Origin of the sequence: Pseudomonas putida NBRC 14164 (assembly GCF_000412675.1) — a bacterium.
Classification (GTDB): Bacteria; Pseudomonadota; Gammaproteobacteria; order Pseudomonadales; family Pseudomonadaceae; genus Aquipseudomonas; species Aquipseudomonas putida.
This window is the reverse complement of record NC_021505.1, coordinates 3,537,164-3,652,506: the sequence shown is the minus strand read 5'-3', so window position 1 is coordinate 3,652,506 and position 115,343 is coordinate 3,537,164. Positions and strand designations below refer to the sequence as shown.

General features: G+C 62.9%; 95 protein-coding genes and 4 pseudogenes (1 of these 99 cut by a window edge). 59 read left to right on the top strand and 40 right to left on the bottom strand.

Going from position 1 to position 115,343, the window contains the following annotated elements; translation table 11 throughout:
* Window positions 1-330: 330 nt before the first annotated feature.
* Window positions 331-2,289 carry an ATP-binding response regulator gene (locus PP4_RS16175; RefSeq protein ID WP_041167773.1) on the top strand — a complete coding sequence of 653 codons (1,959 nt, stop codon included), beginning with the start codon at window positions 331-333 and terminating at the stop codon, window positions 2,287-2,289.
* Here the strand turns inward: PP4_RS16175 and PP4_RS16170 are convergent.
* Entirely contained in the window at window positions 2,217-2,987 is a 771-nt protein-coding gene (locus PP4_RS16170) for a response regulator transcription factor (protein WP_016500269.1), read from the bottom strand. The two genes, PP4_RS16175 and PP4_RS16170, sit on opposite strands and share 73 nt — an antisense overlap.
* Before the next feature lie 223 nt (window positions 2,988-3,210).
* Here PP4_RS16170 and PP4_RS16165 point away from each other — a divergent pair, with 223 nt between their 5' ends.
* Window positions 3,211-4,344, top strand: coding sequence for an aminotransferase class V-fold PLP-dependent enzyme (locus PP4_RS16165; protein ID WP_016500268.1), 1,134 nt, complete (start codon window positions 3,211-3,213; stop codon window positions 4,342-4,344).
* Between the two features lie 410 nt (window positions 4,345-4,754).
* The gene (locus tag PP4_RS16160; RefSeq protein ID WP_016497900.1) at window positions 4,755-5,750 is read left to right on the top strand and encodes an IS110 family RNA-guided transposase; all 996 of its coding nucleotides are present in this window, start codon (window positions 4,755-4,757) and stop codon (window positions 5,748-5,750) included.
* Between the two features lie 57 nt (window positions 5,751-5,807).
* Here PP4_RS16160 and PP4_RS16155 read toward each other — a convergent pair whose 3' ends face one another.
* Together PP4_RS16155 and PP4_RS16150 are read right to left on the bottom strand one after the other, a co-directional pair.
* Window positions 5,808-6,167, bottom strand: a complete 360-nt coding sequence (locus PP4_RS16155; protein ID WP_016500267.1) for a cupin domain-containing protein — start codon at window positions 6,165-6,167, stop codon at window positions 5,808-5,810.
* Window positions 6,164-6,757 (bottom strand): GNAT family N-acetyltransferase, encoded by a 594-nt coding sequence (locus PP4_RS16150; RefSeq protein ID WP_016500266.1) that lies wholly within the window; start codon window positions 6,755-6,757, stop codon window positions 6,164-6,166. Before PP4_RS16150 ends, PP4_RS16155 begins: the two co-directional genes overlap by 4 nt.
* Before the next feature lie 159 nt (window positions 6,758-6,916).
* Between PP4_RS16150 and PP4_RS16145 the strand changes: the two genes are divergently transcribed.
* The 7 genes and pseudogenes from PP4_RS16145 to PP4_RS16115 all read left to right on the top strand — a co-directional run bounded on the left by PP4_RS16145 (window position 6,917) and on the right by PP4_RS16115 (window position 13,480).
* Window positions 6,917-7,300, top strand: a complete 384-nt coding sequence (locus tag PP4_RS16145; RefSeq protein WP_144063135.1) for an APC family permease — start codon at window positions 6,917-6,919, stop codon at window positions 7,298-7,300.
* Window positions 7,270-7,740: pseudogene (locus PP4_RS29580) on the top strand (AMP-binding enzyme); the annotation flags it as partial. The gene PP4_RS16145 and the pseudogene PP4_RS29580, both read left to right, overlap by 31 nt.
* 48 nt (window positions 7,741-7,788) lie before the next feature.
* A complete protein-coding gene (locus tag PP4_RS16135; protein WP_016500263.1) occupies window positions 7,789-8,340 on the top strand; it encodes a YdeI/OmpD-associated family protein in 552 nt (183 codons plus the stop codon).
* A gap of 83 nt (window positions 8,341-8,423) precedes the next feature.
* A complete protein-coding gene (locus PP4_RS16130; RefSeq protein WP_041167772.1) occupies window positions 8,424-9,248 on the top strand; it encodes an AraC family transcriptional regulator in 825 nt (274 codons plus the stop codon).
* Window positions 9,249-9,507: 259 nt separating this feature from the next.
* Window positions 9,508-10,032: a sigma-70 family RNA polymerase sigma factor gene (locus PP4_RS16125; protein ID WP_041167771.1), complete on the top strand. Its 525-nt coding sequence runs from the start codon at window positions 9,508-9,510 to the stop codon at window positions 10,030-10,032.
* Complete coding sequence (locus PP4_RS16120; protein WP_016500260.1) at window positions 10,025-10,984, top strand: FecR family protein; 960 nt, start codon at window positions 10,025-10,027, stop codon at window positions 10,982-10,984. The genes PP4_RS16125 and PP4_RS16120 overlap by 8 nt, the downstream gene beginning before the upstream one ends.
* Before the next feature lie 72 nt (window positions 10,985-11,056).
* Window positions 11,057-13,480 (top strand): TonB-dependent siderophore receptor, encoded by a 2,424-nt coding sequence (locus PP4_RS16115; protein WP_016500259.1) that lies wholly within the window; start codon window positions 11,057-11,059, stop codon window positions 13,478-13,480.
* Between the two features lie 258 nt (window positions 13,481-13,738).
* Here the strand turns inward: PP4_RS16115 and PP4_RS16110 are convergent, their stop codons facing one another.
* Together PP4_RS16110 and PP4_RS16105 are read right to left on the bottom strand one after the other, a co-directional pair.
* The gene (locus PP4_RS16110) at window positions 13,739-14,191 is read right to left on the bottom strand and encodes a GNAT family N-acetyltransferase (RefSeq protein WP_016500258.1); all 453 of its coding nucleotides are present in this window, start codon (window positions 14,189-14,191) and stop codon (window positions 13,739-13,741) included.
* Between the two features lie 84 nt (window positions 14,192-14,275).
* Entirely contained in the window at window positions 14,276-15,964 is a 1,689-nt protein-coding gene (locus tag PP4_RS16105) for an NAD(P)H dependent flavin oxidoreductase family protein (protein WP_016500257.1), read from the bottom strand.
* A 79-nt stretch (window positions 15,965-16,043) separates the two neighbouring features.
* Between PP4_RS16105 and pdxR the strand changes: the two genes are divergently transcribed.
* Window positions 16,044-17,519 carry a MocR-like pyridoxine biosynthesis transcription factor PdxR gene (gene pdxR / locus PP4_RS16100; protein ID WP_016500256.1) on the top strand — a complete coding sequence of 492 codons (1,476 nt, stop codon included), beginning with the start codon at window positions 16,044-16,046 and terminating at the stop codon, window positions 17,517-17,519.
* Between the two features lie 165 nt (window positions 17,520-17,684).
* Here the strand turns inward: pdxR and PP4_RS16095 are convergent, their stop codons facing one another.
* Window positions 17,685-18,926 (bottom strand): DUF1835 domain-containing protein, encoded by a 1,242-nt coding sequence (locus PP4_RS16095; RefSeq protein WP_016500255.1) that lies wholly within the window; start codon window positions 18,924-18,926, stop codon window positions 17,685-17,687.
* Between the two features lie 226 nt (window positions 18,927-19,152).
* Here PP4_RS16095 and PP4_RS16090 point away from each other — a divergent pair, with 226 nt between their 5' ends.
* The 4 genes from PP4_RS16090 (at window position 19,153) to PP4_RS16075 (ending at window position 25,709) form a co-directional block, all read left to right on the top strand.
* Window positions 19,153-20,043, top strand: a complete 891-nt coding sequence (locus tag PP4_RS16090; protein ID WP_016500254.1) for an alpha/beta fold hydrolase — start codon at window positions 19,153-19,155, stop codon at window positions 20,041-20,043.
* A 155-nt stretch (window positions 20,044-20,198) separates the two neighbouring features.
* Window positions 20,199-21,824, top strand: a complete 1,626-nt coding sequence (locus PP4_RS16085; RefSeq protein WP_016500253.1) for a methyl-accepting chemotaxis protein — start codon at window positions 20,199-20,201, stop codon at window positions 21,822-21,824.
* A gap of 765 nt (window positions 21,825-22,589) precedes the next feature.
* Window positions 22,590-25,304, top strand: coding sequence for a magnesium-translocating P-type ATPase (mgtA, locus tag PP4_RS16080; RefSeq protein ID WP_016500252.1), 2,715 nt, complete (start codon window positions 22,590-22,592; stop codon window positions 25,302-25,304).
* 21 nt (window positions 25,305-25,325) lie between these two features.
* Window positions 25,326-25,709 (top strand): DUF2493 domain-containing protein, encoded by a 384-nt coding sequence (locus PP4_RS16075; RefSeq protein WP_016500251.1) that lies wholly within the window; start codon window positions 25,326-25,328, stop codon window positions 25,707-25,709.
* 217 nt (window positions 25,710-25,926) lie between these two features.
* Here the strand turns inward: PP4_RS16075 and PP4_RS16070 are convergent, their stop codons facing one another.
* The 4 genes from PP4_RS16070 to PP4_RS16055 form a co-directional block, all read right to left on the bottom strand.
* Entirely contained in the window at window positions 25,927-27,153 is a 1,227-nt protein-coding gene (locus PP4_RS16070; RefSeq protein WP_041167770.1) for an MFS transporter, read from the bottom strand.
* 184 nt (window positions 27,154-27,337) lie between these two features.
* The gene (locus tag PP4_RS16065; RefSeq protein ID WP_016500249.1) at window positions 27,338-28,048 is read right to left on the bottom strand and encodes a TetR/AcrR family transcriptional regulator; all 711 of its coding nucleotides are present in this window, start codon (window positions 28,046-28,048) and stop codon (window positions 27,338-27,340) included.
* A 243-nt stretch (window positions 28,049-28,291) separates the two neighbouring features.
* Window positions 28,292-29,167, bottom strand: coding sequence for a universal stress protein (locus PP4_RS16060; protein WP_016500248.1), 876 nt, complete (start codon window positions 29,165-29,167; stop codon window positions 28,292-28,294).
* Between the two features lie 154 nt (window positions 29,168-29,321).
* Window positions 29,322-30,260, bottom strand: coding sequence for a LysR family transcriptional regulator (locus PP4_RS16055; RefSeq protein WP_016500247.1), 939 nt, complete (start codon window positions 30,258-30,260; stop codon window positions 29,322-29,324).
* A gap of 142 nt (window positions 30,261-30,402) precedes the next feature.
* On the opposite strand from PP4_RS16055, the gene PP4_RS16050 reads away from it, so the two are divergent.
* The 3 genes from PP4_RS16050 to PP4_RS16040 all read left to right on the top strand — a co-directional run bounded on the left by PP4_RS16050 (window position 30,403) and on the right by PP4_RS16040 (window position 33,984).
* The gene (locus PP4_RS16050; RefSeq protein ID WP_016500246.1) at window positions 30,403-31,545 is read left to right on the top strand and encodes an iron-containing alcohol dehydrogenase; all 1,143 of its coding nucleotides are present in this window, start codon (window positions 30,403-30,405) and stop codon (window positions 31,543-31,545) included.
* A 45-nt stretch (window positions 31,546-31,590) separates the two neighbouring features.
* Window positions 31,591-32,934: an MFS transporter gene (locus tag PP4_RS16045; protein ID WP_016500245.1), complete on the top strand. Its 1,344-nt coding sequence runs from the start codon at window positions 31,591-31,593 to the stop codon at window positions 32,932-32,934.
* Between the two features lie 264 nt (window positions 32,935-33,198).
* Window positions 33,199-33,984 (top strand): 2-keto-4-pentenoate hydratase, encoded by a 786-nt coding sequence (locus tag PP4_RS16040; protein ID WP_016500244.1) that lies wholly within the window; start codon window positions 33,199-33,201, stop codon window positions 33,982-33,984.
* On the opposite strand, the gene PP4_RS16035 is transcribed toward PP4_RS16040, so the two are convergent.
* On the bottom strand, window positions 33,974-34,792 hold the full coding sequence (locus tag PP4_RS16035; RefSeq protein ID WP_016500243.1) for a helix-turn-helix domain-containing protein: 819 nt from the start codon (window positions 34,790-34,792) through the stop codon (window positions 33,974-33,976). The two genes, PP4_RS16040 and PP4_RS16035, sit on opposite strands and share 11 nt — an antisense overlap.
* 107 nt (window positions 34,793-34,899) lie before the next feature.
* On the opposite strand from PP4_RS16035, the gene PP4_RS16030 reads away from it, so the two are divergent.
* From PP4_RS16030 to PP4_RS16020, 3 genes are all read left to right on the top strand, one after another.
* Window positions 34,900-35,214: a hypothetical protein gene (locus PP4_RS16030; RefSeq protein WP_016500242.1), complete on the top strand. Its 315-nt coding sequence runs from the start codon at window positions 34,900-34,902 to the stop codon at window positions 35,212-35,214.
* Window positions 35,211-35,636: an MAPEG family protein gene (locus PP4_RS16025; RefSeq protein WP_016500241.1), complete on the top strand. Its 426-nt coding sequence runs from the start codon at window positions 35,211-35,213 to the stop codon at window positions 35,634-35,636. Before PP4_RS16030 ends, PP4_RS16025 begins: the two co-directional genes overlap by 4 nt.
* 78 nt (window positions 35,637-35,714) lie before the next feature.
* On the top strand, window positions 35,715-35,942 hold the full coding sequence (locus tag PP4_RS16020) for a hypothetical protein (RefSeq protein ID WP_016500240.1): 228 nt from the start codon (window positions 35,715-35,717) through the stop codon (window positions 35,940-35,942).
* 64 nt (window positions 35,943-36,006) lie between these two features.
* On the opposite strand, the gene PP4_RS16015 is transcribed toward PP4_RS16020, so the two are convergent.
* Window positions 36,007-36,387, bottom strand: coding sequence for a hypothetical protein (locus PP4_RS16015; RefSeq protein WP_016500239.1), 381 nt, complete (start codon window positions 36,385-36,387; stop codon window positions 36,007-36,009).
* Window positions 36,388-36,575: 188 nt separating this feature from the next.
* On the opposite strand from PP4_RS16015, the gene pstS reads away from it, so the two are divergent.
* The 9 genes from pstS (at window position 36,576) to PP4_RS15970 (ending at window position 46,562) form a co-directional block, all read left to right on the top strand.
* Window positions 36,576-37,607: a phosphate ABC transporter substrate-binding protein PstS gene (pstS, locus tag PP4_RS16010; RefSeq protein WP_016486164.1), complete on the top strand. Its 1,032-nt coding sequence runs from the start codon at window positions 36,576-36,578 to the stop codon at window positions 37,605-37,607.
* Window positions 37,608-37,677: 70 nt separating this feature from the next.
* On the top strand, window positions 37,678-38,646 hold the full coding sequence (pstC, locus tag PP4_RS16005) for a phosphate ABC transporter permease subunit PstC (protein ID WP_016486165.1): 969 nt from the start codon (window positions 37,678-37,680) through the stop codon (window positions 38,644-38,646).
* The gene (gene pstA / locus PP4_RS16000; RefSeq protein WP_016486166.1) at window positions 38,643-39,536 is read left to right on the top strand and encodes a phosphate ABC transporter permease PstA; all 894 of its coding nucleotides are present in this window, start codon (window positions 38,643-38,645) and stop codon (window positions 39,534-39,536) included. The genes pstC and pstA overlap by 4 nt, the downstream gene beginning before the upstream one ends.
* Before the next feature lie 50 nt (window positions 39,537-39,586).
* Window positions 39,587-40,375 (top strand): phosphate ABC transporter ATP-binding protein PstB, encoded by a 789-nt coding sequence (gene pstB / locus PP4_RS15995; protein ID WP_016500238.1) that lies wholly within the window; start codon window positions 39,587-39,589, stop codon window positions 40,373-40,375.
* A 94-nt stretch (window positions 40,376-40,469) separates the two neighbouring features.
* Window positions 40,470-41,168, top strand: a complete 699-nt coding sequence (locus PP4_RS15990) for a hypothetical protein (RefSeq protein WP_016500237.1) — start codon at window positions 40,470-40,472, stop codon at window positions 41,166-41,168.
* Window positions 41,168-41,767, top strand: a complete 600-nt coding sequence (locus PP4_RS15985) for a trehalose-phosphatase (protein WP_016500236.1) — start codon at window positions 41,168-41,170, stop codon at window positions 41,765-41,767. Before PP4_RS15990 ends, PP4_RS15985 begins: the two co-directional genes overlap by 1 nt.
* Window positions 41,768-42,122: 355 nt before the next feature.
* Window positions 42,123-43,310, top strand: a complete 1,188-nt coding sequence (locus PP4_RS15980) for a porin (protein ID WP_016500235.1) — start codon at window positions 42,123-42,125, stop codon at window positions 43,308-43,310.
* A gap of 221 nt (window positions 43,311-43,531) precedes the next feature.
* Window positions 43,532-44,695 carry a nitric oxide-sensing protein NosP gene (nosP, locus tag PP4_RS15975; protein ID WP_016500234.1) on the top strand — a complete coding sequence of 388 codons (1,164 nt, stop codon included), beginning with the start codon at window positions 43,532-43,534 and terminating at the stop codon, window positions 44,693-44,695.
* Complete coding sequence (locus PP4_RS15970; protein ID WP_016500233.1) at window positions 44,664-46,562, top strand: PAS domain-containing hybrid sensor histidine kinase/response regulator; 1,899 nt, start codon at window positions 44,664-44,666, stop codon at window positions 46,560-46,562. Before nosP ends, PP4_RS15970 begins: the two co-directional genes overlap by 32 nt.
* A 61-nt stretch (window positions 46,563-46,623) precedes the next feature.
* Here PP4_RS15970 and PP4_RS15965 read toward each other — a convergent pair whose 3' ends face one another.
* The 6 genes from PP4_RS15965 to PP4_RS15940 form a co-directional block, all read right to left on the bottom strand.
* Complete coding sequence (locus tag PP4_RS15965; RefSeq protein WP_016500232.1) at window positions 46,624-47,289, bottom strand: response regulator transcription factor; 666 nt, start codon at window positions 47,287-47,289, stop codon at window positions 46,624-46,626.
* Window positions 47,290-47,341: 52 nt separating this feature from the next.
* Window positions 47,342-47,890 (bottom strand): PQQ-dependent catabolism-associated CXXCW motif protein, encoded by a 549-nt coding sequence (locus tag PP4_RS15960; RefSeq protein WP_016500231.1) that lies wholly within the window; start codon window positions 47,888-47,890, stop codon window positions 47,342-47,344.
* Window positions 47,891-48,156: 266 nt separating this feature from the next.
* The gene (locus tag PP4_RS15955) at window positions 48,157-48,948 is read right to left on the bottom strand and encodes an ABC transporter permease (protein ID WP_016500230.1); all 792 of its coding nucleotides are present in this window, start codon (window positions 48,946-48,948) and stop codon (window positions 48,157-48,159) included.
* Window positions 48,945-49,685: an ABC transporter ATP-binding protein gene (locus PP4_RS15950; RefSeq protein WP_016500229.1), complete on the bottom strand. Its 741-nt coding sequence runs from the start codon at window positions 49,683-49,685 to the stop codon at window positions 48,945-48,947. Before PP4_RS15950 ends, PP4_RS15955 begins: the two co-directional genes overlap by 4 nt.
* The gene (locus PP4_RS15945; protein ID WP_016500228.1) at window positions 49,682-50,671 is read right to left on the bottom strand and encodes a YVTN family beta-propeller repeat protein; all 990 of its coding nucleotides are present in this window, start codon (window positions 50,669-50,671) and stop codon (window positions 49,682-49,684) included. The genes PP4_RS15950 and PP4_RS15945 overlap by 4 nt, the downstream gene beginning before the upstream one ends.
* A 30-nt stretch (window positions 50,672-50,701) precedes the next feature.
* Window positions 50,702-51,895: an ABC transporter substrate-binding protein gene (locus PP4_RS15940; protein ID WP_016500227.1), complete on the bottom strand. Its 1,194-nt coding sequence runs from the start codon at window positions 51,893-51,895 to the stop codon at window positions 50,702-50,704.
* 162 nt (window positions 51,896-52,057) lie between these two features.
* On the opposite strand from PP4_RS15940, the gene PP4_RS15935 reads away from it, so the two are divergent.
* Complete coding sequence (locus PP4_RS15935; protein ID WP_016500226.1) at window positions 52,058-53,332, top strand: HAMP domain-containing sensor histidine kinase; 1,275 nt, start codon at window positions 52,058-52,060, stop codon at window positions 53,330-53,332.
* Window positions 53,332-53,970, top strand: coding sequence for a response regulator transcription factor (locus tag PP4_RS15930; protein WP_016500225.1), 639 nt, complete (start codon window positions 53,332-53,334; stop codon window positions 53,968-53,970). The genes PP4_RS15935 and PP4_RS15930 overlap by 1 nt, the downstream gene beginning before the upstream one ends.
* A gap of 52 nt (window positions 53,971-54,022) precedes the next feature.
* Here PP4_RS15930 and PP4_RS15925 read toward each other — a convergent pair whose 3' ends face one another.
* Together PP4_RS15925 and exaA are read right to left on the bottom strand one after the other, a co-directional pair.
* On the bottom strand, window positions 54,023-54,682 hold the full coding sequence (locus PP4_RS15925; RefSeq protein WP_016500224.1) for a pentapeptide repeat-containing protein: 660 nt from the start codon (window positions 54,680-54,682) through the stop codon (window positions 54,023-54,025).
* Window positions 54,683-54,890: 208 nt separating this feature from the next.
* Window positions 54,891-56,786: a quinoprotein ethanol dehydrogenase gene (exaA, locus tag PP4_RS15920; RefSeq protein ID WP_016500223.1), complete on the bottom strand. Its 1,896-nt coding sequence runs from the start codon at window positions 56,784-56,786 to the stop codon at window positions 54,891-54,893.
* Window positions 56,787-57,040: 254 nt separating this feature from the next.
* Between exaA and pedF the strand changes: the two genes are divergently transcribed.
* The 9 genes from pedF (at window position 57,041) to PP4_RS15880 (ending at window position 67,110) form a co-directional block, all read left to right on the top strand.
* Complete coding sequence (gene pedF / locus PP4_RS15915) at window positions 57,041-57,502, top strand: cytochrome c-550 PedF (RefSeq protein ID WP_016500222.1); 462 nt, start codon at window positions 57,041-57,043, stop codon at window positions 57,500-57,502.
* Between the two features lie 5 nt (window positions 57,503-57,507).
* A complete protein-coding gene (locus PP4_RS15910; protein ID WP_016500221.1) occupies window positions 57,508-58,383 on the top strand; it encodes a substrate-binding periplasmic protein in 876 nt (291 codons plus the stop codon).
* A 178-nt stretch (window positions 58,384-58,561) separates the two neighbouring features.
* Window positions 58,562-59,323 (top strand): quinoprotein dehydrogenase-associated SoxYZ-like carrier, encoded by a 762-nt coding sequence (locus tag PP4_RS15905; RefSeq protein ID WP_016500220.1) that lies wholly within the window; start codon window positions 58,562-58,564, stop codon window positions 59,321-59,323.
* Window positions 59,324-59,363: 40 nt separating this feature from the next.
* Complete coding sequence (locus PP4_RS15900) at window positions 59,364-60,296, top strand: quinoprotein relay system zinc metallohydrolase 1 (RefSeq protein ID WP_016500219.1); 933 nt, start codon at window positions 59,364-59,366, stop codon at window positions 60,294-60,296.
* Window positions 60,297-60,460: 164 nt separating this feature from the next.
* The gene (gene pedH, locus PP4_RS15895) at window positions 60,461-62,248 is read left to right on the top strand and encodes a PQQ-dependent alcohol dehydrogenase PedH (RefSeq protein WP_016500218.1); all 1,788 of its coding nucleotides are present in this window, start codon (window positions 60,461-60,463) and stop codon (window positions 62,246-62,248) included.
* A gap of 141 nt (window positions 62,249-62,389) precedes the next feature.
* Window positions 62,390-63,910, top strand: a complete 1,521-nt coding sequence (gene exaC / locus PP4_RS15890; RefSeq protein ID WP_016500217.1) for an acetaldehyde dehydrogenase ExaC — start codon at window positions 62,390-62,392, stop codon at window positions 63,908-63,910.
* A gap of 167 nt (window positions 63,911-64,077) precedes the next feature.
* Window positions 64,078-64,149, top strand: coding sequence for a pyrroloquinoline quinone precursor peptide PqqA (gene pqqA / locus PP4_RS28070; RefSeq protein WP_010455123.1), 72 nt, complete (start codon window positions 64,078-64,080; stop codon window positions 64,147-64,149).
* Window positions 64,150-64,292: 143 nt separating this feature from the next.
* Window positions 64,293-65,456 carry an alcohol dehydrogenase-like regulatory protein ErcA gene (gene ercA, locus PP4_RS15885; protein ID WP_016500216.1) on the top strand — a complete coding sequence of 388 codons (1,164 nt, stop codon included), beginning with the start codon at window positions 64,293-64,295 and terminating at the stop codon, window positions 65,454-65,456.
* A complete protein-coding gene (locus tag PP4_RS15880) occupies window positions 65,440-67,110 on the top strand; it encodes a PAS domain-containing hybrid sensor histidine kinase/response regulator (protein WP_016500215.1) in 1,671 nt (556 codons plus the stop codon). Before ercA ends, PP4_RS15880 begins: the two co-directional genes overlap by 17 nt.
* Window positions 67,111-67,366: 256 nt before the next feature.
* On the opposite strand, the pseudogene PP4_RS28065 reads toward PP4_RS15880, so the two are convergent.
* Window positions 67,367-67,720 (bottom strand): annotated as a pseudogene (locus PP4_RS28065) (tripartite tricarboxylate transporter permease); the annotation flags it as partial.
* Here PP4_RS28065 and PP4_RS15870 point away from each other — a divergent pair.
* Window positions 67,720-68,079: pseudogene (locus tag PP4_RS15870) on the top strand (PLP-dependent aminotransferase family protein); the annotation flags it as partial. The pseudogenes PP4_RS28065 and PP4_RS15870 sit on opposite strands and share 1 nt — an antisense overlap.
* Before the next feature lie 139 nt (window positions 68,080-68,218).
* Here the strand turns inward: PP4_RS15870 and dsdC are convergent.
* From dsdC to PP4_RS15805, 13 genes are all read right to left on the bottom strand, one after another.
* Window positions 68,219-69,133: a DNA-binding transcriptional regulator DsdC gene (gene dsdC / locus PP4_RS15865; protein WP_016500212.1), complete on the bottom strand. Its 915-nt coding sequence runs from the start codon at window positions 69,131-69,133 to the stop codon at window positions 68,219-68,221.
* Window positions 69,130-70,479, bottom strand: a complete 1,350-nt coding sequence (locus PP4_RS15860) for a D-serine ammonia-lyase (protein WP_016500211.1) — start codon at window positions 70,477-70,479, stop codon at window positions 69,130-69,132. Before PP4_RS15860 ends, dsdC begins: the two co-directional genes overlap by 4 nt.
* Before the next feature lie 110 nt (window positions 70,480-70,589).
* Window positions 70,590-71,726: an MFS transporter gene (locus PP4_RS15855; RefSeq protein ID WP_016500210.1), complete on the bottom strand. Its 1,137-nt coding sequence runs from the start codon at window positions 71,724-71,726 to the stop codon at window positions 70,590-70,592.
* A gap of 246 nt (window positions 71,727-71,972) precedes the next feature.
* A complete protein-coding gene (locus PP4_RS15850; RefSeq protein ID WP_016500209.1) occupies window positions 71,973-72,695 on the bottom strand; it encodes a hypothetical protein in 723 nt (240 codons plus the stop codon).
* Between the two features lie 72 nt (window positions 72,696-72,767).
* A complete protein-coding gene (locus PP4_RS15845; protein WP_016500208.1) occupies window positions 72,768-73,547 on the bottom strand; it encodes a transglutaminase family protein in 780 nt (259 codons plus the stop codon).
* The gene (locus tag PP4_RS15840; protein WP_016500207.1) at window positions 73,544-74,494 is read right to left on the bottom strand and encodes an alpha-E domain-containing protein; all 951 of its coding nucleotides are present in this window, start codon (window positions 74,492-74,494) and stop codon (window positions 73,544-73,546) included. Before PP4_RS15840 ends, PP4_RS15845 begins: the two co-directional genes overlap by 4 nt.
* 3 nt (window positions 74,495-74,497) lie before the next feature.
* Complete coding sequence (locus PP4_RS15835; protein ID WP_016486198.1) at window positions 74,498-75,907, bottom strand: circularly permuted type 2 ATP-grasp protein; 1,410 nt, start codon at window positions 75,905-75,907, stop codon at window positions 74,498-74,500.
* Between the two features lie 434 nt (window positions 75,908-76,341).
* Window positions 76,342-76,713, bottom strand: a complete 372-nt coding sequence (locus PP4_RS15830) for a RidA family protein (RefSeq protein ID WP_016500206.1) — start codon at window positions 76,711-76,713, stop codon at window positions 76,342-76,344.
* Between the two features lie 28 nt (window positions 76,714-76,741).
* The gene (locus PP4_RS15825) at window positions 76,742-77,437 is read right to left on the bottom strand and encodes a DUF3726 domain-containing protein (RefSeq protein WP_016500205.1); all 696 of its coding nucleotides are present in this window, start codon (window positions 77,435-77,437) and stop codon (window positions 76,742-76,744) included.
* Window positions 77,438-77,439: 2 nt separating this feature from the next.
* Entirely contained in the window at window positions 77,440-79,134 is a 1,695-nt protein-coding gene (locus PP4_RS15820) for a hypothetical protein (RefSeq protein ID WP_041167769.1), read from the bottom strand.
* A 26-nt stretch (window positions 79,135-79,160) separates the two neighbouring features.
* Window positions 79,161-80,711, bottom strand: a complete 1,551-nt coding sequence (locus tag PP4_RS15815; protein ID WP_016500203.1) for a BCCT family transporter — start codon at window positions 80,709-80,711, stop codon at window positions 79,161-79,163.
* A 55-nt stretch (window positions 80,712-80,766) separates the two neighbouring features.
* The gene (locus PP4_RS15810) at window positions 80,767-81,753 is read right to left on the bottom strand and encodes a dipeptidase (protein ID WP_016500202.1); all 987 of its coding nucleotides are present in this window, start codon (window positions 81,751-81,753) and stop codon (window positions 80,767-80,769) included.
* 13 nt (window positions 81,754-81,766) lie between these two features.
* Window positions 81,767-83,209 (bottom strand): aldehyde dehydrogenase family protein, encoded by a 1,443-nt coding sequence (locus tag PP4_RS15805; protein WP_016500201.1) that lies wholly within the window; start codon window positions 83,207-83,209, stop codon window positions 81,767-81,769.
* A gap of 95 nt (window positions 83,210-83,304) precedes the next feature.
* On the opposite strand from PP4_RS15805, the gene PP4_RS15800 reads away from it, so the two are divergent.
* Window positions 83,305-84,192: a LysR substrate-binding domain-containing protein gene (locus PP4_RS15800; RefSeq protein ID WP_016500200.1), complete on the top strand. Its 888-nt coding sequence runs from the start codon at window positions 83,305-83,307 to the stop codon at window positions 84,190-84,192.
* A 9-nt stretch (window positions 84,193-84,201) separates the two neighbouring features.
* On the opposite strand, the gene PP4_RS15795 is transcribed toward PP4_RS15800, so the two are convergent.
* A complete protein-coding gene (locus PP4_RS15795; protein WP_041168071.1) occupies window positions 84,202-85,116 on the bottom strand; it encodes a LysR family transcriptional regulator in 915 nt (304 codons plus the stop codon).
* 267 nt (window positions 85,117-85,383) lie between these two features.
* Between PP4_RS15795 and speB the strand changes: the two genes are divergently transcribed.
* The 14 genes and pseudogenes from speB (at window position 85,384) to PP4_RS15725 (ending at window position 102,732) form a co-directional block, all read left to right on the top strand.
* The gene (speB, locus tag PP4_RS15785) at window positions 85,384-86,355 is read left to right on the top strand and encodes an agmatinase (RefSeq protein WP_016486208.1); all 972 of its coding nucleotides are present in this window, start codon (window positions 85,384-85,386) and stop codon (window positions 86,353-86,355) included.
* Window positions 86,356-86,370: 15 nt separating this feature from the next.
* Window positions 86,371-87,879 (top strand): aldehyde dehydrogenase family protein, encoded by a 1,509-nt coding sequence (locus tag PP4_RS15780; protein ID WP_016500198.1) that lies wholly within the window; start codon window positions 86,371-86,373, stop codon window positions 87,877-87,879.
* A gap of 96 nt (window positions 87,880-87,975) precedes the next feature.
* Window positions 87,976-88,155, top strand: a complete 180-nt coding sequence (locus tag PP4_RS15775; protein ID WP_016500197.1) for a hypothetical protein — start codon at window positions 87,976-87,978, stop codon at window positions 88,153-88,155.
* The gene (locus tag PP4_RS15770) at window positions 88,152-89,621 is read left to right on the top strand and encodes a cytosine permease (RefSeq protein WP_016500196.1); all 1,470 of its coding nucleotides are present in this window, start codon (window positions 88,152-88,154) and stop codon (window positions 89,619-89,621) included. The genes PP4_RS15775 and PP4_RS15770 overlap by 4 nt, the downstream gene beginning before the upstream one ends.
* Before the next feature lie 4 nt (window positions 89,622-89,625).
* On the top strand, window positions 89,626-91,314 hold the full coding sequence (betA, locus tag PP4_RS15765; protein ID WP_016500195.1) for a choline dehydrogenase: 1,689 nt from the start codon (window positions 89,626-89,628) through the stop codon (window positions 91,312-91,314).
* 378 nt (window positions 91,315-91,692) lie between these two features.
* A pseudogene (gene cycA / locus PP4_RS15760) lies at window positions 91,693-93,117 on the top strand (D-serine/D-alanine/glycine transporter).
* Between the two features lie 93 nt (window positions 93,118-93,210).
* Entirely contained in the window at window positions 93,211-94,743 is a 1,533-nt protein-coding gene (locus PP4_RS15755; RefSeq protein ID WP_016500192.1) for a sigma-54-dependent transcriptional regulator, read from the top strand.
* Between the two features lie 261 nt (window positions 94,744-95,004).
* Window positions 95,005-95,382, top strand: coding sequence for a glycine cleavage system protein GcvH (gene gcvH / locus PP4_RS15750; protein ID WP_016500191.1), 378 nt, complete (start codon window positions 95,005-95,007; stop codon window positions 95,380-95,382).
* A 15-nt stretch (window positions 95,383-95,397) separates the two neighbouring features.
* Window positions 95,398-98,268: an aminomethyl-transferring glycine dehydrogenase gene (gcvP, locus tag PP4_RS15745; RefSeq protein ID WP_016500190.1), complete on the top strand. Its 2,871-nt coding sequence runs from the start codon at window positions 95,398-95,400 to the stop codon at window positions 98,266-98,268.
* A gap of 63 nt (window positions 98,269-98,331) precedes the next feature.
* Window positions 98,332-99,588 (top strand): serine hydroxymethyltransferase, encoded by a 1,257-nt coding sequence (gene glyA / locus PP4_RS15740; RefSeq protein ID WP_016500189.1) that lies wholly within the window; start codon window positions 98,332-98,334, stop codon window positions 99,586-99,588.
* Between the two features lie 166 nt (window positions 99,589-99,754).
* Window positions 99,755-100,747 carry a lipoyl synthase gene (lipA, locus tag PP4_RS15735; RefSeq protein WP_016500188.1) on the top strand — a complete coding sequence of 331 codons (993 nt, stop codon included), beginning with the start codon at window positions 99,755-99,757 and terminating at the stop codon, window positions 100,745-100,747.
* Window positions 100,748-100,975: 228 nt separating this feature from the next.
* Window positions 100,976-101,116 carry a hypothetical protein gene (locus PP4_RS29380; RefSeq protein WP_016486219.1) on the top strand — a complete coding sequence of 47 codons (141 nt, stop codon included), beginning with the start codon at window positions 100,976-100,978 and terminating at the stop codon, window positions 101,114-101,116.
* A gap of 88 nt (window positions 101,117-101,204) precedes the next feature.
* Window positions 101,205-101,711: a peroxiredoxin gene (locus tag PP4_RS15730; protein ID WP_016500187.1), complete on the top strand. Its 507-nt coding sequence runs from the start codon at window positions 101,205-101,207 to the stop codon at window positions 101,709-101,711.
* A gap of 82 nt (window positions 101,712-101,793) precedes the next feature.
* Window positions 101,794-102,732 carry a LysR family transcriptional regulator gene (locus tag PP4_RS15725; protein WP_016500186.1) on the top strand — a complete coding sequence of 313 codons (939 nt, stop codon included), beginning with the start codon at window positions 101,794-101,796 and terminating at the stop codon, window positions 102,730-102,732.
* Here the strand turns inward: PP4_RS15725 and PP4_RS15720 are convergent.
* Window positions 102,709-103,839, bottom strand: coding sequence for a porin (locus PP4_RS15720; RefSeq protein WP_016500185.1), 1,131 nt, complete (start codon window positions 103,837-103,839; stop codon window positions 102,709-102,711). The genes PP4_RS15725 and PP4_RS15720 overlap by 24 nt on opposite strands.
* Window positions 103,840-104,211: 372 nt before the next feature.
* Here PP4_RS15720 and PP4_RS15715 point away from each other — a divergent pair, with 372 nt between their 5' ends.
* Together PP4_RS15715 and PP4_RS15710 are read left to right on the top strand one after the other, a co-directional pair.
* Window positions 104,212-105,513 carry an MFS transporter gene (locus tag PP4_RS15715; protein WP_041167767.1) on the top strand — a complete coding sequence of 434 codons (1,302 nt, stop codon included), beginning with the start codon at window positions 104,212-104,214 and terminating at the stop codon, window positions 105,511-105,513.
* A gap of 16 nt (window positions 105,514-105,529) precedes the next feature.
* A complete protein-coding gene (locus PP4_RS15710; protein ID WP_041168069.1) occupies window positions 105,530-106,714 on the top strand; it encodes a M20 aminoacylase family protein in 1,185 nt (394 codons plus the stop codon).
* Between the two features lie 217 nt (window positions 106,715-106,931).
* Here PP4_RS15710 and PP4_RS29575 read toward each other — a convergent pair whose 3' ends face one another.
* The 4 genes from PP4_RS29575 to PP4_RS15685 all read right to left on the bottom strand — a co-directional run.
* Window positions 106,932-107,768, bottom strand: a complete 837-nt coding sequence (locus PP4_RS29575; RefSeq protein WP_016500182.1) for an AraC family ligand binding domain-containing protein — start codon at window positions 107,766-107,768, stop codon at window positions 106,932-106,934.
* 240 nt (window positions 107,769-108,008) lie between these two features.
* On the bottom strand, window positions 108,009-108,569 hold the full coding sequence (locus PP4_RS15700; RefSeq protein ID WP_016500181.1) for a hypothetical protein: 561 nt from the start codon (window positions 108,567-108,569) through the stop codon (window positions 108,009-108,011).
* Between the two features lie 223 nt (window positions 108,570-108,792).
* On the bottom strand, window positions 108,793-110,301 hold the full coding sequence (locus tag PP4_RS15695) for a TolC family protein (RefSeq protein WP_016500180.1): 1,509 nt from the start codon (window positions 110,299-110,301) through the stop codon (window positions 108,793-108,795).
* Window positions 110,302-110,336: 35 nt separating this feature from the next.
* Window positions 110,337-115,343: the 3' end of a VCBS domain-containing protein gene (locus PP4_RS15685; RefSeq protein WP_016500179.1), read on the bottom strand. Its footprint extends 9,309 nt past the window's final position; only the last 5,007 of its 14,316 coding nucleotides appear in the window; the start codon falls outside the window, past its right edge; its stop codon occupies window positions 110,337-110,339.

Genomic DNA, 115,343 nt, shown 5'->3' with positions numbered 1-115,343 from the left:
AGGCTTGCCTGCGTAGGTTTATCGCCCGCTTGCTTGGGCAACGGTCTGGCCACTTGGGCGCAGTGGGCCATGCCAGTTCCGTTTCAGCGGCAGCGCGCAGCACACCAGGTTGCGCGAATGCCGGCTTCGATGGCGGGTTTGCCAGCAGGTGCTTTACTTTCAGAGTTGGTGTTCATGATGCCTGCTCCCGTTGTTTCGAAGTTGCTGTGTGTCGATGGGTTCAGCTTCTCACCGAAGCAGTGTTCGGAAAATACAACGGCGGTAGTGCAACTTGGGTGGTGCAACAGTTGTGGTGCAACAGCTGTAGTATCAACAGCGTGAGTGGCCAACATGACCAGATGGCATGAAATCAAAGAGGCCGCAGTTGAACTTTTCGGCCTGCCGAAACCCTTCGCCAATGCGCAGGACGAACAGGGTTTTCTCGATACCCAGGCTGCAGAAAACCTTCGCAGGCGACGCTTGTTCATGTTTGTGGCCATTGCCGTATGGGCCGGTTTTGGCTATTGGGATTATTACCACTACGTGCGCCATGAGCAGGCGCTTTCGCGCCTGGACTTCTACTGGATCCTGGTGTGGCGGCTGGCAGGCACCGTGGCAGTAGCCGCAGCAACCTGGGTGTCATTCATCTCGCGTTTTGACAACGAATGGTGGGTGAACAGAACCGTGGTGATTGCGGTGTGCTTCGCCCAGACCTGCCTGGTGGCAATGATGCAAATTGTCCCCGCGCCGTTGAATTACAATTACTACTTTGTCGGCATTGTCCTGGTTATCTTCTTTCAGCACGGCACCTTGGCGCTGCTGGCGCGCTATTCGTTGTTCAGTACCGGCTATTGCGTGCTGCTGCTCTGTGTGCAGGAAGTAACGACGGGTGTTCTGGATACCAACTTTTTCCCCGCCATGTTTTACCTGCTGGCGTTTGCACTGGTGGGCTGGACCATCAGTGTGCGCGCCGAGAAAGTTGCGCGGGAGGGCTATCTTAAATCCCTGGCGTTGAACAAAAAGAACGAAAGCCTGGAGCAAGCCAACTTCCGCGTCCGCCGCGAGAAACAGAAAGCGGACGATGCGCTGAAGGCCTTGTTCGACCAAGAGGCGAAAAAAGCCGTGGAAATCCGCGAAAAGGCCGAAGCCAGCACCCGCTTCGTCCGCGCGGCCTACCACGACACCATGCAACCCTTGGCCTCTATTGCCTCCCTGGCGTACGTTGGCGAGCGTTTGGTCGAGCAGGGCCAGCATGAACGCCTGCAGGAAATCTTCCACGATATCGACGTGTCCGGGCGGGAAATCAGCGCCCTGTTCACCGGCCTGCGCGAAGTGTTTACCAGTGGCGAGTCGCAACCGGCCATCGAGCCGTTCTCCCTGAACGCGTTGATGACCGAGCTCGAATCGCTGCACCAGCCCTTGGCGCACGCCAAGGGCTTGCGCCTGAAGTTGCAGCAGCGCCGGCAGGATGCCGTGCTCGATTCAGACCGGGCGATTTTCAAGCGTGTGATGGGCAACCTGATCTCGAATGCCGTCAAGTACACCGAGCGGGGCGGCGTGGTGGTCGGCAGCGTGGCGGGCAGGACTACCGTGCGCGTCGATGTGGTCGATACGGGTATCGGCATACCCGACGCGTTCAAGAGCAAGGTCTTCGAGGAGTTCTTCCAGGTCGACAACCCCAGCCATGACACCCGGCGCGGCTTGGGTTTGGGGCTGTCGATCGTGAAAAACTTCATTGATCGCTTGCCGGGTCATCGGCTGAGTTTCAGCAGCCGCCCCGGGCACGGTAGCCGGTTTTCGGTCGACTGCCCTTTGTTCCAGGGGGGAGCACCGTCGACGGGCGCCAGTGTGCCGGCGCCGCAGCTCGATGACACGTGCCTGGACATCGCCGGGGCCTATGTCCTGCTGGTCGATGACGATAAACGCATCCTCGACAGTTTGTCGAAGTCGCTGAGCCTGCAGGGCGCCATCGTCGCCACGGCCGAGGACCAAAATACCTTGCAGGAAGCGTTGGCGCGGGCGCCGGATCGCTACCCGGACCTGCTCATCTGCGACTACAAACTGCGCGACGGCCTGGTCGGCGTGGCGCTGATCGAGCAGGTGCGGGCGTTTTACGACTGGGCGCACGTGCCAGCGATCCTCTACACCGCCGAGCTGTTGCGCCAACCGCTGCATGACGACAGCCTGTCACGGGCCGTCGGCAAGGGCGAAAGCGCAGCCACCCTGATGGCTGCCGTTCAGCAGCTCTTGTCTCGCGGTCGGCTGGCCAATGCTGGCGAGGCCGGTGAAGACAGCACCCCCAGCACCTGACCGGTCTTGGCGAACAGGCCTTGCAGGCCATACAGGTCGATGACCCCGAACTTGCCGTAGAGCTTGCTCAGGTACTGACGCACGTTGACCGGGTTGATCTCCAGAATCGCCGCGATCTTCCACGGCGCATTGCCTTGCAACGCCAGGCGCAGAATGTCGAACTCGCGCGGTGTCACGCCCAGGTCCTTGGGGCCGAGCGGTGTTGCGGGTTGCTGGTGGAAGGCAGAGGAGGGTGCCTGGCCGCCTTTGCCAATCGCCTCGCTGGGCAGGTAGACCCCACCGCTGAGCGCTCGTTTGATGGCCTCCAGCATCACTTCATGGGCACTGGCCTTGGGCACGAAGGACGAAGCACCGCGGCGCATCACCTCGTCGACGAAACGCCGCTCCGACTCCGCCGACATCACGATCACCGGCGCCGTCACGCACCTGGCAGGGTCGGGGTCGGCTGGCGCCTCGCGGCCGGACTTGAACAGCGACAGCAGGCTCAGGCCGTTGTCGGGCGTAAGGTCGTTGCTGGTGGCCGAGGTGGGGATGCACAAGTCCAGGAAGATCACGTCGAAGGCCTGGCCACGCACCAGTTCCAATGCTTCTGCGGTGCAGGAAGCCTCCAGCACCTGGGCGTCCTGATGCACGGCCTGGATAAGGCTCTTGACCCCGGCCCTGAGGATGCCGTGGTCGTCTATCAGCAGAATACGCATCAGCCGGCTCCTGGCGGGGGGGATGTGCTTGCAGTATTGCCGAGAAAGGGGCGGGTGTACCTACTACGGCTGTAGTGGGTACAGTGAGTCGGGGTATCAGCAGCTGGATGGTTGCGAGGTAGAGGCTATACGCTACCTGCAAACAGTCCCGATCAATCTTCTCATTTGCCAAGGCACAGGAGAGGGTCCATACCAATGACATCTCTGCCAAAGGAATCACCGCATGTCAAAGCTATATCCAAGTATTGATCCTGAGGGGCTGGTCGAGTACTCAGTGGTCTACACCGACCGCTCGCTCAATCACATGTCGCAGGCATTTCAAGGCGTGATGAAGAACATTTCCAGCACCCTGAAACAGGTCTATAACGCCCAGGCGGTTGCAGTAGTGCCGGGCAGCGGTACATTCGGCATGGAAGCGGTAGCGCGGCAGTTTGCCACCCGCCAGCAATGCCTGGTAATCCGCAACGGTTGGTTCAGTTATCGCTGGAGCCAGATCCTCGAGATGGGCAACATCCCGGCGGCTACCACGGTGCTGAAAGCCCGGCCGGTCGAGGCGGGTCGCCAGGCAGCCTACGCGCCGCCGCCTCTGGACGAAGTGCTGGCGGCCATTGAGGCGCACAAGCCGCAAATCGTCTTCGCCCCCCACGTTGAAACCTCATCCGGGATTATCCTGCCCGATGATTACTTGCGGGCTATTGGCGACGCCGTGCATGCAGTGGGGGGGCTGTTCGTACTGGACTGTATCGCCTCAGGCACGCTATGGGTTGATATGCACAAGTGCGCAGTCGACCTGCTGATCAGCGCACCGCAAAAAGGTTGGAGCGCTTCCCCTTGCTGCGCGCTGGTGATGTTCAGTGCTTTGGCCCTCGGGCGCATCGAGCATACCCAGAGCAGCAGCTTTGCCTGCGACCTGAAAAAGTGGCTGCAGATCATGCAGGCATACGAACAGGGCGGGCATGCCTACCATGCGACCATGCCCAGCGATTCGCTCGCGCGGTTCAATGACGTCATGAACGAGATGCAAGCCTACGGTTTCGACAAGGTTCGCGCTGAACAGCAGGCGCTGGGCGATAGGGTACGTGCCATGTTGACCGGCAAAGGCATCAAAAGCGTGGCCGCAGCCGGCTTTCAGGCCCCAGGCGTGGTGGTGAGCTATACCGATGATGCCGACATCAAGAACGGTAAGAAATTTGCCGAACACGGCCTGCAGATAGCCGCCGGGGTGCCGTTGCAATGTGACGAGCCGGCCGACTTCCAGACCTTCCGTATCGGCCTGTTCGGGCTTGAAAAGCTGCACAATATCGAGCGCACGGTCAGCACCCTTGAACAGGCACTGGACGAAGTGATGGTGAGCTGAGCCCTTCTTGGCTGCAGCACGGTCAGGGCTGCCTGCTATGGGGCGCTGTCACGCAGAGAGCAATGGTCATTGTGGGAGCGGGCTTGTCCCGCGAATGGGTCCACGCGGTGCATGGCACCGGCTCCGCCGGTGTTCGCGGGGCAAGCCCGCTCCTTGTATGTTGTGCCTAGCCTGATGAGAGAGGTTATTCTCGTCAGGCTATAGAAGCACTTCCGGGGAGGCCGATCGCTCCTGAAGGCAGGGTTTGCCCCTGACCTTGTCTGTAGAGAGGCCCCCCGCCTCATTGCCCACTACGAAGAGTATCGAGAAGCCGACAAGTCGGACTTCGCATTACAAGGTTGCAGCGGCATGAAGTTCGAGGTCGGGGAACCGGAGGCCATTGTTACCTAACTCGCTTGGGAGTGGGAAGAATGAATGTCTGTGTGGGCCTGGATATTGGTTCTCGTACGTCGATCGTTGGGGTGCGTAAAGATGGGCGTCCCGCTGGACAGTGGGATATCGCTCAGACCCCTGCGGGTCGTAAGGCAGCGGTGAAAAAGCTGCAGGCGCTCAAGCCCAAGTCGATCGTGATGGAGGCGACCGGAATCTATTACCTGGACCTGGCCCTTGAGCTGCATGCTGCCGACCTTCCTGTTTCGGTGATCAACCCCAAGAGCTTCCATAATTTCGCCAAGCTGATGCTGGTGAACAGTAAAACTGACTCGATAGATGCTCAGTTGCTGTCCGAGTACGGTGAACGTATGACACCGCGCTTGTGGACACCGCCAAGCTCCGTACAGCTTGAGCTGAGGGCTCTTGGCCGGCACATCAATCGTCTGGTCGGGCACCGCACCAGGGCGAAGAATGAACTGCATGCATTGCAGGCGACCGCTACGACCGTGTCGATGCTGATCGAAGATCAAGAGGAAGCGATTGCCACTTTGGACAATCGCATTGAGCGTTTCCGCAAGGCCGGACGTGAGTTGATCGCTCAGTGTCCGACGCTTAACCGGCAGTACAAGCAGTTACTAGCGGGCCCGGGAATGGGAGAAGTCTCGGCACTTGCTGCCTTGGCTGAGCTGACCACCCTTCCTCAAATGCTCAAGTCCTCTCAGGTCGCTCGTCATGCTGGTCTAGATGTTCGACAGACACAGTCGGGGACAAGCATTGATAAACCTGGTCGGCTCGGCAAAAGCGGGAATGCCTATTTACGGGCAGCCATGTACATGCCTGCGTTGACGGCGGTGCGCTGCGATCCTTACGCGAAGGCCTTTTATGAATCGCTGGTCAGCAGGGGGAAGAAAAAAATGCAAGCGATCGCCGCTGTCATGCGCAAGTACCTGACGGGCATATGGGCATGCATGCGCGGCGATGAACCATTTGATACGGCCAAGCTTTTCAGCTCTGAACACCTTAGAAAAGCTTGACCGCCAACAGAGTATCTACAGTGATCTGAGCTGCGCTCGATGAAATGCGACCCGTGTCTAGTTCGCCGGCAAGAGGATCACGAAGTTCTTTTTCATGTCTTCCAGCACGGTCCACTTGCCCTTGGCGCCCGGTTCGATAATGAACGTGTCGCCAGCGGCCAGGGTGAGGGGGGCGCAACCTTCAAGTTCGATGACGCAGCGTCCACTCAGGACATGGCAGAACTCCCACACTTTGTAGTCGATGCGCCAGGCCCCGGTGCTGGCTTCCCATTCTCCGGAAATGCGCCCTTGTTGTTCATCGTGATAGTACTTGGACGTCAGCGTATGAGGGGTGCCTTCCAGCACCTCTTCAAAAAAGGGAAGGTCGCGCACCGGTTGGATATCCAGTTCGCGGAACACGGTCAGTTTCTTGTTCATGGTTTTTTCTCGAGCACGTTGTGGGTGGGGCGATACATCAAATAGGCTTCACCGGTTACGCCCAGCATCGGGTGCGCAACGATCTGGCAGGTTTTAACAATCTGAAAACCATGACGTTCGTAGAAGCGGCGTGCACCGTGGTTTTCTGCATAATCGATCAGGCATAGCCCAGCCAGGCCAGCGTCCTCAGCACGCTGCTGGGCGTGGCGAAGAAACTGCACGCCCAGCCCCTGGCTGCGCCAGGCCTCATCCAGGGCCAGGCTGGATATGTACAAGGTGTCGGGTACTTCCATGTCGGCATAAGGCGCGAGCACCGGGTCTGTCTCGACGGGCCTGTCAGGGGCCTCGCGCAAGGCATAGCTATGCATCATGCCGATGACGCGCCCTTCGAAGGTGGCCATCAGGCAGTTCTTGTAGGAAAAGTCGCCCTGTTCCCTGGCATAGCGAGACGCACCGACACTCAGCAACGCTTCCCCAGGTGCGGCAAGCTTGCTCCATATGTAATCGGCCATGCCCTCCGATGTCAGTTGAAAGAAGCGCGCAATATCGTGCGCGTCCGAGGCTTGGGCGGGCCTGAAGTCGATAGGCATGAACAGTGCTCACATGGGATAGGGTGGTTGGTTTTCGAGGATTACGCCTTTGACAGGGGGGCAGGGTAGACGGGTTCAACGGTTCCCATCATGCTCTGGGCGAACACCGTCAGCACTTCGTGCGACGCTGGCCCATGCTCGGAGGCTCGTGGCCGTCCAATGGCTCAGGCCTGGGGAATCGATCGTGTTTTAGCTCCAACTAACGCATTTTGCACGTCGTTACCAACGTTGCACTGCTGGTGCAGTTCTTTTCTGGTTTTGACGTTCTTTACCGAGTACGCGTTTACCTTGGCACTGGAGCTGACGAGTTCACTGACGCTGGTTCCGTACCTTTTGGTGGCAGCGTATGCGCTCAAACTCGCCAGAGCCCGCGAAACATACGTGTTGGCTAGAGGAAATCGCGCGAAGGATATGGTAATTGCCGTCCTGGCGACGGCCTATGCACTGCTCATGCTGTATGCGGGAGGGTTGAAGTACCTACTGCTATCTGCGGTGATTTACGCGCCGGGCACGTTGCTCTCGTCGATCGCAAGAAGGAAATGATCATTTCCGGCGGGTTCAATGTGTACCCCTGCGAAGTGGAACAAGTGATTTACGGCTTCCCCGAAGTGTTCGAGGTAGCAGTGGTCGGCGTGCCTGATGCGCAGTGGGGCCGGGCGGTGCACAGCACATTCCAGCCTGCGGACCCGGTGGTGTTCGCCAACGGCAACCTCGGCCCCGGTCGCCCTGGTTACGGCTACCGCAATTACTGGTACCAGAAGAACGACGGTGACGGTTCGGTCGAGGCCAGTGGGCGTTTCGGTCAGAAAATCTATATCAACCCCCGCCGCGAAGTGGTGATCGTGAAGCTGTCAGCAACCGCCCATCAGGCCCGGCGCGCCACCCGTGCCGACGGCGAGGTAAAAGCCCCTGTGCGCGTCGTGGATTCGCCCGCTGCGTTCAACAGCATGGTGGGTGCGGTGCTGCCGGCCCTGCCGGGTTAAAGTGTCTTTACTGCAATTGAACCTGGCATCGTGACTGGAGGCGTTGCAATGACAACTACCGTTGTGAAATCCCGCTTCGAAGCAACGCTTCTTCGTCCGGCAAACCCTGGGGATGATTCGTCATGGGCTTTCGTGGTACTGCCAAAAGAGGCGAGTGCACAGCTTCCCAGGCGAGGAAGGACGACAATTGAAGGCACATTGAATGGATACCCTTTCCAGGCAACCCTTGAACCGGATGGTCAACTGAGCCATTGGCTGCAGATCAGCTCTACGTTACTCGAAGCTGCAAATGCTGCCATTGGCGACATCGTTACACTGGACTTGAGCCCTGTGCTGAAGGAGCCCGAACCTGACATCCCCCCCGATTTTCAGGAGGCACTGGCAGCCACGCCTGAGGCTCGTCTGGTCTGGACCAATACGACGACCCTCGCACGAGTGGACTGGGTACACTGGATCACGTCAGCCAAGCAGGCCCAGACGCGCGCAAAACGGATAGCCAATGCATGCGATATGCTTGCTTCCGGCAAGAAGCACGTTTGCTGTTTCGACCCGTCTGGCTACTACAGCAAGGCCTTCCGTGCGCCTGAGGCGCAAGATTGATAAACGCCGTCGCGGGTGGGAATCCCGAAGCACCAAGGGTCAAGCACCCCATCCCAGATGTCTCAAAAGCGGCAAGCATACTCATGGATCGAAAAGCAAAACCGTCATCCACCTCTGACTGGGTCATACGCAGCACTACGCCTGGCAGCGTGGAGCGCATCGAAGCCTGGTTTGGTGGCCATGGCTACGACCCGCATCGTCATGACACATACTCAATAGGCCGTACCCTTGCCGGTGTTCAGAGCTTTCACTACAAGGGGGCGCTGTGCCACGGCGTGCCAGGCAACACCCTTGTGCTGCACCCGGATGAAGTGCATGACGGCATGGCCGGCACGGAGTTGGGCTTTCGCTACCGGATGGCCTACATCGACCCGTCGTTGATCCAGAACGTGCTCGGGGGCGAACCGTTGCCTTTCATTGCCGGCGGGCTCTCCTGCGACCCGCGTTTGTACCGCGCCAGCGAGGCGTTCGTACAAGCCTTGGACCATCCTCTGGAAACACTGGAGGAGCAGGACGCCGTGTATGACCTGGCAATGGCGCTGCGTGCCGTGGGCGGTAAACCACGTGGCCGCAAACGCCTGGACTACCCCAGCGCCGAGCGGGCCAGAGCGTTCATCATGGAGCATCTGCACGCAGGCATCACGCTGGAGATGCTCGAACAGGCCAGCGGGCGTGAGCAATGGAGCTTGTCGCGGGACTTTCGCGCCCTGTACGGCACCAGCCCTTACCGGTTTGTCACGCTACGGCGCCTGGATTGTTTTCGCAGGCTGATCCTGGATGGCTTCACCCTGGTCGATGCCGCCCTCGCCGCAGGCTTTCACGATCAAAGCCACATGACCCGGCACTTCACTCGCACCTACGGCGTGCCGCCTCTGCGTTGGCTGGAACGCTTGCGTGCTTCTCGCTGAGTTGCAGGATCGTACAAGAAAGGCGTGTTTCCCATTCGATAGGCTGGTCGCTCCAACTGGCGACAAGTTCAGCTTGCGTCGGTGTTGCGTAGCCCTGGAGGTTTTGGTGCAATTCTTGTCGGCGCCGGCTTTCAGGCGATGAGGCCGGTATTTTGACCAGATTGGGTAGACAAGGTCAGCCGCCAGCGGTTGACAAGCATATAGCGAGGCTCCTGCATAAGTGATAACTTAGATTAATTCTCATTTGCAGCCATTTGTCATGGACCGACCTCGATCACCTTCTTCCGATCCCATTGGCGAGCTGTATGCGGGGCACCACCCTTGGTTGGTGGCGTGGCTGCGGCGGCGCCTGCAATGTCCGCATCAGGCTTCGGACTTCGCCCAGGACACGTTCTACCGTGTACTCACCGCCGGGCAGTATGCTTCCCCTCGTGAGCCTCGTGCATTTCTTGCGACCATTGCGCGCCGTATCCTGATCGACAACGGCCGCCGCTTGCGCCTGGAGCAGGCATACAGGGAGGCGCTTGAGGCCAGTGTCGAGCATATGGAGCAGGCGTTCTCGCCCGAGCAAATCCTGCAGGCCATAGAGCTGCTGGAATGTATCGACCGAGCGCTGTCACGCATGAAGCCCAGAGTTCGTGAAACCTTTATCCTCCGTCACCTTGAAGGCTTGTCCCAGGATGACATAGCACGTCATCACGGCATTTCGGTGAGGACTGTACAGGCCGATTTAGTCGAGGCCATGCTGGCTTGCGACGCTGCCATGGAGGTGAGCGATGCCTGACCAGACTGCCGATTCGGTCCTGCGCGAGGCTGCGCGCTGGCTGGTGCTACTCGACGACCAGGCCGACGTGCAGTTACAGGCGCAATTCCAGGCATGGATCAGCGCGGCCCCTGAACATGCGGCAGCGGTCGCGCGCTTGCAAGGGCGTCTGAGTTCGTTGCAGCAACTACCCCGCCAGGCTGCCGGAAAAGCCCTTCGCCACGCACCACGCGCGCCCCAGGCCAGCAAGATGCAGGCCCTGGCCTTGGCGCTGGCCTTGCTTCCCATGGCCTGGATCACCACGACTTGCTGGCAACAGGGATATCTGCTGGCAGACCTGAGCACCTCAGGGGGCGCTTGGCTTGATCGCCGACTAGACGATGACAGCGAAATCCATCTGGACGGGGACTCGGCCGTGAACGTGCATTTTGATGCAGGTGAACGCCGGGTCGAGCTGCTGCGTGGCGAAGTGTTGGTCGATGTGGCCAAGGACCCTCGCCCATTCCTGGTAGTGACTGCACATGGCAGTGTTCGGGCGCTTGGCACGCGCTTCACGGTGGAGCGGCAAGGCGACTCGACGCAAGTGACCATGATCGAGTCGACTACCGCCATCAGCAGTGCCGGCCACTCACTGAAGCTGACGGCCAACCAGCGCGTACGTCTTGGCGCACAAGGCCCAGGCAACGTTGAACAGGTACGGGCAGATGCCCTTGAACAGGCTTGGCACAAGCACCAGCTGCTGGCCGAAGATGAGCCACTGAGCGATGTGCTGACGCGTTTGTCGCGCCACTACCCGGGCCTGCTGTGGGCCGATCATGCTGCCCTCGCAGGGCTACAGGTGACGGTGATGCTGCCGCTGGATGATCCGCGCCAGGCATTGCGGCTGCTGCAACGCACCTTGCCGATCCAGGTCAGCCAGTACACCCCTTGGATAACCCGGGTAACCCTGAAACCCGATGCGGAGCGGAAATAGTTTCAATAATCATTTCGTGTTTTCGAATTTCGTCCGTCCTCCCATGGCCAACACCATAGGAGTATCGAAAACATGAAGTCGCCGATTCGAGCGCTGACCCGTTCTGCCCCGCACGGCCTTTACCTGGCCGTGCGCCTGGCACTTTGTACGGCACCACTGGCAGTGCCTGCCAGTGCCTTGGCCGAGCAATCCCTGCAGCGCTATGACATCGCTGCCGGGCCGTTGGGCGAAGCCCTGGGTCGGTTCGCCCAGGCCAGCGCAACGCCCATCTCTTTTGAGTCCCGCCAGGTGCAAGGATTGACCAGCCCCGGTGTGCACGGCAGCTTCACCATCGATGACGGTTTTGCACAGCTACTGTCGGGCTCTGGACTGGTAGCGAGCCCGACCGAAGATGGCTATCAACTCCAGCAGGCCGCACCGGTCACAGGCGCAGTCAACCTTGCAGCGACCACCATTGCCGGCAATACACCCGGTTCGATTACCGAGGATAGCGGCTCCTACACCACAGGATCGACCAATACGGCGACCAAGATGGCCCTGAGCCTGCGGGAAACCCCGCAATCGGTGACGGTGATCACCCGCAAGAAGATGGACGACCAGAACATCCAGAACCTGGACGATATCGCGCGCACGGCAACCGGTATCACCCTGACCAAGATCGGCACTGACCGCTCCACCTACTACGCGCGTGGCTTCGAGATCAGCGATCTGCAATACGACGGGATTCCGACCAACATCTCGGAAAACTACTCGATGGACGTCATGTCCACGTCGAACATGGCCCTCTACGACCGTGTCGAAGTGGTACGCGGGGCCAACGGCCTGATGCAGGGCACGGGCAACCCGTCGGCGGCGATCAACCTCGTGCGCAAGCGGCCGACCCAGGACTTTCGCCTGGGTGCGGAATTGGGTGCAGGCTCCTGGGACAACTACCGGAGTCAGGTGGATGTTTCCGGGCCATTGACCGCCACGGGTAATATTCGCGGCCGCGCAGTAGCCTACTACAACAACGCCAACAGCTACCGGGACGGCGCCGAGCGGGACAACCAGTTGCTGTATCTGGTCGGCGAGGCGGATCTGAACGACTCCACCGTGCTGACGCTAGGTGCCACCCTTCAGAAGGACAACCAGAACGGCTATGACTGGGGCGGCCTGAATACCCGCAGTGACGGCTCCTTCTACCCGCTCTCGCGCTCCACCAACCTCAACGGCAAGTGGGCCCACCTGGATCGCAACAACTACACCCTGTTCGGCGATGTCACGCACAAGTTTGACAACGAATGGACGTTGACCTTGGCCATGAACGCGATCTGGTCGAACGCCGATTTCCTTTCGGCCTATCCGAGCCGGGTATCGGGCGACAACTATCGCATGACCGTCTCCCAGGCTGACTACGAAGACACCCAGTTCGCGCTGGACCTCTATGCAACCGGGCCATTTGAGCTGTTCGGGCGCAGGCACCAATTGATGTTGGGGGCCAACAGTCGCCAGGACGAGTTCACTGCCGTCATCAAGAGCGCGGTCAACAACCCTACGATCACCATCACCGACTTCGACTACAGCGCTCTGCCCAGCCCCATCCTCAATGCGATCGGCTCGGACTACAACTACAAGCGCAAGGAGCGAGGCCTGTACGGTGCCTCGCGCTTCAGCCTCACGGATGACCTGAGCCTGATCCTCGGCACGCGGGTGAGTTGGTCAGACTACGAGGTGGCCAGCCCCTACACCAATGATCGATACCGGGAGAATGGCCGGTTGGTGCCTTATGCCGGGCTGGTACTGGACCTGGACAAGCATCACAGCTGGTATGCCAGCTACACCGAGATCTACAAGACTCAGAGTTACTACGGTGTCGGTAACACCTTGCTTGACCCTATCGAGGGCGACAACTACGAAACCGGCATCAAGGGTGAGTATTTCGATGGCCGCCTGAACACCACGCTGGCCATTTTCCAGACCAACCTGGAGAACATGCCCGAAGCCCTGTCGGTGTCGCCAACCTGTGGCGTGACGGGTACCAGCAAATGTTATGAAGCCGGCGCGAAAGTGCGTAACCGCGGCTTTGAACTGGAGATTTCAGGCGAACCACTGGAGAACTGGAACCTTAGCGCTGGATACACCTACAGCGATCCAGAATATGTGGCTGGCAGTACCAAGGGCTCGGACTACTATCGCAAGATCCCGCGCCGCCTGCTAAAGGTGTCGACGGACTACCGCTTGCCCGGTGCCCTCGACCAGTGGCGCGTGGGTGGCGACGTGTATGCCCAGAGCCGCACCGCCGCCGATGTCAGCGGGTATGCCATCAAACAAGGTGGCTACGCCTTGCTCAACTTGCACGCCCATTATCAAATCAATCAACAGTTCAGCGTGCAGTACAACCTCAACAACGCCTTGGACAAGGTCTATTACCAGTCCTTGCCAACTTCAAACAACTTCGGTGGCCTCTACTATGGTGATCCGCGCAATGTCGCAGTCACCCTACGTTACCAATATTGATGCCGTGGATGGATTGTCCACGGTATGCCGGGTTGCCGATCTGGCCTTTCAGCATTCACTCTGCGGTGATTGCCCGGGCAGCGTCTGTACGTTAGCGAACAGACCCGTCACGGCTCTGCGCCCCGGACAACGGGCGGGTGACTGCCCCCGAACAGCAGGTGGAACAGACCGTTGTGCAAGAACAGCGGCCCCGGCAACAACAGCTGCGAAGCTGATAACCAGGCACCGCTTTGCGGTACTTTTGCGACAGGGCCGCGCCTACACAGTCGGCAGGCGCTTTTCCATTGGCTGGTAGAGCAGCCCGGCAAACTCGCCCACTTCGCCTGCCAGGGTGAAGCCGTAGTGTTGGTAGGCAGGCACTGAAGACAGCGACGCCTTGACCGTCACGACGTCTACCCGGGCATGTTCCAGCGCGGCATTCATCAGGCGCGTGCCGATGCCCTGGCGTTGCCAACCCGGTGCAATGAACAGCATCGCAACGTGGCGGCCTTCCTTGAGCTCGATCAGCCCCGTGAGGGCGCCCTGCGCAACACAGGCCAGCATCAGGTTGTCGCCCCTCATGCGCTCGGCAAACGCCTGGGGTGCTACCACCTTGGTGAAGGTCTCGATACCTTGCGCAGACAGCGAGGGCGCAACTGCCTGCATGAAGGCATCCAGGCACAAGGTGCTGGCTTGGGGGAGGTCGTCAGGGGTCAGGTTGCGTATTTGCATATTGTTCGTCCGTGGCTGTCAGCGTCCTGCTGGCAACCTTATCCTGTAAATCCGGCTTGATCGACAACCGCCAGGGCTTGGGGATCAAGCGGCCCTCGCCACGGTCGGCTTGCCTTCACCGATCAGGATGTCTTCGAAAAACGCCCCGACCGGCTCGGTGGGATGGCACAGCTGTATTTCCAGCACCCATACCACCTCGCTCGGAACGATCTCCACCTCGGCCAGTTTGTCCTGCCCATAGAGCATGTGCGGGAAGTCGGCGATGCGATGGCCGGCCAGGTTGCGCTCCAGCTGCCAGCCTTTGGACTTGGCACTGTGCTCGGCGAAGTCATACAGCTCGCGTCCGGTCAGCCCACGGCCCCAGGCCTGGCGGGTTTCGGCGAACACCTCGTGCAGTGCCTTCACGCAGGCGTGGTGCAGGTCGTGCTGGCCAAACACGAAGGTGTCGCCATAGTCGCCTTCGTAGCCATCCCATACCGGGCCGACGTCGACTACGACGATATCCGTAGTACGTAATACACGTTGCAGGTCGATGCCTTGTCGCGGTGTACGTACGGTGTCGTCGCCGAAGCGGATGTAGGTGGGGTGCCAGGTGTGGGACGCGCCCATTGCCTGCAAGGTTTGCGCAGCCATCTCCAGTGCCTGGGCGGTGGTCATGCCGACGCGCAGTTGGCTGGCGATCGCGGCCACGGAGCGCACTGACTGCTCGCGGGCAGCGAGCATGCCGTCCAGCGAGTAGCGTGGGCCGACTTTTTCCAGCTCTGGGTGCAGGGTGTTGGCGGCTGCAGCCTGGGGTGCCAGTGCGCCGCTGGCGACAAAAGCCTCCGCGACAAATCGGTGGGGTTGTACGCCGGCGGCAAGGCACAGTTCGCGGGCCTGGTTGATCATGGCGGCATTGCCGCAGGCATAGACCTGGGTGTCGGCCCACTGATGCGCCTGGCCCAACGCCACCTGCTGCACGCGTGCCTCAGCCGAAAGAACCGGGTGCCAGCGAAAGTTGGGGTGTTCATGGCTGGCCTGCTCGAGAAACGCACGGTCATAGAAGTCCGCCGTCGATGACCCGCCCCAGTACAGCGTCACCTTGGCCCCGCGGGCCAGTGCTGTCAGCAACAAGGGCTTGATGCCGGCGTATCCTGTGCCGGTGGCAAACAGCACCAGTGGGCGTTGGTCTTCATGCTGCCAGGTGCAGGCGCCCACCGGCCCCTCAAGGTTCAGTACGGCACCTGCTTGCAGGGTGGGCAGCAGGCCTTCGGTGAACACGCCGCCGCTGACCTTACGGATGTGAAACACCAGTTGCCCCTGGTCCTGAACGGGCAGGTTGGCAATGGAGAAGCAGCGGCTGCCACCGTTGTCGAGCTGGAATCTTACGTATTGGCCTGCCCGCACTTCCAGCGGTTGAGCAGGTTGCAGCACCAGTTCGACGATATCTGCACTCAACTCGCGCTGGTTGTGAACCTGCGCCTGGAACGCCAGTGTCGGGGCGTCCAGGGACCAACCTGGGATCGCCAGGCGCATGTCGCTGCAGGCGTGGCTCTGGCACAGCAGCATCTCGTCGGCGGCCAGGGGGTAGGAGGGCGCGGGGGTGTCTGCATCCCGCTGCTTGTCCTGATACTGCCCCGATACCACCTTCACCTTGCAGGACCCGCACGCGCCGCGGCGGCAGGAGAAAGGTACCGGCAGGCCACTGGCGAGCATGGCATCGAGCAGCAGCTCCTGGCTGGCTTCGAAGGTTTTGCCCGAGGGCGACAATTCGATGACGTGACGGCTTTGCATGAGCACCTCGGAGGCAAATGGAGGCTCGATTGTTGCTATAGTCCAGGACCAGCAGAACCTCCAGTTTTGGATAATTCACATGGTCCAGCTTCGCAAATGGCAGCCGCTGCTCAAGCTTGATGGGGCGCAGTCTTCGTACCGGCAGATCGTCGAGGGGTTGGTGGCCGCGATCAGCGAGGGCCGCCTGCGCCCTGGCACGCCGCTGCCGGGCACGCGGGAAATGGCGCAACTGTTGAACGTCAACCGCAAGACAGTGATCCTTGCCTACGAGGAAGCCGAGACCAAAGGCTGGCTGCAGAGCGTGCAGCGCCGGGGCACTTTCGTCAGCCAACAGCTGGCGACCGGAACACCCACCGAGCCCGCTACCACGGGGCCTTTCGCGCTGGCGTTGCCAGAGGAGCCTGCCGTTGCCTACTTCGAGGCGAACGAACGGGCTGCAGCGCAGCAGGGGCGGCCAGGGGCCTTGTTCTTTGACAACGGCGCCTGTGACCATCGGCTGTTGCCCCAGGCAGTCCTGCATCGCTATTACCGCAATGCCTTGCGCAGCAGCTTTACCAGCAACAGCGTGCGCCATGGCAGCGATTGCAGCAGCCTCTACCTGCGCGCCGCCCTGGCCGACATGCTGAGGCACAATCGCAGCCTGAACGTTGGCGCCGAGCATATCTGCCTGACCCAAGGCGTGCAGATGTCGCTGTCGCTGTTGGCCAGCGTGCTGCTCAAGCCGGGGGATGCCGTGCTGGTCGAGCGCCTGAGCTATCCGCCGGCGTGGGAGATTTTCCGTCAGTTGGGTGCCCGGCTGGTGACCGTGGACCTGGACCATGAGGGGTGCCGGGTCGATCAGATCGATGCCCTGTGCCGGCAGCACAAGGTGCGGATGATGTACATAACGCCCCATCACCAGTTTCCGACCACGGTCAGCTTGCCAGCCGGGCGCCGGCAGCAGTTGCTGGAACTGGCGCGGCAGCACGACTTCTGCGTGGTCGAGGAAGACTACGACTACGAATACCACTTTTCCGGGCGGCCTTATTTGCCTTTGGCCAGCGACCGTCAGCAGCGGCACGTGATTTACATCGGCACACTGTCCAAGCCCTTGGGCAGCACGTTCCGTTGCAGCTATATCGTCGCACCGGTAGAGGTAACCGCAGTGCTGGAGCGCAGGGCGACGCTGACCCTGGGGCAGGGCGATGCGGTGATGCAGCGGATGCTGGCGGACTTGATCAACGATGGCGAGCTGAAGAAGCACTTGCGCCGGGTCAACCGCGAGTACCGTCGGCGTCGGCAGACCCTGTTGGCTTGCCTGCACGATGCGTTTGGCGAGCAGATTACCGTGCATGAGCCGGAAGGTGGGTTGGCGCTGTGGGTGCGGTTTGCCGACGCGATCAATGTGGATCAGTTGGTCGACAAGGCGCTGGCGCTGGACCTAGTGGTGCGCAGCGGTCGGCAGTTCTCGCCGTTTGGCCATGCCGAGAATGCCTTGCGCCTGGGGTTTGCTTCGCTGGATGTGGATGAGATCCGGCAGGCCACCCAGCGCCTGGCGCAGGCAGCAGAAAGGTGATTTCACGACTGCGGTGATTCAATTGTCTGGCGCCGCCTGGACTGGCCTCATCGCCGGCAAGCCAGCTCCCACAGGAGTGATGCAAGACCTGAGGTCAATGCGTTCCAGGTGGGAGCTGGCTTGCCGGCGATGGGCCGCACAGCGGCCCTGGGGTTGAGCACGTTATCAACGTCGCCACACCTCGCCTTGTTCGGTCACTACCCAAGGCCTGTCAGCCGCATCCACCAGCACCCCGCCAACCCAGCGCTGCGAAGGGTTGTGATCAAGCCAGTGCGCCTTGCCTGCAAGCACCTGCTCGGCAAGCGGCGTCAGCCGCAGCGGTCGCTGCGCCCAAGCTTCCCCTGAGCCTTCCAGCAGCAGCGGTTGTGGCGCGTGGATCAACGGCTGCAACAGCACATGGAACATCTGGTCACCGAGGTAAGGCAGCGGGTCATCCTGCATCATCAACTGGCCAAAAACGCGCCCGGCCGGTAGCTCGCCGCGTGAAGCCAACACGCGCAGCAGCAGGCGTTCGGTAAGGCTCAATCCATCCTGTGCCCCCGGCAGCTCCTGTAGCTGGCGCGCCAATGCCCCGCCGAGCAACGGCAAGGCCGGGTGCGTGTGGTCAGCGAGGCCTGCCCAGGTCTTTGGATTGGGTGCGGTGTAGGCCGCCCATGCTTCGCGGGCCAGGGCCAGTGCATCCTCACCCAGTGCGCGACGTTGCGGCCACAGCCAGGCCAACAGGTCGGGGGCCAGTTGCCCGATGCCGATGAAACGCTCGATACCGGGTACCTGGTCAATTTCGATCAGCTCAAGCCGACGCGGCAGGCCGGGCAGGCTGGCGAGCACGCGAATCAGGAACAGCTGGTCGTAAGCGTCGGCCTCGCACCACAGCACAATTTCGCTGTCGCGGTTCAGCCCGGCCAGTGCGCTACGCTGCGCCGCCTGCCGCTGTTCCAGGTCCAGGGGGCTCAGCTTGAATGCCTGTTGCACGTAGGCGCTGCGCACCTGCCAGTACTGCTCGTCGGGCAGCGCCGGTACAGGCCCCATGACCATCGGGTCGTCGAACATCTGGAAGGCGCCGGCAAACCCGGCGGTATGCAAGCTGTGGGCGATGTCGTTGCCGCAGCGCCAATGCTGCACGCTGGCCTCGTCATCGGCGGAAAAACCGGGGTGGCGTGCTGCGAAAGCCACGGCGTCGGCATGGGCCTTGAGCCTTGGCCAGCTGGCAAAGCCGGCCTCGCGGGCCACCAGCCATTGGGTGTCGGCAAGCCGGTAGTCGGGGCCGGGCAGGCCAAGCGTGCGCAATTGCTCGCGGGCGTCGTCGGCTTGGTGGTTTTTCAGTTCAGCCAGCAAGCGCTTGGCGCGTTTGCGCAAGGCGGGCAGGTCGAGCAAGCCGTGGTGGCGGGAAGCATTGATGGCGGGCATGCCAACTCCTTTGGGGCTCGGTCCGCCGACAAGCCGGGAGCTGGTATGGAAATGGAGTGAAGCATGGCTCGGGCAACCCCTTTGCGCGGACCGCAGGCGCAGCCGGCGCCCAGGTCCCGACTTTAACGGTGCAGCGCAGCGGGTTGCAAACGATAGTTTTCCCATGGGTTGCCGTGCGCCTTATAGTGGCGGGCTTTTCTCCGTTGAAGTCAAAGGAATGGCGACCATGCGCATACGCACCCTGCTTGCAGCAATCGGGACCAGCTTGTCGCTGGGCTCGGCATTGGCTGCGCCAAGCCAGCCAGTGCCTGTAGCGGGCGAACGTATTTCGGTAACGGTCGAGGGCACCGGGCCGGACGTCATCCTGATCCCCGGGCTGGCCTCTTCCCGTGAGGTTTGGGCGGGGCTCGCCAGCACACTGCGCCAGCAGCATCGCCTGCACCTGGTGCAGGTTGCAGGCTTTGCCGGCTCGCCTGCCGTGCCCACTGTGGACGGGCGCGTGGCCGCTCCGGTGGCCCAGGCGGTTGCAGACTATATCGGCAGCCAGCACCTTGAGGCACCGGCCATCATTGGCCATTCGCTGGGCGGTGAGGTCGCGCTGATGATTGGTGCACGCCACCCCGAGCGGGTAGGGCGGCTGATGGTTGTCGATGCGCTGCCGTTCTACACGTTATTGCTCAACCCCATGGCTACCGCCGAAGCGGCTGCAGCGCAGGCGGCGGCATTGCGTGATGGGATGCTGGCGGCCCCGGCAGTTCAGGCCGAAGCCATGCAGCGCACAGCCATCGACCGGCTGGCCAAGACCGCTGCGGCCCGGCCGGCACTGGTCGAAGCCGCGCTGCGCTCGGACCGCAAGGTGGTGGCCGATGCCACCTATGAATTGATGACCACCGACCTGCGCCCGGAGCTTGGCAGCATCCAGTCGCCGGTGCAGGTCGTCTATGCCTATGACCCCTTGTATGGCATACCCGCTGCCAGCGTCGATGCAACCTTCGCAAACGCCTACGCAGGGACGCGAAACATCAGCTTCAAACGTATTGATGGCAGCTTCCACTTTGTCATGCTGGACCAACCGCAGGCCTTCGCGGAGGCGGTAGTCGACTTCCTCGAACGCTGAGATTGGCTGCGGCCCAACCTGCGCCCGGCAACATCTGTTCGGTTACCGCCCATAACCGACTCCCCACGCCTCAAGCCTGCGCGGGCACCTCCGATAGCAGCACACCCACCGTCGAATCTCGACCAGAAGTGGTGCCAACAAGGAGTACTGCCCGCATGCTTGCCAACCTGAAAATACGTACCGGAATGTTCTGGGTGCTGTCGCTGTTCAGCCTGACCCTGCTGTTTTCCACCGTCAGTGCCTGGCGGGCAGCAGTGGGCAGCGACCAGCAGATCACCGAACTGGACCAGACCGCACACCAGTCGGACCGGTTGAACAACGCATTGTTGATGGCGATCCGCGCCAGCGCCAATGTGTCCTCGGGCTTCATCGAGCAGCTGGGTGGCCATGACGAGAGTGCGGCCAAGCGCATGGCGCTGTCGGTCGAGCTGAACGACAAGAGCCAGACGCTGGTCGACGAATTTGTCGAGAACACCCGCGATCCAGCCCTGCGCACGTTGGCAACCCAGCTGCAGGCTACCTTTGCCGATTACGCCAAGGCGGTGGCCGGGCAGCGTGAGGCAACCCGCCAGCGCTCGCTGGAGCATTACTTCAAGGTCAACGGCGATGCCGGCAATGCCATGGGCCGGCTGCAAGCGCTGCGCCAGCAACTGGTGGGCGCACTGAGCGAACGTGGCCAGCAGATCATGCTTGAGTCTGACCGGCGCCTGGCCCGCGCCCAACTGCTAAGCCTGGGGCTGTTGGCGGTGACCTTGGTGCTGGCGGCGCTGTGCTGGGCCTTCATTGCCCAGCGTGTTTTGCACCCGCTGCGCGAAGCCGGTAGGCATTTCCAGCGTATTGCCGGTGGCGACCTGAGCGTGCCAGTGCAGGGGCAGGGCAATAACGAGATCGGCCAGCTGTTCCACGAACTGCAGCGCATGCAGCAGAGCCAGCGCGACACCCTGGGGCAGATCAACCACTGTGCCCGGCAGCTGGACGCCGCTGCCACGGCGTTGAACGCGGTTACCGAGGAAAGCGCCAACAACCTGCGCCAGCAGGGGCAAGAGCTGGAGCAGGCAGCCACCGCGGTGACCGAAATGACCACGGCCGTGGAGGAGGTTGCGCGCAACGCCATCACCACCTCGCAAACCACCAGCGAGTCCAACCAGCTGGCCGCGCAAAGCCGCCAGCAAGTCAGCGAAAACATCGACGGCACCGAGGCCATGACCCGCGAGATCCAGGCCAGCAGTGCACACCTGGAGCAACTGGTCGGGCAGGTGCGGGATATCGGCAAGGTACTGGAAGTGATTCGCTCGGTGTCCGAGCAAACCAACCTGCTGGCGCTCAATGCCGCCATCGAGGCGGCCCGCGCCGGTGAGGCCGGGCGCGGCTTTGCGGTGGTGGCGGATGAGGTGCGCACGCTGGCCTACCGCACGCAACAATCGACCCAGGAAATCGAACAGATGATCGGCCGCGTGCAGGCGGGCACCGAAGCGGCAGTGGCGTCGATGCAGGCCAGCACCAACCGCGCCCAGTCCACACTGGACGTGACCCTGGCCTCGGGGCAGGTGCTGGAAGGTATCTACAGTGCGATTGGCGAAATCAACGAGCGCAACCTGGTCATTGCCAGTGCGGCCGAAGAGCAGGCTCAGGTCGCACGGGAAGTGGACCGTAACCTGCTGAACATTCGCGAACTGTCGATCAACTCGGCGACGGGAGCGCAGCAGACCAGCGAGGCGAGCAAGGCGCTGTCGGGGCTGGTGGGGGAGATGACGGCATTGGTGGGGCGGTTCAGAGTGTAAGGTTCGCCGGGCGACGGGCGTCAAACTCGAACCTGACCGTTGTTACATTAAAAGTGGGTGAAACTTATTTAAAGTTCCCCTTGCGGGTTGACTTCGATACTACGCTTGAATAAAGTTCGATCGCCCCGAGAAAGGGCCTTTTTTCCATTCACTGAAGAATTCAATGGACACAGTATCTAGTCGCTGCCTGACCCCTGCTGTATGGCCTGGTCAGGCACTTGAACCGGAACACCGGTCCCGACACCCTGGTCGGGCAAGCCGCGCCAGAGCCTGATGCTCCGTCGTGACTTGCCGCCACCGGTGTCTGCCGGTTGGAGGCAAGCTCATGAACCTCACTTCATTCGTTTCACATTGCCTGTTCGCCGGCCTTGCGCCGCAGCAGGCCCGTGCCCGGCCGTCCCGCCTGCACGGGTACCCTGACCACAGCCAGGAGCCCCCCAGTAGATGCGGGCGGCTGGCGTGTCTGCATGCCCGCTTGAGCCCCCAGACTTCTCGCTGAATAAAAGATATTAAACGGTATCTTTGCTCTCGAACTTTTTTAAATTAAAAGTTCGCGGGCAGTTATTGCACGGTATTTATCAAAAGGAATCACACCATGGACTGCGCGAGTAGAAAGTTCGCTGCCGAAACAACTTCCGACCCTCGGCAGCGGACAGACAACTGTCGGAAAAGCCCAGTATTTTTCTGCGACCCGACATGCCTTCGTTCACCGCCTGAGTGAAACGTCTGTGTGTCGTGCCGCTGCAGCGGCAGGAGCACAGCAACATGACTGTCAAACACCGCAACACCTCATCGGCCAAGGCCGAACGCGAAACTCGCCTGTCTACCCGCGCTGCCCGTGAAGCGCGCAATGGGCTGGCCGTCACCCTCGCCAACCTTGATGCCAGCGAACACGGCCTGACCGAGCACGAGGCTGCCAAGCGCCTGGAGCACGATGGGGCCAACCAGGTCGCCCACGACCCGCAACCTCACGCCCTGATGCAATTGCTCAAGGCCCTGCACAACCCGTTCATCTATGTACTGCTGACCCTGGCCGGGATCAGCTTTGTCACCGACTACTGGCTGCCGGTCAGCGCCGGCGAAACGGACGACGCCGACCTGACCAAGGTCATCATCATCATGACCATGGTCAGCCTCAGCAGCCTGCTGCGCTTCTGGCAGGAATACCGCTCGAACAAGGCCGCCGACGCGCTCAAGGCCATGGTGCGTACCACCGCCACCGTGCTGCGTCGCGAGCAGGTCGGGCAGGCTCCGCGCCTGCGCGAAGTGCCCATGGACGAACTGGTGGCCGGCGACATCGTGCAGCTTTCTGCAGGCGACATGATCCCCGCCGACATTCGTCTGCTCGAATCGCGCGACCTGTTCATCAGCCAGGCGGTGCTCACCGGCGAAGCGCTGCCGGTCGAGAAGTACGACACCTTGGGCAATGTCGCGCAGAAGTCCGCCACCGGGCATGGTGCTGACCAGGGCAACCTGCTCGAGCTGCCGAACATCTGCTTCATGGGCACCAACGTGGTCAGCGGCCGCGCCCGCGCCGTGGTGGTCGCTACTGGCCGACGTACCTACTTCGGCTCGCTGGCCAAAGCCATTGCCGGTTCCCGTAGCCAGACCGCCTTCGACCGGGGCGTGAACAGCGTCAGCAGCCTGCTGATCCGCTTCATGCTGGTGATGGTGCCGGTGGTGTTCATGATCAACGGCGTGGTCAAGGGCGACTGGGGTGATGCCTTCCTCTTCGCGCTTGCCGTGGCAGTGGGGCTGACCCCGGAAATGCTGCCGATGATCGTCAGCGCCAACCTGGCCAAGGGCGCCGTGGCCATGGCCCGGCGCAAGGTGGTGGTCAAGCGCCTGAACGCCATCCAGAACCTGGGCTCCATGGATGTACTGTGCACCGACAAGACCGGCACGCTCACCCAGGACCGGATCATCCTCGAACACCACGTGCGCTTCGACGGCCAGCGCGACCGGCATATTCTTGAACTGGCCTGGCTCAACAGCCATCACCAGAGCGGCATCCGCAACCTGATGGACCAGGCCGTGCTGCATTTCGCTGGCCAGGACCGTGAGTTCAAGGTGCCTTACGCCTACGCAAAGGTCGACGAACTGCCGTTCGATTTCATCCGCCGTCGCTTGTCGGTGGTGGTGAAAAACGCCTTGGGTGATCACCTGCTGGTCAGCAAGGGTGCGGTCGAGGAAATGCTCGCTATCGCCACGCATGTGCAGGAAAGCGACCGTGTCGTTGCCCTGGACCCGCTCCGCCGCCAGCAGCTTCTGACCAGCGCCGAGGCCTACAACCAGGATGGCTTCCGTGTGCTGGTGGTCGCCACCCGCGAGATCCTGGCTGCCGAAGGCAAGGCGCAGTACCACACCGACGATGAGCGCGACCTGGTGATCCAGGGCTTCCTGACCTTCCTCGACCCACCCAAGGAAACTGCCGGCCCGGCCATCGCCGCCCTGCGCGACATGGGCGTGCGGGTGAAGGTACTGACCGGCGACAACCTGGTGGTTACCTGCAAGGTCTGCCGTGAGGTGGGCCTGGAGCCAGGCCTGCCACTGCTCGGCCAGGACATCGAGCGCATGGACGACCCCGCCCTGAAGCTTCAGGTAGAGGAACGCACGGTCTTTGCCAAGCTCACCCCGCTGCAGAAATCACGTGTGCTCAAGGCCCTGCAAGCCAATGGTCACACGGTGGGCTTCCTCGGCGACGGCATCAACGACGCCGCAGCCCTGCGCGATGCCGACGTGGGTATCTCGGTAGATAGCGGCACCGACATCGCCAAGGAGTCGGCCGATATCATCCTGCTGGAAAAGAGCCTGATGGTGCTGGAGGAGGGGGTGCTCAAAGGCCGTGAAACTTTCGGCAATATCATGAAGTACCTGTGCATGACTGCCAGCTCCAACTTTGGCAACGTGTTCTCGGTTCTGGTGGCCAGTGCGTTCATTCCCTTCCTGCCGATGCTGGCAATCCACCTGCTGCTGCAGAACCTGATGTACGACTTCTCCCAGCTGTCGCTGCCGTGGGACCGCATGGACAAGGAGTTTCTCAGCAAGCCACGCAAATGGGATGCCCGCAACATCGGCCGCTTCATGCTGTGGATCGGCCCGACCTCGTCGATCTTCGATATCACCACCTTTGCCTTGATGTGGTACGTGTTCGCCGCCAACAGCGTCGAGATGCAGGCGCTGTTCCAGTCAGGCTGGTTCATCGAGGGGTTGCTGTCACAGACCTTGGTGGTACACATGCTGCGCACCCGCAAAGTGCCGTTCTTCCAAAGCACCGCTGCGTTGCCGGTGGTGCTGGCAACGGGGCTGGTGATGGCATTGGGGATCTACATCCCGTTCTCGCCGGTGGGCGCGATGGTCGGCCTGGTGCCGCTGCCGTGGGAATACTTCCCTTGGCTGGTTGCTACCCTGCTGGGCTATTGCGTGGTCGCGCAAGGCATGAAGACCCTCTACATCCGCCGCTTCGGGCAGTGGTTCTGAGCCAGGCGAGGAGAGCAGGCCATGCGAGTACTGATCTGTGCGGGACGCAACTATGCCGACACCCGGCGCTGCCGCCAGGCCCTGGATGACGTTCAGCGCCAGCGGCCGATCCGGGTGTTGATCCACGGTGGCAGCCAGTTCCTCGGCGGCGAGATCGAAAGCTGGGCACGTGAGCACGGTGCCGATCTGGTACGTTATCCGCCAAACTGGCAATTGCACGGCAAGCAGGCCGAACGCTTGCGCAACCTGTTCATGCTCAATGACAGTCGCCCTGATCTTTTGCTCGCGCTGCCTGGGGGCGATGACACCGAGGAACTGCTGGCCAGGGCCCGCGGCGCCGAGGTGCCGGTGATCTGCGGCAGGCAACCACGGCGCACCGAACGGGATGAACCTGGCGTGGGATAAGCCTGTCTGCCACTGGTCCTGTGGGAGCGGGTTCACCCGCGAAGAGTCCAACGCGGTGGATGGCACCGGCTTCGCCGGTGTTCGCGGCTAAAGCCGCTCCTACAGGGACTGCGTAAGCCTGAAGCCGGCCCGGTACCTGTGGGAGCGGGCGTGCCCGCGAAGCAAGCGCCTCGGTCTTCGATAGCTCAAGCTTTGTGCAGTCGCTCCAGGCGGCTACTCAGCCTGGCTGTGCGGCCAGGCTGTTGCTCACGTTGCGCCCCAGCACCAGCACGGTGACAAAGCCGCAGCCCACCAACGCAGTAGCCAGGCTCAACAGCACTGCGGTGCCCATATGGTCGACCACCTGCCCGCCGAAGAACGAGCCCAGTGCAATGATCACCTGGAACATGGCCACGAACAGCGGCATGCCACGTTCAACATCCTTGGGGGCCACCACAAACATCCAGATATTGGCGCAGGCCGGGAACGCACCAAAGGCGAAGCCCCACAGTGCGATCAGCATGGCGGCGCCCGTCATGCCGGTGGCGAAGTGCGGGAACAAGGCGGTGCTCACTGCAATCATCAGCGCAACCAGCATCAGGGTATGCCGCACGCTGCGGTTGGCAGCGTAGCCCGCGAAAATGTTGCCCATGAACCCGGCGACGCCGTACAGCAGCAACAGTGAGCCAATCGTAGGCCCGTCAAAGCCGGCATTCTGTTTGAAGAACGGGGCAACATAGGTGTACGCGGCAAAGTGCGCCAGGCCGATCAGCAGCACGGCGATCAAACCGACCCGCGCTTGCGGGTTGATGAACAAGGCTGGCAGGTCGCTGATGCGAATAGCCTTTTCCGGCAGCAGCCGCGGCAGCAGGAATACCTGCGCCAGCAGCACCGGTATGCCCACCAGGGCGGTGACCAGGAAAGTCATGCGCCAGCCCATCAGGCCGCTCAGCCAGGTGCCCACGGGCACGCCCACTACGGTCGCCAGGGTTACGCCGGCCATGATGATCGAGTTGGCCTTGGCCACGCCCATGCCGTCTGGGGCCAGGCGGCCGCTGAGGGCGATGGCGGTCGCCCAGAAACCACCGATACTGACACCCAGCAGCACGCGGCCGACCAACAGCAAGTTGAAGTCGACGGCGTAGGCCACGATGGTGTTGGCGATGATCATGATCAGCGTCAGCCCAATCAGCAGGTAGCGCCGGTCCAGCGCGCCGACCCCCACGGAAATCAACGGCGCTGCCAGCGCGGCCATGATGCCGGGCAGGGTCACCATCAGGCCGGCAAGGCCTGCACTGATGCCAAGGTCACTGGCCACATCGTTGAGCACCCCCACCGGGAGGAACTCGCTGGTGACCAGGGCGAAGGCACCCACGGCGACCGAGAGGATTGCCAGCCATTGCTGTGTGACACTCTGTTGATTATGTTCGGGAAGGCCGCGACGGGCCTGGCGGTTGCTTGGCATGGGGGTCGGTTCCATGAGGGATGTCGCCTGTAGCAGGCGCAGGAGCGGAGGGATTTGCAGGCGATTATAGGGATGGCGTCGCCAGGCCGACAGGCAGGCCGCTTGATAGTCATCATCAGCGCAATCGATGAAACGCCTGGTTTAGAGCGGAAAGTATTGCGTTGCGGGGCCACGAAGCCAAGTTTCAGCGCGGTGTCACAGCCGTTTGCCTTACCGGTACGACACCGCCCAGCACCATCTGGGTGACCGTACGGGTGGCGCGATCAAAGTCCAGCTTGTCGGGTACAGCCACACCTCTGAGCTGCGACATTTGCCAGGCAAGATTGGTATAGGTGCGCGTTGCCGACCAGATGAAAATCATCAGGTGTTCGGGGTCACAGGGCGCCAACCGGCCATCCTCGATCCAGTTGCGCAGGCAGGCAACGTTGCGCCTGGCTTCCTCCTGCAGCATGTTCTTGCACACCTCAGGTAGGCGTTTGCCGCCTGAGAGCAACTCCTGGCTGAACACGGCGGCGCTGAAAGGGTGCTCCCGGATGATGCGGATACGGGCCTTGATATAGGCCCGCACGCCCACTATCGGGTCGTCGCTTTTTCGCAATGCTGCCGAAGCCCTCACCAGCGGCTCGATGAAGCTCATCAGCACCTGGACGTACAAATTCTCTTTTGTCTGGAAGTAGTAATAGATATTGGCCTTGGGCAACCCGGCGCGCTCGGCAATTTCGTGCGAATGGGTGGCGGTGAAGCCGGTGACGGCAAACGCTTCGCTGGCCGCCTGCAGAATAAGCTTGTGATTCTTGCGCCGGATACCGGGGTTGCCCAGCGCGTGGTTGACCGAGCCGATAGGGGCGTCAGCACCATCGCTGGTCGTGTGTGGGAGGTCGGGTTGGGCGTACATCACGGTTTCATCTGGGATTTCAGAGGCGGTGTATAGAAATGTATATAGCGAGTGTTATGCTTTTCTTCAGCCGTTGCAAGGCTGCCATTTACACAACAAGGACAAACCTATGGATTTTTTGATCAGGTGGGCGACGGCCACCGACTGCCCGTTCTGATGCTGGGTGGATGTGCAGCGGGACCTGGTGATGCTGCACGCAGGCTGGGCAGCCCCTGGGGAGGGCGGCCCGCCTGGTCTTGCGTGCTAGGGCGTGACCAGCACATCACACTGCGATTCGTTCAGTACATGCTTGGTAACGCTGCCAACCAACAGCTCCTCCAGCGCGCTCGCACCCTGCTTGCCGACTACGATCAGGTCGCACTCCAGCTCCTGTTCCTGCTCGGCAATGCGCCAGCCAGGGTCACCGTGCTCCAGAATCTGCCGTGCATCGGCAATGCCCGCGGCCTCACTCAATGCAGCGAGTTGTGCCTGTGCGTCCTTGCGGATGACATTGCGGTAGTGGGTGAGGGTGTCGTGGTCGATATGGGCGAAACGCACGCTGCCTTCGAACGGGGCTTCGTACACATGCAGCAGAATGATTTCGGCCTGTGGGGCAATGGCCCTGGCCAGTTTGATGGCGCGCAGCGAAGCGGGAGAGAAATCGACCGGCACCAGCACCGTGCGATAGGTAGCACGAGGGGCCGGCTTGACCACCAGTAAAGGGCAGGGCATGTGGTTGAGCATTTTCTGCACGGTTGAACCCAGCAGCAGGCGCCGCGCCACGCTCTGACCCTTGGCGCCGCATACCAGCAGGTCGCTGTGTTTGTCCTGCACCACCCGGGTGATTTCCGTGATCACCGACCCGCTGGCGACCTGCACGCCTGCGGAAATGTTGTAGCGCTGGAAAAGCAGGGCTGCCAGTGCGCGGGTTTTTTCGCCGGCGCTGTCCAGTACCCGCTTCAACAGGTCGTCATCAGGCGCCACCAACTGCTTCAGGCGCTCGAAGGGGGCCGGGTTGGCAACGTAGAGCAGGTCCAGTGCGGCCTGCTGCGCGTTGCTCAGGTAGGCAGCGCGCTCTGCCGCGTTGCGGGCATGGGGGGATAGGTCGGTAGCTACCAGTATGTGTTTCAGCGGGTTCATGTGGGGCTCCTTGTCCAAGGCCGCGCACAGTGTTCGAGGGTTGTGCACTGTGCGCCTGGCGGTGCTTGAGTCATTCCTTGCTGGCAGCCATCGTCGCGCGAACCTGGCGCGAGGGCTTGATTTGGGTCAATGGAGTGCAGGTGCTGCAACACGCCTAACTGCGGCCAGGTTGCCCACCCTGCAATAGCAGCTCGCTAAGTTTTTCCATGGCCGGTGTCGCTTGGCTGCCTTTGCGAGTGATCAACTCGTAAGGGTCGCTGACCGAGCCCATGGCCAGGGGCAGCATGCGCACTTGCTGGTTCATCGCGCATTGCCGGGCCACGTCAATCGACACCAACGCCACAAAGTCGGGGCGGTCCTGCAGCAGCGACAAGGTCGCCAGGATCGAGGTGGTCTCAACCAGGTGCAGCGGGAAGCGCAGCCCGGCGTCGTGGAATTCACGCTCCAGTTGCACGCGCATCGGCATGTTGGCCCGGTATACGATCCAGCGGCTTTCGGCCAACTCGGCAAGGCTGACGGTTTGGGCGTGTTTGAGCGGGTGGTCGACATTGGCGATGACCGCCAGCGTCTCATCCTGGACAAAGGTGCTGGCAAACAGCTGCGGCGCATTGCTGACGCTGGTGCGGCACAGGGCGATGTCCAGCCGGCCGCTTTCGATCTGTGCCAGCAGCGACTGGCTGGTGTCTTCGATGATCTCGAACGACATCTGCGGCTGGATACTGGCCAGCTGTGATACGGCCCGCATCAGCAAGGGCACGGCGCCCATGATGGCGCCCACCGCCAGCCGGCCGCCCACACCGCGCAGGATTGCATCCAGGTCATGGCGCAGGTTGGAAATATCGGTTTGCACCACGCGCGCGTAGCGGATGGCGCAGTGCCCGGCGGCCGTGGGCTCCAGTCCGCGGTTGGTGCGGTTGAACAGCACCGTGCCGAAGGTGGTTTCGATTTCCTGCAGCGCTTTGCTGGCGCCGGGCTGGGTAAGCCCGACGCTGCCTGCTGCACCCAGCAGCGAGCGGTGCTCGTCCAGCTCGATGAGCAGGCGCAGGTGGCGGGCATGCAGCCTGGACATGATCGAGTTAAGTGATGGGGTCATCGGGTATGCGTCCTGGTTATACCGCTATGGATTGTTCTCAATACCATGGCCAGGCGCGCATTCCTATACTGGCGCTGCACGGTGTCGCATCCAGTGCGACTGAACCGCCTATAACAACAATGCCAGGAGCCTGCTGAGCCTTATGTCCCTGATCAACTACATCACCCAGATCCAGTTCGATATCGGCGCCATTGCCCTCTTGCCTGCCGAGTGCGAGCGCATTGGTATAACCAGGCCTTTGATCGTGACCGACCGCGGCGTGCGCGCTGCCGGTATCGTCGATACGGCGTTGAACACCTTTGCCGGCAGCGCGGCCCAACTGCCGATCTATGACGGTACACCACCCAACCCCAACGAGAACGCGGTACGTGAAGCCGTGGCCATGTTCAAGGAATGCGGCTGTGACGGCATCATTGCCATTGGCGGCGGCTCGGCGATCGACCTGGCCAAGGGTGTGGCGGTGTGTGCCCGGCACGAAGGGCCATTGAAAAGCTTTGCGGTGATCGAAGGCGGCCTGGCGCGAATCACGCCGGCAACCGCGCCGGTGATTGCCGTACCCACCACGGCCGGGACCGGCAGCGAGGTAGGGCGGGGCGCCATTCTGATTCTCGATGACGGGCGCAAGGTGGGCGTGATTTCGCCCCATGTGGTGCCCAAGGCGGCCATTTGCGACCCGGCGCTCACCCTTGGCCTGCCCACGCAACTTACCGCGGCCACCGGTATGGATGCGATTGCCCACTGCCTGGAAACCTTCATGGCGCCTGCGTTCAACCCACCTGCCGACGGCATCGCCCTGGACGGCCTGTGGCGCGCATGGCGCTTTATCGAAAGCGCTACCCTAGACCCGCAGAACCTCGATGGGCGTATCAACATGATGAGCGCTTCACTGCAAGGTGCACTGGCTTTCCAGAAGGGGCTCGGCTGCGTGCACAGCCTTAGCCATGCACTGGGCGGGATTAACCCGCGCCTGCACCATGGCACCCTCAACGCGATTTTCCTGCCTGCTGTCATCACGTTCAACCGCAAAGCCACTACTGTGCTGAACGAGCACAAGATGGCGCGTATCGCCCAGGCGATGGGGCTGGCAGACGAAAGCCAGATCGAACAGGCCATCCGCGACATGACCCGCGCGTTGGGCCTGCCGACCGGCCTGCGCGAACTGGGTGTCAGCGAAGAGCAGTACCCACGCATAATCCAGGGCGCGTTGGCCGATCACAGCCATCGGACCAACCCGCGTGAGGCGTCTGCCGAGGACTACCAGTGGTTGCTTGAAGCGTCGATGTAAGGCGCCAGTCCGCTGTTCAATCAATAACAACAAAAGTGAACGCCCATGAATACCAAGTATGCGCAAGCCGAGCTTGCCCCCACAGGGGAAGCGGTCGCCAGCCCGAACCCGTTCAAAAAGTACCAGGTCATCACCGTCAGCCTGTTGCTGGTGATCGGCATCATCAACTACGTCGACCGCAGTGCGCTGTCGATCGCCAATACGTCTATCCAGCGCGACATGGGCATCACGCCGTCGCAGATGGGCATTTTGCTGTCAGCGTTTTCCCTGGCGTATGCCTTCTCGCAGCTGCCTCTGGGCATGATCATCGACCGCCTGGGCAGCAAGATCTCGCTGGGGGCGGCACTGCTGGGCTGGTCAGTGGCGCAGACGGCCTCCGGCCTGATCAACAGTTTTTCCGCATTCATCGGCCTTAGGGTGGTGCTGGGGATTGGCGAAGCACCGATGTTCCCGTCGGCGGCGAAAGCCCTGGCGGAGTGGTTCGAGGCCGAAAAGCGCGGCACACCGACGGGCATCGTGCTGTCATCGACCTGCATCGGGCCGTGCCTGGCGCCACCGTTGCTGACCCTGCTGATGGTCACCTGGGGCTGGCGCGGCATGTTCATTGTCACTGGGGTATTCGGCATCCTGGTCGCCGCCTGCTGGTTTGCCTTCTATAAAAGCAAGGCACGCTACCTGGCCGAGCTGCCTGCCGAGGAACGTGAGCGGCTGCTGGCGACACAGGCCCATAAACAGCCGGTGGCAAGCGCCAGGCCGAGCCTGCGGGCACAACTGGCGGCCTGGACCGAGCTGTTTCGCCACAAGAGCACCTGGGGCGCCGTATTGGGCTTCATGGGGGTGATCTACATGCTGTGGCTGCACCTTACCTGGCTGCCGGGCTATTTCGAACGTGAGCATGGCTTGAGCCTGTACCACACGGCCTGGGTGGTATCGCTGGCCTATGTATTCGGTGCGTTGGGCACCATTGTCGCGGGCCGCATCTGCGACCGCCTGGTGAAGAACGGCGCCAGCGTGTTGGGTAGCCGCAAGCGGGTAGTGGTGACGGCGTTGTTCGCGGCGGCGGCATTTACCGTTCCGCTGTCGTTCGGCAGCGGCTTCATGCTCAGCGTGGCGCTGCTGTGCTGCGCGCTGTTCAGCGTGAACATGGCCAGTTCGACTGCCTGGATGATTGCCAACACTGTGGTCGATAGCCAGCGCGTTGCCTCGTTTGGCTCGATCCAGAACTTTGGTGGCTACCTGGCAGGCTCGGTGGCACCAATCGTGACCGGGTTCAGCATCCAGCAGACCGGGTCGTTTGCCTCGGCGTTCCTGATCAGTGCTGCGGTGGCGGCGGTGGCAGCGATGGCTTACGTATTGCTGCTGAAGCAGCCGGTTTCTGCTGACCAGTGATCGTCAGGCCTGTGCAATCCCTGTGGGAGCGGCCTTGTGTCGCGATAGGGCCGCAGAGCGGCCCCAGGATCCTTGCAGGACCGTAGAGACCGGTGGGGCCGCGTTGCGGCCCAATCGCGACACGCTCCCACAAGGATCGCATCAGCTTCCAGAAGTCGTTTCATAACGGTTTGTGATGCCAGGCATCATGACAATATATTTATCCTTATCAATTTCAGGCCCTAGCATCGGTTGCCCGGCATCGCCCATTTCCATGAGGTCTTGATGAACAGTTCGCTTTTCGTACCCCAACGTACCGCGGCCCTGTTGCTGCAGCACTGGCGCAGCGGTGACTTGCTGACGGAACTGCCTGCCAGCCTCAGGCCCGAAACCTTGAAACAAGGCTATGACAGCCAGGATCAGTTCTTCGCCGCCGCCGCTGGCCAGCGTGCCGGGTGGAAGCTGGGTGTCGGCAGCCCCGCCGGCATGCGTGCGGCCAACCTGTCCCGGCCGCTGATTGGCCAACTGGAAGCAAAGCGCTGCCACGCTGATGGTGTGCGCATCGAGCTGCCGGCGGTGACACCTGTGACCATCGAATGTGAGATCGCCTTCGTGCTTGACCGCGATATCCCCCCGCAAGCGGGACGGGTGCCGGCCAGCGAGGATATTCGCGCAACCTGCGTCACTTTCGAGGTGGTGCGCTCACGCTTCGTCGACCGCAAGAGCGTCGGCTGGCCAAGCTTCGTGGCGGACAACGTGGGCTTTGAAGCGTTGGTCGTGGGCAACAGCCTCGGGGCAGGCATCAACGTACCCTTGCTTGCAGACCTGGCCGAGACCACCGAGGTGTACGTAGATGGCGAATTACGCGCCCGCGGCTTGTCTGGCGATGCTGCGACCGACCCGCTGGTGTCGCTGGCTCACCTGTATGCCCATGCTGCCGAACGCGGCCAGACATTGAAGGCAGGTGATGTGGTGACCACGGGGGCCATGTGCCAGCCGTTCGACCTCAATGAAACAGGCCATCAGGTTAGCGCCAGGTTCCTTGGCCAGGCGCTGTCGTTCACGCTGTAACCGCCGACCATTGATCAAACGCCGCCTGCATCCTCTGCCGGGTTTGTGGGTCGGCGGGGATCAGGTGCTCGATCCGCAGTGATTCCACGGTGATATCCAGCGGCATGCCGAAGGTGGTGAAGGTCGACAGGAACCTGAGCTCGCCATAGGGGGTGCTCACGCGGGTCAGCAACACGGGCGCGATACCTGTCGCCTGCTCTGGGTTGGCCGGGGTTGGAAGATTGCGCAAATGCGCTGCCAGCGTCGCGTTACCCACTGCCTCCCTGGATGCACGTTGCCAGGCAACGGCACGAATTTGCTGCGCATTGGCCAGATGATCGCCCAGGCCGCCAGGGCGCAGCAGCGTATCCAGAAGGTTAAGGCCAGGCGCCGCCTGCGCCGCAACACCCACCATCGCCAACAGCAGGCCGGTACTGGCATTGGCAGCGATGACCTGCCAGTTGCTGTCGATGACGATTGCAGGTGCAGGGTTGTTCGCCTGCAGGATGTGTTCGATGGCGGCATGCACCAATGCCAGTTCAGGCGCGTCGAGCGGCGAGGCCGCGTAGCGGGGCGCGTACCCGGCGGCAATGAACACTTCGTTGCAGTGCTCCAGTGGCGCGCCAAGGGCCGAAAGCAGGGCATGCAAGGTGCCAGGGCTGGCCTTGGCGCGCCCGGTTTCCAGGCAGCTCAGGTGGCGCTGCGATACGCCAGCCAATAGCGAAAGCGCCAGCTGGCTGAGCCCGGCCTGCTGGCGCAAGTGGCGCAGATGCTGGCCTGCCGAAGTATCCGGCGCAGGGCTTTTGCGATGGAACAGATGATGACTCATGCCTTGATCCTTATCGTCCTTGATTGCAGCGTCCATGACCTCACAGGTCATTGAGCGCAGGCAACCCTATCACTACTGTGCCGGCAAACCCTACAGAGGAAAGGACGATGGGCTTGCGTAGCTGCGCGCTGGCGTTGCTGGTGCTGTTTTCGCTGTATACCGGCTGGACGATGCTGATTGCCGAGCAGTCGCTGCTGGCGTTCGGGCTAACGCTGCTGTCGCGGCCAGACACTGCTCAGGTGGTCATTGACCTGTACCTGATGGCGGGGCTGGCCTGCGTCTGGATGGTGAGGGACAACCGTATGCGGGGCGGGAAGGGGATATCGTTGCTGCCCTACCTGTTGCTGACGGCTGTGTTCGTTTCGGCGGGGCCGCTGTTGTATCTCGTCAACAGAGGCGTTGCCGGGGTGCGTCAGCCATGAGCAATGCCTTGAATGTTTATGCGCTGTGTATGGTGGTGCTTTTCCTGAAGATGTTCATGGTCTCCTGTTACCAGGGCTATCACCGCTTGCGCTTTGTGGCGTTTACCAACCCTGAGGATGCTGCTGTCTTCAAACACGCTGCGCAGGCGACTGAGCGGCCTGAAGTGATCCGCGCCGCCAAGGTATGGGCTAACGACCTGGAAAACATCCCGGCTTTCTTCGCCTTGGGTGGGCTGGCTATCGCCCTGGATACAGCCGCGCAGCCCACTGTGTGGCTGAGCATTGCTTTCACCCTTGCCAGGGTCCTGCATACGCTGGCCTATCTGCTGGGCGTGCAGCCATGGAGAACGCTGTTCTATGCCATCGGGGCTGTCTGCCTGTTGGGTTTCTGCGCACTCATTACCGCGAGCATAGGTAACTGAACCAAAATATTGCATGAGTCATCTTGATGCTTTGGCATAAGGCTACTAATACTTAAGCACTGCCGAAGAGGGACGATCATGCAGACGCGCTTCGTTGTGGTGCCCGCAGTGCCAGTAAAGCGAGAGGTTTACCCTCGGCGTCTTGGCTTTCCCGCCGCCCTGGGAGAGGGTTATGACCTTTACGACACCCAGGAAAAGATGCGCTTGAGCCTCAACTTTGCCACACGGGCCCAGGCCGAGTTCGAGTGTGCGTGCCGCAACCGCAGCCAGGAAGGCGATGAAGCGGGTATTGTCGGCATTGGCTGACCAAACCCTGTGGGAGCGGGTTCACCCGCGAACACCGGCGCAGCCGGTGCCATCCATCGCGCCCTCAACCGTGTTTGCGCAGCGCTTCTAGTAACTCTGCCTTGTTCATGGTGGAGCGGCCTTTGATGTCTTTGCTGCGCGCCTCCTTCATCAGGCTTTGCTTGCTCTGGGTTTCCAGAGAAGCACCCGAACTGCGCGAATAACCCTGGCGTGATTTAGCCGCGCGTTTGGCTGAGTCGGAGCGGGCTGTCTTTTTTTCGCTTGCAGACGTGTGGCTCCCCGAGCCGCCCTTCTTGTCGCCACCTCCGGACTGTTTGTTGACGGTGGCCCAGGCACGGGCTTCGGCCTCTTCTTTCGACAAACCCCTGTCTTCGTAACTCTCCTCTATGTGCTCGGCCTTGCGCTTCTGTTTGTCTGTGTATTTGTCCTTGTCACCGCGTGGCATGGTGTTCACTCCTGCTGGATTTGCCTGCACGGTTGAGGCCAGGCGTCCACCGAGAGTGCCGGACAATGGACAAACGGAGCCTCATGGCACAGGCAAAAAGCTCTACCGTGCGGCCTGCCACTCAACAGTCACAAAGCTGTAACACAGCTGATGCAAAGTGTGCCGGCCATCACAAGGAGCACTTTTTGATGAAACGCCTGATGAAGTCTGCTGCACTCGCCGTTGCGGTCTCCCTTTGCGCCACTTCGGCAGCCTTTGCTGCAGAAAACGTTCGCCTGACAGGTTCCGGCGCCAGCTTCCCTGCACCGATCTACCTGACCTGGTTCAAGGACTTCAGCAAGAACACCGCTGGCGTCACCGTTGACTACCAGTCCAAGGGCAGCGGGGCGGGCGTTCAGGACTTCCTGAACAAGACCGTCGACTTCGCCGCCAGCGACTCGGCCATGAGCGAAGCAGACATTGCCAAGGTTGGCGAAGGCGTGCAGTTGCTGCCAATGACCGCCGGTGAAATCGTCCTGGCCTACAACCTGCCGGGCAACCCTAAAGGGCTGAAGCTGCCGCGCGAGGTGTACTCCAACATCTTCCTGGGCAAGATCACCCAGTGGAACGACCCGCAAATCGCCGCGGCCAACCCTGAGCTGAAACTGCCAGCTACCCCGATCACCGTGGTCGTGCGTGCCGACTCCAGCGGTACCACTGCGGTCTTCACCAAGCACCTGTCGGCCATCAACGCTGACTTCAAGCAAGGGCTGGGTGAGGGCAACACCGTCAACTGGCCGGCCACCGACAAGTTCATCAAGTCGCCGAAGAACGATGGCGTAACCGCCACCGTCCGCCAGACCCCGGGCGCCATCGGCTACATCGAATACGGCTTCGCCAAGCTGGCCAAGGTCGACTTCGCCGTGCTGCAGAACAAGGCTGGCCAATACGTCGTGCCAAACGCAGAGAGCGGTGCCGAAGCGCTGGCTGCGGTGAACATGCCGGAAAACCTGGTGGCCTGGCTGCCTGACCCGGACGGTGCCAAGTCCTACCCGATCACTTCCTACACCTGGATGATCTTCCGCAAGGACAACGGCAACCCGGCAAAAGCCAAGGCCATGCGTGAAATGGTCGAGTACAGCCTGACCAAAGGCCAGACCATCGCCGACTCGATGGGTTACATCCCGCTGCCTGCGTCGGTTGTCGACCAGGTGCGTAAAGCGTCTGCCAACATCCAGTAATACCCAGGCGCTCCCGGTATCGGCATGAAGCCATGCCGGGGGTGTTTGTCCCTAGTCCCGGAACTTGCCCATGAACACACCCTTTGCCATACCGGATAACCCCGATTCCGCGTGCCAGCCACCGTCTGCGAAAGACTTCCTGGTCGATCGCACCTTCCGTGCGCTTGCACGCATTGGTGTGGTGCTGGTACTGGCGCTGGTCTTCGCGCTGGTCTACGAAGTGGGCCGCAAGGCACTGCCCGGCATCGAAAAGCACGGCTTTGACGTGCTGTTCGGCAGCGTCTGGGACGTCAACCAAGGCAAGTACGGTATTCTGCCAGCGATCTGGGGCACGCTTTACAGTGCCTTCATCGCCCTGTTGATCGCCGGTTTCTTCGGCGTCAGCATGGCCATTTTCCTCACCCAGGATTTCCTTCCGGCCAAGCTCGCCGCAGTGTTCCGCACCATCGTCGAATTGCTCGCCGCCATCCCCAGCGTGGTCTACGGCCTGTGGGGCATCTACGTGGTCATCCCGGCGATTCGCCCGCTGACCGCCTGGTTGAACAGCGAACTGGGCTGGATCCCGTTTTTCGGCACCTCCCTGAGCGGGCCCGGCCTGCTGCCTGCTGCGCTGGTACTGGCGATCATGATCCTGCCGACCATCGCTGCCGTTTCCCAGGATGCGCTGACCAGCGTACCGATGAAAACCAAGCAGGCTGCCTACGGCATGGGTACAACCCACTGGGAAGCCATCCTCAAGGTGATGGTGCCATCGGCTGCTACCGGCATCTTTGGTTCGCTGGTGCTGGGCCTGGGCCGCGCGCTCGGTGAAACCATGGCACTGGCCATGCTGGTCGGCAACGCCAACACCATTTCCCTTTCCTTGTTCGCCCCGGCCAACACCCTGGCGGCGCTGCTGGCGCTGAACTTCCCGGAAGCCGGCCCGAACGAGGTCGAAGTGCTGATGTACGCGGCACTGGTCCTGATGTTCATCACTCTGCTGGTGAACGTGCTCGGCTCGATGATCATGCTCTACGCCCAGCGTGGTAACAAACAATGACTGACTTGACGACCCCTGTAGCCGCATTGCCCAGCCTGCAACGCAAGCTGGAAGGCCGTGCCCTGCGCAGCGTGCTTTTGACTACCCTGGCATGGCTCGCGGCACTGGTGGCCAGCGTGCCGCTGATTTCCGTGCTGTACATGCTGATCACCCGCGGCGGTGCACGCCTGAGTCTGGAAGTGTTCACCGAGCTGCCGCCGACCGGCTTCGAGATGGGTGGCGGTTTTGGTAACGCCATGGCCGGTACCTTCGTCATGGTCGGCATTGCCGCCGCCATCGCGGTACCGGTCGGTATCCTGGCAGCAGTGTTCCTGGCCGAACTCGGCCCCGACAGCAAGCTGGCCAACGCCGCGCGCTTTGCCGCCAAGATGCTCACCGGCCTGCCGTCGATCCTGGCCGGGGTGTTTGCCTACGCCCTGGTGGTGATGACCACCGGCACCTACTCGGCGCCGGCTGGCGGTGTGGCCCTGGCAGTACTGATGCTGCCGATCGTGGTGCTGACCGCTGAAGAGTCGATGAAGATGGTGCCCAAGATCATGAAAGACGCCGCTTACGGCATGGGCTGCACCCGTGCCCAGGTGATCTGGAAGATCGTCCTGCCCACAGGCCTGCCGGCGATCCTCACCGGCGTCATGCTGGCCGTGGCCCGCGCCGCTGGCGAAACCGCGCCACTGCTGTTCACCGCATTGTTCAGCAACTACTGGATCTACCATGACGGCAGCCTGGCGGTCATGAACCCTACGGCCTCGCTCGCCGTACTGATTTACAACTTCTCCGGCATGCCATTCGACAACCAGCTCGAGCTCGCCTGGGCGGCCTCGCTGGTGCTGGTAATGATCGTGCTGGTAATCAACATTCTGAGCCGAGTCTTCGGCAAGCCCAAGTATTGAGAAAGGGAGCATCCCACTTGAACGTATCCACTGCGCAAAGAGCCGCTCCCATGGTCAGTGAAGCCACCCCGATCGTCATGGACTGCAAGCTGGACAAGATTTTCTACGGCAACTTCATGGCCGTGCGTGACAGCCATGTGCCGATCAGGAAGAACGAGATCACCGGCTTCATCGGGCCGTCGGGCTGCGGCAAGAGTACCGTGCTGCGTAGCCTCAACCGCATGAACGACCTGGTGAAGGGCTTCCGGTTTGAAGGCCATGTGCACTTCCTGGGCCAGGATGTCTACGGCAAGGGTGTTGACCCGGTGGTCGTGCGCCGCTACATCGGCATGGTGTTTCAGCAGCCCAACCCGTTCTCGATGAGCATCTTCGACAACGTCGCCTTTGGCTTGCGCCTGAACCGCTACAAGGGCGACCTGGGTGACCGCGTGAAGCACGCCTTGCAAGGCGCCGCGCTGTGGGACGAAGTGAAGGACAAGCTCAAGGTCAGCGGCCTGTCGCTGTCCGGCGGCCAGCAGCAGCGTCTGTGCATTGCCCGCGCCATCGCCACCGAGCCCGAAGTGCTGCTGCTGGACGAGCCATGCTCGGCACTCGACCCTATTGCCACCCGTCGCGTGGAAGAGTTGATGGTCGAGCTGAAGAAGGACTACACCATCGCCCTGGTGACCCACAACATGCAACAGGCGATTCGTGTGGCTGACACCACAGCGTTCTTCTCGGTCGATATTTCCCAGGGCAGCCGCACCGGTTACCTGGTCGAGATGGGCCCTACGGCGCAGATTTTCCAGAACCCACGCGAGCAACTGACCAGCGACTACATCAGCGGCAAGTTCAGCTGAGTCAGGCACGCCCAAGGTGGCCGGGTGTTGCAGCCAGGGAGGTTGCAGCACCCGGCCGCGTTACCTTCCGTTAAAGTGTTACCCGGGATTTCCAATGCGAGCAACGCGTCGTCTTGATCTTTCAGCGGTAGAGCGCGCACTGCGCGAGGTGCAGGGCCGCTTTGCCGAACTCAGCCGGCATTTCACCGAGCCGCGGGACCCGTTTACCGACGAGGTGCTGCTGAACGTGCTTGAAGGCTACGCCCTGATTGACGACTATGTCGCTCGCGGTATCGACCTCTTCGACCTGCAACAGCTGAACCTGATGCTGGAAATCAATGCCACCGTGCTGTGCGGCAGCGACCCGGCCCGTCGCCTTGAATATGCCCCGCACCTCGCCGCAACCGAGGCGCACTTTTTCAATAACGTCGAAGGTGGCATCAAGGACTTGTACAACTGGTACTGCTCGTACCGCAGCGATTCGGTCTGGAAGCGGGCAGCCGGTGTTTATGTACGAATCCTCAGCAAGCCGCAGTTGTTCATCGAAGGCAACAACCGCACAGGTTCGCTCATCGTCAGCTACCTGCTGATGCGTGCCGGGTTGCCGCCTTTCGTGCTGTCGCTGGACAACGCCGAGGGTTACTTCAACCCGTCCTCGGTCATACGCAACTCCGCTAAACACGGTGTAAAGGCATTGTACGAACTCCCCAAGATCAAGAAAAAGTACGCGGCTTTCCTTGAAGAGAAGGCCCCTGCGCCCGGCAAGTTCTTCCTGAACGGCTCGCCCGTGCCTGCCTGCGAGGGGCGCCGCTGATGCAACGTTACTCCATGTTCGCACGCGGGCGCCAAGCCCTTGAACGCAAGTTCAAGCGTGGCCAGGTACGCATTTCGTTCGATATCGACGACACGCTCGCCTGCCTGCCCGAGCACGCTGCCGCCGAAGACAGCAAGCTGCCGAATTTCGTCCATCGCTGGTTGGGCGAGCCCCTGCGCAGTGGCACGCGCTCGCTGATCCGCGACCTGCGCCGCCAGGGCTGCAGCATCTGGATCTATACCTCGTCGGGGCGCACCCCGGCCTACATCCGGCGCTGGCTGATGCTTTATGGCATCCATGTCGATGGTGTGGTCAACAGCGACCGGCACCAGCATATCCTGGCCCAGAACGGCCTTGAGCATTCGCCCTCGAAGTTGCCCTCGGCGTTTGATATCGACCTGCATGTGGATGATTCCGAAGGTGTGCGGCTGGAAGGCGTCGACCACGGTTTTCGCGTTGTGGTGGTGTGCCCGAAGGACGAAAACTGGGCACAGAAGGTGATGGACGCGGCGGTCGACGTGCAGGCACGGCTGGCCTGGCAACAACCGCACCGCTATGAGATGCCCGTGCGCCAGCGCTCGCAGGCGCTTGCTTCCTGAGGGCAGTGGTCAGCGCACTCGGTAACAACGGGGCTGCTTTGCAGCCCTTCGCGGGCTTGCCCGCTCCCACAGGTCTGGCGCTGAGTTCAAGTGATGCGTGATCCCTGTGGGAGCGGGCAAGCCCGCGGAGGGGCCGCAAGGCGGCCCCAGTTCGTACAGTTGTATTGATACCCGCCTGCTATTCATGCGTACACCTTAGGTCTTGCCTCCTGGCCAGACCCGGTAGCGCGACCAAATCATCACGCCGCATTCGCCAGCCCAAGGCCGCTACCCGCTCCCCCCAAAGCAGCGTATCTGGCCATTTGGCCACTTCCGATAATCGCCTCCGACATCCAGTCCCCGTTTGGAGCGCGCCATGCACAACAACAATAAGCACCTGCCGCCTCGTTTCCTCGCAGCCGCCATCGCCAGCTTTTCTGCCCTGGGCCTGAGCGGCGTCGCCGAGGCCGAGATCATGCTGTACGACAAGGACCAGACAACGTTTTCCACCGACGGTTACATCAATGCCTTCTACGTCAACAGCAAGGTCGACCGTGAGGGCGAACAGTTCGACCGCCGCCAGTCGCGGGTGAAAATGGGCTTCTTGCCCAACTACCTTGGCTTCAACATGGGCAAGCAGGTGGATGACCTGAAGCTCGGCGCGCGTGCCTCGTTCTGGGTAACCATCAACGACAGTGAAACCAACGGCACCGACACCGCCATCGACGTGCGCCAGTTCTACGGCACCGTGGCCAACCCCGCGTGGGGCGAGGTGCTGATCGGCAAGGACTTCGGGTTGTTCGCCCGCTCCAACATCCTGCTGGACGAGCTGCTGGCCGGTTATGGCCAGGTCAGCGACACGCTGGGGCTGGTGGACGGCGGCGGGGTGTCGTTCGGCAACATCGGCAGTGGTTACCCGTACCCGTTCCCCACCTCGCAGATCACTTACCGCACGCCGGTGATGGACGGCCTGCGGGTGGCGGTGGGCATCATGGACCCGGTAGACACCAACGACAGCAGCCCGACCGGCAAGGCCTACCAGGAAAACCCGCGCACCGAAAGCGAGATCACCTACCAGTTCGACCTGGGCGGGGCGCAGATCTACAGCTGGGTCAACGGCAGCTACCAGACATCCGACAATACCGATTCGACGGTGGAGTCCATTACCTCCAAAGGTGTCGGCTATGGCGTGCAGGCCAAGATGGGCGGGCTGTCGCTGACCGGCTCGGGGTTCCAGGCCAAGGGCATCAACCCGTTCTTCACCAACAACGCGGGCGAACCGGTTTTGCGCAATGTCGACAGTGACGGCTACCTGCTGCAGGGCTCGTACAAGTTCGGCAAGAACCGCGTGGCGCTGTCCTATGGCAAGACCAAGGACGATGGTAATGGCGCGGTGGGCAGCGGGGCGGACTACGAGACCCGCGGCGTGGCGCTGTTCCATGATGTAAACGATAACCTCAAGCTGGTGGCCGAGTACAACCAGTTTTCCATCGACGGGCATGACACCAGCGCGCAGAACGAAGACACCGATACCTTTGCGGTGGGTGCGGTGTTGACCTGGTGAATCCTTGGGGCTGCTGCGCAGCCCATCGCCGGCAAGCCAGCTCCCACAGAGACCGCGCAAAGCTTGAGGGGAGCTGGCTTGCCGGCGATGGGCCGCAAGGCGGCCCCAAATGATGCGGGCTATTACGCCCATGGAACCGCCCACCCACTACCCAAGTAGCATTCGTCCCCCTTGCTCACCTTCGTACACTGACCCCTCAGCCACCCGCGCCGGAGACCACGATGCAGCAGGCTCAAAACGACGGTGTGGTCAGCGCCATGTCACAGGCCCCCGATGCACGGGTGGCCGCCCAGGACCTGGCGCGGCAGCTGCTGCACCCGCACCTGGGTTTCGTGCTGTTCTTCTGTTCCGCCGAATACGACTTGCAAGCCTTGGGCGAAGCGTTGGAGCAGGGCTTTGGCGGTATCCGCCTGGTCGGTTGCACCAGCGCTGGCGAAATCACCCCGCTGGGCTACGGCCGCAATTGCGTCACGGCGGTGGGCTTTGATCACCGGCATTTTTCCATCGCCACCGAGCTCATCGATGAGATGGAGCACTTCAGCCTGATCGACGCGCAGCAGATGGTCGAGCGCCTGGTCGGCACCTGCCGCAGCAACACCCTGGCGCCGATCAAGGGCCACAGCTTTGCCCTGACCCTGCTCGACGGCCTGTCCAGCCGCGAGGAGATGGTGCTCGCCGCGCTCAGCGCGGCACTGGGTGACATCCCGCATTTTGGCGGTTCGGCCGGTGACGACAATTACCTGACCCGTACCCATGTGTATTTCGGTGGCGCGTTCCACAACGGTGCCGCAGTGGTGGTGCTGGTCAACACCTGGCTCGATTTTGAAGTGTTCACCACGCACCACATCCTGCCACGGCAGGAAAAACTGGTGGTAACCGGCGCCGACAGCGCCCAGCGTCGGGTCTTCGAGCTGAATGCCGAGCCTGCTGCCGAGGAGTACGCCCGGCACATCGGCGTGCCGGTGGCTGCGCTCGATTACCGGGTTTTCGCCGCCCATCCGCTGGCCGTGCGCATTCATGACCAGTACTACGTGCGGGCGATCCAGCAAGTGCATCCGGACCTGAGCCTGAGTTTCTACTGCGCAGTGGAAAATGGCATCGTGCTCACCGCCATGGCCCCGGGCCCGCTGTTGCCGAACCTGCACCAGCTGTTCGACGGTTTGCACCAGCGCCTTGGCCCGCCGCTGCTGACCATCGGTTGTGATTGCTTTCTGCGGCGTCTGGAGCTGGAAGCCCATCACGGCCTGGAGCCGGTGGGTGCGTTCTTGCGCGAGCAGCGGGTGATCGGCTTCAACACCTACGGAGAACAGTTCAATGGCATGCATATCAACCAGACCTTCACCGGGGTCGCCATTGCCCGCAACCGGCCTCCTGTCGGGCGCTGAACTGCAAGCAGAGCTCAGCCGGCTGCAGCACGAAAACCACAAGTTGCAGCGGATCAACGGCGCGTTGATTGAACGCATCGAGTCGGGGGTAACGCGGGGCAACGACCCCTATGCGGCGTTCCAGCATTCGGTGGTGCTGGCCGAGCAGGTGCGTGAACGCACCGATGCCCTGAACCAGGCCATGGCTGAGCTCAAGGCCGTCAACCGGCTGCTGAGCGAAGCCCGACAGCGGGCCGAGACCGCCCACCAACACCAGATTCGCCTGATTACCGACAATGTCCCGGCGCTGATCGCTTACCTGAATGCCGATCTGGTCTACGAATTCACCAACAAGGTTTATGAAGAATGGTATTGCTGGCCGCACGGCGTGATGCTGGGCCAGAGCCTGCGCGAGGCCCACAGCGAGCAGCATTACCAGCGCCTGCAAGCCTATGTGGCGCGTGCCTTGGCGGGGGAGAGCGTCACCTTCGAATTTGCCGAAACCAACATCACTGGCCAGGAGCGCTACATGCTGCGCTCCTACGTACCCAACCGCCTGGCCAATGGCGACGTGGTGGGCATCTTCGTATTGATCCGCGACATTACCGAGCGCCGCAATACCGCCCAGGCGCTGCACCAGGCCTATCAACACCTGGAGCAACGGGTGCGCGAACGCACCGCTGAACTGACCAGCCTCAACGACCAGTTGCTGCGTGAGATAGAGGAGCGCAGCCAGGCCGAGTCGCGCCTGCGCGAGGCCAAGCGCGAGGCCGAACAGGCCAACCTGTCGAAAACCAAATTCCTCGCTGCGGTCAGCCACGACCTGCTGCAACCGCTGAATGCGGCGCGGCTGTTCACCAGCGCGCTGCTCGAGCGCCGCGAGCCGCAAGACAGTGCCCACCTCGTTCGAAATGTGAGCAACTCGCTGGAGGATGTAGAGAACCTGCTAGGCACCCTGGTTGATATATCCAAGCTCGATGCCGGCGTGATCAAGGCCGATGTCGCCCCGTTCGCCCTCAGCGAACTGATGGACAACCTGGCTGCCGAATACGCCGAAGTGGCGCGCAGCGAAGGGCTTGAACTGCATTTTGTGGGCTGTTCTGCGGTGGTGCGCAGTGACATCCAGCTGCTGGCGCGGATCCTGCGCAACCTGCTCAGCAATGCCATCCGCTACACCCACAGCGGGCGCGTTGTGTTGGGTTGTCGGCGCCAGCGTGGCGGCCTGCGGATCGAAGTGTGGGACAGCGGTATCGGCATTGCCGAAGAGCACCTGGAAGAAATGTTCCAGGAGTTCAAGCGCGGTGATGTCCAGCGCCCGGACCAGGACCGCGGGTTGGGTTTGGGCCTGGCGATCGTGGAAAAGATCGCCGGCATCCTCGGCCACCGGATCCGGGTGCGTTCATGGCTAGGCAAAGGCTCGGTGTTCGCCGTCGAAGTGCCGCTGAGCGCCACCGCGCCCAAGGCCCAGCCAAGCCCGGTGATCTGCGAGCCGATGCTCGAACGCTTGCGTGGGGCGCGGGTGTGGGTGCTGGATAACGATGCGGCGATCTGCGCCGGCATGCGTACCCTGCTGGAGGGCTGGGGCTGCCAGGTGGTCACGGCGCTGTCGGAGGAAGACCTGGCGCGCCAGGTGGACAATTACCACGCCGAGGCCGATCTGCTGATCGCCGACTACCACCTGGACAACGACTGCAACGGTGTCGACGCCGTGGCGCGGATCAATGCCCGCCGCGCTCAGCCGCTACCGGCGCTGATGATCACCGCCAACTACAGTAACGACCTCAAGCAGCAGATCCGCGAGCTGGGCCATACCCTGATGCACAAACCGGTGCGGCCGATGAAGCTCAAGACGGCGATGAGCCACTTGTTGGCCGGCGGCATGACATAGCCGCTGGCCTTTTCGCAGGCTTCTGTGGGAGCGGGCAAGCCCGCGAATAGGCCGTTACAGGTCAACGCCTCAAGTAATCAGCAAAATCGATATCGCCGGCACTCAGGATTGCCTGCACCCGGTTGTGCACATTGAGCTTGCGCAAGATAGCCGAAACATGCGCCTTGACCGTGGTTTCGGCGATATCCAGCGTATAGGCGATCTGCTTGTTCGATTCGCCCTTGGTCATGCGCTCAAGCACCAGCAGCTGCTTGCGGGTCAGCGCCTGGAGCATTTCCGGCGGGAAGCTCGGGGTATCGTTGTGGCGCCGGCTGGTGCTGCTTTTTTGCGCGCGGATGATGTCCGGTGGCAGGTAGACATTGCCATTGAGGATCTGCTCGATCGCTTCGATCATCTGTGAGCGTGGCGAGGACTTGGTGATGAAGCCCACGGCACCGTAGGTGATGGCCTGCAACACGATCTGCTTTTCCTGCTCGGCTGAAACGATCACTACCGGGGTGGTCGGCGCCTCGTTGCGCAGGGTGATCAGGCCATTGAGGCCGTGCATGCCGGGCATGTTCAGGTCAAGCAGGATCAGGTCGAGGTCATCGTGCGCCTGGGTCAATGCCAGGGCGCTGTCCAGGTCGGCCGTCTCCATGACCTCGCTGCCTTGAAAACCATCGCTGATGACGTTGTGGATGGCTTCGCGAAACAGGGGGTGATCGTCGGCAATCAGAATTTTGTACATGGCCTTTTCACCTTGTTTTTATTGGATGGGCACGCGTTCGCAGGCAAGTGTTTCAGGGGAAGGGCACGGGCTGCGCCGGCTGCAGCGGCAGGTTGGCCTGCTGCCAGGCGTCCACGCCGTCGCGGTACCAGTACAGGTTGTCATAGCCCAGGGCTTTTGCGCGTTTTACCGCGTTCCAGCTTAACCAGCAATCGGAGCGGCAGTAGAAGACCAGCGGTTGCTCCGGGTGCCCGGCAGTGGCTTTTTGCAGGTTACGCACGAAGTAGTCCTGCCAGGCCGGGCTCAGTTCGCCGTCGCCGGTGTTGGCCAGCCACACGCTGCCGGGCAGGTTGCTGTGTGGTTCGTCTTCGATGAAGCGGCCTTGCAGCCATTGCCGGCGGTAGACGTCAACCAGCACCGGCCTGGGCGTCTGGGCCAGCAGGCGTTGCAGCGTGGCGGTGTCGATGACCTGGCCACCTTCGACCTGTTGCGGGGTCGGGCTGCGATAGAGGGTGGCGCGGTAGCCTTCGGCGGAGAACAGCGGCGTGGTGTCGGCGTGGGCGACGCTCAGCGACAGGCTCAGCGAAAGGGCAGCCAACAAAGGGCGCAGGGCACGTGGCATGGTTTTGTCCTTTTTGTTATAGGCCCATTACATGCCAGTGGCGGTGCGTTGTGAATGCGACGATTAGACAGCAAAGGCAGTACTAAAGTAGTAGCTGGCGGACCGACGATATTCCCGATTTGCTAATTTTTTTCATGCTGGAGCAGTCCCTGTGGGAGCGGGTTCACCCGCGACACCGGCATAGCCGGTGCCATACACCGCGTCGCCTTCTTCGCGGGTAAACCCGCTCCCACAGGCGCCTCGCTCAGCCAATGGATTGCGACCCGTCAGCGGGGCTTGCGCAGCGCCGCATGCTGGGGGTTGAAGGTGAGTATCGCCAGCAGGGTAAACAAGGCGGTCAACCCCAGGCACACCGCCAGCGCCAGCAGGTTCAGCCGCTCATAAAGCGCAAACCGCACCAGTTCCACGGCATGGGTAAACGGGTTCACAGCACACAGCCAGTACAACCACTGGCTGGCCTCGCGCATCTTCCACAGCGGGTACAACGCCGAAGACAGGAAAAACAGCGGAAAAATCACGAAATTCATCACCCCGGCAAAATTCTCCAGTTGGCGGATCGCGTTCGACAGCAACAGGCCCAAGGCGCTGAGCATGAACGCCACCAGCAGCATTGCCGGCAGCGCCAGCAGCAAGCCCGCAGCCGGTGGCTGCACGCCGTAGAGCCAGGCGATGGCGAGGAAGGCATAGACTTGCAGCAGGGAAATCAACGAAGTCGCCAACAGCTTGCTGCCCAGCAGGAAAGGCCGCGGCAATGGGCTGGTCAAGAGCACGCGCATGCTGCCCATCTCGCGGTCATAGACCATCGACAGCGAGCCCTGCATGCCGTTGAACAGCAGAATCATGCAGGCCAGGCCCGGAATGATGTACACCTCGTAAGGGATATAGGTGTCGTAGGGCTCGATGATTGCAATGCCCAGCGCCGCGCGAAACCCGGCGGCGAACACCAGCAACCACAGCAGCGGGCGCACCAGGGCACTGAGCAGGCGCGTGCGCTGCAACACGAAGCGCAGCCATTCGCGCAGCATGATGCCGTTGAAACATTGCCAGTAAGCGTTCATCGGGCGTCGGCTCCTGAGTGGGCGTTGGTCAGCCTGGCAAAGGCGTTGTCGAGGTCGCCGCCGTGCTCCAGGCTCAGCGCATCGGCGGTGCCACTGGCTACCAGGCGGCCCTGATGCAGAATCAGCAAGTCATCGCTGGGCTGCACTTCATCCAGCAGGTGGGTGGTCCACAGCACACTGAGCTGCTGCTCGCGGCACAGCCCGCGCAGGTGCTGGTTGAGCGCCAGTCGGCTGGCAGGGTCAAGGCCGACGCTGGCTTCGTCGAGCAGCAGCAGGCGCGGCTCATGCAGCAGCGCGCGGGCAATTTCCACCCGGCGCCGATGGCCGATGTTCAGCTCGCGTACACGATCGCGCCTGCGTTCGCCAAGGCCCTGGCGGGCCAGTTCGGCTTCCACCCGCCGGTCGCTCTGGCGCCGCGACAGGCCATGCAGCGCGGCGTGGTAGCGCAGGTTCTGTTCAACGCTCAGGTCCAGGTCCAGGGTGCTTTGCTGAAACACCACGCCCAACTGGCGCAACGCCGGGCGTGCAGCGTTGCGCAGTGAGCAGCCGCTCACGCGGATGTCGCCGTGCTGCAGGTCGTAGAGGCGGGTAAGCAGGGCGATCAAGGTCGACTTGCCGGCGCCATTGGGGCCCAGCAGCGCGGCGAAGCGCCCGGGCGCCAGGCTGAAACCCACCTGCTTGAGGGCTTCGCGCTGGCCGTAGGCGAAGCTCACATCACTGACGTCCAGGGCGTTCATGGTGTTACCACCACGCCCCAGGGGTAGCGCCCGACCTTCACCGACTTGAGCACTTTGAGGGATTTCGCGTCGATCACCGAAACGTCGCCGCTGACCCCGTTGGTGGCCAGCAACTGGCGCTGGTCCGGGGTGAATGCCAGCTGCCAGACCCGCCGCCCGACCAGCAGGTAGTCGAGTACCTCGTAAGTCTTGGCATCAATCACCGCCACATGGTTGGCCGGGCCCAGGGCGACGAAGGCGTACTTGCCATCGGCGCTGAGCTTGATGCCCACCGGCTGGACCTTGTCCGGGTGAACGCCCTTGATCTGGAAGTTCAGGGTTTTCAGCACTTGTCGGGTGGCCACGTCGAGGATGGTCACCGTGCCACCGATTTCCGCCGACGCCCACAGCCGCGAACCGTCCTTGTCGAACTCGACGAAACGCGGCCGCTGGTCGACCAGGGTGCTGTCGGCCAGGGTCTGGGTGCTGGTGTCGATCCAGTGCAGCATGTTGGTGGTTTCACTGGTGTTGACGGCCCACTTGCCATCGGGGCTCACCGCCATGCCTTCGGGTTCGATACCGACGTCGATCTGCCCGAGCACCTTGTCGGTGACGGTGTCGATCACCGTCACCAGCGCATCGTCCTCGTTGGACACGTACAGCCAGCGGTCGTTGGGGTGCAGGGCGAACTGCTCGGGGTCTTTACCAGAGGGCAGCTCCTTGATGATCTTGCGGGTGGCCACGTCCATCACCTGCACCCGGTCCGAATCGCTGGCGCAGATGTACAGCAGCTTGTTGTCGTGTGACAGCAGCAGGCCGCGCGGGCGCTGGCCCACCGGCAAGGTTTCGGTGACTTCCAGCGTTTGCATGTCGATCAGGCTGAGGCTGTTGTCCTTCTCGTTGGAGACCCAGGCAGTGGCGGCCATGGCGTGCCCGCAGGCAAGCGCCAAAGCGCCCGACAGCAGGCTGGGGTAAAGCAGGGCCCGGTGGAAGAGGGGGCGGCGCATGGCGAATTCCTTATTGTTGTGGTTATCGGGTCAGGGGTAGCTGCAGGTCACTTCGGGCTTGTCGTAGCCCAGGCTGTCCATTTCGTTGAAAGGGTGCAGGAAGCCCTCCTGCGGCGAAGTGCTGACCAGGGCGCGCGGCTGCACCAGCGGGATTGGCTGGCGCAGTTCGCCATTCCACGGGCGGTAGCTGAGCTTGCGGCCCTTGAAACCATCCAGTGGCAACTGTTCGCTGAGCAGCAGTTGTTGTAGCGCGCGGGGTTCGGCCTGGCGCAGCTTGCTGGCTGCGCTGGCAATGCTGCGCACGGCCATCCAGGCGGCAAAGTCGCGGTCATTCATCCAGCGCCCGGCCTGGGCTTCGAAGCGTTTTTGCAGCTGCGCTGCGCCAAAGGTTTCCACGGTCTTGTGCCAGCCGGTGGGGGTCAGGCCCTGGGTGCCGGCCACGGGGCGGGGGTACCAGGTCTGGTAGGGCAAATACTCGCCAAAGTCGCCGCGCTCGTCGGCCACCAGCACCACGTCGTATTCGGCGGTTTGGGTGAACAGCGGCATGTCGGCCTGGGCGCTGCGGCGCTGGTCGTTGTCGAAGGTCCAGGTCTTCTCCGCTACCAATTGCACGCCAAAGCGCTTCACCGAACGGCGCAGGGCGGCGGCGTAGGCATGGTCGTCTTCGGTCTGGCCCACCACCAGCAGCGCCCGCTGCCACTTGCGCAGCACCAGAAATTGCACCAGCGCGTCGGCCAGCATGGCCCGCCCCGGCAGGCTGTGCAGCACATTGCCCAGGCACTGGTTGCTGCGCAGGCTGTCGTCGGGGCTGCCGGCGTTGAACAACAGGCTGTCGGGCAGCGCGGCAGACAAAGCGCGCAGGCTGGCGGCCGGGGCATTCACCACAAACAGCCGCAGGCCTTGGTCGTGCTGTGCCTTTGCCGCCTGCAGCAGCGCCTCGGGGCTGTCGACCGTGGCGTTGCTCAGCTGGAACTGCTGCTTCAGGAAGCGCCCGGTGCTGTTACTGTCGACAATCGCCAGCTCGGCACCTTGCCGCCCGGCGTCGGCAGGCTCAGAAATGACATTGGACAGCAGCGGGCCGGGGTCGGGCCGATAGCCCAGGTAGCCGATGCGCACTTGCAGTGGTGCTGCGGGTTGGCCCTGAGCGGCGGGCGCCAGTGGCGCAGACAGCGTCGCGGCCAGGGCCAGCAGGCAGGTCAGGGCAAGGTGGGCAGGCTGGCGCATAACACACTCCACGGCAGATGGCGCCAGCATAGGAAGCCCGCCGGGAGGAGGAAATATGCAGAAAGTAGCGCTAGCCCGGTACCAAGGTAGTAATTCGGCGCGGGTGCTGCGGCTTTAGGATGGGGAGCACGATGGGCCACGACGCCCCGAGGAGAATCGCCTGTGCGCCTTGTCAACCTGTCGGCCCTGTGGCGGATCAACCTGTGGGTCACGTTCTGTTTCGCTTTGGTGGCGCTGGCCTGTGCCGGCGTGTTGTTGCACCAGGCGGTTGCTGACGTAGAGCGTGAGTTGCAGTCTGCCGAAGCGGTGGTGGCGTACCTCGGTGACACTGCCGAACACGACCCGGCAAGCCTGCAACCCCGGCTGACCCAGAGCCTGCGCCATGTGCGGGTGCACTGGCTGGCGCCGGGTGAAGCGCCGCGGTTACCGCCGCAAACCGGGCTGGATGCCTGGCTGGGCCACCAGCTGTTTGGCGAGCGCCCCAGCAGCAGTCGGCTGCTGGCGCTGAATGACGGGCGCAGGGTGTTGATTGCGGTCGATCCGCGGGATGAGATCGACGAAGTCTGGGACTCTCTGCAGCAACTGCTTGGCCTGTGTGGCCTGGCCTTGCTGTTGAGCTTGCTGACCATTCGCTGGGCGGTACGGCGGGCCATGGGCCTGCTGGATGAGCTGCTGTGCGCCTTGCGCCAGGTTTCGGGCGGGCAGTTGACTGCGCGCTTGCGCGAGGCGGGGCTGCCGGAGGCGCGCCAGTTGGCAGCTTACTTCAACCATATGACCGCGACGCTGGAGCAGGCCCGGGGCGACAATGCGCAGCTGACCCAGGCACTGCTGGCGGCACAGGAGCAAGAGCGTACCCAGCTGGCGCAGGCGCTGCACGACGACCTGGGGCAATACCTGGCAGGTATTCGTGCCCAGCTCTGTCTGTTGCGTGTGGTGGCCGAGCAACCTGCGGTGGTGACACAGACGGCGCACGACCTCGAACTCAATTGCGAGCGCCTCCAGCAAGGATTTCGCGCCCTGGTGCACAACCTGTATCCGGTGGCGCTGCACTACATGCCGCTGGCTGAGGCGTTCGGCCTGCTGGTGAGCCAGTGGCAGGCCAGCCAGGGCATCGAGTGCCGGCTGCGGGTTGGCGAGCACTTGCCGGCGCTGCCCGGGGCGAGCAGAACGCACCTGTACCGCTTGCTGCAAGAGGCACTGACCAACGTCGCCCGGCATGCCGGCGCCAGCCAGGTGCGAGTGCGCCTGCAGCGCAGTGCCAAGGGTTTGCGCCTGTTCATTCGCGACAATGGCCGCGGCGCGCACCCGCCCCAGCGCCCAGGGGTAGGTCTGCATTCGATGGCCGAGCGCGCCCGTAGCCTTGGGGGGGAGCTGCGTATCTTGAGCCGCCCGGGTGGCGGCTGGGCGCTGGCCCTGAACATCCCCAAGGAGGTGTAATGAATATCGTATTGGTCGATGACCATGCCGTGGTTCGCCAGGGCTATGCCAGCCTGCTGCGGACTGTATTACCGACGGTGCAGGTGCGTGAGGCCGCCAGTGGTGAAGAGGCCTTGGCCCGGGTGCAGGAGCAAGTGCCGAACCTGGTGATCATGGACTTTGGCCTGCCGGGTATCAGCGGCCTGGAAACCACCCGCCGCCTGCGTCAGCGCTTGCCGCAGCTGAGGGTGCTGTTTTTCAGCATGCACGACGAGTTGCCGCTGGTGCGACAGGCGCTGGAAGCCGGGGCCTCGGGCTACCTGACCAAGAACTCGGCGCCCGAGGTGTTGATCGAGGCGGTGCAGCGGGTGTTGGCCGGGCATGCCTACATCGAACAGCCCTTGGCTACGCAGTTGGCGTGCACGTCACAGCAAAGCACCAGTGACCCGCGCTTGCAGCGCATGACCCAGCGTGAACTGGAGATTTTCACGATGCTGGCCAAGGGTACGCCGATGCGGGTGATTGCCGAGCAGCTGTGCATCAGCGCCAAGACTGTGTCCAATCATTTGACCTTGCTCAAGAGCAAGTTGCAGGTCAGTTCGCATGCCGAGCTGGTGCACCTGGGCATCAACCTGGGGGTGGTGCGGGTGGCGGGGTGAGGTGTGTCAGCTGCGCTTGCCGGGGCCGCAAAGCGGCCCCTGCTAACTGAACTTATTTGTCCCATGTATCCGGGCATCCCTTGCACCCCTCCATGTTCGCCTCCTGGAAATTTCCGTAATGCTGCCGCGCCCCGCGCAAATCGGCACGCGCAAGGTTGCTCTGGCCAAACTTGGCCTCTTGCAGGTTGGCATCGCTCAGGTTGGCCCCTTGCAAATCAGCCTTGCTCAGCCAGGCCATCTCCAGGTCCGCCGCCTGCAAGTTGGCCTGCTGCAGCTTCGCCCCGGACAGCCTGGCGAACTGCAAGTAGGCTGCACTGAGGTCGGCCTTTGCAAACTGTGCCCCTTGGGCGAACAAGCCCCAGCCCTGAATGGCCACCAGCTTGCTGTTGCTCAGGTCAGCCACACGCAGGTTGCTCTGTTGCAGGCTGGCACGGGTCAGGTTGGCGCCCTGCAGGCGGGCTTTTTCCAGGTTGGCCAGGTCCAGCCGGGCATGGCGCAGGTCGGCATCACGCAGGTCGGCACCGGCCAGGTTCATCTTGCGCAGGTCCTGGTTGGCCAGCTTGGCGCCGCGCAGGTTGGCCCCCGGGCACTGGCTGGCTTCGGCAATGACGCAGCCGTTGATGGTCAAGGGGGCATCGTTGCCCTCGTCGTCGGCACTCCCGGCCAAGGCAGGGGACAGTATCAACAGCAAGGCAAATGGCAGGTAGTTCATGGTGAAAGGCTCTCAGTTGGAACAGGGCAGTTGTGGGGCGGACCTGAATGCATTCGGGATAAGCGTTATGGGGCCGCGTTGCGACCCATCGCCGGCAAGCCAGCTCCCACAGGGACTGCACAGCCCTTGAGATCTGCACCGTAGTGTGGGAGCTGGCTTGCCGGCGATGGGCTGCAAAGCAGCCCCGGTAACGCTTTACCTCAGGCAGTCAGCGCTGCGCAGTCTTGTTGTCCCAGCTCGGGATCTTGAACACCCAGAACGAACCACCCTGAGCCACCGGCTTGGTCAGCTCGGCCATGTCGCCGCCCCACAGCGGCACGGCGCCGCCGTAGCCCACGGTCACGCCGATGTACTGCTCGCCGTCCTGCTCCCAGGTGATAGGCGGCGAGACGATGCCGCTGCCGGTCTGGAACTTCCACAGCTCCTTGCCCGTCTTGGCGTCGAAGGCCTTGAAGAAGCCGTCGCCCGTGCCGGTGAACACCAGGTTGCCCTTGGTTGCCAGTACGCCCGCCCACAGCGGCAGGTGCTCCCTGTGCTCCCACACCAGCTTGCCGGTGGTCGGGTCCATGGCGCGCAAGGTGCCGACATGGTCGTCGTACATGCGCTTGATACGGAAGCCCATGCCCAGGTACGCCGAACCCTTCTTGTAGTTCACCTCCTCGGTCCAGTATTCCTCTTTCCACTGGTTGCCGGGGATGTAGAACAGCCCGGTGTCCTGGCTGTAGGCCATCGGGTTCCAGTTCTTGCCACCCAGGAACGGTGGCGAGACTTCCACCGGCTTGCCCTTGGTTTCACCCGGCAGCGGCTTGTCCGGGCGTTGGCCGGGGTTTTCCACCGGGCGGCCGGTCTTCAGGTCGATATGGCTGGCCCAGGTGATGTTGTCGACGAAGGGGAAGGCGTTCTGCAGCTTGCCGTTGTTGCGGTCGACCACATAGAAGAAGCCGTTGCGGTCGGCGTGGGCGGTGGCCTTGACCACGTTGCCGTCCTTGTCCTTGTAGTCGAACAGCACCAGCTCGTTGTTGCCGGAGAAGTCCCAGGCATCGTTGGGGGTGTGCTGGTAGAACCACTTGACCTCGCCGGTACTCGGGTCGACGCCGACCTGGCCGGAGGTGTACAGGCTGTCGAAGTCATGCGGGTTGCCGTCCTTCGACGTGCGCGCCCAGGTATTCCAGGGGCCAGGGTTGCCAGCGCCGACAATGATGGTGTTGGTTTCGGGGTCGAAGCTCGCGCTTTGCCAAGGGGCGCCGCCGCCGTGGCTCCAGGCTTCGACCTTGCCGGTTTCGGTGGTTGGGTCGTCTGGCCAGGATGGCGCCTTGACGTCGCCGGTGGGGGTGCTGTCCTTGCCGTTCAGGCGGCCCATGTGGCCCTCGACGAAGGGCCGCATCCACACTTCTTCACCGGTGTCCGGGTCGCGGGCGAACAACTGGCCGACCACGCCGAATTCATCGCCCGAGCTGCCATGGATCAGCAGCACCTTGCCGCTGGTCTTGTCTTTGATCAGCACCGGGGCGCCGGTCATGGTGTAGCCGGCGCTGTGGTCGCCGAACTTCTTGTTCCACACGACTTTGCCAGTGTGCTTGTCGAGGGCGATGAGCCGCGCGTCCAGGGTGCCGAAGTAGATCTTGTCGCCGAAGATGGCCGCCCCGCGGTTGACCACGTCGCAGCACGGGCGAATGTTGTCGGGCAGGCGGTGGTTGTAGGTCCACAGGCGTTTGCCGGTCTTGGCATCAAGGGCAAACACCCGCGAGTACGAGCCGGTGACGTAGACCACGCCGTCGCTGACGATGGCCTGGGATTCCTGGCCGCGCTGCTTCTCGTCGCCGAAGGAGTACGACCAGGCCGGAGTCAGCTTGAACACGTTCTGGTCATTGACCTGGGCCAGCGGGCTCCAGCGCTGGGCATTGGTGCCCATGCCGTACTGCAGCACGTCCTTGGTGGTCAGGTGGTCGTTGGCGATGTCTTCCCAGGTGACGCTCTTGCCGGCAGGTGCCGCAGGTGCAGTGGCCGCTGTTGCCACATTGCCCAGGGCCAGGCCACCGGCCAGTAGCAGGACGCGCACGCTCAGGGCCAGAGGGGAAAGGGCGGGTAGCGATCTTATTGTCATGGTTGCAGTTCCCAGTGGAGGTTTTGGCCTGCACAGGGTGGGGCGGGGGCGCTGTCGCGGGATACGGAAAAAATCCCGCCCTTGCCGGGAATAGTTCCCGAACGGCACCTCAATTGGCCCTTCGCCACAAGCCCTACTACCAAGGGAGTAAGGCCCGGCCACCAAAGCAGCATTCGACCATTCGCAAGCTGTTTCTAAGATGGCGGCACGGCCTCTGTGGTTGAGGCTTTGCGTGCAATGGTGAGGGCATAACAATGACAACAAAACGCAATGTGTTGCTTGCTGCAGGGCTGCTGGCTGCAGCGGTGCTGACCAGTACCGCTTTTGCCCATGGCAACGTGGTGCCCCAGGCGGTGGAGACCAAGGGCCTGACCCCGATCAAGGACGCCGGTGTAAGCCTGGACGGCGACGGCTGGGCGGCAGTAAACCCTTACCGCAGCTCGCCCGAGCACGACAAGGCCGTGGAAATCGGCGCCTCGGCCTACAACCAGAATTGCGCTGCCTGCCATGGCCTGGAGGCCAAGTCCGGCGGTATCGCCCCCGACCTGCGCATGCTCGATGCCGGTGACGCCGGGGATGAATGGTTTGTCGAACGGGTACGCCATGGCGCGGTCCGCGATGGCCGTGTGTACATGCCGAAGATGGCCGATTACCTCAGCCAGGAAGCCCTGTGGGCGGTGCGCACCTACCTGGACAGCGTGCACGTCGAGGAGTGACGGCCATGCGTCTGTTTGCCGTGTGGCTTTGTAGCCTGCTGCTGTGGTGCGCGACGGCCCAGGCGCAGGTGCGCAACTACGACGCGATCATCGCCGCTGGCGAACTGAAGGTGGCGGTGTACAAGGATTTCGCGCCCTACAGTTTCGAGGACCACGGCAAGCCCCGGGGTGTCGATGTGGAGCTGGCGCAGGCGCTGGCCACCGCCTTGGGAGTGCGCTTGCAACTGATCTGGGCGCCGGCCGGGGAAAAACTCGACGATGACCTGCGCGATTACATCTGGCGTGGCAGCCCGCTGCGCCACCAGCAGTTGGCCGACCTGATGATGAGGGTGCCCTACGACCACGCCTACGCGCAAAGACGCAACGAACTGGGCGAGCTGGAAAACGCCCAGGTGGTGATGTTCGGCCCTTATCAGCAAGAGCGCTGGCAGGTGGCCTACGACCAGCGTCGTCTGAAGTCGGTGGGCAGTGTGGCGGTGTTCCAGCAGCACCCGATCGGTGTCGAGGTGGACAGCGTGCCTTCGTTCTACCTGACTTCTGTGTTCAACGGCATGCTCAGTGCCAAAACCCATCATTACCCCGGTGTACAGCAGGCGTTCAGCGCCATGCAGGCTGGCCAGGTGGACGCGGTGATGGCGATGCGTGGCGAAGTTGACTGGCAGCTGCACCAGGCCGCCGACCCGCAATTGGCCCTGGCGGAAAACGCCTACCCCAACCTGGGCAAGCAGGCCTGGGAAATCGGCATGGCCGTCCATGAAAGCAACCGTCAGCTGGCCTATGCCGTGGAGGAGACCCTTGAGGCGATGATCCGCGATGGCCGGCTCAAGGCGATGTATGCAGCTTACGGCCTGCGCTACGAGGTTCCCGAGATGTATCAGTAACAAATTGCCCAGGCCCGCGGATTCGCGCAGGCAACACATCACCCTGTGGGAGCGGGTTTACCCGCGAACACCGGCGAAGCCGGTGCCATGCACCGCGTCGGATTCTTCGCGGGTGAACCCGCTCCCACAGTGGCCTTGGTACCCCTGAAGATCCTGTGTTGATCCATGGGAGCGGATCATGAACTTGAAAGCGACTTTCCTGCTGGCCTGCTGCATACCCTGGTCAGCCCAGGCTGCCACCCCAGCCCCGCAGACGGACCCGGTGCCCTCGGTGATGTGGGACTTCTACCACAAGCAGTTGCTGGGCCAGGCCGCGTTCGTCTTCGATGACCGGGTCAAGCTGCTGGCGCCGCCCTTTGCCGAGGACGCACGGCAGGTGCCGTTGGAGATCGACGCCCGGGCATTCGCTGGCGAGGTGGTGCGGATAATCGCCTGGGCCGAACTCAACCCGTTGCCGCGCATTGTCGACTTTCAGCCCGGCGAGCGCGTGTTGCCCTGGTTGTCGATCCGCATCCGCATCGAACAGGCCACGCCGCTGCGCGCCGCCGTGCTGACACGCGACGGCCTGTGGCACGTCGGCTCGACCCTGATCGATGCCGCCGGCGGCGGCTGTACCGCGCCCAGCGTGGTGCGCACGCAGCCTGGCTGGGAAGAACACCTCGGTGAAGTGCTGGGCGGGCGCTACCCGCGTGGCGACAGCAGCCGCTTGCGCCTGCAGGTGGCCCATCCGATGGACAACGGCCTGGTCAGCGGTATTCCCGAGTTCTTCCTAAACCATGCCGAGTTGCAGGACGCGAACGGCCAGCGCCTGGCCAGGCTCGAGCTGTACCCGGCGGTCAGCGAAAACCCCAGCCTGGGCTTCGATATCCAGGGCGCCGGGCCGACCCGGCTGCTGTTGCAGGACAACAGCGGCAACCAGTTCGAAGCGGCAGTGCCCTGAGCCCATTGCCCGATTTCACCCCTGACCAGAGGCGCTCTTCATGCGTTGGATGATGCTGTTGCTGCTGTGCCTGGGGCTGCCGGCCCAGGCAGACCTGGACTATCGGCTTGCGCCCCGGCAGATAGCGGAGGGCACCTGGCTACTGGAGGGCAGCACTGACAACTTCGGCAAGGCCAATGGCGGTAATATCGTCAATACCGCGTTCATTGTCACCGACAGCGGTGTGGTGGTGATCGACAGCGGGCCATCGAAGCGTTACGGCGACGCGTTACGCCAGGCGATTGCCGCCACCACCGACAAGCCGGTGCTGGAGGTGCTGCTGACCCATCATCACCCTGACCATGTACTGGGCAACCAGGCCTTTGCCGATGTGCCTATTGGCGCCTTGGCCGGTACCGGCGACTTGCTGCGCCAGCAGGGCGAGGCCATGGCCGAGAACATGTACCGCCTGGTCGGCGACTGGATGCGCGGCACCGAAGTGGTGCTGCCTACCCAGGTGCTGCAGCCGGGTATCCACGAGGTGGGCGGGCACCGCCTGCGATTGCTGGAGCTAGGCGGGCATACCGGCGCCGACCTGGCGATTCTGGATGAGAAGACCGGCGTACTGTTCGCTGGCGATCTGGTTTTCTACGAGCGTGCCTTGACCACCCCCAACAGCCCGGGGCTGGAGGTGTGGCAGAAGGACCTGGACACCCTGCAAGCCTTGCCCTGGAAGCTGCTTGTGCCCGGGCACGGGCCGGTGGCCAGCGATGCCCGGCCGTTTGCGCAGGTGCGTGATTACCTGGGCTGGCTGGATGGCCTGATGCGCGACGGCGCGGCGCGTGGCGACGACATGGCCGAGATGATCCGCAGCCCCATCCCTGAACGCTTTGCCGGGATCACCCTGACCCGTCATGAGCTGATTCGCAGTGTCAGCCATCTGTATCCCCGCTACGAACGCCAACAACTCCAGCGGGTCGACGCCAACCCCTGACGCTATCCCCAAGGGATCGCGCTTGTCTTGGGGACGCAGCCCTGTACCAAGGAACTAGAAAACTCCGCACAGCGGGCAATTGTTGGCGAACTGGCGGCAACCAAGAATTCCCGGCACACCGGGAAATTTTCCCGGGCACAACAAAAAAACCAAAGGTAGCCGTCATGACCCGATCCCCGCGTCGCCCCATGTTCGCCGTGAGCCTGGTGCTCAGCGCCATGCTGCTTGCCGGTGCAGCCCACGCCGCTGTCAGCAATGAAGAAATCCTCCAGGACCCGAAGAACCCGCAGCAGATCGTGACCAATGGCTTGGGTGTGCAGGGCCAGCGCTACAGCCCGCTGGACCTGCTCAATGCCAACAACGTCAAGGAACTGCGGCCGGTCTGGGCGTTCTCCTTCGGTGGTGAAAAACAACGCGGCCAGCAGGCCCAGCCGCTGATCAAGGATGGGGTGATGTACCTGACCGGTTCCTACTCGCGGGTGTTCGCCGTGGATGCGCGCACCGGCAAGAAACTGTGGCAATACGATGCACGCCTGCCGGATGACATCCGCCCCTGCTGCGACGTGATCAACCGCGGCGTGGCGCTGTACGGCGACCTGGTGTTCTTCGGCACCCTGGACGCCAAACTGGTGGCCCTGAACAAGGACACCGGCAAGGTGGTCTGGAGCAAGAAAGTGGCCGACCACAAGGAAGGTTATTCCATCAGCGCCGCGCCCATGATCGTCAACGGCAAGCTGATCACCGGCGTCGCCGGTGGCGAGTTCGGCGTGGTGGGCAAGATCCAGGCCTACAACCCGGAAAACGGCGAGCTGCTGTGGATGCGACCCACCGTGGAAGGGCACATGGGCTACGTGTACAAGGACGGCAAGGCCATCGAAAACGGTATTTCCGGCGGCGAGGCGGGCAAGACCTGGCCCGGGGACCTGTGGAAGACCGGCGGCGCTGCGCCCTGGCTGGGCGGTTACTACGACCCGGAAACCAACCTGATCCTGTTCGGGACCGGCAACCCGGCACCGTGGAACTCGCACCTGCGCCCCGGAGACAACCTGTATTCCTCGTCGCGCCTGGCGCTGAACCCTGACGACGGCACCATCAAGTGGCACTTCCAGAGCACGCCGCATGACGGCTGGGACTTCGACGGCGTCAACGAACTGATCTCGTTCAACTACAAGGATGGCGGCAAGGAGGTCAAGGCCGCTGCCACGGCCGACCGCAACGGCTTCTTCTACGTGCTGGACCGCACCAACGGCAAGTTCATTCGCGGCTTCCCCTTCGTCGACAAGATCACCTGGGCCACCGGCCTGGACAAGGACGGCCGGCCGATCTACAACGACGCCAGCCGCCCAGGCGCACCCGGCAGCGAAGCCAAGGGCAGTTCGGTGTTCGTCGCCCCGGCGTTCCTCGGCGCCAAGAACTGGATGCCGATGGCCTATAACAAGGACACCGGGCTGTTCTACGTGCCCTCCAACGAGTGGGGCATGGACATCTGGAACGAAGGCATCGCCTACAAGAAAGGCGCGGCGTTCCTCGGCGCCGGCTTCACCATCAAACCGCTCAACGAAGACTACATCGGCGTGCTGCGTGCCATCGACCCGATCAGTGGCAAGGAAGTGTGGCGGCACAAGAACTACGCGCCGCTGTGGGGCGGGGTGCTGACCACCAAGGGCAACCTGGTGTTCACCGGCACGCCGGAAGGCTTCCTGCAGGCCTTCAACGCCAAGACCGGCGACAAGGTCTGGGAATTCCAGACCGGCTCCGGCGTGCTTGGCTCGCCCGTGACCTGGGAAATGGACGGCGAGCAATACGTGTCGGTGGTCTCCGGCTGGGGCGGCGCGGTACCGCTGTGGGGTGGCGAAGTGGCCAAGCGGGTCAAGGACTTCAACCAGGGCGGCATGCTCTGGACCTTCAAGCTCCCCAAGCAGCTGCAGCAAACGGCAAGCGCCAAGCCGTAAAGCAGTGGGCCTGAGGCAAGCGGCCCTACTACCAAATGACGAGAGCCCCGCTGCCAACGATGGATTCGCCTGGCACGCGGGGCTTTTTACCATCGGTCCATCGCCTGTCGTGGGACAGGCATCGACCCGCAGAGGCTCAGCATGATCTACGCACAACCCGGAACCCCAGGCGCCGTCGTATCCTTCAAGCCACGTTATGGCAACTTCATCAATGGCGAGTTCGTGCAACCGTTGGCTGGCCAGTACTTCACCAACAGCTCGCCGGTCAATGGCCAGCCGATTGCCGAATTCCCGCGTTCCACTGCCCAGGACGTCGACCGCGCCCTGGACGCCGCACACGCAGCCGCCGAAGCCTGGGGCAAGACCTCGGTGCAAGACCGCGCCCTGCTGCTACTGAAGATTGCCGACCGTATCGAACAGAACCTGGAAGTGCTGGCCGTCACCGAAAGCTGGGACAACGGCAAGGCGGTGCGCGAAACGCTTAATGCCGATGTGCCGCTGGCAGCGGACCACTTCCGCTATTTTGCCGGTTGCATCCGTGCCCAGGAGGGCGGCGCGGCCGAAATCAACGAAGGCACCGTGGCTTATCACATCCATGAGCCGCTGGGCGTGGTCGGGCAGATCATCCCCTGGAACTTCCCGTTGCTGATGGCCGCCTGGAAGCTTGCCCCGGCCCTGGCCGCCGGCAACTGTGTAGTGCTCAAGCCGGCCGAGCAGACGCCACTGTCGATCACCATTTTTGCCGAGCTGGTCGCCGACCTGCTGCCGGCGGGCGTGTTGAACATCGTCCAGGGCTTTGGCCGTGAGGCCGGCGAGGCGTTGGCCACCAGCAAGCGCATCGCCAAGATCGCCTTCACCGGCTCCACCCCGGTGGGTTCGCACATCATAAAATGCGCGGCCGAGAACATCATCCCGTCCACCGTCGAACTGGGCGGCAAGTCGCCGAATATCTTCTTCGAAGACATCATGCAGGCCGAGCCCGCGTTCATCGAGAAGGCCGCCGAGGGCCTGGTGCTGGCGTTCTTCAACCAGGGCGAGGTGTGCACCTGTCCGTCAAGGGCACTGATCCAGGAATCGATCTACGAGCCATTCATGGCCGAGGTGATGAAGAAGATCGCCAAGATAACGCGGGGCAACCCGCTGGACACCGATACCATGGTTGGCGCCCAGGCTTCGGAGCAGCAATACGACAAGATTCTGTCCTATCTGCAGATTGCCAAGGAGGAGGGCGCGCAGCTGCTCACCGGCGGCGGTGCCGAGCGGCTGCAGGGCGACCTGGGCAGCGGTTACTACATCCAGCCGACCCTGCTCAAAGGCAACAACACGATGCGTGTGTTCCAGGAAGAAATCTTCGGCCCGGTGGTGGGCGTGACCACCTTCAAGGACGAAGCCGAAGCGCTGGCGATTGCCAACGACACGGAGTTTGGCCTGGGCGCCGGCCTGTGGACCCGCGACATCAACCGCGCCTACCGGATGGGCCGCGGCATCAAGGCCGGCCGCGTGTGGACCAACTGCTACCACCTGTACCCGGCCCATGCAGCGTTTGGCGGCTACAAGAAGTCTGGCGTGGGCCGTGAGACCCACAAGATGATGCTCGACCACTACCAGCAGACCAAGAACCTGTTGGTAAGCTACGACATCAACCCGCTGGGCTTCTTCTAGACCGCAGCGCGGCCTTTTCGCGGGCTCGCCCGCGAAGAGGCCGGCGCAGGAAACGAAATCCCCTACCAACGCATCCCGCAAGTTCCTTCCAAAGTAGCATTCGGCCCTGGCGCCCCCCGTGCATTAATGCATCTACCGGACTCCCCGGCACAAGAAGAGGACTGCCCATGTGGAATAAACCTGCCTTTACCGACCTGCGCATCGGCTTTGAAGTGACGATGTATTTCGCCAACCGTTGATGTGCCACCCGGCCATCACTACGGTGGCCGGTTCCTCTGACTGCCCGTGGCTGAGCCAGTGCTGCTCATTGGTCTGGTTGCTTTCGCTGCGGGATGCTTTACGCTGGCGGTTACCTTCCAGAACAATAAGAACAGGCTTGCCAATGAGCCAGAGTTTCAGCCCGCTTCGCAAGTTCGTATCGCCTGAAATCATCTTTGGTGCCGGCTGCCGGCATAACGTCGCCAATTACGCGAAAACCTTCGGTGCCCGCAAGGTGCTGGTGGTCAGCGACCCGGGCGTGATCGCCGCCGGCTGGGTGGCGGACGTGGAGGCCAGCTTGCAGGCCCAGGGCATCGATTACTGCCTGTATACCGCCGTGTCGCCCAACCCGCGGGTCGAAGAGGTGATGCTGGGTGCCGAGATCTATCGGCAGAACCACTGCGATGTGATCGTCGCCGTCGGCGGCGGCAGCCCGATGGATTGCGGCAAGGCCATCGGTATCGTGGTGGCCCACGGGCGCAGCATCCTCGAATTCGAAGGCGTGGACATGATCCGCGTGCCCAGCCCGCCGCTGATCCTGATCCCGACCACGGCCGGCACCTCGGCGGACGTTTCGCAGTTCGTGATCATCTCCAACCAGCAGGAACGCATGAAGTTCTCCATCGTCAGCAAGGCGGTGGTGCCGGACGTGTCGCTGATCGACCCGCAAACTACCCTGAGCATGGACCCGTTCCTGTCGGCCTGCACCGGTATCGATGCGCTGGTGCATGCCATTGAAGCCTTTGTTTCCACCGGCCACGGCCCGCTGACCGACCCCCATGCGCTGGAAGCCATGCGCCTGATCAACGGCAACCTGGTGGAGATGATCGCCAACCCCACCGATATCGCCCTGCGCGAGAAGATCATGCTGGGCAGCATGCAGGCGGGGCTGGCGTTCTCCAACGCGATTCTGGGCGCGGTTCACGCCATGTCCCACAGCCTGGGCGGCTTCCTCGACTTGCCCCATGGCTTGTGCAACGCGGTGCTGGTGGAGCACGTGGTGGCGTTCAACTACAGCTCGGCGCCAGAGCGCTTCAAGGTGATTGCCGAGGTGTTCGGTATTGATTGCCGCGGCCTCAACCACCGGCAGATCTGCGGGCGCCTGGTGGAGCACCTGATTGCCCTGAAGCACGCCATCGGCTTCCATGAAACCCTGGGCCTGCATGGGGTGCGCACCGCGGACATTCCGTTCCTGTCGCAACATGCGATGGATGACCCGTGCATCCTCACCAACCCCCGTGCGTCGAGCCAGCGTGATGTCGAGGTCGTTTATGGCGAGGCCCTCTGACGAGCAGCAGCGGGCACTGGCCGGGCTGTTGGGGCTGGGCGACCACTCGGCACGCAAAAGCCATTACCCGGAGCTTTCCGCCCGCCTGGACGAGCTGGAGGCCGAGCGCAACCGCTACAAGTGGCTGTTCGAAAATGCCGTGCACGGGATTTTCCAGGCTAGCCTGCAGGACGGCATGCGTGCCGCCAATCCGGCGCTGGCGCGCATGCTGGGCTACGACGACCCGCAAGCGGTGCTGTTTTCCCTGACGGACCTGGCCGCCAACCTGTTCGACGGCGGTGCCGAGGAGTTGCAGGCGATTACCGCGATCCTCGCCCGTGAGCGCAGCCTGCACGGCTATGAAACCCGCTTGCGGCGCAAGGACGGCAGCCACCTCGATGTGCTGATGAACCTGCTGCTCAAGCCCGGGCAGGAGGGGCTGGTGGAGGGTTTTGTCGCCGACATCACCGAACGCAAGCTGGCCCAGCAACGCCTGCAACAGCTCAATGACGAGCTGGAGCAACGGGTTGCTGCGCGTACCGATGAATTGCTGGAGGCCCGCGATGCTGCAGAAGCTGCCAACCGCAGCAAGGACAAATACCTGGCCGCCGCCAGCCATGACCTGCTGCAACCGCTGAACGCCGCCCGCCTGCTGATCTCCACCTTGCGCGAGCGGCCATTGCCAGAGGCCGAGCACGTGCTGGTGGAGCGTACCCACCAGGCCCTTGAGGGCGCCGAAGACTTGCTGACCGACCTGCTGGACATTTCCCGGCTCGACCAGGCAGCGGTGAAGCCGGACGTGGCCGTGTACCGCCTCGACGAGTTGTTCGCACCACTGGTCTCGGAGTTCCGCTCGGTGGCCGATGCGGAAGGCCTCAAGCTGCATGCGCGCATCCCGGACTGTGCCATCAGCACTGACCTGCGGCTGATGACACGTATCCTGCGCAACTTCCTCAGCAACGCCTGCCGCTACACCGACGAAGGCCGGATCTTGCTGGGGGCAAGGCGCCGGGGTGGTCATTTGCGGCTGGAAGTGTGGGATACCGGGCGGGGTATTGCCGAAGACCGGTTACAGGCGATCTTTCTTGAGTTCAACCAACTGGATGTCGGCCGCGCAGCGGACCGCAAGGGCGTGGGGCTGGGGTTGGCCATCGTCGAGCGGATTGCCAAGATTCTCGGCTACCGGATTGAGGTACGTTCGTGGCCGGGGCGTGGCTCGGTGTTCAGCATCGAGGTTCCGCTGGGTAAAGAGGTGCCGCTGGCCGCTCACCAGGCCGTGCCGTTGCCAAGCGTCGGCAACCCGCTACCGGGCCGCCGCCTGTTGGTACTGGACAATGAAGTGAGCATCCTCGAGAGCATGGGCGCGCTGCTTGGGCAGTGGGGCTGCGAAGTGGTGACCGCGACCGACCAGGCAGGTGCCTTGCTGGCCTTGCAGGGGCAGGCCCCGGAACTGATCCTGGCCGACTACCACCTGGACCATGGCGTGGTGGGTTGCGAGGTGGTCAGGTATTTGCGTGAGCATTTTGCGGTTGCCATACCGGCGGTGATCATCACCGCCGACCGCAGCGATCAATGCCGGCGGGGCTTGCAGAAACTGGGGGCGCCGCTTTTGAACAAACCGGTCAAGCCTGGGAAATTGCGCGCTGTATTGAGCCAGTTGCTGCAGGAGCATTGATTGTACGGAGTCTTTGGGGCTGCTGCGCAGCCCATCGCCGGCAAGCCGGGCTCCCACAAGTAACGTGTCATGGCTGAGTTTTGCGCCGCACCTGTGGGAGCCCGGCTTGCCGGCGATGGGCCGCAAAGCGGCCCCGATCGCTGATTTTCCTTTCTTGCAAGCGAGTGAAACCACGCAGCCGCAGTGGCTGCGTGGCAGAACAGGGGAGGGTCATTTCAGCCGAACAGGGCGACGATGGCCGGCACGCTGAGCACGGGCCGACGAACGTGGCGATCACCGCCTCGTGGCTGATGCGCCGGGACACGAACGAGGCGGCGCGGTGGGCGAAGTTCATCGAGAAGGGGTAGGCGATCAGGATGGCGATCACGACCGCCAGCATGCCGTAGGCGAGGAACTCGCTTGCGCTGAGCGAGCCCACCACCTCACCGAGGATTACCGTCATTGCGACCGGGCTGAACACGAAGGTGGCACTGGACACCGTGGCGGTGGCCAAGGTCCAGCCGGCCTGGCGGCGGTCCAGTACCTTCAACGGGTTGGGGAACCATCCACCCCAGCCGTTGACGTCTGGCGACAGGGCAAAGGTGCGTCGCTCGCTGCGCTTTATCCGCGCCCAGTTCTGCGCTGAAGGTGGCGGCGCTCGACCAGTTGCGCCGGTCGCTGTACATCGGCGATTTTTCCAAATCGGTGTCGGCGGCCTTGCGGGTGGGTTACATCGCGGGCAGCAAGGAGGCCATCGACGAGTTGGCCGAGGCCGAAGTGTTCTGCCGACCGGAACAGAGCCTGTACCTGTGGGCGCGTTTCCCCGGGATCGAAGATACAGCCGTGCTGACCCGTGAAGTGCAGGGCAGGGGGGTAATGCTGGCGCCGGGGGCGATCTTCCAGACCAACCAGAAGGCCGTGACACCCTGGACCCTGCTGAACGTGGCCTTTCTGCAAGAGCCGGTGTTTGCCCAGTGCATCCGCGCCTGATGCTGTCTTCCGGTCCGCACTGGCCCCCGTGTAGGAGCGGTCTTGTGCCGCGAAGGGCTGCAAAGCAGCCCCAGGGTTTCGAGACAGATGCATAAATCGCCGGGGCTGCTTTGCAGCCCTTCGCGGCACAAGGCCGCTCCTACAGGTCTGTGCAGGCTTCTTTCACGAGCCAGTCGATCAACACCTGCAGGCGTTTGGGCATCGGGTCATGATGCGGGTAGACCAGGTAATAGCCATAGTTGGGGGTGTCGACGAAACCACCGAACGGCAAAACCAGCTCACCTCGTGCAATGCGATCCTTGACCAGCTGTTCGCGGCCAATGGCGATGCCTACGTGATTCAGCGCGGCGAGCGTGCACAGGTCGGAGCGATCGAATGTGAGGAATCGGCGCGGGAGGCTGATACCCGCACCTGTGGTGCTGGCCCAGAGCTGCCATTCTGCATCGAATGCAGCGTTGTCCCAGGCCGCCACGTCATGCAAGGCAGTGCAGTGATCCAGCGGGTGCAGGTCACCGGTCAGTGCATGGGTTTCTGCGTAACGGGGGGAGCACACCGGGGCGATCCGCTCGTCCATCAAGTGGATGCTCTGCAACCCCGGATGATGGCCATCCGAATAACACAGGACCAGGTCGATCTTGCGTGTGCGGTAATCGATGCTCTCGTTGCCCACCCTGATATCCAGCTGGATATCAGGGTAGCGGGCGGTGAACTGCGCCAGCCGCGGCACCAGCCAGCATTGTGCGACTGACGGGCGCACATACAACGTCAACTGGCCGGCGATTTCGGCGTGAGCACGTTCCTGCACGGCCTCGCTTAACTCATCCATGGTCCGTTGCATGACCGCGAACAGGCGCTCGCCGTCTTCGGTGAGGCTGACCTTGCGCGGCATGCGGTGGAACAGCTTGAGCGCCAGCTCATCTTCCAGGCGATTGATGCGATGGCTCACGGCACTGGCGGTCAGGCACAGCTCATCGGCGGCGCGCGAGAAGCTCAAGTGCCGTGCCGCCACCAGAAAGACATGCAGGCTGCCCAGGTGCGAGCCATTGAGTTTCACGGCGCCGCCTGCACGCTACGCCCTTTCGCCAGATAGGCATTGAATTCATCGTTCGGCACCATGCTGCCACCCGTCCCCCAGACGAGGTGGGTAGCCTGCTGCAGCTGGGTTGGGGTGAAGCCCTGGCGAGCCAGGTACTCGCCTGCTTGCAGCACCCGCAGCATACCGGGTACGCCGGCCAGGGCAGAGGGTTCCAGTTTGACCTTGTCCTGCTCATGGGCGATGACCATCAAGCGGTACAGTTCTTCGTCGGTCACGGTGTAGTAACCATCGATCAGGCGCTGCATGGCTTTGCCGACAAACCCTGATGGGCGCCCGACCGCGAGGCCGTCGGCGGCGGTGATGTTGTCGATGCCGAAGTCCTGCACGCTGGTTTCATCGTGCAGGCCGGTATAGACACCCAGCAGCATGCAGGGGGAATGGGTAGGTTCGGCGAAGATGCAGTGCACCGCATCGCCGAATACCAGCTTCAGCCCGAACGCAACACCGCCTGGGCCGCCCCCTACGCCGCACGGCAGGTACACGAACAATGGATGATCTGCGTTTACCTGGATGCCCGCCTGGTCGAATTGCCGCGCCAACCGTTCGGCGGCCACGGCATAGCCGAGAAACAGCTGCGGGGAGTTTTCGTCGTCGACAAAGTAACAGCTGGGGTCTGATGCCGCCTGCTGGCGGCCTTGCTCGACCGCCACGCTGTAGTCGGAGGCGTGTTCGACCACCGTGACGCCGTTGGCCCGCAGCTTGTCCTTCTTCCATTGCCTGGCGTCCGATGACATGTGCACGCTCACCTGGAAGCCCAGCTTGGCGCTCATGATGCCAATCGACAGCCCCAGGTTGCCGGTCGAGCCCACTGCGATCTTGTACTGGCTGAAGAATGCGCGGGCCTGGTCGCTCGCCAGTTTGGTGTAGTCATCCGTGTGCGTGATCAAGCCGGCCGCCAGGGCCAGGTCCTCGGCGTGCTTGAGCACTTCATGGATGCCGCCCCGGGCTTTGATGGAGCCGGAGATAGGCAAGTCGCTGTCCGCCTTGAGCCACAGGCTGCCCACGTTCTGCAGCGATCCCTCCCGGACAAGCAGCTGGCGCAGCTGTGGCAGCGGGGTAATGTGCGACTCGATGACCCCGCCGGCCGCTGCCGTCTCGGGGAACACGGTGGCCAGGTAGGGCGCGAACCGCTGCAGCCGCGCGCTGGTGGCTTGCACGTCGGCCGCCGTCAGGCCCACGTCGCGCAGGGCTTCTGCAGCCTTGGCGATACCAGGGTTGAACCAGCTGGTTGGCTTCAGGGCCACCAGCTCGGCGATGATCGGGTGGCTTTGTTGCCAGGCTTCCAGGGTTTTTCCGTGAATCATGATTTCACCTAATAGCAGTACAGCACCCAATTGAAGTGCAGTAGCCCGTGTGGTTCAAACGATCACTCTTCATCCAACAGGTGAGCCCATGTCATGCATGGCGCCAGCGCTCAATTCCGCGCCGACCAGGCACAGTTCAAGGCTGCCACGGCAACCGCCACTGCCGCCCCGGCATAGGCCCAGATCGCCGGTACCTGCGGCAGCAATACCCCCGCAAGCATCGGCCCGAGCCCAGCGCCGATGTCGCGCCATATGGCATTGCCGGCCAGGGCCTGGATGCGTTGTTGCGGGTTGCGCAGGGCGACCAGTGTCATCACCAGCGGCAGTTGCAGGGCACGCAGCACCAGCACGAAGAAGGCGCCGATGAACAGCCAGTGGCTGCCAAACAGCAGCAGCGCCACCGACGTGGCCAGTGACAGCACCACCAGCATGCGCAGCGGCCCGAAGCGGTCGGCCAGGCGCCCACCGAAGGGGCTGAAGAGCATTTCGCTGAGGTAGCGCACCGCCATCAGCACACCCGCTGCCAGCACTCCGGACTCACCCAGGTGGGTTTGTGCGTAAAGCGAAAGGCCAAAGATGAACAGGCCGTCCAGGGCTACCCCTTCGATGAAGGACCACGTGGCAATGCTGTCTGGCAGGCGCAGGCGCCGGCCACCTCGGCTGGCGACCGGGTGGCCGGTGCTGGGCAGGGCACGTGCACGCCACAGCCCGAACAGGGCACTGATGCAGAGCACGAAGAACACACTGCGCGGGCCGTAGGCCTGGGCCATCAGCGCACCCAGCGGCAAGGCCAGCATTGGCCCGATGGAAATGCTCGCCCGCGAACGCCCGGCACGCCGCGCCGCGCCTTGTGCTTCAGCGGTGGCGAGGGTCTGGGTGCTGAGGTTGAAGGTGGCGAAGCACAGGCCCCAGACCAGGCGCAGCACCAGCAGCGCGGCGAAACCGGTCAGCACCGCGTTGCCCAGTGCACACACGGCGGCGGCGAAGGCGGCGAGGCTGCAGGCCGCGCGGTCACCGTGGCGGGCATAGAAACGCACTACCCAGCCGTAGCCGATGATGCGTACCAGGCGGTTGGCCGCCAGCAGAATGCCAGCCTCGGCCAGGGTCACGCCAAAATCGGCTGCGTACATCGGCAGTAGCAGGTAGAGCAGTACGTCACTGGGCAGGCACAGGCTGAGCACCTGGGCGGCATTGCGCGAGTCTTGGTCGGCGCGGTGGGTTTGCACCGGTGTGGCAGCGGACGACATGACAGTCTCGTGACAGGGGTGAGGGGGGCAGGATAACCCGCGTGGCTTTCCCATTGAAACCTGTCTACTGAGCCCGCAGTTTTGCACTCTGGCTTCATTGACATGTCGCCTGTGCTGGCCTCTTCGCGGGTAAACCCGCTCCCACAGGATCATCACAATCTTGAGGATTTGCACAATACCTGTGGGAGCGGGTTTACCCGCGAAGAGGCCGGTACAGGCAGCAGAGATTGCGGGGTGTTCGCTCATTCAGCCATAGGGCGGCGCTGGCAGTTCGGCCAGCAGGGTTTTCAGACCGTCACTCCACTGTCTGCGAATCTGCTGGTAATAGGCATCGTCGCTGGTGATGCGCTGGCGCGTCATGCTTTCCAGGGTGTTGTTGCGGTACACCAGCAAGTCCAGCGGCATACCCACCGACAGGTTGCTGCGGATGGTGGAGTCGAACGAAATCAGGCCGCAGCGCAGCGCTTCATCGAGCGGGGTGCGGTAGTCCAGGTTGCGGTCGAGGATTGGCCGGCCGTACTTGCTTTCGCCCAGTTGCAGGAACGGGGTATCCGGCGTGGCCTGGAAGAAATTGCCTTGTGCGTAGACGTTGTAGATGGCCATGGGCCCGCCGGCTATCTGGCCGCCAACAATGAATGAACTGCTCAGGTCGACGTCGGCAGTAAGCTTGCTGCGGTCACGGCTGACCACTTCGCGCAGGGTGTCGGCAACCAGCACCGTAGCGTCGTAGAGCGTGGCAACGTTCAGCAGATGAGGGCCGCTGCCCTGGGTACGCTGGCGCAGCAGGTTCACCACCGACTGCGAGGTTGCCAGGTTGCCGGCGGTCTGCAGCACGATCAGCCGCTCGCCCGGCAGGCTGAAAACGAACAACTTGGCAAAGGTGGAGATCTGGTCGATGCCGGCGTTGGTGCGTGAGTCGCTGATGAAGACAAGCCCGGCCTCCAGGTGCATGGCGACGCAGTAAGTCATGCGGTTTCCCTTGTGTTGCGAGTGGAGTGGTCTTGCCGCACCGTGCGGCAAGACCGGCCTGCAGCAAACCCGTCACTGGCGATGTACGTGGACGCTGGCCTGCATGGCTTCGGCGCCACCACCGCGGCGTACGCCCCTGACCGGGCAGGCGTCCAGGTAGTCCAGGCCGACCGCCAGCTTCAGGTGACGTTCTGGCCGGGTCAGGCGGTTGGTGATGTCGAAGCTGTACCAGGCGTCGTCGACCCAGGCCTCGGCCCAGGCATGGCTGGCCAGGTGCTGTTCGTCCTCGGTGCACAGGTAACCGGACACATAGCGTGCCGGCACCCCCAGGCTGCGGGCGCAGGCCAGGAAGGCGTGGGTGTGGTCCTGGCACACGCCGGCGCCACCCCGGAACGCTTCGATGGCCGTGGTGCCCACCGAGGTGGCGCCGGGGCTGTAGGGCATGTGCTCGGCCAGGCCTTGCATCAGCCCGATCAGCGCTGCCCGGTCGCGGTGGCTGCCACATTGCCGGGCGGCGAAAGCAACCAGGGCGTCGTCGGCCAGGGTCAGGTGGCTGCCGCGCAGGAACGGCAGGGGTGACTGGCCCTCGGCTTCGTGTTCGCAGTCCGGGTCGATCTCGACCTGGCCGCGGGCGGTCAGTGCCAGGTGACCATGGGGTTTGTCCAGGGTCAGCACATGCAGGATGTTGCCATAGGGGTCGATCTGGCCCTTGACCTTGCAGGGCAGGTCCAGTTGCCAGTCATTGATGCGCTGGCGTTCGCTGCTGCGCGGCGTCAGGCGCAGGAACTGGATGCTGTTGCTCACGTCGCTGGCGTAGCTGTAGGTGGTGTCGTGGCGGATGGACAGTTTCATACGACCTCCAGGTAGGAGTGGTGGACGGCCTGGCCCAATTGGTTGACGCGGCCAATGAAGTCGCTCAGCCACGGGTGCAACCCGGCGTCGAGTATTTCGTCGATGGCGGTGTAGCGCAGGCGCGCGTTCAGTTCGGCGGCCATGCGCTGGGCGGCGCGGCCGCTGTTGCCCGGCAGGCCGGCCAGGATCAGGTCCAGTTCCTCGATGCAGGCATGCAGCGAGCGTGGCACGTCCACCCGCAACAGCAGCAGCTCGGACACCGGCCGGGCGCTGGGTGCGCCGCGATAGATTTCGTTGAAGGCTTCATACGAGGTAAGCGCGCGCAGCAGGGCGCTCCACTGGTAATAGCCGCGGGCGGAGCTGTCGCTGACCTCTTCGGAGGCCTCACCGAACATTTCGTAGCGCGCATCGAGCAGGCGCAGGGTGTTGTCTGCCCGCTCCAGGAAGGTGCCCAGGCGGATGAAACTGTAGGCATCGTTGCGCATGATGGTGCCGGAGGTGGCACCGCGGAACAGGTGCGAGCGTTCCTTGACCCAGTCGCAGAACTGGCTGATGCCATAGCGGCCAAGGCCATTGCTGGCGATGTTGCGCATTTCGATCCAGGTGGCGTTGATGTTCTCCCACATGTCGGCGGTGATCCGGCCGCGCACTGCATGGGCATTGGTCCTGGCGGCCTGCAGGCAGCAATAGATGCTGCTGGGGTTGGTCGCGTCCAGGGCAAAAAAGTGCAGCATGCGCTCGGTGTCGAGCTCGGTGTGCCGGCGGATGTAGTCGTCCAGCGTGCCCGAGGCCAGCAGCGACATCGCCAGTTCGGCATGGCCGTCGCTGCGCCCGGCCTGGGGCATCAGCGACAGCGAATAGCTGACCTCGAGCATGCGTGCGAGGTTTTCTGCACGTTCCAGGTAGCGGGACATCCAGTACAAGTCGGAAGCGGTTCGCGAAAGCATGGTTCAGTCCTCTACCACCCAGGTGTCCTTGGTACCGCCGCCCTGCGACGAGTTGACCACCAGCGAGCCTTCCTGCAAGGCCACGCGGGTCAGGCCGCCAGGCACCAGGCGCGTTTCACTGCCCGATAGCACGAACGGGCGCAAGTCGATGTGGCGCGGCGCGATGCCGCTGTCGACGAAGGTGGGGCAGGTCGACAGGCACAAGGTGGGTTGCGCGATATAGGCGTGCGGGCGGGCTTTGATACGCGCCCGGAAATCCTCGATCTGGGCGCTGGTCGATGCCGGCCCCACCAACATGCCATAGCCGCCGGAGCCCTGGGTTTCCTTGACCACCAGCTCGGGCAGGTGGGCCAGGACATGGGACAGGTCTGCGGGTTTGCGGCACTGCCAGGTGGGCACGTTGTTGAGGATCGGCTCTTCGCTCAGGTAGAAACGGATCATGTCGTCCACATACGGGTAGATCGACTTGTCGTCGGCCACGCCCGTGCCGACGGCGTTGGCCAGCACCACATTGCCGGCGCGGTAAACCGAGATAAGCCCCGGTACGCCCAGCGTCGAGTCAGGGTTGAAGGACAGCGGGTCGAGGTAGTCGTCGTCCAGCCGGCGGTAGATCACGTCCACCTGCTGGGGGCCGGCCGTGGTGCGCATGTAGACATGCTCGTCACGCACGAACAGGTCTGCGCCTTCGACCAGCTCGATGCCCATTTCCCGGGCCAGGAAGGCGTGCTCGAAGTAGGCGCTGTTGAAACGGCCCGGGGTGAGCAGCACGGCAGTGGGGTTATCCAGCGGGCTGGCGCTCTTGAGCGTGTCCAGCAGCAGGTTGGGATAGTGGTCGATGGGCGCGATACGCTGGGCGGCAAACAGTTCGGGGAACAGGCGCATCATCATCTTGCGGTCTTCGAGCATGTAGCTGACGCCGCTGGGGGTACGCAGGTTGTCTTCCAGCACGAAGTAGCTGCCATCGCCGTCACGCACCAGGTCGACACCGGCGATATGGGCATACAGCCCACGGTGCAGGTCCAGGCCCTGCATGGCGATCTGGTAGCCCTCGTTGGCCAGTACCTGCTCAGGCGGAATGATGCCGGCCTTGAGGATGCGCTGGTCGTGGTAGATGTCCTGCAGGAACAGGTTAAGGGCCTGCACCCGCTGGATACAGCCACGCTCGACCGTGCGCCACTCGCTGGCGCGGATGCTGCGCGGGATGATATCGAAGGGGATCAGGCGCTCGGTGTCCTGGCTATCGCCGTACAAGGTGAAGGTGATGCCTGCACGGTGAAACAGCAGGTCGGCCTCGCGCCGGCGCTGTTCCAGCAGCTCCAGCGGGGTGTTGGCCAGCCAGCGGGCGAACTCCTGGTAATGCGGGCGGCAACTGCCGTTCGCTTCGTACATTTCATTGAAAAAAGCCCGGGACATACCCACTCCTTGCCGCCGTCGCCGGCAGCTTTATTGCGATTCATCTGCGTTTTTCAGGGTGCTGCCTTGCTCGGGTAAGGGGATGCTGTGTCTGGCGTAAGCCTCGGTTGCGATTGATTGGCTGTGCGTAGGGCACAAACAGCCTTTGCAATGAAAGTGCCGAACACGCTTGGCAGTGCCGGGAATGCGGGAAATGCGAGGGGCATGGCCGGCCGGCGCTGTCGGGCGGCTTTGGCCGATGCATCAAATAAGGGCGGTTTTAATCAGGCAGAGGGTTTTGAACCGAGATGGGGCACAGGCCGTGCCTGGCGGGGGAGTCAGTGAAGTCTTCCGGGTGCATGTCTGGGGTTGATGTGGTGCGTATATCAAGCGCCGCCCGCGCGGCGCTCGATCACACAGGCGCTGAAACCCCCCAGGCGAGCGCCTCAAGGCCCTCAAAGGCAGGCGTACACCACCAGCTCCACCAGCATTTCTTCGCGTGCCAACCCCGCCACTACGATTGCCGCGCGGTTAGGGTAGGGGGCCTGGAAGTAGTCGGCATACAGGCTGTTGACGGTGGCCAGGTATTGGCGGTCGGTCACGTAGATCAGCACCTGGGTCACGGCATCCAGCGAACTGCCGGCGGCTTCCAGGGTATGGCGCAGGTTGTCCAGTGTCTGGCGGGCCTGCGCCTCGATGCCGCCAGCAACCACCTGGCCCTGTGCGTCGATGGGGATCTGGGCGGTGTACAGCGTACCGTTGCCGACTACCGCCCATTCCAGGGGGGCCCTGGAGGAGAACAGCTCGGTCTTGATTGCATGTTTCATACGTTGGTTTCCTGAGTGATGAGCGGCTTCAGTCAGCATCGCTGCCGCCGCCTGCCCCGTGGCGGCGCGAGGCATCGGTGCTTTCGACGAGGATGTGTTCGGCCAGCTGCTTGAGCCGTTGCCAGGTGTGTTCGTTGACTGTAAAGCCCTGATGCAAGGTGCTCTGCGTGTTCGCAGGCGCCGTTGCGGTCTGGCCAGGCCGGCTGAACAGCACCGTGACGCTTTGCTCGGCTGCGTCAATGGTGCCGGGCCGGGCTTCACTGCGCAGTGCCGGGCGCTGAATGCCGGCAGTAAAGTCGGCCAGGTGGCACTGACGGGCGTCCTCCCAGCGAGCTTGCACGTGCAGCCCCTGCACAGCTGCCCGGCTCAGGTAACCCAGCAGCAGCAAGCGGTTGTGGCAGTGGTGGATGCGCAGCTCGGCCTGACCACGGCGCATGGCCTTGGCGGCTGCCAGTTCCACCACCGTTGCGGCGCAGCGCAACACGCTCTGGCCCTTGGCGTCGATCACCAGCAGGGCGTGATCTTCGTGGCTCAAGGCGTACGGCTGGGCGGCTTCGGCTTGCAGGTAGAGCAGGGCCTTTTCCAGGGCACCCACGCCATCCAGCCCTTGCAATTGCAGCCAGCCCACCAGCTCGGCGGCATCCTCGCAGTCGCCGGGGGCGAAGCCCATGCCTTCGAAAGCCTTGCGGCACATCACCTGTATTTCGTTAAGCGACACACGCATGGTCAACGCTCCCCTTGCGGCATGACCGCGAAATTCCAGTCGTCTGCGAACGGTTGGCCGATGTCGCTGACCAGTGGTGCGCCCTGGAACAGCGTGATACGCACCCAGCGGCTGGACTTGGGGTCGAACTTGCCCGCGCCGAAAAACGCCAGTTTGCAGCGCAGCAGGTGAATCGGCAGCATGTCCCGGGCCAGCAGGTTGGCGCGGATTTCACCGTAGGTTGTCTGTGCCATGCCTTGCAGGCGGCGCACCGTGCCTTTGAACGCCGGTTGGGCGATCAGGAAGTGCGCGGTCAACGCCTGGGGCTGTAGCTGCAGGTGTTGCAGCAGTGCGGCGTGGCACTGCTGGATATTGCGGGCAATGCCCAGCTGCATTTCTTTTTCGGCCCCCGGTTCCTCGGCGCGCATGCCCAGGCGCGGCTCCTCTTTTTCGGCCGAGCGGTACCAGAAGAAGTGCTCGGCATCCACGGCACTGAAGTCGTAGCCCAGCGCCCAGCCGTACTGCTGCTCGATGAGCTGGCGCAGTTGCCCAAGGGGCATCTGCGCGTCCAGCTGCCAGCTTTCGTTGACACCCATGTGCTCGGCCAGTGGCGTGACCTGCTCCGGGTACAGCTCCAGCAGCAGGCTTGCCAGCAGCTCCTGGCAGCCCACACCCGTTTGTGCCTCAGCCCAGGCCAGCAGGCGCGACCAAAGGCCCGCGCCGGTGGCTTGTGCGCCAAGCCAGGTGGTCAGTAAAGCAAGCTCGGCCAAGGTTTGCAGGTTCTGCTCATGCTGGCGCTGGTCTTCGGTCCGGGACTGTTGCAAATGCAGGCGGGCGCGTGCCAGCAGTGCCTGCAGGCGCACCAACCGGTCAGGGTCGGCCGGCTGCGCCAACACCAGGGCCAGGGCGGTTTCCCGGGTGCTGATCCAGCGTTCCACCAGTTGCGGGTGGTTGATCAGGAACGGGGCCATGCCCAACCCGGTCGCGTTGCCGACCCCCAGGTAGCGCTGCAGGGCCGGCGCCAGTTGCACTGCCCGCTGCGGGTCTAGCGCCTGGGCCATGTGGTTGATCTGCTCGATGCTGAAGTGGCGCAGCAAGTAGACCGTGAACATCTGCGCGCTGAACGGCTGGTTGAAGTCCGGGTTGTCCTGCAGGCAGCCAAAGTCGGCGATGCCGAACTTGCCATTGCCGTACACTGCCGTGGTGCGATACAGGTAGCCGACCTCGGCCAACTGGCTTGGGTCGGGCTGTTGCCCCTCCGCCAGCGCCGCCAGGAACCGGTCGAAATTGCGCAAGCTACGGTTGGCCCGTGATAGTACCAGCACGCGGGCATCGAAGCGGCCAGCCTCCTGCAGCGGCACGTTACGCTGCAGGTCGGCCAGTTGCCCGGCATCGACATCACCCTTCACCAGCACGAAGGTGACGTCCCACTGGTCGGCGATGACCCGGTCGCTGCGCTTTTCCGGCGGCAGGTAGGCCGAGAAGATCACGCAGTGGTAATGGCCATTCGGCGTGTCGATGCGGTAGATCGCGGTGCCGAAGCCTTGGCCGTCCAGGTCGAAGCAGCTGCGCTGGATGTGCCAGTGCTGCTGCATCATCCGCCGCATGCTGCTGCGCACGAAGCTCAGCGGGCTCTGGAAGTGGCTGCCCAGCCGGGCCAGGTCCATGACCTGGCTGGCAGGGCGCATCGCGGGTATTGCAGGCACGGTGTTGGGCATTGTTGTTGTACCTGGATGGATCATGTTCAGACGCCTTGTTCGCGGGCCATGTGCCGGGCGATGCGCACTGCATCCCACAAGGCTGGCAGGATCACCAGCGACACCGGCACCGCGGTAATGACAATAAAGGACTGCAGGGCCGTCACGCCGCCAGCGCCGATGGTGATCAGTACCACCGCTGCCAGGCCCATGCCGATGGCCCAGAAACCGCACAGCCATTTTTTCGGTTTATCGTTGCTGGACATCGCCAGCGCCACGGTGAAGGCCATGGCATCGCCATTGGTGGCCACCGAGATGAAGCTCAGGAACAGGAACAGCGCGCTGATCAGGCCACCCAGTGGCAGGTTCTGCGTCACCCCCAGCAGCAGGTCCTCGGGCTGGGTGCCGTGGGCGGTGACGATGCCAGGCGTTTGCAGCTCCAGGCCGATACCGGTGCCGCCCACCACGGTGAACCAGAACATGGTTACCAGCGGCGCGATGATCGACAGTGTCATGATGATCTCGCGAATGGTTCGGCCCCGCGAGATCCGCGCGACGTACAGTGCCACCATCGGCGCGTAGCCAATAAACCAGCCCCAGTAGAACACCGTCCACCAGTCCAGCCACTTGGGGTCGGCGCGGAACATCGCCATCGGGATGAAGTGCTCCACATGCAGGGCAAAAGCCGCCGGGAAGCCGCCGAGGATGAACAGCGTCGGCCCGAACACCACCATGAACAGCGCCAGGCCGATCATCAGCCAGACGTTGATCTCGCTGACAAAACGGATGCCTTTGAGGCCCACCAGGCACGAGACGGTATACATGGCCGTGACCAGGACGATGGTCAGCGACTGGGTGACGATATCGTTGGGCAAGCCCCACACCGCATGCATGGCGCTGCTGATCTGCAGGCCAAGGAAGCCGATCGGGCCGATGGTGCCGGCGACCACGGCGATGATCGAGGTGGCGTCGGCCAGGGTGCCGATCGGCCCTTTGAGCGCCCGCTCGCCGAACAGCGGGTAAAGCAGGGTGCGCGGCGCCAGTGGCAGGCCTTTGTCGTAGTGCAGGTGCATCAGCACGATTGCCAGCAGGCTGCCCAGCACGGCCCAGGCCAGAAAGCCCCAGTGCACGAACGATTGCGCCAGTGCCGCGGTGGCCGCCGCTTCGCTGTGCGGCTGCAGGCCGGCGAATAGGGGGGGCGGGCTGGCAAAGTGCATCATGGGTTCGGCAGCGGCCCAGAAGGCGCCGCCACCTGCCAGCAGGGCGCACATGATCACCGCGATCCAGTTGAAGGTGCTGATGTCCGGGCGCTGGGTGACGCCGCCCAGGCGTACGCGTCCGCATCTGGAAAAACCGATGAACAGGCTGACGGCGAAGGTTGCCAGCATCAGCACTTGCCAGTAGAGGCCAAAGAACCTGGTCGACCAGGCGAACAGGGTGTTGACCAGCGCCGACACGCTGTCGATGTCGATCAGTGCCGCCAGGAGGAAGGCGCCGAGGAACCCGCCGCTGATCACGAACAGCGGCCAGTCGATGTCGCGTGCCATTGGCAGGCCCATGGCCTGGCCTTCAGCCTGCAGGGTGGTTGGGTTTTTCATGAAGCCTCCGGAACCTGCGATTGTTGTTATTGTGGATGCTGTCCGTGCAAGGGGCTCAGGCCTGCGCCGTGGTGGCAGTCTCCAGCAGGCGCAACCAGTTCAGGCCCATGATGTTGGCCACATCCTGTTCGGCAAAGCCACGGGCGCGCAGGCCCTGGGCGATGTTGCCGAAGTCACGGCTGTCGCGGAACCACTGCAAGGGCGCTGGCCAGTTGGCGTTATCCTTGGAGCCTTCGCCGTAGTCCTTGTCCTTGCTCCAGCGGCCATTGCGCATCCATTCCAGCACGGCCAGCGGTTGCGCCTGGCACAGGTCGGTGCCGATGCCGATATGCTCCACGCCCATCAGGTCGGCGGTGCGCGCGACCATGTCGCAGAAGCTTTCCAGGCTGCAGCCCGAGGCACCCTTGAGGTGAAACGGGTAGGTGCTGAAGCCCAGCAGCCCGCCTGATGCTGCGATCCCGCGCAGTACCGCATCGGACTTGTTGCGTTTGGCGGCGTGGAAGCTGGCCGGGTTGGCGTGGGAGATGATCACCGGTCGGCTCGACAGCTCGATGGCCTCCAGGGTGCTGCGTTCAGCGCTGTGGGACATGTCGATGAGCATGCCGACGCGGTTCATTTCAGCGATCACCTGGCGGCCAAAGCGGCTGATGCCGTTGTCTTCGCGCTCATAGCAGCCGCTGGCCAGCAGGCTTTGGTTGTTGTAGGTCAGCTGCATGACGAACACCCCGAGCTGGCGGAAGACTTCCACCAGGGCGATGTCGTCCTCGATCGGCGAACAGTTCTGGAAGCCGAAGAAAATCCCCACCCGGCCTTCCTCGTGCGCCAGACGGATGTCGCTGGCCGTGCGCACCGGGCGGATCAGCTCAGGCCAGGTCTCGAAGCGGCGGTTCCATTCGCCCAGGCGCGACAGGGTTTCGCGGGCGTTCTCGTGGTAGGCGATGGTGGCGTGCACCGCGCTCAGGCCACCGGCCTGCATCTGCTGGAATATTTCCGGGCTCCAGTTGGAGTACTGCAGGCCGTCGATCATCAAGAGGTCGTGCATGGCGTGTACTCCTTCAGGGCCGCAGGTAGGTGGTCTTGACCACGGTGTAGAAGTCACGGGCGTACTGGCCCTGTTCCCGTGGGCCGAAACTTGAGGCTTTGCGGCCACCGAACGGCACGTGGTAGTCGGTGCCGGCGGTGGGCAGGTTGACCATTACGCAGCCGGTCTGGGCGCGGCGCTTGAAGTGGCTGGCGTGGCGCAGCGACTGGGTGATGATGCCGGCAGTGAGGCCGTATTCGGTGTCGTTGAGCGTGGCCAGTGCCTCTTCGAAGTCGCGTACGCGGATCACGCAGGCGATGGGGCCGAACACTTCCTCCCGGTTGATGCGCATGTCGTTGCGGCTGTTGATGAACAGCGCCGGGCGCATGTAGTAGCCGTCGCTCTCCAGTTGCAGGCGTTCGCCACCTTCGATAAGGGTGGCGCCTTCGGCCTGGGCCAACTGCAGGTAGGCCAGGTTCTGCTCCAGCTGGCGCGCGTCGGCCACCGGGCCGATCTGCACGCCGGCCTCCAGGGCATGGCCGACCTTGAGCTGGCGCATGCGCATGCGCAGGGCTTCGACGAAGCGGTCGTGGATGGCGTCGCAGACAATCAGCCGTGACGAAGCCGTGCACTTCTGCCCGGTGCCGAAGAAGGCACCGTTGAGCGCGCATTCCACGGCCAGTTCAAGGTCGGCGTCATCCATGACCACCAAGGCATTCTTGCTGCCCATTTCCAGCTGGCAGCGCACCAGGTTACCTGCGGTGGCGACCGCCACGCGCCGGCCAGTCTGCAGCGAACCGGTGAACGTCAGGGCATCGATGTCGGCGGACTGCACCAGGGCTTCGCCGACGTCGGCGCCGCTGCCCATCACCAGGTTGAAGGTGCCGTTGGGCAAGCCCTGTCGGCTGATGATCTCGGTGAGTGCCCAGGCACTGGCCGGCACCAGGTTGGCCGGCTTGAACACCACGGCGTTGCCGAAGGCCAGGGCCGGGGCGATTTTCCAGGCGGCGGTGGCCATGGGGAAGTTCCATGGGGTGATGATGCCCACCACACCCACCGGTTCGCGATGCACTTCGATGTCGACCCCGGCGCGCACCGAGGCGGCGGTCTCGCCCATCTGGCGCAGTACTTCGGCGGCGTAGTAATGGAAGAACTGGCCGCTGCGGTTGACCTCGCCGATACCTTCGGCCAGGGGCTTGCCTTCTTCTCGCGAGAGCAGTTCGCCGAGCTCTTCCTTGCGGGCAATCAGTTCGTCGCCAATGGCCATCAGGATTTGCTGACGGGCTTCCAGGCCGCTGGCGGCCCACTGCGGTTGTGCGGCGCGGGCGGCCTGGATGGCCTGGCGGGCCTGTTCGGCGCTGGCCTGATGGTACTGGCCGATCAGGTCGCCGGTGTCCGAGGGGCTGTAGTTGCCCAGGGTGGTGTGGCCTTCGCACCACTGGCCATCAATGTAGTTGTTGTAGGTCTTGTGTGACATGGATGAACGCCTCTGGTTGCATGGCATTCATCATGCGAGCAATATGCAGCAAATAAAAATTAATAAAAAAAATGCTTTGATAAGGAATGCTAACCATGTTGCCCGAGCTGAAGATCGCCCAATTGCGCTACTTCGTACTGGTCGCCGAACTCAAGAGCTTCCATGCCGCCGCCCGCCAGGCCTTTCGCACCCAGCCGGCGATATCCCTGGCCGTGCGTGAACTGGAGCAGAAGCTGGGCCAGGCATTGGTCGAGAAGGGCGGGGGACGGGTAGAGCTGACACCCTTCGGCGAGCATTGCCTGCCGCTGTTTCGCGGCTTGATCGAGCACCATGACCGTATCGCCCGTGAAGCCACGCTGCTTGCCCGGCATGAAATCGGCCAGGTCAGCATCGCCACGGTACCTTCGGTGGCCAGCCGCATGCTGCCAGGGCCGCTGGCCCGGTTCGTGGCCGCACACCCGAACGTGCAGGTCAGCATTCAGGATGGCACCGCCGAACGTGTGCAGCAGTTGCTGGCCCAAGGGCAGGTGGATTTCGGCATCAGCAGCCTGTGGATGGATGATGAGCAGGTTGAATTCGCCCCGATCGTGAACGATCAGGTGGGCGTGGTGTGCCGTAGCGACCACCCGTTGGCGCAGGCGGGTGATCCGCTGCACTGGGCGCAGTTGCAGGGCGTGCCGATGATCCGCAATGGTACCTCGCAACTGCTGGCAGGCACCGAGGCCGAGGGTTTGCTGTCGCACAGCCGGCTCTTCATCTCCAACATGATTTCGTTGATCGCCATGCTGGAGGAGGGGGTGGGGATCAGCACCCTGCCGTACCTCGCCTTTCCGCACGAGAACGACAAGCTGGCGTTCGTACCGCTTGTGGAGCCCAAGGTCGAGCGGCATATCGGCATGCTCACCCGCAAGGGGCGCAGCTTGTCACCTGCGGCGGGGGCATTGATGGCGTTTTTGCAGGTGCAATTGGCCCACGCCGGCTGAGCCTGCGGCTCATGGCACCCCGGGCTGGCTGGTGCAGGCCGCCAGGTCCTCCAGAAAGGCCTGCAGGATGGGCGGGCGCGACACTCCGCGTCGGGTAACCACTTCGAAGGGTGAGCTGAGGTCCAGGGTGCTGGCCCCCAGGCGGCGCATTTCGCCCGTCTTGACCCACTGCTCGGCAAAGTGCACGGGCAAAAAACCGATGTAGGCGCCGGAAATGATCAGGATCGCCGCTGCCTCGATGTTCTCCACCGTCGCGTCGGCCTTGGTGATGCCCAGTTGCTCCAGGTCGTACTGCTGCATGTAGCCACGCACCACGATACGGCTCTGGCGCACGTCTTCCATCAGCCGGCCGTTGGCTGCATTGCTGGCGAACAACGGGTGGCGCCGGCCACAGTAAAGCCCCAGGGCCTCGTCATACAGCGGCAGGTAGGACAAGCCAGGCACCCGCAACGGGAAATGGCCGATGGCCAGGTGCAGCCTGCCATCCAGCACGCGCTCTTCGAGTTCCGCCGGAGCACCGATGTAGATGTGCAGGTGGGCATCGTGCCCGCGTGAAACAAAGCGCTGGGTGGTGCGCGGTAGCGGCGAGACGGGGTCGGTCAGGGTGGAGTCGATGATGCCCAGGTTGAGCTTGCCGCTGATGTGCTGCTTGAGCACGTCGGCGTCCAGGCAAAAGCTCTCCACGGCACTGAGCAGGCGCAAGGTTGCCTCATGGATCGCCACCCCTTGCTCGGTCAGGCGAAAGCCGCTGCGCCCGCGTTGGCACAGCTTGACCCCCAGACGGGTTTCCAGGTGCGTCATCTGTTCGCTGATGGTCGACTGGCCGGCATTGAGTGCCGCCTGCGCCGCAGAAAAGCCGCCGCACCGGACGATAGTGGTGAATACCCTGAGCAGCTTCAGGTCGACATCGTGGAGCTGGATCACCATAGCCTCCCGGCCGGGCCTCACATCGCCCGTGCTGATATGAGCGCCCGTGCATTGTTCTTGTTGCGCAAGCTAACCATGAGTGCCAGGCCGCTGCAATGCCTGGCGTTGTCCGCCCGCATCGCCTTCGGATACATCGGAAAGGGCGATGTATGTATCTGCACTTGCGCATTTTTCCCTGCCCCGGTGGTTGCCATAGTGGCTGCAACGGTGGTCGAGCAGTCGCCCCGTCTCCTGACATACAACAAGAAGTGGAGAAACCAGAACATGGCAAAACACGGTTATGAGTCCGGCCGCCTGAACCTGCCTTTCGTGGGCCATTGCACGTTCGCCAAGGCGCCGGTGTGCACCGACTGGGAGGCTATCGACGCCGACGTGGCGATTTTGGGCGCGCCCAACGACATGGGCACCCAGTGGCGTTCAGGGGCGCGTTTCGGGCCGCGTGGCATTCGCGAGGCATCCACCCTGTTTTCCTTCGGCCATGCCGGTGCCTACGACTTCGAGGATGACGCCACCTACCTGACCGAAGACCAGGTGCGCATGGTCGATGTGGGCGATGCCGACATCGTGCACACCGACATGGTCAGCAGCAACGCCAACATCGAGGCGGCCGTCCGGCAGATCCTCGCAGCCGGCGCCATGCCGGTGGTACTGGGCGGTGACCATTCGGTGCATGCGCCGGTCATCAAGGCGTTCGAAGGGCATGGGCCGATCCACATCGTGCATTTCGATGCCCACCTGGACTTCGTCGACGAGCGCCATGGCGTGCGCTATGGCCACGGCAGCCCATTGCGCCGCGCCTCGGAGCTGGATCACATCGTCGGCATGACCCAGATGGGTATCCGCAACGTGTCGTCATCCAACCGCGACGACTACGACGCCGCTCGCGAGGCCGGCTCGCAGATTCTTTCGGTACGTGACGTTCGCCGCCTGGGCTGCGAAGGCGTGCTGGCGAAAATCCCGGAAGGGCGCAACTACTACATCACCATCGACATCGACGGCTTCGACCCCTCCATCGCCCCAGGCACCGGCACGCCGAGCCATGGCGGGTTCCTTTACTACGAAGTGCTGGAAATCATCCAGGCGCTGGCCAAGCGCAGCCACGGTCGCATTGTCGGCATGGACCTGGTCGAAGTGGCCCCGGCCTACGACCCCACCGGCATGACCTCGATCCTTGCCGCCCAACTGCTGATGAACAGCATCGGCTTCATTTTCCACGCGCGCGCCAAAGCTCGCTGACCCGGAGACTGTACTGTGGACAACAAGGTAAAAGCCTATTTGCAGGCCTTTGGTGTTAGCGAGGCGACCCAACGCTTTCTCAGCAAGCCGCAGCGCATGTTCATCGGGGGTGCCTGGCTGGAGGCCAGCGACGGTGGCAGCGCCGAGGTGGTCGAGCCCTCTACCGAAGGGGTACTGACGCGCATCCCCATGGGTACCGCAGATGACCTTGACCGTGCCGTGCGCGCCGCGCGTGCGCAGTTCGATGGTGGCGCCTGGAGCCAGCTGAAACCGCTGGAGCGCGAACGCCTGATCCATCGCCTGGCCGACCTGATCGAAACCCACGGCGACGAACTGGCGCAGATCGAAGCCATCGACATGGGCAAGTCGGTGGTGCAGGCGCGTGCTGTCGACATTCAGGGCACGGTCGACACCCTGCGCTATTTCGCTGGTTGGGCCAGCAAGATTCATGGCCGCACCGTCGAGCCTTCGCTACCCGGCAATTACCTGGCATACACCCGCAAGGAAGCGGTAGGGGTGGTCGGCGCCATCGTGCCGTGGAACTTCCCGCTGCAAACCATGGCCTGGAAACTGGGCGCAGCGCTGGCCACCGGCTGCACCGTGGTGGTCAAACCGGCGGAGCTGACCTCGCTGTCGGCACTGCGCTTTGCCGAACTGGTACAGGCGGCAGGCATCCCCGACGGGGTGGTGAACATCGTGACCGGACGCGGCAGCGTGGTCGGCCAGGCGATGACCTGCCACCCGGGCATCGACAAGCTGAGCTTTACCGGCTCTACCCCGGTGGGTTGTACGGTGGGCAAGACGGCGATGGACCAGATGAAGCGCCTCACCCTCGAACTGGGCGGCAAGTCGCCGGTGATCGTGTTTGCCGACGCGGACATCGAGGCGGCGGCGCAAGCCGTGGCCAACGGCGTATTCTTCAATTCCGGGCAAGTGTGCGACGCCGGTACCCGTGCTTACATCGAGCGCAGTGTCTACCCGGCATTTCTCGAAGCGCTGGCGCGCTACACCGCGACGTTGAAGATCGCCCCGGGGCTCGACCCTGATTGTTTCATCAGCCCCATGGTGTCGCAGCAACAGCAGCAGCGGGTGCTGGACTACATCGCTTTGGGCAAGGCCGAAGGCGCGCAGGTGCACTATGGCGGCGAGCCGCTGGACGGCCCGGGCTTTTACGTGCAGCCGACGATCTTCGCCCACTGCCGCAACGACATGCGCATCGTCAGCGAGGAAATCTTTGGCCCGGTGCTGGTCACCCAGCCGTTCGATACCCAGGAGCAGGCCCTGGCCTTGGCCAACGACTCGCTGTTCGGCCTGGCCGCGGCGATCTACTCCAACGACCTGGGCAGGGTGCACGGGCTGATCCCGCAGTTGCGGGCCGGTACCGTGTACGTCAATGCCCACAGCACCCTCGACCCGGCCATGCCGTTCGGTGGCTACAAGCAGTCGGGCTATGGCAAGGACCTGGGCGCGGAACAACTGGAGTTTCTGCTGGAGACCAAGGCGGTCTGGATCACCTTGCCCTGAGGTTCAGGGCCTGTCTGCGTCGCTGAGGTTTGGCGAGCGACGCAGGTTCAATCAAGCATCGAATTTCAAGAACAAGAACCTGTCGAGGTGATGCCGATGAACAGCCAAGTGGATGTGGAGCGTGCGCAGGACCTGGAAAGGCGCCTGTGCGCCTACGAGGAGTTGGAAAAGCGTGTGCAGTGGCCGGGCGCCTTGACGGCGGCTGACGTGGTTGCACTTACCCTGCTGGTGCTGGTGATGATTGCTGGCGCGTACTACCTGGGAGGCCAGCCATGAGCGCCTCCCGCGAGCAGGAGTTTCGCCTGGGTGCGGAACGTGGCGACACCCCCTTGCTACCCGGTGAGCGGGTCTGGGGCTTCTGGGGCTTTGCCTACGCCAACTCGGCGCTGGCGGTGGCCACCTGGGTGTTCCTGATCGGCGGCGCCACCGCGCTGTTCGTCGGGCCCTTGCAAGGGATTGCGGCGATCATCATCGGCAATATCATCGGCGTGGTGCTTGCTGCCTCGTCCACCTGCCTGCCCTGTGGCAAGTACGGCGTCGAGCAGTTCACCTTCCTGCGCAGCATGTTCGGCCTCAATGGCAGCCGCCTGGTCTACTTCCTCTCGGTGGTGGTGCTGACCATGGGGTGGCTGGCGGTGCTGGGGCTGATGTGCGGGCGGGCGCTGGACAACCTCGAGACCCTGGTGCAACAGCGCCAGCCCGGCGCAGACGGTTGGCTGGTAACCGCCGGGGCCTTGCTGGCCATTGTGCTGGCGGCGCTGGTTGCCATGCGCGGGCCGGACATGATCCGCCGCCTGAGCGCGGTGATCGCACCCAGCCTGATCCTGATCATGCTGGCACTGATGTACTTCATTTCCCGGCGCTACAGCCTCGACGAACTGCTGGCCATGCCGCCCTTGCAACCACCATTCGAGAACCCGCACGTCAACTTCATGGTCGCAGTGGAAATCAACATTGCTGCGGGCTTTTCGTGGTGGCCCTACATCGGCAACCTGTCGCGCCTGTGCAGCAACCAGCGTACGGCCTTCTGGCCCAACCTGGTGGGCATCTTCGGCGCCGCTTCGCTGGGTGAGTCGGTCAGCCTGTTCGCGGCCACCACCCTGGGCAGCAGCGACCCCACTGCGTGGATGCGCCTGGCCGGTGGCATGGGCTTCGGTATCATCGCCTTGAGTTTCCTGGCGCTGGCCAACCTGACCGGCATGGTCAACATCCTCTACACCGCAGTGATCGGCTTGCGCCAGCTGGCAGGCGAACGCCTGCGCAGTGTGGGGTGGGGGGTGCTGATCGCGCTGTTCTGCATCATTCCGGTGGTTATCGTGGTGTTGCTGCCGGGGATCTACGATGGGTTCTTCATATTCCTGGTGTGGACCTCCGCCCTCAACAGCGCCCTGGCCGGTATCGGCATCGCCGATTACTTCTTCCTGCGCAAGCAGCGCCTGAACCTGCGGCATATCTACGCCGAACAGAGCGTGTCGCCCTTGCGCTACTGCAAAGGCTTCAACCCCATCGCACTGGTGGCGCTGGTGGCGGGCTTTGCGGTCTACGTGGTGGTGTTCAACCCGCAAACCCTGGCCCATACCGACTTCTTCACCTTCGCCACGGCCTCGCTACCGTCCTGCCTGCTGGCCGGGCTGGTGCACTACGGCCTGACCCGACTGCTGGCTGCGCGCCTGGGTTGGGGCGGCTACCCAAAGCGTAATGCACGCAATATCGAGGCCGTAGGCCTTCGCGCACAGGACTAGAACAATGACCAAGCGATACGACTACATCATCATCGGTGCGGGCTCGGCCGGCTGCGTGTTGGCCAACCGCCTCAGCGAAGACGCCGGTACTTCGGTACTGGTACTGGAGTTCGGCGGCAGCGACCGCAGCGTGCTGATCCAGATGCCCAGTGCGTTCTCCTTGCCGATGAACACCAAAAAATACAACTGGCGCTACGAGACCGTGGCCGAGCCGCACCTCGACAACCGGCGCCTGCACTGCCCACGGGGCAAGGTGCTGGGCGGTTCGTCGTCGATCAACGGCCTGGTGTACATCCGTGGCCATGCCTGTGACTTCGATGAGTGGGAAAGCCTGGGCGCGAAAAACTGGAGCTACCGCAATTGCCTGCCGTATTTCAAACGGGCCGAGCAATACAAATTCGGTGGTGACGACTACCGGGGCGGGGCGGGGCCGCTGTCGACCAACAACGGCAACAACATGCAAAACCCGCTGTACGGTGCCTGGGTCGAAGCCGGTGCCGAGGCCGGCTACATCAAGACCGACGACTGCAACGGCTACATGCAGGAAGGCTTTGGTGCCATGCACATGACGGTGAAGGATGGCGTGCGCTGGTCCACCGCCAATGCCTACCTGCGCCCGGCCATGAGCCGGCCGAACCTGACCGTGATCACCCATGCCATGACCCGGCGCATCTTGCTGGAGGGCAAGCGGGCGGTGGGCGTGGAGTACGACCAGGGCGGGCAGACGCACAAAGTCATGTGCAACCGCGAGGTGCTGGTGGCGTCTGGCCCGATCGGTTCGCCGCACTTGCTGCAGCGCTCCGGCATCGGCCCGGCTGCGGTGCTGAAGAACGCCGGTATCGAGGTGCGCCACGACCTGCCTGGGGTGGGCGAGAACCTGCAGGACCACTCGGAAATCTACATCCAGTATGCGTGCAAGGAGCCGGTAACCCTCAACGGCAAGATGAACCTGTTGGGCAAGGCCCTCATCGGCTTGCGCTGGTTGCTGTTCAAGGACGGCCTGGGTGCCAGCAACCACTTCGAGGCGGGCGGTTTCATCCGTTCGTCCAAGGGCCTGCGCTGGCCGGACATCCAGTTTCACTTCCTGCCGGCGGCCATGCGCTACGACGGCGACAAGCCGTTCAAAGGGCATGGTTTCATGGTGCTGACCGGACCCAACAAGCCCAAGAGCCGGGGCCATGTGCGGGCGTTGTCGGCCGACCCGTACCAGCACCCGCAAATCCGCTTCAACTACCTGGCGAGCGAAGAGGACCGCGAGGGCTTCCGCCGCTGTGTGCGGCTGACCCGGGAGATCATCGCCCAGCCGGCCATGGACCGCTACCGCGGCGAAGAGCTGGCGCCGGGGCCGCAGGTGCAGACCGACGAAGAGATCGACGCCTTCGTGCGCGCCAACATGGAAAGCACCATGCACCCGTGCGGCTCGTGCCGCATGGGCGAGGATGACATGGCGGTGGTGGACTCTGCGTTGCGTGTACACGGCTTGCAGGGGCTGCGGGTGATTGACTCCTCGGTGTTCCCGAGCGAGCCCAATGGCAACCTCAACGCCCCGACCATCATGCTGGCCGAGCGCGCCGCAGACCTGGTGCGCGGGCGCCAGCCGCTGGCACCGGCTGATGTGCCGGTTGGGCTGGTGGGGGGCTGGGAAGAAGAGCAGCGTAGCCGCAAGCCGGTGCGCGAGATGCCTGTCCGTTAGACTACCGGTTGACGCGGTCAATGTGGGAGCGGCCTTGTGTTGCGAAAGGGCTGCAAGGCCGCTCCCACAGAGGCCGGTCCAGGCCATGAGATTGGACTGAATGCGCTCCATTGGAATGATTTCGATACAGGGGGTGCAAGTACAGCGCTGGCGATGCCTGGGGCAGCACAACGGCCTGATTGACGCAAATAGATGGAGTGACTTCTTTACAGCCGGTACAGCCCTTTTCGCTAGAACCCCTCTAGCCAGCAGGATTTGCGCTTGGCACAGACCTTGCTCCCCACCTTGCACTCGCTCGGCACTGAACGTTGTTCATGCGGTCCCGAGGGTTGAACTTGTGACGTTATAAAAACAATTAAACCAGCAAGGTACATAACAATGACTAACTTGCCGCACGGTCACTGCCCGCCTGACGGTGACGCACACGAACTCAAACGCAACCTGTCCAACCGCCATATCCAGCTGATCGCCATCGGCGGTGCCATCGGCACCGGCCTGTTCATGGGCTCTGGCAAGACCATCAGCCTGGCTGGGCCTTCCATCATCTTTGTCTACATGATCATCGGCTTCATGCTGTTCTTCGTCATGCGCGCAATGGGCGAGCTGTTGCTGTCCAACTTGCACTACAAATCGTTCATCGACTTTGCTGCCGACCTGCTAGGGCCGTGGGCGGGGTTCTTTACCGGCTGGACCTACTGGTTCTGCTGGATTGTCACCGGCATTGCCGATGTGATTGCCATTTCTGCCTATACACAATTCTGGTTCCCGGACATGCCATTGTGGATACCGGCGCTGACCTGTGTCGGGCTGTTGCTGACGCTGAACCTGATGACGGTCAAGATGTTCGGGGAAATGGAGTTCTGGTTCGCCATGATCAAGATCGTGGCCATTTGCGCGCTGGTCTGCACCGGCTTCTACATGGTGGCGGCGGCCTATCAGTCGCCGGCCGGGCATGCCGCAGCGCTCGCCAACCTGTGGAACGACGGCGGGATGTTCCCGCACGGCGCCATGGGCTTTTTCGCGGGCTTTCAGATTGCGGTGTTTGCCTTCGTCGGCATCGAGCTGGTGGGCACCACTGCGGCCGAAACCAAGAATCCGGAGCGCAACCTGCCGCGGGCGATCAACTCGATTCCGGTGCGCATCATCGTTTTCTATGTGCTGGCGCTGATCGCCATCATGGCCGTTACCCCGTGGCGTGAAGTGGTGGCCAACAAGAGCCCCTTCGTCGAATTGTTCGTGCTGGCCGGCCTGCCGGCAGCCGCAGGCATCATCAACTTCGTGGTACTGACCTCGGCCATGTAGTCGGCCAACAGCGGTGTGTTCTCTACCAGCCGCATGCTTTACGGCCTGGCGATGGACGGTGATGCACCTGGCAAGTTCGGCGCTCTGTCCCGCCGTGCCGTGCCCTCCAACGGCCTCATCTTCTCATGTGTGTGCCTGACCGGCGGGGCGCTGGTGATCTACCTGGTGCCGAACATGCTTGATGCTTTCACCCTGATTACCACGGTATCGGCACTGCTGTTCATGTTTGTCTGGTCGATCATCCTGCTGTCGTACCTGGCGTACCGCAAGCAGCGCGACCCTTTGCACCAGGCGTCGAAGTACAAGATGCCGGGCGGCACCGTGATGTGCCGGGTATGCCTGGCGTTCTTCGCCTTCATCCTGGCATTGCTGGCCCTGGAGGCCGACACCCGCATGGCGTTGTACCTGGTACCGGTGTGGTTTGCCGTGCTGGGGCTGGCGTACCGGTCCATCCGCCAGAAGAAACAGGCGACAGCGCAGTTGTCGTTTGACGCTGATTGACCGGCACATTCATGTGTTGCCCGAGGGGATAGCGCGCTGCGCTGTCCCCTTGTTGTCTTTTTGCCAAACAGGGATTTTGGCTGAGGAGCTTAGATGAGAATCCACGTCAACTTTGTCGACCGTGTCGGCATCACCCAGGAAATCCTGTCGCTGCTCGGGGCGCGCAACCTCAACCTGGACGCGGTGGAAATGATTCCGCCCAACGTCTACATCGATGCCCCGACGCTGTCCCCGGTCGTGCTGGATGAACTGTATGCCGCCCTGTTGGGGGTGGACGGTGTGCAGGAGGTGTCGCTGGTCGACTTCCTGCCGGGCCACCGCCGGCGCTTGCAACTGGAGGCTTTGCTGGCCGCCATGAGCGACCCGGTGCTGGCAGTGGACCCCGCTGGCCATGTGCTGCTGGCCAACCCGACGCTGGTCAGCCTGGTGGGCCACGAGCCGGCGGGTGAGCCGTTGAGCAAGCTGTTTGCCGAGCCGAACCTGGCGCAGAACCTGATCGACAAGGGTTTTCGCCTGCCCATGTGCGAGGTGAGCTTTCAGGACCAGTCCCTGCTGCTGGAGGCCACGCCCATCAGCGGCGGCGCCGAAGGCCTGGTGGGCGGCTTGCTGACCCTGTACCCACCCAGCCGGATCGGCGAGCGCCTGGCCTCGCTGCTGCATGACAACGGTGAAGGGCTTGGGGCGTTGCTGGGGGAATCGGCCGCGCTGCAGGCGCTCAAGGCGCGCTTGCACAAAGTGGCGAGCCTGGAGGCGCCGTTGCTGATCCAGGGCGAGACCGGTACGGGCAAGGAGCTGGTGGCCCGTGCCTGCCATGCGCTCAGTGCCCGGCGCGATACGTCATTCCTGGCGCTGAACTGCGCAGCGCTGCCCGAAAGCCTGGCCGAAAGCGAGCTGTTCGGCTACGCCGCCGGCGCCTTTACCGGCGCCCAGCGCGGTGGCAAGCCGGGCCTGTTGGAGCTGGCCGATGGCGGAACGGTGTTTCTCGATGAAGTGGGCGAGATGTCGCCCTACCTGCAGGCCAAGCTGCTGCGCTTTCTCAACGACGGCAGTTTTCGCCGGGTGGGGGGTGGCAACGAGGTGCGGGTGAATGTGCGGGTGGTCTGCGCCACCCACCGTAACCTGGAAAACATGGTGATGGAGGGCAGTTTCCGCGAAGACCTGTACTACCGGCTGAACGTGCTCAACCTGAAGGTGCCGCCCCTGCGGGAGCGCGGCAAGGACATTCTGCTGCTGGCCGAACATTTCCTGCGCCAGGCCTGTGCGCAGATACAGCGCTCACCCTGCCGCCTGGCGTTGGCCACCCATCCGCTGCTGCTGGGCAACCGCTGGTCAGGCAATGTGCGCCAGTTGCAGAACGTGATTTTCCGCGCAGCAGCCATCAGCGAAGGCGAGGTGATCGACTGCGACGACCTGGAACTGGCCGGCACCGCATTGAGCAGCCAGCAGGCCGAGGGGGCGGAAATCGTCAGCCTCGAGGCGGCCGTGCAGGCCTTTGAAAAGGCCTTGCTGGAGAACTTGTACCAGAGCTACCCCTCGACCCGGCAACTGGCCGTGCGGCTGCAGACTTCCCACACGGCCATCGGTCAGCGCCTGCGCAAGTACGGCATCGCCAGCCGGGTCTCGTAGCTGACCCGGTTCGAATGCGCTCCACTGGAGTGATTGCGCTCCGTTTTGCCGTGGAGCCCGTATCCAGTGGCGGGCCCCACACCAGGTGATTGCCGGGCGCTGGCGGTGGAGCGGATACGCTCCGGCGCAGGTACTTCTAAAAGTTCGGATTAATGTTCTAAGGTGCTGATAAATATAGAAAATATCGAGTTGGCATCGCCCTTGCTCTTGTATCTGGCAGTCCCGCACAGGGACCCACCCGATAACAAGAGAGGAACGTCCATGAGCACTCTGCGTTTTACGCCCGAACACGAATGGCTGCGTCTGGAAGCGACCGGCGAGCTGACCGTCGGCATTACCAGCTATGCCCAGCAGGCCCTGGGTGACGTGGTGTTCGTGCAACTGCCGGAGCCTGGTGAGTACGGGGAAGGCAATGAAGTCGCGGTGCTCGAGTCGGTAAAGGCCGCCAGCAACATCACCATGCCGGTAACAGGCACGGTGGTAGCCGTCAACCAGGCACTGGCCGACGACCCTGAGCTGATCAACGCCTCGCCGATGCAGGACGGCTGGTTCTTCCGTATCCAGGCCAGCAACTCTGCTGACCTCGATAGCCTGATGGACCAGGACGGCTACGACCGCTTCCTGGCCGACAACGCCTGAACCGGGGTGGCCGCCATGAACAACCCCTGTATCCCGCTGGGCACGCTTGATGAATTTGTCGCCCGTCACATTGGCCCGCGCGAAGACGACATCGAGGCCATGCTGGCGCTGACCGGCCATGATTCGCTCGATGCGCTGGTCGACAGCGTCATCCCCGCCAGTATAAAAGGCAGCAGTGTGCTCACGCTGACCCCGGGGCAGGGCGAGGCAGAGGCGCTGGCCGCACTCAAGGGGATTGCCGCGAACAACCAGCTGTATAGCAACCACATCGGCCAGGGCTATTACCCTTGCCATACGCCGGCCCCGATCCTGCGCAACCTGCTGGAGAACCCGGCATGGTACACCGCGTACACCCCGTACCAGCCGGAAATTTCCCAAGGCCGCCTGGAAGCACTGCTGAACTTCCAGACCCTGGTCAGCGACCTGACCGGTATGGAAATCGCCAACGCCTCGTTGCTCGATGAAGCCACCGCTGCCGCCGAGGCCATGACCTTCTGCAAGCGCCTGGCGAAGAACAAAGCCCCGGCGTTCTTCGCTTCCCGCGATTGCCACCCGCAAACCCTCGATGTGTTGCTTACCCGTGCGCGGCCACTGGGTATCGAGGTGGTCATCGGTGATGAGGCGGCGCTGGAGGGCCAGCCCCTGGACGGCTATTTCGGCCTGCTGTTGCAGTACCCGGCCAGTACCGGTGCAATTGTCGATCACCGGGCCTTGGTGCAACGCGCCCACGCAGCGGGCGCGCTGGTTTCGGTATCCGCAGACCTGCTGGCCCTGACTTTGCTGGCGCCCCCGGGGGAGTGGGGCGCAGACGTGGTCATCGGCAGCGCCCAGCGCTTTGGTGTGCCACTGGGTTTCGGCGGCCCGCACGCGGCATACTTCGCCACCCGCGATGTGTTCAAGCGCGACATGCCCGGCCGCCTGGTCGGCGTGTCCATCGACCGCTTCGGCAAACCGGCCTTGCGCCTGGCCATGCAGACGCGCGAGCAACATATCCGCCGCGAGAAAGCTACCAGCAACATCTGCACCGCCCAAGTGCTGCTGGCCAACATCGCCAGCATGTATGCGGTTTACCACGGTCCGCAAGGCCTGGCACAGATCGCCCGGCGAGTGCATCGCCTGACGGCGATCCTGGTGCAGGGGTTGCGCCAGCTTGGGCATCATGTCGAACAGGCGCACTTCTTCGACACCGTCAGCGTGGTAACCGCCAGGCCGTTGGCCGATGTGCTGGCGGCGGCCAACGCTGCCCGGCTGAACCTGCGCCTGATCGACGACTTACGGGTTGGCGTCGCGCTGGATGAAACCTGCGAGCAGGGGAGCGTCGAGGCCTTGTGGCAGGTGTTCGCGGGCGCCGGGCAGGCGCTTCCGGACTTCGCCGCTTTGGCTGCCGACGGTGCCGATTGCCTGCCGTCGGTGCTGCTGCGTGACACGCATTACCTGCAGCACCCGGTGTTCAACCGTTACCACTCTGAAACCGAGTTGATGCGCTACCTGCGTCGCCTGGGCGACAAGGACCTGGCCCTGGACCGCAGCATGATCGCCCTGGGCTCGTGCACCATGAAGCTCAACGCTGCCAGCGAGATGACCCCGATCACCTGGCCCGAGTTCGGCGCCCTCCACCCGTTCGCCCCGGCCAGCCAGTCGCTGGGCTACCGCCAACTGACCGATGAGCTGGAGGCCATGCTGTGTGCGGCCACCGGGTATGACGCCATGTCGTTGCAGCCCAACGCCGGGTCCCAGGGCGAGTACGCCGGCCTGCTGGCCATACGCGCCTACCACGCCAGCCGTGGCGAGGCCGGGCGTGATGTGTGCCTGATCCCGTCGTCGGCCCATGGCACCAACCCGGCCACGGCGCAGATGGCCGGCATGCAGGTGGTGGTGGTCAACTGCGATGAGCGCGGCAATGTCGATGTGGCCGACCTGCAGCACAAGGCAGAGCAACACAAGGCCAGGCTGGCGGCCCTGATGATTACCTACCCTTCGACCCACGGTGTGTTCGAAGACGTCATCACGCGAATCTGCGACATCATTCATGCGTGTGGCGGCCAGGTGTACCTGGACGGCGCCAACATGAACGCCATGGTCGGGTTGTGTGCGCCCGGCAAGTTCGGTGGCGATGTGTCGCACCTGAACCTGCACAAGACCTTCTGCATTCCCCACGGCGGTGGTGGCCCTGGGGTCGGCCCGATCGGCGTCAAGGCGCACCTGGCGCCGTTTCTGCCGGGGCACGGCCACCTGCCCAAGCAGCAGGGGGCGGTAAGTGCAGCTCCGTATGGCAGTGCAAGTATCTTGCCGATCACCTGGATGTACATCCGCATGATGGGCGGGGCAGGGCTCAAGCGTGCCTCGCAGCTGGCGATCCTCAGTGCCAACTACATTGCCCGGCGCCTGGAAGAGCACTACCCGGTGCTGTACACCGGCGAGAACGGCCTGGTGGCCCACGAGTGCATTCTTGACCTGCGCCCGCTCAAGGACAGCAGCGGCATTGGCGTGGAGGATGTGGCAAAACGGCTGATCGACTTTGGCTTCCATGCCCCGACCATGTCCTTCCCGGTGGCCGGCACGCTGATGGTCGAGCCGACCGAGAGCGAGTCCAAGGAGGAACTGGACCGCTTCTGCGCCGCGATGATCTGCATCCGCGAAGAAATTCGCGCGGTGGAAAACGGCACCCTGGACGCGCTCGACAACCCGTTGAAGAACGCCCCGCACACTGCCAGCGAACTGGTCGGTGAATGGGCCCACAGCTATAGCCGGGAACTGGCGGTGTACCCGCTTGCCGACCTGCGCGAGAGCAAGTACTGGCCGCCGGTCGGGCGCGTGGACAACGTTTACGGCGACCGCAACCTGGCCTGCGCCTGCCCGCCGCTGTCGAGCTATCAAGACGCCTGACCCTGCTGGCCCGGAGCCGCTCCGGGCCCTATTTGCCCACCAGACAATCAAGGAATCACAGCCATGTTCCATAAAAGCCTGACTCTGTCCGATTTCGACCCTGCGCTGTCCGAGGCCATCCGCCGCGAAGTGCAACGCCAGGAAGACCACATCGAGCTGATCGCTTCGGAAAACTACACCAGCCCGCAGGTGATGCAGGCCCAAGGTACCGAACTGACCAACAAGTACGCCGAAGGCTACCCCGGCAAGCGTTATTACGGCGGCTGCGAGCATGTCGACGTGGTCGAGCAGTTGGCCATCGACCGTGCAAAACAACTGTTCGGGGCGGGTTATGCCAACGTCCAGCCGCATTCCGGCTCCCAGGCCAACGCTGCGGTCTACCTGGCCTTGCTGCAAGCCGGCGACACCCTGTTGGGCATGAGCCTGGCGCATGGCGGCCACCTGACCCACGGTGCCAAGGTGTCGTCCTCGGGCAAGCTGTACAACGCGGTGCAATATGGCATCGACGCCAACGGCCTGATCGACTACGACGAAGTCGAGCGCCTGGCCGTCGAGCACCAGCCGAAGATGATCGTGGCGGGCTTCTCGGCCTATTCGAAAACCCTCGACTTCCCGCGCTTTCGGCAGATCGCCGACAAGGTCGGGGCCTACCTGTTCGTCGACATGGCCCACGTCGCCGGGCTGGTAGCGGCGGGGTTGTACCCCAACCCGCTGCCGTATGCCGATGTGGTCACCACCACCACCCACAAGACCCTGCGCGGTCCACGTGGTGGCCTGATTCTGGCCAAGGCGGACCCGGAGCTTGAGAAAAAGCTCAATTCGGCGGTGTTCCCGGGCGGGCAGGGCGGGCCGCTGATGCACGTGATCGCGGCCAAGGCGGTGTGCTTCAAGGAGGCTTTGGAGCCTGGCTTCAAGGACTACCAGCGCCAGGTCATCAGCAACGCCCAGGCCATGGCACAGGTGTTCATGCAGCGGGGCTTCGACGTGGTTTCAGGCGGCACCGACAACCATCTGTTCCTGGTCAGCCTGATCCGCCAGGGCATTACCGGCAAGGACGCCGATGCTGCCCTGGGGCGTGCGCACATCACGGTGAACAAGAACGCCGTGCCCAACGACCCGCAGTCGCCGTTCGTGACCTCGGGCCTGCGCATTGGCACCCCGGCGGTGACGACCCGTGGCTTCAAGGAAGCGCAGTGCCGTGCCCTGGCAAGCTGGATCTGCGACATTCTCGACCACCTCGGTGATGCTGACGTCGAAGCCCATGTGGCGGGCCAGGTCTCTGAGTTGTGCAAGCTGTTCCCGGTATATCCGGCCTCGTAAATGGGGCCGCTCTGCGGCCCTTCGCGGGCTTGCCCGCTCCCACAGGAGTTGCGCTATACCTGAGTCCAGTGCCGCACCTGTGGGAGCGGGCAAGCCCGCGAAGGGCTGCAAAGCAGCCCCGCTGTGATGCTGTCGGTCAATATCAGCCCAGAGCCAGGAGCCAGCCGTGCCAACCGAACAACTGCAACACACACCACCGCGACCGCAGCCTGTGCAGGCCGGGGTGAAACTGCGCGGCGCCGAAAAGGTGGCGCGTATCCCGGTTAAAATCCTGCCCACCGAGGATGTGCCTCGCAAGCCCGACTGGATTCGCGTGGCCATCCCTACCACACCCGAGGTAGCGCGGGTAAAGGCCCTGCTGCGCAAGCACAAGCTGCACAGCGTGTGCGAGGAAGCCGCCTGCCCGAACCTGGGGGAGTGCTTCTCTGGCGGCACGGCGACGTTCATGATCATGGGCGACATCTGCACCCGGCGGTGCCCGTTCTGCGACGTCGGCCATGGTCGGCCCAGGCCGCTGGACGTCGACGAGCCGAAGAACCTGGCCATCGCCATCGCCGACCTGGGCCTGAAGTACGTGGTGATCACTTCGGTGGACCGGGACGACCTGCGCGATGGCGGCGCCGGGCATTTTGCCGATTGCCTGCGCGAGATCCGCAGGCTGTCGCCGGGCATTCAGCTGGAAACCCTGGTGCCCGATTACCGCGGGCGCATGGAGGTGGCCCTGGCCATCACCGGGAAAGAACCGCCAGACGTGTTCAACCACAACCTCGAAACCGTGCCGCGCCTGTACAAGGCGGCCCGGCCGGGCTCGGATTTCGAGTGGTCGCTGGACCTGCTGGAGCGCTTCAAGCACCAGGTACCGAAGGTGCCGACCAAGTCCGGGCTGATGCTCGGCCTGGGCGAAACCGATGAAGAAGTGATCGAAGTGATGCAGCGCATGCGCGAGCATCAGGTCGACATGCTGACGTTGGGGCAGTACTTGCAGCCTTCACGCAGCCACCTGCCGGTGCAGCGCTTCGTGCACCCGGACACCTTTGCCTGGTTTGCCGAGCAGGGCTTGGCAATGGGGTTCAGAAACGTGGCGTCCGGGCCATTGGTGCGTTCGTCCTACCATGCTGACCAGCAGGTGCAGTTAGCGGAACGCGTCGTTGCCGGTTGAGCGTTGTGCCCTGATCGCGCTTTGAAAAAGGCAGGGAGTTCAAAGTTGGCATGAAAATCTCATGTACAGCGCTTGGCATACGATTTTCGTAACCTTGCGTTCACCCTCCATGGACAAAAACAACAGGGGGCTTACATGAGTTGTCTGATTTGCGCAGGGCAGGCGCAATCCGTTGAATGCACCCATGGATGGGAAGAGCGGCATTGCTCCCAGTGTGGATGTTACCGAATGTCACAAGCGCTCATCCTGGTGATGATGGAAGAGGGGCAGATTTTCGATACGGCGCGCATGCGGGAATGGCTGGCGGCTCGGCGTGTGCTGGTGCCCGTTCCTTCCATCGACCATACCCAGGCGATATTGGCGCGTTGAACGGACGTTGCGGCGGGCATGGTGTACCTGGCCTGGTGGACTGCGGCATCATAACGTGCCCGGCCATCAACGCACCCAGGAGACCACGATGATCAACACTGGCGATCTACTGCCCGACGTTACGCTGTACGAGTACAACAATGACGAGGGCGCCTGCGCGATCGGCCCCAATGCCTTTTCCGTTCACGAGCGCTGCAAGCAGAAAAAAGTGGTTGTGTTCGGTTTGCCCGGCGCGTTCACGCCTACCTGCTCCGAACGCCACGTCCCGGGTTATGTCGCTGAGGCACAAGCGTTGTTCGCCGAGGGCGTTGACGAGATTCTCTGTGTGTCCGTGAACGATGCCTTTGTCATGAATGCCTGGGGCAACAGCCTGCAGGTGGGCGAAGCGGTGAGGATGATCGGCGATGGTAACGGCGAATTCAGCGACGCACTGGGCCTGAGCCAGGACCTGTCGGCGCGTGGGTTGGGTCGCCGTTCGCTGCGTTACGCCATGGTGGTCGACAACCTGGTTGTCAAACACATCGCTGTCGAAGCGCCTGGCAAGTTCGAGGTCAGTGATGCGGCGAGCATGCTGGCCACGTTGCGTCACGTTTAGCCGCCAGGCCTTTCAGTCAGGGCCTGTCAGGGTCGCCAAAGCCTATTTCAAACCGACCCGATAACAACAAGGGAAAAGACGGTTGAAACTGCATCAACTCAAGGCGCTGGTCGCCATCCACAACGCAGGCAGCATCCTTGAAGCTTCCAAGCTCATGCACATTACCCAGCCTGCGCTGAGCCGTTCGATCAAGGACCTGGAACGGGAGGTCGGCTTCAGCCTGTTGCAGCGCTCGCACAAAGGCATGGCCCTTACCGAGGAAGGCAAGCGTGTCATTCGCCACGCCAACCTCGTGGTGGAGAGCATTCGTCGCCTGCAGATCGAAGCGGCGAGCATTCAGGATGCCGCGCTGGGCGCTGTGTCGATCGGGGTCACATCGCTGACGGCGATGCTCGATGGTGTCGATGAGAGCATCCTGGCGTTCCGGCGCAAGTACCCGCGAGTGAAGATCACCATCACCGACTTGCGCCCCAGCCAGATCCTGCAACGCCTGCGCGACGGCAGCCTGGACTTTGCCATTACCTCGCAGCAACCGCTGAGCCGGCTGAGCCTGGACTGGGAGGCGCTGGGCAGTATCAAGGGCAGGGTGATTTGCCACGCGTCCAACGCACAAAAGTTTTCCAAGTCGCTGCGCACCTTGCAGTACGGCCACTGGATCAGCCTGGACGAGCTGTCCGACCAGGCTTCGCAGTTTCACCAGCTGTTTGAGGTGAACGGCCTTCAGGTGCCGCAGAACACCATTGAGTGCACCTCTGTGATGATGGCGCTCAAGCTGCTGAAGAACACCGAATCGTTGATGACCATCAGCGAGCTGGCGGTGGACCGGGGGTTTACCTTTGGCGTGGATTGCGAGTACGTGGCCATGGCCGTGCAGGAACTGATTCCGGACTACCCCATCAACCTGGTCTGTATCGACCGCCACAGCCTTACGGCGCCTGCCCAGGAGCTGTTCCACAGCTTGCGCGGGCAGGTACTCAGGCAAACACGCCCAGTGGCGTCAGAAGTGGTAGTACATGCCTAGCGACACGTTGCCAGGGTTGTCGCCAACCTGATCCACCGGGGTGCCTGCGTAGGTGACGGACGACGCACGCTGGTTGGCAATCAGGCCGAGCCGTCCGTAGACGGCCCAGCGTGGGTTGATGAAATGGTCATAGCCGATCATTACCCCTGCTGCGTCCTTGTCGCGGGCGGTGACCTCGCGTTGCATCACGGCCAGGCGCAGCACATCCCGCTCGCCGACTGGCGCCATCACCCCGAAGGTGTACAGCGTGGTACTGGGCGTGCCGGCCTGGTCTACGTCCTGGCGTTGCCAGGTCAGGCTGGTGGCCAGTGGGCCGAAATCGTAGAACGCCGACAGGCTTTTGTAGTAGTTGGCGGCCTGACGTGAAGTGCCAGCGTCGTCCCAGGGGTCGCTGTAATACAGGTTGTAGGAGGCCAGCAGCATCACCCGGCTGTTGCGGTATTGCAGCCTGGCGCCGCCGCCACGCACGGTGCGCCCCTGGCTGGCGGCATCGTCGAAGCCGAAGCTTAGCGCGGTGCCGATGCTGAAGCCGTTCAGGTTCGGGCTGGTGTAGGCCAGGGTGTGCTTGGGGCGCAGGTCCAGGTAAAAAGCGCCCTTGCCGGCGGCCGGCAGGGCCAGGTAGGTGTAGGGTGAGCCGTAGGTGGCCAGGAACGGGTCGGCGTAGGTGGGCGTGCCCATGCTGTAGGTCTTGCCGAACTCAAGCTTGCCCAGGGTGCGCGAGCGCAGGGCGACCGTTGCCAGGCGCAGGGTACCAATGGTGTCCCAGGTGCCCTCCAGGGCTTTGCCATTCACGTTGAAGCCTTCCTCGACGTCGAGTTCCAGCACGGTGTCGGGGTTCAGCCCCTTGCGGGCATACAGCCCGACCTTGTTGGTCCAGGCGCCACCGCCGGCCAGGCGAAAGCCCGAGTGGTGCTGCGAGTCGTGATAGCTGGCGAACGCATCCACGGTGCCGTAGACCTTGAGCTTGTCATCGAAACCGTAATCCACCCCGTAATAACCAAACCCCGGCGCAATCCGGCCGAGCGTCGGAAAGCCCTCGGCCTGTGCCTGCGCGGCAAGGCATGCCCCTTGGATCATCAACAGCAACGACGTAGTGCGAGTGTTCATTCACGACTCCAGGCCAGCACAGTGATGTGGTGGCTGTAGCGTCGATGAACAGCACGTTGCAGCGTGATTGCTTATTCGGCCATGTCATGCCGTTTGGTTAATCAAGGCCCTGCGGGGCGTTACGGTTGGCGAGAAGGTCTGCGCTAGACAGGCTTGGAGCACGCGCGAGGCCGCGCTTGCTGCCCGCTTGAGTGAGCACTAACGGGGCAGCGCGCAGAGGCAAGGTAATCTGTGCGCCAGTTCAGGGCAAATTGGTCAGCGACCGGTCCGGTCAATTAACCAATGGTTAGCCACATGCCTAAACTGCAAGTGTGTTGGGTGCCCGATTGGCCGATATTCGCTGCACGCCGCGAATTGCCATCGGAGATAACAATGACTAGACCGCTACCCGCACCGCCCCTCATGCAGACGGGCGCGCATTCAGCCGCGCAGGCATCTTCCTCACGTAAAACCTTGATTGCCTGCTCGCTGGGCAATGCACTGGAAATGTACGACTTCACGATCTACAGCTTTTTTGCTGTGCTGATCGGCAAGCATTTCTTCCCCTCCGAGTCGGCGATGGCTTCGTTGCTGATGTCGCTGGCCACCTTCGGTGTCGGTTTCCTGATGCGCCCGGTGGGGGCGATGGTCATCGGTCGCTATGCCGACCGGCGCGGGCGCAAGGCGGCATTGAGCCTGACCATCGGGCTGATGACCTTGGGTACTGCGCTGATCGCATTTGCGCCCACCTATTCGCAGATCGGCATTTTCGCGACCCTGTTGCTGGTGGCTGGCCGGCTCATCCAGGGCATGTCGGCCGGCGGGGAGGTGGGTACTGCCTCGGTGTTCCTGATGGAGTCCAGTGCGGTTGGCAACCGTTGCCAGAACGTCAGCTGGCAGGCCGCCAGCCAGGGATACGCCGCATTGCTGGGGGCCGGCTTTGGCTTTGCCCTCAGCCAGTTGCTCGACCCCGCGGCCCTGGAAAGCTGGGGGTGGCGGGTACCGTTCATGTTCGGCCTGCTGATCGGCCCGGTCGGTTGGTACATTCGCACGCGTTTGCCAGAAACCCATGAGGCCGCCCCGGCGCACAAGGCCGACCAGGTGCTGGACGCCGAGCTGCTCAAACGTATCGCCCAGGGTATCGGCCTGATGGCCAGCTCGACCATCGGCATGTACCTGTTCGTGTTCTACATGCCCACTTACCTGACCACGGCCTTGCATTACCCGGCCGGCAGCGCTATGGCGATTGCCTGTATCAGCAGCGGCTGCATGGCGGTCATCTGCCCGTTGGCGGGCAAGTTTGCCGACAAGTACCAGCTGCGCAAGCGCCTGCTGGGGTGGACGGTTGCCATGCCGGTGGTGCTGACCCTGCCGGTGTTCTACCTGCTTGGGCAGGTGCAGCATATGGGCCTGGCCATGATGTGCGTGGCGGTCCTGATCCTGCCTACCTGCATCGGTGCCGGTGCGTTCTTTGCGCTGATGATGGAGGGCTTCCCGAAAGCGCGGCGCTCGTTTGGCACTTCGGTCAGCTACAGCCTGGGCGTGACGATTTTCGGTGGGTTCTCGCCGCTGGTGGCGACCTGGCTGATTGCTGCGCTCGGCACCCCGATGGCGCCGGCCTACTTCCTGTTGGCCGGCGGCGTTGTCAGCCTGGCCTGCCTCAAATACTTCCCCGAAAACAAAGGATGCGAGTGACATGGGCACTTTGAACATGACTACTTTCCCGAGCAACCAAACTCAGGCCCCGGTGGCTGAACTGGATGAGTTCGTCGTGATTCGCCGGCAGATTCATGCCGCGCCGGAGCTTGGCGGCGACACCCCGGACACGGCGGCGTTGTTGGCCGACAAGCTGCAGGCCTGGGGTTATGAAGTGCATCGCAACGTAGGCGGGCATGGGGTGGTCGGCGTATTGAAAGCAGGGGACAGCCCACGCAGCATCGGCCTGCGGGCAGACATGGACGCATTGCCCATGAGCGAGAAAAACCCCTTCGCGCATGCCAGCAAGATCCCCGGCCGCATGCATGCCTGTGGCCATGACGGGCATACCGCGATCCTGCTGGCAGCCGCTGCGCAACTGGCAGCCACGCGCAGCTTCAACGGCACGTTGAACGTGATCTTCCAGCCGGACGAAGAGGGCCTGGCCGGGGCCAAGGCGATGATCGACGACGGCCTGTTCGAGCGCTTCCCGTGTGACTCGGTGTATGCGCTGCACAACATGCCCGGCATGCCGGTGGGCACCTGTGTGGTGCAGGCCGGCCCGACCATGGCGTCCTCCGAGCGGGTCAGCATTCGTATCACCGGCAAAGGCGGGCACGGGGCGATGCCGGAACTGTCGGTAGACCCGGTGATGGCGTTGAACAGCCTGATCAGTGGCATCCAGACCATCAAGTCGCGCAACCTGAGCGTCGAGGACTATGCCGTTATCAGCATCGGCATGATCCAGGCCGGTACCGTCTACAACATCATTCCTGACGAGGCGAGCATGCTACTGAGCGTGCGCACAGACACGGCCGAGACCCAGCAGAAGATCAACAGCCGCATCGACGCACTGGCCAGGGGGCACGCCGAAAGCTTTGGCGTGGAGATCGAGGTGCAAATCACCCAACTGGCGCCAGCGTTGTGCAACAGCGATCACGAAAGCGCGTTGCTGCGGGAAAGCCTGCGGCCGTTGTTCGCCGATGGGGCGATGCTGGACAAGATGCCCAGGAAAGTCATGGGCACCGAAGACTTCGCCTACATGCTGCAGGCACGGCCAGGCTGTTACTTCATGCTGGGCAACGGTACGGGCGAGTTCCATGGTTGCTCGGTGCACAACCCTCATTACGACTTCAACGACGCGTTGGTGAAGATAGGCGCCGATTGTTGGGTGAAGTGGGTGCAGGACTACCTGCGTTGACGCCTGTGCATGGCAGGCCGGCAGCTTTGGCCCCTTGGCCCCGGGGCCATTGACTCTCCCTCCAGGGGCAGGCTTTACCCTGAAGGCTTCATGTTCAGGGTGAAGTGACGTTCAGGCAAGGTCCGGAACTGACAAACCATGGGGCATGAAATGGCCGCCTCTCGACAGGTGTCCGCTTCACGCCCTGATGAGACTAGCCACTGCTGGCGATGTCGACTCAGATCCAGACGTCATTCAGCGCTGTTCGCTCCCCGCCTTCATGACCGGTGTTCAACACGCCTTGCGGCTCAATCATCATAAGTGTTGTTTCCGTCTCTGCCGCTGTTCTGTGCTCTACACCACGTGGTACGACATACAGTTCGCCCGGCTTCACATGAACGCAGCCCTCGGGGAGATCGATGCGCAAGAGGCCTTCGAGCACTAGAAAAGCTTCATCAGTTTCCGGGTGTGAATGCCAAATGAATTCACCTTCGATGCGTACCACCTTGAACTGGTAGTCGTTCATTTCGGCGACAACCCTTGGGCTCCATTGCTGCTCGATCAGAGAAGCTTTTTGAGTCAGGTTCACAGGTTGTGATGCCAATTGCTGCTGCTTGCTGGACATAGCTGATCCTCTCTTGATTGGAGTGACCAGCCTATCGAACGGAACGCGCACTGTTCTTGTACGATCCTGCAACTCAGCGGACCGTGCGTAAGCGTTCCAGCCAACGCCGCCAGCAATGAAAGGCAACGGTTCTCCCCCGAGAACGTTCTGTATCAGCGACGGGTCGATGTAGGCCATCCGGTAGCGAAAACCCACATCCGTGCCCGCCATGCCGTCATGCACTTCGTCGGGATGCAGCACAAGTGTGTTGCCTGGCACGCCGTGGCACAACGCTCCCTTGTAGTGAAAGCTCTGAACGCCGGCAAGGGTGCGGCCTATCGAATAGGTATCGTGACGATGCGGGTCGTAGCCATGGCCGCCAAACCACGCTTCGATGCGCTCCACACTACCAGGTGTAGTGCTGCGTATGACCCAGTCAGAGGTGGCTGACGGGATTGCTTTTCGCTCCATGGATATGCTCACCGCGAGTGCGCCATCTTGAACGGGAATAGTCCATGCTATTTCAGGATTCCGCGAGCACCCAATCCATTTCCGCTCAATGGCCGCTTTGGGGCGGATAGCGACGGTCGAGGTATGACCGTCGCATTACGACCCCAAGCAGACATTTAGATGCCTGGGCCGATACAAGGCCCACCGGGTGGTCGACGTATTTGGTCGCGCGGCAGACGGCCTGGCTGGCCGCAGGTCTGCCTATGAGTTCAATGACACAGCGATATCAAATACCGACAAAAGTAGATAGGCCAATGTAAGGGGAGCATAGAGCCGGCGAGACTGTGCAAAAAAAGCGGCCAGGGACACTGCAATCATGACCAGATCCAATACTGCCCATAGCTGAAATGGTGAGACGTTGAAGAACAAGACATTGATCACGCTACCTAATCCGAGGTACGTACAAGTTGCCAATAAAGCGTAGCGCCCATCCTGCTCAAAGTAGACCTTGAGGCCATTAAGTTCGTCCTCGCTGCGACTTGGAAGGATCAACGCCGCTGCGCTGAACAGCGCGAGGGTCAGACTGACCAGAAGCAGGAACTCGCCGAATGTAAATTCCTTCTTGATGGTGGAGAGGTCATTGAGGGCCCACCAGAATTGCAGCTGAAACAGAAAAAGCGTGAAAGCCCACACAACAGCCACCCAGTCTGGCCGGGCCGTGCGGCGGATACGAAAAACGGTGATGAGGCCCAACAGAATCCTGGTTATGGACAAACCCAGCACCATCGAAAGCACAGTCACCAGAACTGTGAAGTTGGCCACGAAAGCCTCCTCGAATGCACGCTAGCGCTCGCAAAACGTAACGTTGGTGGCGATTCTCGCTCGCGCAGCGTCCCCAGGCTCTCGGGTGAAGAATCAAGTGCTGCCAACCTGTCCCCCTGGATGGTTTTGCGGGGTTCTCCGTCTTAACGTCGGAGATTCATGGAAGTTCGAAATTCGCGCATATCAGTGCCAGGCCTGAACCGATTTCATCCTCCGTATTCGCCTACTTGACCTCCGCCAGAAGGTTGTTGCGCGTTTGCAGCTCGACCGTGTTCTGAATCTCCCTGGCCAACGTCTTCACGTCATGCTGTTCGATTTCCTTGGGCATCACCTCGAACCCAATGGAGTTATACAGCCGACCCCAGGCTGCCTGGGCATCTGAGTAGGCGGCTTCGCGCTGGTAACGCGACAGCAGCAGGCGGCCCTCGGCGCGGATCAGCTCCAGTTCGCTGCCCAGCGCTGCGCTGCGCGATGACTGTGCGTAGTGGAGCAGGCTCTGGTCCACGCGCAGGCTTTCGTCGGCAAATTCCACCTCTTGGCGCGCCAACTGATAGCGGAGTACGCCGACGCGGACTTGGGTGAGAATCGCCATCGACAACGCGGTGCGGCGCATGTCGTCGGTCTGTTCCTGGCTTTTTTCCGCCGAGACGATGTCCGGGTACTGCAACAGGCGCAACAGGTTCATCGAGACATTGATGCCTGTCTGGTTCCAGTCGCTGTTGTACAGGTACTTGTTGGAATCGTACTCGTAGCCGAAGTTGAAGCTCACGTTCGGCCATAGCTGTGCCTTGGCGATCTTCAGGTCGTTCATGCTCACACGCTTGCGGTACCACTCTTCCATGATTTCCGGGCGACGCTCCAGCGACAGCCGCTCCAGCTGCTCTACGTTGTTTTTTAGCAGCGGCAGTGGCGGCTCGGCGGTGTCGGCCAGCACCATGCGGGTATTGGGTGGCAACGACATCAGCGCGGCCAGTTCGGCGCGGGCAAACTCCAGGTCCTGGCGGCGCACGGTGAGCATGTACACCGAATCGAGCAGCGCGCGCTGATAGGCGAGGATGTCCTGGCGCGGCAGCAGGCCTTTGCCTTCGGCTTCGCGAGCCGAGGTCAGGGCGCGGTGGGTGCGCATCAACAGGCCGTCCACCTCAGGCAGCAGGCGCTGGGCGCCGAGGGCCCGCCAGTAGGCGTTGCGCACGTCCTGCAGCACGTTTTGAGCGACTTTCTCGCGGCGCTCTTCTGCCATCAGGATCTGGTCGTTTTTCTGTTGCGTGCGGAAGTAGGCGACCCCAAAGTCCAGCAGACTCCATGACAACCCAAGGCTGTACAGGGTGCGATAACGCTCTTCGGAGGTGGAAGGGCGCAAGCTGACCTGGCGGTCCTCGATGCCTATCGAGGTGCCGCCGGAGTCGTTGTTACGCCCGGCATAGCCGGCAGATGCCACCAGGCGCGGCAACATCTCGTGGCTGGATACATCGCGCAAGTCAGACGCCAGCGCACTTTCGAGCAGCTTCAGACGGTAGTCGAGGTTGTACTTCAACGCGCGCGCCGAGGCTTCGTAAAAGGTGATCGGGCCGCTGATCGGCTCTTGTTCCCTGTACATGCGCGACTGGTCTTCGATCACCCGCTGCCGCATTTCGTCTTCGGTGAAGGGCTTGGGTTCGAAGGCCGAGCAGGCGCTGAGCAGGACGCTGACGGCCGTGAAGGTGCTGAGCGTTTTAAAGGTCGATACTGACATAGGCAGTCCTTGGTCCATCCGTGAATGCATCGGCTTCATTGGGCGTTACTTCCGCGGCGCTGGGCGGCTTCACGCAGTTGCGCACGGAAGCCGTGCGCAGGCTGTGGCGGCTTTTCCGGTTGCGCCACCATGTCGGTGTGCACCGGTGCCCACAGCGAAGGGTCCGGCAGCAGGCCATCGGCGGTCAGGCTGATGACACCGTGGCGTCCGTCGATCCAGTTCTTGTCTTGCGCGCTGGCACGCCGGCTCTCGGCCACTGCCCGGCCAACGAACTGGCCTGGGACCAGGCCCAGCTGGCTGCCGATCGACTGGCTCTCGATCTCGGGGGTGGCGAACAGGCGCACATCGCTGCCGTCGGCGTCCCAGGCAGACAGGCTCAAGGTTTCGTTTATCCGCTCCACCACCGGCGCGACGAAGATCGCCGGGGCGACGTCGGGCAGCGGCAGGTTGGTCAGGCCGCCTTGGCTGTTGCTGTCCAAGTACGGGCCTGGCGGAATGTACGGGGTGGAGATATCCAGGGTGATGATCAGCTGGGCTTGATCGGTGGCACCGGCCAGGTCGCTGATGGTGTAGGTGAAGTAGTCCTTGAGCACTTGTCCAAGGCCTGCAGCTGCCAGGACGTCTGGGTTGCTCAGGTCGATGGTGTAGGTGTAGCTGCCGTCGGCATTGAGTACCAGCGTGCCGTACTGGCCGGCGATGGGGTGGCCGATGGTGCCCGCACTGCCGGTGCTGGCTTCCGGGCCGCTGCGGATGCTGGTTACGGTCAGCCCGTCGCCGGCGTCCACGTCGCTGTCGTTGGGCAGCACATTGCCTCTGGTGTGCGGCGCCGGCACCTGGTCGCTGGCGGTGTTGCTGTCGTCGCGGGCCACCGGGTTGTCGTTGGCGCCCTGGATGGTCACGGTCAGGCGTGCATCGGCGGTGATGCCGGCGGTGTCGCGCATGCGATAGGTGAACACTTCGCGCAAGGATTCGCCTGCGCTGCGCATCGCCTGCACGGTAGGGTTGCCGTTGTCGACGACGTACTGGTAGCTGCCGTCGGCGTTGATCAGCAACGTGCCGTACAGTCCCCGCAGCACCTGGCCGGCTGCGGCGGTCTGGCCGTTTTCGCCGCTGTACTGCAGCACCGTCCTGGTTTCGCCGTACTGCACACCGTCGATATCGGTATCGTTGTCCAGCACGTTGCCACGCGGGTCGACGCCGGCAGTGCCGTTGTTCACGCCGCCAGCTTCCACCGCAGTGGCGCTGTCGTCATTGGCCACGGGGTAGTCGTTGCGTCCATCAATGGTGATGGTCAGCAGACCGTTGGCGGTGCCGCCCCAGAAGTCCGCCAGCAGGTAGGTGAAGTTGTCCACCAGGGTCTGGCCGCTGGCCCGCAGCTGCTGGACGGCCAGCAGGCTGTTGTCCAGCACGTAGTTCCAGGTGCCGTCGCCATTGAGGGTCAGGTCGCCGTACTGGCCGCGCAGGGATTGCCCGACCAGGCTGGCGTTGCCCGGCAGCGGGCCGTCGCCGGTCCAGAACGCCAGCACCTCGATCGTTTCCGGGAACAGGATGTTGACCATGTCCGGGTCGCTGTCGTTGTCCATCACGTTGCCGCTCGGGTCGCTGCCCGGGATGTTGTTGTCCGCTCCTCCGGCCTCGACGGCCAGGCCCTGGTCGGGGCGGGCGACGGGAGGCTGGTTTTCGCCGCGGATGAAGATGGTCAGGGTGGCGGTGTCGCTGAGCCCGCCGCCGTCGGTGACCTGATAGGTGTAGTTCTGGATGACGAAGCCCAGCGGGCCAAGGGCAATGATGTCCGGGTCATTGGAGTTGACCACGAAGCGGTAGCTGCCGTCGGCGTTGAGGGTCAGGGTGCCGTAGTTGGTGGTGACGGTGGTGCTGCCGGTGAGCGCGTCGAGGGTCGGGTTGCTGCTTTCTGCGCCCACGCCAACGGCGGTGACTACCTTCGTGTCGCTGGCATCGACGTCGGTGTCATTGTTCAGCACATTGCCGGTGGGGTTACGCCCAAAGTTGCCATCGTCGTCCTCTGCGACCGCATAAGCGAAGTCGTCGCGCGCTACCGGCGTGTCGTAGCGGCCTTCGATGGTGATGGTGATCTGCGCCAGGGAGGTCGCGCCACCCGTGTCGTGCATGCGGTAGCTGAAGGTTTCGCGCAGCAGCTCGCCGGCTCTGAGCGCTTGCACCGCGGCCAGGCTGTCATTGACGGTGTAGACGTAGTTGCCGCTGGCATCGATGCTCAGCGTGCCGTAGGTACCGGCCACAACGGTCGGGCCGGCTGTGACCTCGATGAACGTGCCGCCGGCCGCGAGGGTGCCCAGGAAGATGCCATCGACGGCTTTGCTGTCGCCGGCATCCACGTCGCTGTCGTTACTCAAGGCATTGCCGCTGCCCGCCTGCCCGGGCGTACCGTTGTCGGTGCCACCAGCTTCGATGGCAATGGCGCTGTCGTCGGCCGCGATGGGGGTGTCGTTGCGGCCGTGGATGATTACCGTGAAGCTGGCGGTGATGACCTTGCCATTGCCATCGCTGACGCTGTACTGGAACACCTCGGTAAGCTGGTCAGCGTCGGTGCGCAGGGCCTGCACCGCCGGGTTGCTGTTGTCCACCACATAGCGGTAGTTGCCCTGGGCATCCAGCACCAGGCTGCCATAGTTGCCGGCCAGGGGCTGGCCCGCCGTGCCGCTGATGCCGTTAGGGCTGACCACGCTGCTGACCGTCAGGGTATCGCCATCCGGGTCGTTGTACGCCCCGCGGATGCTGCCAGTCGGGTCCAGGCCCGGCTGGCCGTTGTTCAACCCACCCGCCTCGATGGCAACGATGGTGACCGGGTTGACCACGGGCGGGTCGTTGACGCCAGTGACCATGATCACCAGTTGCGCCTGATCGGTCAGGCCGCCGCTGTCGTGGATCTGGTAGGTAAAGATCACGTCCAGGCTTTGCCCGGCCGCTAGCGCACGGATGGCCGGGTCGGCGCTGTTGACCTCGAAGGTGTAGCTGCCATCCTCGTTGAGGATCAGTTGGCCGAAGTTGCCGCTGATCAGGCTGTTGTCGGCCAGGCGGCCAACCGTACCGGTGATACTGGCCGGTGCGCCGTTGGCCACCGGAGTGAGTGTGCCGCCCGTGATTTCGAGGCCGCTGCGCACGCCATCGACCTTGAGCTGGGACGCGGTTGGCTGATCGAAGTTGTCGACGTCGGTGTCGGCGCCCACGCCGGCATTGCCGGTGATCACGTTACCGCTGGCATTTACCGGCGCTGGGCTGCCATCGCTGGCCCCGGCGCTGGCAGTACCATGGTCATCCACGGCCACCGGCGCATCGTTGGTGCCCTGAATGGTGATCACCAGCACGGTGACCGCGGTCAGGCCGTCGGTATCGACCACCTGGTAGGTGAACTGCTCGACCAGCGTTTGGCCTGGCGAAAGCGCCTGAACGGTGGCATTACTGTTATCGACGACGTAGCGGTAGCTGCCGTCAGCGTTGATGGTCAAGCTACCGAAGCTGGCGGGCACGCTGGTCGCTTGGCCATTGGCTACCGGTACCAGTTGGCCGCCCCCGGTGCCATCGAAGCGGATTGCGTTGACTTGCTTGGTTTCGCCTAGCGCTGCGGCGTCGACGTCGGTGTCGTTGTCCAGCACGTTGCCGGTGGCATCCAGCCCAGGCGTGCCATTGTTGGTGCCACCGGCTTCGATGGCAGCGGCGGCGTCACTGGTCGGAACAGGGGTGTCGTTGCGACCATGGAGGACCACAGTAAAGGTGGCGGTGACGAGTTTGCCGTTTCCATCGCTGACGGTGTACTGGAACACCTCGGTCAGCCGGTCGGCATCGGTGCGCAAGGCCTGAACCGCAGCGTTGCTGTTGTCCACCACGTAGCTGTAGTTGCCTTGGGCATCGAGTACCAGGCTGCCGTAGGTTCCGGCCAGGGCTTGGCCTGGCGTGCCGGTGACGCCGTCGGCGTTGACCACGGCGCTGATAAGCAGGGTGTCGCCATCCGGGTCGCTGTACGCGCTGCGGATACTGCCGCTTGGGTCCAGGCCCGGCTGGCCGTTGTTGACCCCACCGGCCTCGATGGCATCGACCGTGACCGGGTTGACCACGGGTGGGTCGTTGACGCCAGTGACCATGATCACCAGTTGCGCCTGATCGGTCAGGCCGCCGCTGTCGTGGATCTGGTAGGTAAAGATCACGTCCAGGCTTTGCCCGGCCGCTAGCGCACGGATGGCCGGGTCGGCGCTGTTGACCTCGAAGGTGTAGCTGCCATCCTCGTTGAGGATCAGCTGGCCGAAGTTGCCGCTGATCAGGCTGTTGTCGGCCAGGCGGCCAACCGTACCGGTGATGCTGGCTGGGGCGCCGCTGGCCACCGGGTCGAGCGTGCCGCCCGTGACTTCGAGGCCGCTGCGCACGCCATCGACCTTGAGTTGGGTCGCGGTTGGCTGATCAAGGTTATCGACGTCGGTGTCGGCGCCCACGCCGGCATTGCCGGTGATCACGTTACCGCTGGCATTGACCGGCGCTGGGCTGCCATCGCTGGCTCCCGCGCTGGCAGTACCATGGTCATCCACGGCCACCGGCGCATCGTTGGTGCCCTGGATAGTGATCACCAGCACGGTGACCGCGGTCAGGCCGTCGGTATCGACCACCTGGTAGGCGAACTGCTCGACCAGCGTTTGGCCTGGCGAAAGCGCCTGAACGGTGGCATTGCTGTTGTCGACGACGTAGCGGTAGCTGCCGTCAGCGTTGATGGTCAAGCTGCCGAAGCTGGCGGGCACGCTGGTCGCTTGGCCATTGGTCACTGGTACCAGTTGGCCGCCCCCGGTGCCATCGAAGCGGATTGCGTTGACTTGCCTGGTTTCGCCTAGCGCTGCGGCGTCGACGTCGGTGTCGTTGTCCAGCACGTTGCCAGTGGCGTCCTGACCGGCCGTGCCGTTGTTGGTGCCACCGGCTTCGATGGCGGTGGCGGCGTCACTGGTCGCAACAGGGGTGTCGTTGCGGCCGTGGATTAGGACGGTGAAGGTGGCAGTGACGGTTTTGCCGTTACCATCGCTGAC

Excerpts from the sequence above, each read along its gene's own strand:
- PP4_RS16175 (WP_041167773.1), top strand. The coding sequence starts at position 331 with ATGACCAGATGGCATGAAATCAAAGAGGCCGCAGTTGAACTTTTCGGC.
- PP4_RS16170 (WP_016500269.1), bottom strand. The coding sequence starts at position 2,987 with ATGCGTATTCTGCTGATAGACGACCACGGCATCCTCAGGGCCGGGGTC.
- PP4_RS16165 (WP_016500268.1), top strand. The coding sequence starts at position 3,211 with ATGTCAAAGCTATATCCAAGTATTGATCCTGAGGGGCTGGTCGAGTAC.
- PP4_RS16160 (WP_016497900.1), top strand. The coding sequence starts at position 4,755 with ATGAATGTCTGTGTGGGCCTGGATATTGGTTCTCGTACGTCGATCGTT.
- PP4_RS16155 (WP_016500267.1), bottom strand. The coding sequence starts at position 6,167 with ATGAACAAGAAACTGACCGTGTTCCGCGAACTGGATATCCAACCGGTG.
- PP4_RS16150 (WP_016500266.1), bottom strand. The coding sequence starts at position 6,757 with ATGCCTATCGACTTCAGGCCCGCCCAAGCCTCGGACGCGCACGATATT.
- PP4_RS16145 (WP_144063135.1), top strand. The coding sequence starts at position 6,917 with ATGGCTCAGGCCTGGGGAATCGATCGTGTTTTAGCTCCAACTAACGCA.
- PP4_RS16135 (WP_016500263.1), top strand. The coding sequence starts at position 7,789 with ATGACAACTACCGTTGTGAAATCCCGCTTCGAAGCAACGCTTCTTCGT.
- PP4_RS16130 (WP_041167772.1), top strand. The coding sequence starts at position 8,424 with ATGGATCGAAAAGCAAAACCGTCATCCACCTCTGACTGGGTCATACGC.
- PP4_RS16125 (WP_041167771.1), top strand. The coding sequence starts at position 9,508 with ATGGACCGACCTCGATCACCTTCTTCCGATCCCATTGGCGAGCTGTAT.
- PP4_RS16120 (WP_016500260.1), top strand. The coding sequence starts at position 10,025 with ATGCCTGACCAGACTGCCGATTCGGTCCTGCGCGAGGCTGCGCGCTGG.
- PP4_RS16115 (WP_016500259.1), top strand. The coding sequence starts at position 11,057 with ATGAAGTCGCCGATTCGAGCGCTGACCCGTTCTGCCCCGCACGGCCTT.
- PP4_RS16110 (WP_016500258.1), bottom strand. The coding sequence starts at position 14,191 with ATGCAAATACGCAACCTGACCCCTGACGACCTCCCCCAAGCCAGCACC.
- PP4_RS16105 (WP_016500257.1), bottom strand. The coding sequence starts at position 15,964 with ATGCAAAGCCGTCACGTCATCGAATTGTCGCCCTCGGGCAAAACCTTC.
- pdxR (WP_016500256.1), top strand. The coding sequence starts at position 16,044 with ATGGTCCAGCTTCGCAAATGGCAGCCGCTGCTCAAGCTTGATGGGGCG.
- PP4_RS16095 (WP_016500255.1), bottom strand. The coding sequence starts at position 18,926 with ATGCCCGCCATCAATGCTTCCCGCCACCACGGCTTGCTCGACCTGCCC.
- PP4_RS16090 (WP_016500254.1), top strand. The coding sequence starts at position 19,153 with ATGCGCATACGCACCCTGCTTGCAGCAATCGGGACCAGCTTGTCGCTG.
- PP4_RS16085 (WP_016500253.1), top strand. The coding sequence starts at position 20,199 with ATGCTTGCCAACCTGAAAATACGTACCGGAATGTTCTGGGTGCTGTCG.
- mgtA (WP_016500252.1), top strand. The coding sequence starts at position 22,590 with ATGACTGTCAAACACCGCAACACCTCATCGGCCAAGGCCGAACGCGAA.
- PP4_RS16075 (WP_016500251.1), top strand. The coding sequence starts at position 25,326 with ATGCGAGTACTGATCTGTGCGGGACGCAACTATGCCGACACCCGGCGC.
- PP4_RS16070 (WP_041167770.1), bottom strand. The coding sequence starts at position 27,153 with ATGCCAAGCAACCGCCAGGCCCGTCGCGGCCTTCCCGAACATAATCAA.
- PP4_RS16065 (WP_016500249.1), bottom strand. The coding sequence starts at position 28,048 with ATGTACGCCCAACCCGACCTCCCACACACGACCAGCGATGGTGCTGAC.
- PP4_RS16060 (WP_016500248.1), bottom strand. The coding sequence starts at position 29,167 with ATGAACCCGCTGAAACACATACTGGTAGCTACCGACCTATCCCCCCAT.
- PP4_RS16055 (WP_016500247.1), bottom strand. The coding sequence starts at position 30,260 with ATGACCCCATCACTTAACTCGATCATGTCCAGGCTGCATGCCCGCCAC.
- PP4_RS16050 (WP_016500246.1), top strand. The coding sequence starts at position 30,403 with ATGTCCCTGATCAACTACATCACCCAGATCCAGTTCGATATCGGCGCC.
- PP4_RS16045 (WP_016500245.1), top strand. The coding sequence starts at position 31,591 with ATGAATACCAAGTATGCGCAAGCCGAGCTTGCCCCCACAGGGGAAGCG.
- PP4_RS16040 (WP_016500244.1), top strand. The coding sequence starts at position 33,199 with ATGAACAGTTCGCTTTTCGTACCCCAACGTACCGCGGCCCTGTTGCTG.
- PP4_RS16035 (WP_016500243.1), bottom strand. The coding sequence starts at position 34,792 with ATGAGTCATCATCTGTTCCATCGCAAAAGCCCTGCGCCGGATACTTCG.
- PP4_RS16030 (WP_016500242.1), top strand. The coding sequence starts at position 34,900 with ATGGGCTTGCGTAGCTGCGCGCTGGCGTTGCTGGTGCTGTTTTCGCTG.
- PP4_RS16025 (WP_016500241.1), top strand. The coding sequence starts at position 35,211 with ATGAGCAATGCCTTGAATGTTTATGCGCTGTGTATGGTGGTGCTTTTC.
- PP4_RS16020 (WP_016500240.1), top strand. The coding sequence starts at position 35,715 with ATGCAGACGCGCTTCGTTGTGGTGCCCGCAGTGCCAGTAAAGCGAGAG.
- PP4_RS16015 (WP_016500239.1), bottom strand. The coding sequence starts at position 36,387 with ATGCCACGCGGTGACAAGGACAAATACACAGACAAACAGAAGCGCAAG.
- pstS (WP_016486164.1), top strand. The coding sequence starts at position 36,576 with ATGAAACGCCTGATGAAGTCTGCTGCACTCGCCGTTGCGGTCTCCCTT.
- pstC (WP_016486165.1), top strand. The coding sequence starts at position 37,678 with ATGAACACACCCTTTGCCATACCGGATAACCCCGATTCCGCGTGCCAG.
- pstA (WP_016486166.1), top strand. The coding sequence starts at position 38,643 with ATGACTGACTTGACGACCCCTGTAGCCGCATTGCCCAGCCTGCAACGC.
- pstB (WP_016500238.1), top strand. The coding sequence starts at position 39,587 with ATGGTCAGTGAAGCCACCCCGATCGTCATGGACTGCAAGCTGGACAAG.
- PP4_RS15990 (WP_016500237.1), top strand. The coding sequence starts at position 40,470 with ATGCGAGCAACGCGTCGTCTTGATCTTTCAGCGGTAGAGCGCGCACTG.
- PP4_RS15985 (WP_016500236.1), top strand. The coding sequence starts at position 41,168 with ATGCAACGTTACTCCATGTTCGCACGCGGGCGCCAAGCCCTTGAACGC.
- PP4_RS15980 (WP_016500235.1), top strand. The coding sequence starts at position 42,123 with ATGCACAACAACAATAAGCACCTGCCGCCTCGTTTCCTCGCAGCCGCC.
- nosP (WP_016500234.1), top strand. The coding sequence starts at position 43,532 with ATGCAGCAGGCTCAAAACGACGGTGTGGTCAGCGCCATGTCACAGGCC.
- PP4_RS15965 (WP_016500232.1), bottom strand. The coding sequence starts at position 47,289 with ATGTACAAAATTCTGATTGCCGACGATCACCCCCTGTTTCGCGAAGCC.
- PP4_RS15960 (WP_016500231.1), bottom strand. The coding sequence starts at position 47,890 with ATGCCACGTGCCCTGCGCCCTTTGTTGGCTGCCCTTTCGCTGAGCCTG.
- PP4_RS15955 (WP_016500230.1), bottom strand. The coding sequence starts at position 48,948 with ATGAACGCTTACTGGCAATGTTTCAACGGCATCATGCTGCGCGAATGG.
- PP4_RS15950 (WP_016500229.1), bottom strand. The coding sequence starts at position 49,685 with ATGAACGCCCTGGACGTCAGTGATGTGAGCTTCGCCTACGGCCAGCGC.
- PP4_RS15945 (WP_016500228.1), bottom strand. The coding sequence starts at position 50,671 with ATGCGCCGCCCCCTCTTCCACCGGGCCCTGCTTTACCCCAGCCTGCTG.
- PP4_RS15940 (WP_016500227.1), bottom strand. The coding sequence starts at position 51,895 with ATGCGCCAGCCTGCCCACCTTGCCCTGACCTGCCTGCTGGCCCTGGCC.
- PP4_RS15930 (WP_016500225.1), top strand. The coding sequence starts at position 53,332 with ATGAATATCGTATTGGTCGATGACCATGCCGTGGTTCGCCAGGGCTAT.
- PP4_RS15925 (WP_016500224.1), bottom strand. The coding sequence starts at position 54,682 with ATGAACTACCTGCCATTTGCCTTGCTGTTGATACTGTCCCCTGCCTTG.
- exaA (WP_016500223.1), bottom strand. The coding sequence starts at position 56,786 with ATGACAATAAGATCGCTACCCGCCCTTTCCCCTCTGGCCCTGAGCGTG.
- pedF (WP_016500222.1), top strand. The coding sequence starts at position 57,041 with ATGACAACAAAACGCAATGTGTTGCTTGCTGCAGGGCTGCTGGCTGCA.
- PP4_RS15910 (WP_016500221.1), top strand. The coding sequence starts at position 57,508 with ATGCGTCTGTTTGCCGTGTGGCTTTGTAGCCTGCTGCTGTGGTGCGCG.
- PP4_RS15905 (WP_016500220.1), top strand. The coding sequence starts at position 58,562 with ATGAACTTGAAAGCGACTTTCCTGCTGGCCTGCTGCATACCCTGGTCA.
- PP4_RS15900 (WP_016500219.1), top strand. The coding sequence starts at position 59,364 with ATGCGTTGGATGATGCTGTTGCTGCTGTGCCTGGGGCTGCCGGCCCAG.
- pedH (WP_016500218.1), top strand. The coding sequence starts at position 60,461 with ATGACCCGATCCCCGCGTCGCCCCATGTTCGCCGTGAGCCTGGTGCTC.
- exaC (WP_016500217.1), top strand. The coding sequence starts at position 62,390 with ATGATCTACGCACAACCCGGAACCCCAGGCGCCGTCGTATCCTTCAAG.
- ercA (WP_016500216.1), top strand. The coding sequence starts at position 64,293 with ATGAGCCAGAGTTTCAGCCCGCTTCGCAAGTTCGTATCGCCTGAAATC.
- PP4_RS15880 (WP_016500215.1), top strand. The coding sequence starts at position 65,440 with ATGGCGAGGCCCTCTGACGAGCAGCAGCGGGCACTGGCCGGGCTGTTG.
- PP4_RS15860 (WP_016500211.1), bottom strand. The coding sequence starts at position 70,479 with ATGATTCACGGAAAAACCCTGGAAGCCTGGCAACAAAGCCACCCGATC.
- PP4_RS15855 (WP_016500210.1), bottom strand. The coding sequence starts at position 71,726 with ATGTCGTCCGCTGCCACACCGGTGCAAACCCACCGCGCCGACCAAGAC.
- PP4_RS15850 (WP_016500209.1), bottom strand. The coding sequence starts at position 72,695 with ATGACTTACTGCGTCGCCATGCACCTGGAGGCCGGGCTTGTCTTCATC.
- PP4_RS15845 (WP_016500208.1), bottom strand. The coding sequence starts at position 73,547 with ATGAAACTGTCCATCCGCCACGACACCACCTACAGCTACGCCAGCGAC.
- PP4_RS15840 (WP_016500207.1), bottom strand. The coding sequence starts at position 74,494 with ATGCTTTCGCGAACCGCTTCCGACTTGTACTGGATGTCCCGCTACCTG.
- PP4_RS15835 (WP_016486198.1), bottom strand. The coding sequence starts at position 75,907 with ATGTCCCGGGCTTTTTTCAATGAAATGTACGAAGCGAACGGCAGTTGC.
- PP4_RS15830 (WP_016500206.1), bottom strand. The coding sequence starts at position 76,713 with ATGAAACATGCAATCAAGACCGAGCTGTTCTCCTCCAGGGCCCCCCTG.
- PP4_RS15825 (WP_016500205.1), bottom strand. The coding sequence starts at position 77,437 with ATGCGTGTGTCGCTTAACGAAATACAGGTGATGTGCCGCAAGGCTTTC.
- PP4_RS15820 (WP_041167769.1), bottom strand. The coding sequence starts at position 79,134 with ATGCCCAACACCGTGCCTGCAATACCCGCGATGCGCCCTGCCAGCCAG.
- PP4_RS15815 (WP_016500203.1), bottom strand. The coding sequence starts at position 80,711 with ATGAAAAACCCAACCACCCTGCAGGCTGAAGGCCAGGCCATGGGCCTG.
- PP4_RS15810 (WP_016500202.1), bottom strand. The coding sequence starts at position 81,753 with ATGCACGACCTCTTGATGATCGACGGCCTGCAGTACTCCAACTGGAGC.
- PP4_RS15805 (WP_016500201.1), bottom strand. The coding sequence starts at position 83,209 with ATGTCACACAAGACCTACAACAACTACATTGATGGCCAGTGGTGCGAA.
- PP4_RS15800 (WP_016500200.1), top strand. The coding sequence starts at position 83,305 with ATGTTGCCCGAGCTGAAGATCGCCCAATTGCGCTACTTCGTACTGGTC.
- speB (WP_016486208.1), top strand. The coding sequence starts at position 85,384 with ATGGCAAAACACGGTTATGAGTCCGGCCGCCTGAACCTGCCTTTCGTG.
- PP4_RS15775 (WP_016500197.1), top strand. The coding sequence starts at position 87,976 with ATGAACAGCCAAGTGGATGTGGAGCGTGCGCAGGACCTGGAAAGGCGC.
- PP4_RS15770 (WP_016500196.1), top strand. The coding sequence starts at position 88,152 with ATGAGCGCCTCCCGCGAGCAGGAGTTTCGCCTGGGTGCGGAACGTGGC.
- betA (WP_016500195.1), top strand. The coding sequence starts at position 89,626 with ATGACCAAGCGATACGACTACATCATCATCGGTGCGGGCTCGGCCGGC.
- PP4_RS15755 (WP_016500192.1), top strand. The coding sequence starts at position 93,211 with ATGAGAATCCACGTCAACTTTGTCGACCGTGTCGGCATCACCCAGGAA.
- gcvH (WP_016500191.1), top strand. The coding sequence starts at position 95,005 with ATGAGCACTCTGCGTTTTACGCCCGAACACGAATGGCTGCGTCTGGAA.
- gcvP (WP_016500190.1), top strand. The coding sequence starts at position 95,398 with ATGAACAACCCCTGTATCCCGCTGGGCACGCTTGATGAATTTGTCGCC.
- glyA (WP_016500189.1), top strand. The coding sequence starts at position 98,332 with ATGTTCCATAAAAGCCTGACTCTGTCCGATTTCGACCCTGCGCTGTCC.
- PP4_RS29380 (WP_016486219.1), top strand. The coding sequence starts at position 100,976 with ATGTCACAAGCGCTCATCCTGGTGATGATGGAAGAGGGGCAGATTTTC.
- PP4_RS15730 (WP_016500187.1), top strand. The coding sequence starts at position 101,205 with ATGATCAACACTGGCGATCTACTGCCCGACGTTACGCTGTACGAGTAC.
- PP4_RS15720 (WP_016500185.1), bottom strand. The coding sequence starts at position 103,839 with ATGAACACTCGCACTACGTCGTTGCTGTTGATGATCCAAGGGGCATGC.
- PP4_RS15715 (WP_041167767.1), top strand. The coding sequence starts at position 104,212 with ATGACTAGACCGCTACCCGCACCGCCCCTCATGCAGACGGGCGCGCAT.
- PP4_RS15710 (WP_041168069.1), top strand. The coding sequence starts at position 105,530 with ATGACTACTTTCCCGAGCAACCAAACTCAGGCCCCGGTGGCTGAACTG.
- PP4_RS29575 (WP_016500182.1), bottom strand. The coding sequence starts at position 107,768 with ATGGAGCGAAAAGCAATCCCGTCAGCCACCTCTGACTGGGTCATACGC.
- PP4_RS15695 (WP_016500180.1), bottom strand. The coding sequence starts at position 110,301 with ATGTCAGTATCGACCTTTAAAACGCTCAGCACCTTCACGGCCGTCAGC.